The following is a 115,343-nucleotide window of genomic DNA, read 5'->3' as shown; positions in this document are numbered from 1 at the left end:
CTTTGCCTTCTCGTTGAAGCTTAAGATGTTACGAACTCCTACTTTTGAAAAGAGTTTTAGTCTGCGCTCCATCTCTGCTACCGCCCAGCCAAGAGCAGCTGAAGCTTCCCCACATTCAGTGACAACAGGAACATACAAATGAGGAATACCGTTATAGGGTTCAAATTCAACGCGCTTTGGGTCAACCATAATGAAGCGAACTTCAGAAGGCGTTGCTCGCATCAAAATAGACATGATCATGGCGTTAATCTCAAACGACTTACCAGAACCTGTTGTGCCTGCAATAAGAACATGGGGCATAGATGCCAAGTCTGAAACAATTGAGTTACCCTCAACATCTTTGCCAATAGCAACCTGCAAAGGTCCAGCTTCAGCGCTATCAAGCACGTCTGCCAAATGCACCATTTGGCGCGTGGCATTAGGAACCTCAATGCCCACATAATTAGTTCCCGGAATAGGGGCAAAAATGCGAACGCCAGGTGCGGCTAAAGCAAGAGCAATATCGTCATTGAGTGCTGTTACGCGACTTACTCTGACACCTGCAGGCAAATCAATCTTGAAAAGCGTGACCGTAGGCCCTGATGTCCATCCAACAACTTGCGCCATAATCCCGAAGTCTTCCAAGGTTTCCTGCAAACGCATTGCTGTAGCACGCAGCTCTTGTTCGCTTGCTCCATTTTTGGCATTTGCGCGGGTACGCGTAAGCATATTCGCTGGAGGCAATTCAAAGCCATCAGTAGGACGAGAGACAGCTGGCTTTTGCTCAACTTCAGCTTTTTTATTAGATTTCTTCTTGGGAAGAGGTTTGGTCTGCGCTTCTGCTTGTTCGTCCTGCTTCTTTCCGAGCTTGCGGGTGAGCATCTGTTGCTCATTAGGCTCATAATGAGCTTCAAAATCACTAGAATCGAACGAAGCAGAGTGGCGACGTGTTTTTCCTTGAGTAATACGACGAGTCTGCGGCGTCTCCTCTTCAAATTGTTGTGTTTGTGCTTGACTGAGGGGATCTGCCTCATCGTAAAGTGGCATTTGTGTTCCATAAGCAGGACGGCGCACCAGAGGCGGTGCTGGCATAACTTGACCCGCAGCTTCTTCTTTTTCCATACGTTCTAAATGGGCTTGTTGCACACGCTCAATAATATTAGATATGGAGAAACCAATAACAATGAGGCCTGCAAACATAACACCAAACATAATGATGCTGCTGATAATTTGCCCAAAAAGGTTCACGCCAACCCAAGCAATTCCAGCGCCAAGATAGCCACCGCGAGCTACTAACTCATCAGCTTCAAACATAACAGCTGCCGTGTCAGCAGACAATCCCGGAGTAAATAACGAAGTGAGTGCAAGTATTGCAACAACAATCATAACCAAACCAACAGCTGCACGTGTTGGTACGCGTTCGCGATCGAATCGCACAAACATGCTTGCACCAATAACAACAAACATGATGGGAAGCAAATATGCACCAATGCCAAGTGATAGGTGTAAAGCCTGCGAAATAAATGATGTCACGACAGCGTCAGAGCGCAAAATGGCAGCAACAAAGAGCACAACGCCTAAAACAATAAAGGCAAGCCCTGTAATATCACGACGAGCACGATCATCAACAAGCGGCTGAGATTTCGCTTGCGGCTGCACTTGGTTTCTCCCTCGCTGTGGTTGCTTTGAGGGAGTTGCTGCTTTCTGAGAATTCTTTTTTGGTTTTTGCGAGTTGCGTTGAGAAGATGCTCTGGATTGAGCCACAACATACTCCTTTTATACTTCGTTTAAACTTCGTTTGAGCTACATGCACAAGAGGTGCTTACCCTATTAGCTGAGTAAGCACCTCATTATACCCTAAACAACAACTAAGCTCACTACCACCATTGGTCTGGTCTTAGTGCGCTCCCAAAGGAGCGAAAGCAAAGCGTCTTTCGCCGTCTTTTTCAACTCGCGAATGCCGCCCTCTTTTGAGAGTGCACGCTGGAGTGAGTTACGAACAGTACTTTCCGCCTCATTGACCAAAAAGTCATCGTCTCCACCCGAAATGCCGTGCATCTCAACAAGTACATCACTGACCAGGGTGCGCTTTTTGAGGTTAATAGCACAAGCAATTGTTGCAAAACCTTGAGACGACAAAGCACTTCGTTCATCAAGAACACCTTGGGATGTATCTCCCACAGAAAGACCATCGACAAACACGATACCGCTTTGAACAACTTCGCCACGTTCTACCCCACGCGTACTCAGTTCCAAAGTTTCTCCGTTTTCACAAATAAAAACGTTGTCTTCTGAAACACCTGTAGCTTCAGCTAATCGAGCATGCGCGCGAAGATGGGTTGCCTCACCGTGAACAGGCATAAAAGCTTTTGGTTGAACAATTGAGAGCACCAATTTAAGTTCTTCTGCGCCCGCATGTCCAGAAACATGTACGCGCGCACGCGACTTGTCATAGACATCGGCACCGATTTTTGCAAGCGAATTAATAACACGCGTTACCGCTTTTTCGTTGCCAGGAACCGGAGTTGCAGAAATAATAACCGTATCCCCTGCCTCTATATCTATCGTTTTATGTTCACCATTTGCGATACGCGCTAACGCAGACAGAGGCTCACCTTGACTACCGGTGCACATAATGACAACTTTCTCGGGTGGAATGCCTTTCAGATCGTAGGCATCAATTAAGTCATCATCAGCAATATCTAAATAACCCAACCTTCGCGCGATGTCAGTGTTTTGAATCATAGAACGTCCGGTGACAACAACCTTACGTCCGTTTGCTACCGCAGCATCGCAAATTTGCTGCATGCGATGAATGTGACTTGCAAACGAGGCAATGATCACGCGGCCTTTTGCTTGCGAAATGATCTTTGCGAGCTCCTTACCAACCTCTGCTTCACTTGGCGTAAAGTTAGGATTTTGCGCATTGGTTGAATCGCTCATCATAAGGTCAACACCAGCCTGGCTAAAGCGCGCCAGTGCTGCAAAATCAGTGGTCACGCCATCAATAGGCGTTTGATCAAGCTTGAAGTCTCCTGTATGCAAAACATTGCCAGCCGGAGATTGGAGAAACAGCCCCACTGCGCCGGGGATGGAGTGATTCACGGCGAAGAACTCTACAGTAAAACAGCCTAATTGAATTACATCACCAGGTTTTACTTCAATCAATTTGGCATTTTTGATCTTATGCTCTGCAAACTTACCCTCGATTAGACCCAGCGTCATCTTGGTACCGTAGATAGGAATATCGCGGTCGAGATCTTTATATAAGTAAGGCAACGATCCAGTATGATCTTCATGACCATGCGTAATAACAATACCGCGAAGCTTATGAGCATTTTCTAGGATATAAGTATAATCAGGCAAAATAAGATCTACTCCAGGATGATTGTCATCAGGAAACATTAATCCTGCATCATCCAATATCATGTCGCCTTCGCATTCGAAAGCAGTCATATTTTTGCCAATAGCATCCAAACCGCCAAGCGGAATAATCTTTAAGGTTGCATTAGGGTTTTTCCAACTCGAATCAAAGCTTTTACGTGCTTGCTTATTATTGCGATCACGCGTTCTTTGAGCGGTGTTGCCTTCTTTGCTCAGTTGAGGACGTTTCCGCTCAAGTTGTACATGCTTGTAGCTTTTTCGCTCGTTTTGCTTTTGGTGTCCATTCTTCTTTTGTGGACCTAAAGCTTTTGATTGCTGCGATGCAGCTGGCAGAGCTTTCTTTTGTTTCTGAAGCTCTGTGCTTGTAGAGTTTTCTTTTTTAGACGATGTATTTGTTTTAAGTTTACTTCGTTTTCGCGGAGTGCGTTTTTGAGCTGCTTTTTGCTCAACAGCAACTCTATCTGCTGCTTTATTTTGAGCAGCAGAAGATTCACGCGGGGTGCGTGATGATGTACTTTGCATACTGTTCCAATCTAAACTTCGTATAAATATTAATCTTTAGAGCACCCCAACCTCACGCATTATCGAAGCTAAACGCTCAGATTGCTCTGGCGTTGCATCCACAAGTGGAAGGCGAACGCCACCCACAGGGAAACCGATAAGTTTTAAAGCTTCTTTAACCAATATGGGGTTGGAAGTCTCAAAAAGTCCTTCCATCAGAGGCATGAGACGATGATTTGCCGCCGCAGCTGCCTCCCATTCACCTGCTGCACAAAGATCAGTGATTTCTTTCATGCGCCCAGGTGCTACGTTTCCAATAGTAGAGATAACGCCTACTCCACCAAGCTTCATAATGTCATACGTTGCCGAATCGTCGCCAGAGTAAACACTAAAACCAGCGGGGGCATCTTTGATAATGGCCTCAATTTGATCAAATTTGCCTGACGCCTCTTTAATAGCAACGATATTGTCAAAATCATGAGCAAGTCTCAACGTTGTCTCAGCGGTCATATTAACCACACAACGACCAGGAATGTTGTAAAGAATAATAGGCAAGTCAACCGCTTGAGCAATAGCAGCAAAATGCTGATACATGCCTTCTTGCGGAGGTTTGTTGTAATAGGGAACTACACACATAATGCCATCTACACCAAGTTTTGCCACGTCTTGAACAAAATCTACGGTGTCAGCTGTACAGTTATCCCCAGCATTAGCAATGATTGGTACCTGACCGCCAACGGCTTCCACTACGGTACGGAAAAGATCCATTTTCTGAGGATAGAAAACCGTTGGACTCTCACCAGTCGTTCCGTTGATAATGAGCGAATCAGAGCCACCATCTACCAAACGCTTGGCTAATTGCGCTGCTCGATCAAGATCTAACTCACGATTTTCATCAAACGGCGTCACCATCGCTGGTATCATGCGACCAAAAAGCGGCTGCGTCATCTTCGCTCCTAACCTTATGCTTCACAAACTAACGTGCACTACTACACGTGCTTCTATTATGCCACGCATCTAAATACTAGACCATGAAGTTCTCTAAACCGACAACCAGACCTGCACAATCCGCCACCGAACGGATACCCAATAAGACACCTGGCATATAGGAATTCCGATCCCACGAGTCATGACGGATCGTTAATGTCTGACCAAATGAGCCAAAAATCACCTCTTGACTTGCCACATATCCCATTGTTCGTACTGAATGAACGGGCACGCCTTCAATAAGTGCACCGCGCGCACCTTCTGCACCTTCAATCTCAGTCTCTTTACCAGGTGCGTCACTTTCGCGAGCCTGACGCGCATCAGAGATGATTTGTGCTGTGCGAACCGCAGTACCAGATGGAGCATCAAGCTTCTTTGCATGATGATATTCAATGACTTCTGCTTCAGGGAAATAAGGTGCAGCAGCTTTTGCAAATTGCATCATCAAAACAGCACCAGTAGTGAAATTAGGTGCATAAAAAAGGCATGTTCCTTCAGGAGCCAATGCAGCAAGATCCTGAAGCGTCTCCGTTGAAAGTCCAGTAGTACCTACCACGCAATCAACGCCCGCAGGAAGCGCTACAGCCAAGTTGTCAGCAACAACATTTGGTCGCGTAAAGTCCACCAAGACATCAAAATCGGCATGATCAATCGCATCTTGCACGCTAGCAAACACCGGAAAATCAAAACCTGTAGCTTCAGCATGCGGATCTATACCACATGCAACCGACATATCTTGTGCAGCACTCACAGCTTCAACCACTGTATGTCCCATGCGGCCTGCACAACCTGCAACAGCTACCGTAATCATCTTAACCTCATTTCGTACACGAAAAGCCGCTTTGAAAAGCGGCTTTTCACAAGTTATAAGACAGAGTGGTTATTTAGAGTCATGACGACGACGTGGCGTACGATTTGGACGCGACCCACGTTTTTCAGCATCTTTAGCTTCTCCTGAACCATGCGAATCCTTTGCAGGAGCCGCAGGAGCATCAGGTTTGTCAAGACGATCAAGTGAGATTTTGCCAGAATTTGCATCTACCTCAATAACCTTGACCTTAACAATGTCACCTACGTTTAAGACATCTTCAACTTTACCCACGCGACCATTTGCAACGCGTGAAATGTGCAACAAACCATCCTTTGAGGGCGTTAGTTTAACAAAAGCACCAAAATCTTTGATTCCAACTACTTCGCCTTCGTACTCTTCGCCAACCTCAGGCTCTTTAACAATGCCCAAAATCATTGCCTTTGCGGCATCACCCGCAGGTCCTTCAATGGCAGCAATATGAATAGTGCCATCTTCAAGGATTTCAATCTGAGCACCCGTCTCCTCTTGAATACCGCGAACAACTTTACCGCCTGAGCCAATAACGTCGCGAATTTTATCAACAGGAATGTGAATAGTCTCAATGCGAGGTGCAAATTGAGATAGTTCTGCACGCGGCTCAGGAATTGCCTCAAGCATGGCATTGAGGATATATGCACGTCCTTCTTTTGCTTGAGCAAGAGCACGAGCAAGGATGTCAACTGAAAGACCTTTTGCTTTGTTATCCATCTGAAGAGCAGTAATACCCTTCTCGGTACCGCAAACCTTAAAGTCCATATCACCCAAGAAATCTTCAAGACCTTGAATGTCAGAGAGGATTACCACGTCATCGCCCTCTTTAATCAGACCCATTGCTATACCAGAAACAGGAGCCTTGATAGGCACACCAGCATCCATAAGCGACAAAGTAGAACCACAAGTTGAAGCCATAGAAGACGATCCATTAGACTCCAAGATCTCGCTTACCACGCGAATTGAATACGGGAATTCATCTTCATTTGGAAGCACCGGCAGGAGTGCTCGCTCAGCCAATGCACCATGTCCAATTTCGCGACGCTTCGGAGAACCCATACGTCCAACCTCGCCGGTAGAATATGGCGGGAAATTGTACTGGTGCATGTAGCGTTTGCCTTCAACGGGATCTATTGTATCAAGACGCTGCCATTCGTTGAGCATACCAAGTGTACAAATAGAAAGCGCTTGCGTTTGTCCACGCTGGAACAAGCCAGAACCATGAACGCGCGGAAGATATCCTGGCACAATATAGAGCGGACGAATCTCGTCAGGACGACGACCGTCAGCACGCTCCCCTGTCTCAATTACCATTGCGCGCATAGCCTTCTTTTCCAGGCTCTTAAGCTCCGCAGCAATATCTGCCTTCCAGGCATCGCGCTCTTCTTCGCTGAATTCAGTTTCCATGATCTGAGTCTTCAAATCTTCAACATTTTGCATGCGAGAGAGTTTGTCAGCATCATGAAGACATGCACTCATCTGATCCAAGAACGGCTCAATGCGCAATTTAATTGAATCGTCAGCAACGTGAACAGGCCATTCACGAGGCTCAACATGACAACGATCAATAAAGCGCTGCTGGGCTTCACAGAATGCCGCAATTGCCTCTTGACCAAATGTCATAGCCTCCAACATAACGTCTTCAGGAATTTCATCAGCGCCTGCTTCAACCATTGAAATATAGTCAGCTGTACCTGCAATAGTTAATTCAAGATCTGAGTTTTCCTGCTCTTCAAAGGTTGGATTCACAATGAACTCATGTGTATCTTTATTACGTGCAATGCGAACGCACGCTGCAGGTCCATCAAAAGGAGCTGCACCTAGCATTAAAGCCGCAGACGCACCAGCAACACAAATGGTGTCAGGTGGATTAATTGAGTCAACCACAAGCGTTGTTGCAACAATATGAACTTCACGCTTAAAGCCATCAACGAAACCAGGGCGAATTGGGCGGTCGATCATGCGCGCAGTGAGCGTTCCTTTTTCTGAAGGACGCGCCTCACGCTTAAGATAACCACCAGGTATGCGACCTACCGCATACATTTTCTCGATAAAGTCAACTGTCAGCGGGAAGAAGTCATAGTCACGTTCTTCCTTAGAAATGACAGCAGTTACCAAGACGGTCGTATCTCCTTGAGTAACTACAACAGCTCCTGTTGCTTGTTTGGCGAGCTCGCCGGTTTCCAGGCGGTATTGCTTGCCATACAACTCAAAGGATTCGACAATTTTTTCCATAATTCTTTCTTTCTCTTCCTTCTTAGGTACCCCACTGTACCCAAACTTCTTTGGCATTATTGCCGCGAGCAAAAGCACCCTTGCGCCTTCGACCGCACGTTATCGCATTATTCTTCACACGATTCTTTTCTCACTATGAAGGGTACTAATGCGAAAAAGCCCGCATGCGCGGGCTTTTGTAACTTAGATGTTATCGCGAATACCAAGTTTCTTGATAAGTGCACGATACTCGTCAATGTCACGATTCTTGATGTACTTCAGAAGACCACGACGCTTACCAATAAGCATCATCAAACCGCGGCGGGTGTGATTGTCTTTCTTGTGCACCTTCAAGTGCTCAGTCAGATTGCGAATGCGCTCAGACAAAATTGCAACCTGTACCTCAGGGCTACCGGAGTCATGCTCGCTCTTACCAAACTCTTTCACCAATTCAGCCGTGCGCTCTGGGCTGATGCTGAGCTTATCTGCCATTGTTCCACCTTTCATGCAGGACAACCTGCAAACTTCCGAGCTCCTTATACAGAAGCGTCTCACCTTTTACGTTGTACTGAGTAGATATGTGGTGTCATACATACCAAGTAAAACGTAATCTGCTTTTAAGCAGCCTGTATATTCTATAGAGAATCTTCTACGAGAGCAAGAGCGCTCTTATCTAGTCATACTTTAACCACATTCAGTAAAATTATCTTGCGGTATCCAGAGGGTAAAAGTGGTAAGTCCTGCTTCACTCATAGCACAAATATCTCCCCCATGTGCCTGAATAATTTCTTTTGCAATAGCCAAACCCAAACCGGATCCACTGCTGCCTAGAGAGCTTCGAGCGGTATCTCCGCGATAAAAACGTTCGAAAATATGTTCAAGGTGTTCTGGAGCTATTTCATGACCTTGATTTTGTACCGTCACTTGCCACCAACAAGTATTCCTTACATCAATAACTCGAGAAGTTGTGAGAATAATTTCACTCTTTGGTTTCGCATACATCACAGCATTTTTAACCACGTTGTTTAAAGCTCGTGCAATTTGCGAAGCATCAGCGCTCACCTGAAGCTCATCAGGACCAACATAGCGAAACTCCACTGAGTTGTCTTCCGCTAAGGGATAAAGCCCGTCTATCACTTGGTTTACGAAAAGCACACCATCAAATATCGAGCGATCAAGAGGGATGTTTTGAATGTTGTAGCGTGTTATTTCAAAAAAATCAGAGAGGAGTGTTTCAAGACGATATGCCTTTTCAAGGGTAATTCCGACATATCGCGCACGAACCTCTGCTGGCAAATCAGGTGATTCTTCTAAAAGTGTAAGGTAGCCAATAATTGATGTTAAAGGTGTTTTTAAATCATGCGCTAGATATATAACGAGTTCATCTTTTCGCTGCTCTGCAGCCTTTGCTGCGCGTTCATTGTGTTCTGCATCTGCTTTAACCATAGACAATACTGCAGCAGTCTCTTCCATTTCCTTTGGCAAGACAATAGAAGAGGTATCATGAGAGACAATATCAATAATTGAACCAAACAATAAATCAAAACAAGAAAGCGCATGATTAATACCGCATCGGATAATGATAGCTAATCCAACCAAGAACCCAATGACTAACAAGAGATAACAGGCAAGTTGCACCATGCCAGCAACAACGTAATTGTCATCCGCCAATGCATAAGCTATACGCCATACCACCTCAGAAAGAGTTGCCCTATACACAAAAACAAGCACTGCGTATATAAAAGAAAATACACAAGCTGCAACAATAGTTCGCCAAAGAATAGAGCGTGAAAGTTTTTCAGTTTGCTGCTTTCTTATGGGATCTAAATAATTATCGTCCACAAGATTCTCCCTATCCAAGCTTATATCCAACGCCCCATACCGTCTCAATGAATTCTTGGGAAGAATCTATAGCAGCTAACTTTTTTCTTATATGGCGAATATGCACCATAACCGTATTGTTGCTTTGCGCATTTGCATCTTCATTCCACACCTGCTCATAAAGCGCGTGTGATGCAACCGGTCGACCACTCTCTTGCATCAGCTGAGCAAGAATATCAAATTCTATTGGGGTTAATAATACCGGCTGATCAAATAGCGTAACAGTATGAGCACGCTTGTCTAGCACAATACCAAGCGCCTCAAGCGGAGCATCGGGTGAGGAAACCTCTAAAGCAACGGTGCGCCTTAGGCGAGCTTTGACTCGGGCAATAAGTTCACGAGGTTTAAATGGCTTGACGATATAATCATCAGCACCCAGCTCAAATCCGACAACCTTGTCAACTTCTTCATCTTTTGCACTCAAAAAGACTATGGGGACATCAGAGTGTTTGCGAAGCTGTCGACAGCAGTCAAAACCATCAATACCAGGCATCATAATGTCTAAAAGCACCAGATCAAACGATTGCTGCTGAGAAGCTTTCAACAAATCCTTTGCAAGGTAGAAAGTTGAAACTTCCCAGCCATTTTCCAATAACAATTGACTAACCAAATTTGCAATTGCCTGATCATCATCACAAACAGCAATATGCCCAAACGACTCCACGGACTTCTCCTATAGCATCATACAATTTATCACACAGAAGCATTCTACCTACGAAACAGCCATGCGTTGTTCATTGCATAACCCTTTAAGAAAATCATAAGGACAACAAACAGGGGTAATCCGAAATAGTCACATTAACAACCATCCGGATTTCGACGAGACATTTAAAGCTGACTTTGCGCTTCTTTGAGTGCGCGGGTCAATTGATCAGCGCAGGAAGTCTGTCTTGAACCACAAGTATTTCCCTCAAGGATTTCAACAATTTCGTCAACTGGCTTACCTGTGCACAGTTTTGAAATTGCCTTAAGGTTGCCATCGCAACCACCTTCAAAAGAAATGTGTGTTGCCACGCCATCATTAACATCGACAGTAATAGAGCGTGAACACACTCCTTTAGTTTTGTAGGTATACATCTCTATCTCCTCTCAAACACCTCTTAAGCCTACCAAAAACTCTCTTCCTAAAAGATCTGAGTGGTAAACAAAAAGTTTAGTGCCTTTAATTTGATGCCTATATGAGTCAAAATCCAACTCTGACAAACCCGAGCAACCGCAAAAGCTTCAGCTTGATCTATTGGCGTATCTGCAATTTGCTCAAACGTAGACATAAGCAAATAGTGGCACCATTGAAGTGTTACACGTGACACATGAATGCTCTCTACCTCTGCCACGCATGAAGAACAAACAACTCCCCCATCAAGTATGGCAAGATCACAAAATGGTTGATTATGCACCTCATCAGATAAGACAGGCAATCCGCATAAAACACAGGAGTCAAAAGTTGGTTTAAAGCCACACAAGCTTATAACCTTTAGAACGTGTGCATCCATTACAGCAATTACTTGATCAGGAGTGCACTGACCAAGGCATTCGAATGCCTTTTGCGAGAGCGGGAAAAGGCGATCATGCTCAAGACCCACATGCGTAACCTTCTCTAAAAGCTCAGCCATAACCGAAGCACAAGTAGTTCGCTCAAGTGAGGTGCGTATGTTTTCATTGCTGTTGACAATACGCACCTCTTTAATAATATCGAGGCTCTTGCCTTGAACAATCAAGAGATCTACGCAAGAGTAGAGCTCCAATCGTGCAGCAAAGGATCCTGGTTTTCGAGCGCCTTTAGCAACCGCACGAACTTGCGCTCCATTTTCAGCTAAGAGCGCCAAAATCAAATCGCTTTCACCAAGCTTGGTCTTCTTTAATACTATGCCACGGCATCTGTAAGTTGGCGAAGCCACATACTTCCTTAGTTTTGCTGAGCCGATATGGTCTTAGTATAGTTGTCAGGTGTCCACTCGATGATGCCAGAAATGGTGCGCGATTCACCGGTAATAGTTTCACCATCAGGTGCGGTATAGGTGAGATAACCTGTAATCACAAATGAAGTTTTATCATCACCTTGATATGCAACATCATCAACCGACTGCACAACATAGTGGGCGGTATCCACATCTAAGGGTTCACCACTTGCAGCAAGACCTTCAAGCCAAGAACGCGTAAGCTGCTCTAGCTCAATAGCACGTGATTTTGAAACATTAATAGTAACTGTCTCGCCAGAGGCAAGCTTCGTTTGCGCTTCAGGATCAGAGCTTAATACGGTTCCGTCTTCTGCGTTTTCGTCATAGGTATACGTTACCGAAACCATGTATCCATCAACTTCAAGTTCTTGTGTAGCATCAGCCGCAGCCATACCCACCACATCAGGTACAGTAAATGGCTCAGCGATAGTTAAGGTAATTGCATCAGTTGAGAGTGCGCGAGCATCAGGCTCGGGCGACATTGACAAAACGAGACCCTCATGAGCATTTGAGCGCTCAGATGCAAACTCTATATTTTCAAAGCCGTCTTCTTTGAGCTTTGCAACTGCCTCATCACGTGCAAGTCCTGCAACGTCTGGAAGATAACGAGCCGTTGAAATGTACATGGTGATATTGAGATTGCCTTCTTCGCGTGACCCTGCCCCTGGATCGGTTCTCAAAACAAGACCCTCAGCCTCATCAGAAGGCTCAGTAGCAATGTTGTAGGCAAATCCTTTTGAGTCCAACACATACTCTGCATCTGATTGCGTCATACCAACCACATCAGGCACACTCTTGCCACCCCACATCTCCATCTGATGCGTAATAGCAAGCGCTAATACAACTGCAAGTGCCAATACAACAACAATAATTGCGCCAATTTTGCCCTTTTTGCTCTTCTTTTGAGAGACGTCCGGTGCTTTATACTCACGTTGTTTAACTTGAGTTTCATCAATGCGCGGCATTTCAACGGTATCACCGCTACGCCAAGCCGGCGGCTGAGGCGGCATATAACTAGAATCTACCAGACACTCATCTAATCCCGATAAATCTCTCGTATGTGGCTGCTTAGCTTTAACCGGTATAAATGCTGTGAGGTCAGCATCGTTATAAGCAGCTGAATTTTCCTCATTGTTGTTTTCGGATTCAGTCGTTTTCTGGCCCAGCACTTCGTCTTCGTCCGCATTATCATTTTCAGGAGCAACACTATTGCTTTCAATACTGTCTTCCTCCTCAAAATGAGCTTGCTTTTCTTCTGTGGCATTGTCTTGCACATCACAAGCTTCATCGCAAGATGATTCGGCAGACGTCTCTTCGTCAAGATTTAAAACATCAAACGTTTGCGTCGCATCAAGTGCGCTCGCATTGTCTTGCGGAAGCGGCAATCCACATTCATTACAGTATTTTGCGCCAGGACGATTTTCCGTATGGCATTGCGGGCAAATCATGCAACTATCTCCTTGTCAATATGAGTTCACCCTATTGTAGCTGATAACTAGGCGCCTTCGCCATAACCGAAGCGACGGATCTGATTTGCATCACGACGCCAATTCTTTTTAACCTTAACGCGTAGATCCAAAAAAACTTTACAACCCAAAAGCTGTTCAAGATCTTGACGCGCTTCTGTTCCTATGCGCTTGAGAAGTGCACCTTGTTTACCAATAATGATACCTTTTTGACTATCGCGCTCCACATAGACAATCGCATATATCCGATAAAGATCCTTTTTTCGTATGTATTCCATCTCTTCAACTTGCACACCGATAGCATGAGGCACCTCATCGGTACAAGTGCGAAGGATCTTTTCTCGAATAAACTCAGCAACAATTACTTCAATGGGTTGATCTGTTTGCATATCATCTGGGAACCATTTCGGTCCATAAGGAAGCAGAAATACAACCTCTTCAAGAAATGCATCAAGGTTTTTGCCGGTCACCGAAGAAAGTCCAACCATAGCATCCCACGAACAAAGACGCTCTGCAGCTCTTCGCTGTTTATCTAGTTGCTCCGGCGAAACGAGATCCACCTTGGACAGAACACAGAGTTTCTTTGCAGATATATGGTCAAGTTGCTCAGCTACCCACACATCCCCTTTGCCTACCTCAGCTGAAGCATCAATAAGCATGGCAACCACATCGACATCTTCCAGTGCTTTAAGCGCTGAAGTATTAAGCTCTTCACCTAAGACATCATGGGGCTTGTGAAGACCAGGAGTATCAATGATGACAAGCTGATAGTCCTCTTTCGTCAAAACAGCACGAAAACGATGTCGTGTCGTTTGCGCAGTATCAGAAGTGATAGCAATCTTTTGACCCATAAGAGCGTTTAAAAGTGTTGATTTTCCCGCATTTGGACGCCCTATAAGCGTCACAAAGCCTGATTTAAAATCATCAGGCTCAGGTTGATAAGCAGTATGTAATAAATAATCTAAATCCATTGAGGGTCCTTCAAAAAGCGTAAAACGTGATCATATTAATGCTAAGACATGCGGAGCAAAAATAATAAAGCCAACAGCCACTGCACCAAGTGCACATACAAGCACCGCACCAGCGGCACAATCTTTGGTATGCTTCGCCAATTCATGATACTCAGGCGAAACTAAATCCACCAATGACTCCAATGCGGTATTCACGCACTCAGCACCAATCACGAGCGCACAACTCAGCACAATTGCCAGCCAAGATGATGCCTCAATTTGAAAGCCAACACCTAATAGCACCACGGCAACCAAGACAACAAGATGGATCTTCATATTCCGTTGCGTTTTGAGAGCATACAAAAAACCAGCTGCAGCACACCCAAATGCACACTTTAAAGAAAAAGAACTCTTTTGGCTTTTTGAACGTGAATTTCGTACAAAATGCGAAGAAAAATCTTCTTTTGGTTGTGGTGGATTCTCTTGAGGATTCATATGCCGCGACGCTTTCTAGCGGTTTGACCAAGCAGATAAGATCTGTGCTTCGCGACCTTCCATAACCTCAGCATCCGCATCCTCAATATGATCATAGCCGCATAAATGCAAAAGACCATGAACAAGCAAAAGGCTGATCTCTTCTTCAAATGTCGTTCCGAATTCATATGATTGTCGTATTGCAACTTCAGGCGCAATCACAACATCACCGAGCTCAAAAACCTCATCATTTAGCACAGGAATCTCTGAATCATCTTGAACGCCATCGCATTCAAAAGACAACACATCAGTAGGTCCTTCTTTTTGACGATACTTCTCATTGAGCTGAGCAATTACCTCGTCGGTAACAAAACTTACTGAAACCTCAGTATTCTCTGGTTGAGATTCTTGAGAGAGAACAAACTGGGTCAGCTCGTAAATGGGCAACCGCTCTAAATCTTCTTTGTGTGTCTCATAGGTTACTAAAATGTCCATAATTACCCTTTCGCCACCGCGCGATCATATGCCGCAACAATGGCAGCCACCAATGAATGTCGAACGACATCTTTTCCGCTAAACTCACAAAAAGCTATGTCATGTACCCCTGACAAGATATCACGGACACCTTTTAAACCAGAAATCCCATGGGGTAAATCAAGCTGTGTTATGTCTCCTGTAATGACCATTTTTGAACCAAAACCGAGACGCGTTAAAAACATCTTAAGCTGCTCAGGAGTAGTGTTTTGTGCTTCATCTAAAATAATAAAACTGTCGTTAAGTGTACGTCCCCGCATGAAAGCGAGCGGCGCAATCTCAATAATGCCACTTTCAATGAGCTGATTTGCGCGCTCCATGTCAGTCATATCAAAGAGAGCGTCATAGAGCGGTCGAATATATGGATCAATCTTTTCCGTGAGTGTTCCAGGCAAAAAGCCAAGACTCTCTCCTGCTTCTACCACAGGACGCGTAAGGATAATGCGACCAACCTCTTTACGCTTAAGTGCAGCAACGGCCATTGCCATAGCAAGATAGGTTTTTCCTGTACCAGCTGGACCAATGCCAAATGTGATCGTGTTATCGCGAATAGCATCTACATATGCTTTTTGGCCTGCTGTTTTTGGGCGTATTGCACGTCCTCGATAGGTTAAAAGAATATCTTCGCGAAGGGTTTGAGGTGAAAACTCAGCCGTACGCAACAAATCAATTGCATGACGAACATAATCTGAATTTGGCACCTCTCCTGCCTCTACCACCTTAATCAGGTCGGAAAAAAGCGCCGTAAGAGATTGAACCTCTAGAGGATCTCCTTCAAGAATTATTGAATTTCCTCGTATGGTGATGCGCGCATGAAACATATCTTGAATAATATGCAAAAGCTCATCAGCATGACCAACAATAAGCGCCATGTTGACGCTATCAGGAACAGTGAGTGTTATCTGTGTCTTATCTGTCATGAAGAAATTGTATCACGTGCCTTATGTAATCCCCTTCATTTGATACAGGGTTTTTACCAACCACACTACTCATCAATTTCATCAGCAAGTGATACATATACCAACTTACCGCTTACATACTCTCGTTTAAGGGCAACTTCATGGTAGCTCTCAGTCATGCCGATTCCACCTTCTTCAATCAGCACCCACTCTGAACCATTTAAACGACGCTTAAAATCTTCTTGACGAAGCTGTTGTGCAATATCTCTTAATTGCGCTGCTCGAACTGCTTTTACTTCAGGATCAATTTGATCTAAACGCTGAGCTGCAGGAGTTCCTTCACGCTTTGAATAGGGAAATACATGAATTTTTGAGAAACGACATACGCGCGCCAATTCACAGGTCTCTTCAAACTCTTGATCCGTTTCACCTGGAAAACCAACAATGATGTCAGTAGAAAGCGATAACTGCGGCACACGCGCATAGAGTTTCTCAACCAAAGCAGCAAAATATGCAGCGTCGTAAGGTCGCGCCATCTCCTTGAGTACCTTAGAACTTCCTGATTGAAGCGGAAGATGCAGATGCCGGCAAATTCGTCCCTGCGAAGAAGCTAATAGATCGATAAATGCTTCATCAACGTCTTTAGGTTCAATACTTGAGACACGAAAGCGAACGGGAGGTTCGTCATCATTGTGTATATCCTTTGTTTCATCAAGCAAGAGATGAAGCAATCCAGCAAGTGTTAAAGGGGACGTTGTATCAAAAGTATCATCGTAATAGGAACCAAGATTAATTCCTGTTAGGACAATCTCTTTAACACCAGCTTCAGCAAGCGCCTTGCACTCACGCACTATATGGTTAGCGGATATGCTTGTTGCTCGACCTCGCGCCACATGAACAATACAATAAGTGCACGCATTATTACACCCATCTTGTACTTTCACTCCAACGCGTGTCCGAAACCCCTTGTTGGCAAGCCACACATTGTTTTGCTGCTGAAGCAGTTCAAAAAGACGCGACTTTTCAACAACTTCTACTCGTTTGTCCATAGAACTAAAGGTCTCGGCATGAAGAGCTGCAGCGCATCCTGTAACAATGACACGAGCTTGAGGAGCACGTGTGAGTGCCTGTCGAGTTGTTTTACGCGTTTTCTTTTCAGCTTCACCAGTAACGGTACAAGTATTAATGATGACAAGTTCTGCTTCAGCAAGTTCACTTGCCTGATGCCCCTGCGCTAGTAATGCTGCAGCGAATGAATCAGATTCAACTTTGTTGACCTTGCAGCCCAGATTAATAATGCAAAATTTCATGAAGCACGTCTCCAATTAAGCATAACCTTGATATCAACGACGCAACTCATGTAAAACAAGCGCTGGTGCCACTACGCCGGCGGTTTCAGTGCGCAGAATAGTGGGGCCAAGTGTAACTAATGAAGCATACTTATTTGCAGCCAAAAGTTCATCGACTTCGGCTTGTGTTAATCCTCCCTCAGGTCCAACAACGACCACAACGCGAGCATCTTGAGCGCTTGTCTTATTTGCTATTAAGGCATCATTTAGTGCACGAGCAAGTTTTGCCGTGCCAGGTGCTTCTTCCCAGCAAATCAATACGGCATGAGCGTTTTTTATCAGCTCACTAACCTCATGAATCCCAAGCGGTTGAGCAATTTCAGGAATATATCTACGCCCTGATTGCATAGCAGCACTTTTTGCTATTGCCTCCCAGCGTTTTTGCTTTGCTTGTGCCTTTTTGCCATCAAGTTTAACGATTGCACGTTCGCACGCAAAAGGGATAAAAGCACTGACCCCAACTTCTGTAGCATGGCGAATAATTGATTCCATTTTGTCGCCCTTAGCAAGCCCTTGGACAAGCACGACAACTGGCTCATCAATACACTCATCTAAATGCTGAGCGATCCTTACTGTGGGATAGCCTGCATCAAAAGACACAATCTCACATTCAAAATAGTCATTTTGAGCATCTACTACCGCAATATGTTCCTTTGGGCTAAGACGCAAAACACGCGCATGCTTAAGATCATCCTCGTCAAGGCGCAAGACAAACTCTTCACACTGCTCAGCTGAAATAATTTGCTTAGTGAGATAGAAGTGTGGAAGTGACATACATGCCCCTATTGATTAAAGACATCTTTGAGCTTTTGGAGGGGAGAACGCACGTCTGCTACCTCTTCTCCCATCTCTTCAGCTAACTCTTCTAATAGCTCCCGCTGTTTTTTGGAAAGCTTCTTGGGGATAACCACATTGACATGGACATACATATCTCCGCGCCCATCGCTTCTAAACTTCGGCATACCAAAACCTTTTACGCGAATAACCTCATCATTTTGGCATCCTTCAGGAATATGTACACTTACTTTTTCATCAGGCAATATACCATCAAGCTCAATGTCTGCACCAAGAGCAGCTTGGACCATAGATACATTGGCGCGCGCATGCAGCGCGTCTCCTTCGCGCTTAAAAAACTCATGTGGTTGAATGCGGCAGGTTACAATCAAATCTCCTGCACGTGCGCCACGCAAACCAGCCTCACCAAAGCCTGAAATACGCAACTGCTGACCATCTTTTATTCCTGCAGGAACCTCAACGGTAACATGTTGCCTATCAGGCACTCTACCTTGGCCTTCGCATTCAGGACAAGGGTTCTCAATAACCTTACCGCCGCCCCCACACTCTGGACAAGTTGTAGCTGTTTGCATGTCTCCCAAGAAGGTACGCTGCACCGTAACAACACGACCTTGTCCATTACACTTCGGACACGTAACCTCTTTGCCATCCTCGGCTAAACCACTGCCGCCACAATCCGGACACGGAGAAAGTCTATCGTAGACAATTTCTTTATCAACACCACGAGCAATCTCTTCAAGCGTTAACCGAAGGCCAACGCCCATATCTCTGCCTTCGGTTCGCATTTGCGTACGACCGGTATTGCCCATTCCGCCAAAAAACGAGCTAAAGATATCACCCATACCGCCGAAACCGCCGCCAAAGAGATCTTCAAAGTCAACGTAGCCACTGCCGCCATATCCTCCGCCAGCTGAAGCAGCCCCTGGTATTGTGCCAAACCTATCGTATTGTGCGCGCTTTTGCGAATCAGACAAAACATCGTATGCTTCATTAAGCTCTTTGAACTGATCTTCTGCATCTTCGGCTTTATTCACATCAGGATGCAGCTCACGTGCATGACGACGAAACGCCTTCTTGATTTCATCTTCACTTGCATTTCGGTCTACACCTAATACTGCGTATAAATCTTTAGCCATGAATTATTTTCCTTCTACCTTTATTCATCAAGAGCTGACGTTGCAAGTTTTACCGCTTTTATCACACGCGAATAATCCATACGAGTCGGTCCAACAACCGCCACAACGCCCATCGCATCGCCACGTCCATAAGTGCCAGCAACCACTGAGACCCCCGCAAGTTGCTCCGATGCGTTTTCTCTTCCAATGCGCACTACAGGAGCTCCGTTGCTCTCCTCAAGGGTGTCATCAAGAATTTGAAGCAACACCGTATCATCTTCAAGCATCTCCATAACTGGCAAAAGTGAGCTTGCTTGACTAAACTCGGGTTGATGCAAAAGCGAAGTTACCCCGAGACTGTGTGCGCGTCCTTGTTCGCCCTCCTGCAAACATGCAAGCACCTCATCAAGAGCAATCCGCACAATGGGATCACGAAATGCCTCAGCCATGCCAACGCTGAGTCCGCTTTCTATCTCTTGAAGCGATTTACCGGTAAAAACATCATTTAAGAAATGCTGAACGCATGATAATTCTTCTGCAGTTACTTCTTCAGCAAACTCTATATGCCGATTCAGTACCTGGCCGTCTTCAGTTACCAAAACAACAAGCGCATGAAACGCAGACAAAGAAACTAACGTCAACTGTTTTATGCGCAACTTCAAGATTGAAGGCGCCATGACGATACTTAAGCAATCAGTCAGACGAGTTAGCGCCGATGAAGTGTTTTCTAATAAGGTATCTAATTCGTTTGCACATGAACGGAGATTTTCTGCAACGTTTTGGTATCGCACATCATTGAGCTCAGCAGCAAAATCAGTCTGCAGCAAGTTATCCACAAACGCACGATACCCATGATCAGTTGGAATACGCCCTGCAGAGGTATGTGGCTGAGTAATATAGCCGCCATCTTCAAGTACAGAAAGCTCATTGCGAACAGTTGCAGGACTCACACCAAGTTGGTAGCGCTCCGTTAGTGTTCTTGATCCAACAGGTAAAGCACGTGCAACATACTCTTCGATAAGTGCCGCAAGAACTTTTTGCCGCCTATCTGAAAGCATGAGACATCCCCTTCTTAATACCTGAAATACAAATATAACTCTATTGAGAATTCATTTTAGCAGCCTCACTGCTAGAGTGCTAATCATATGCATAAAACATATGCTTCTCACATACTTGTCTTTTAGAATGGTTGTGTTTTACGCGGTCAACCTCGCGTTTTACTTCGATCTTATCTCTTAGAAATCACCAGGTGCAAGATCAAGAATTTCACCATAGAGCTCATTTCCGCATAACCATCCCATCTCAGTGGGCTTCCAAGCGCTGTTGCTATGCTCGATAAAACCGCGGCGAACAAGGGATGTCAAAGTCTCGGTAAGTTTTGGCAACTCTCTTGCGGCTTGTTCAACTAACCCATCTGAAACGCCTGCACTCATGCGCATTCCAAGCATGATATCTTCAGCAAACATCTGCGCTCTGTTCAGGTCATCTGTAACCTGCCCATCCTGTATTCGCATGCGTCGCGAATCATTTTGTGTCATAGTAGCTGCCGAAACACCAAGTCCCAGATATGGCACACCAGTCCAATATGCGCAATTGTGCTTACACGCATAACCCGGTTTCGCATAACTTGCCACTTCATAACGCTCAAAACCGTGCTCTTGCAAAAGCCTCTCTGCTATTTGCATATGGTGCGCCTGCACATCATCGTCAGTATCTGCAAGTTTGCCTCGTATGAGCTGCTGGTAAAACGGCGTGTTTTGTTCAATGGTAAGCGGATAAATGCTTATATGGGAAACCCCTAAATCCAAAGCTCTTTCAACGCTTGATTTAAAAGATTCATCACTTTGACCAGGAATTCCCGCCATAAGGTCAATACTGATATTATCAAATCGCTCTTGGGCGCAAATTATTGCGCGTTCAGCATCTTGTGCGCTATGGGCTCTTCCTAAAAGGGCGAGTATGTCATCATCAAAGCTTTGTACACCCAGTGACAATCTATTCACACCAAGCGCCCATATATCGCGTATGAGGTGCTCATTTACGCTTTCTGGATTAGCCTCCATACTGCATTCTACGTCTGGTTCAAGACGAAGTGATAACGAAAGCGTATACAACAGCATAGACAAACGAGATAATCCAATATAGCTTGGCGTCCCGCCACCAAGATAAATAGTTTCTATGTGCCCCAGCTCACCTTCTTTTGCCTTTTGCCTTATTTGAAGAACAAGCTGTTCGATATATTCATCAATAACCGGTGAATCCGCCTCAATTGCTTGAGTGGCAAAATCGCAATAGTTGCACCGTTTCACACAAAACGGAATATGAAGATACAACGCGCGATACGGCTCATGCGGCATAAGAAAATCTCCTCTTTAACGATGCGGATGCTCAAGCGCATACAAGGCAAGCTCATCAAAAACTCTATCGAAATCTTCTACGGTTACACAACTATTGATTCGTCCACGTGCAACTGAAGCACCAGGTAGGCCCGCGAGATACCACATAGCATGCTTGCGCATACGAACAACATTTTTGCCTTCACGCTGAGCAAGAAGACGTGCATGGCGTTTTGCGCATGCCAATCGCTCATCAAGTGTAGGCGCGTCGGGAAGCGGCCTATCATCAAGAGCAGCGCGAATCTGAGCGAATAACCAGGGATTTCCGCACGCCGCACGTGCAATCATCAATGCATCGCAACCTGTTTGTTCAAGCATAGCAAGTGCATCGTCAGCAGATGTAATATCGCCATTTCCTACTACAGGAATATCAACACAATCTTTCACACGAGCAATAGTTTCCCACTCAGCACTTCCCTGATACATCTGCTCGGCAAATCTTCCATGAACGGTAATGGCAGCCGCTCCAGCTCGTTGCATATCACGCGCAAACTCTGGTGCAGTTTCTTTACCCTGATAATACCCACGACGAAATTTAACTGTGACCGGATGCTCTACCGCAGATGCCACCGCCTCAACAATATGAGATGCCAATAAAGGATCTTTCATAAGAGCCGATCCATCGCCTTTTGTCACAATTTTGCGCGCAGGACAACCCATGTTGATATCAAGATAAGCAAGCGAAGAACCGAGCGTTTGTTCAACCCAAGCAGCCTGGTCTGCAAGCGTTTGTGGCTCATGACCAAAAAGCTGCACCCCTACACGTGTTTCACCTGGAGCAAGATCTAGTAAGTGACGCGTTTTTTCATTGGCATACGAAAGACCCTTGGCACTCACCATTTCAGTAAAAGCAAGATCTGCACCCTGTTCAACACAGAGAGAACGAAACGCAATATCACTTACGCCAGCCATCGGAGCCAAAATCACTCGATAGGAACCAAAGAGCCCTCCGCCCTTCATCACGCTGGTCATGAGCGCTCCTACAATGCCGCTAAACTAGCAAGCATCAATACTAATCCCGCCAAAATAGCAATCACTACAAAGCAACCGACAATAAGCATGACTTTTGCAAATGATGATGATTTTTGCTGAGCACTCTCTTTGGCAATTTTCTTTTCGTCAAACGGATCATTAAGCCAATCATAGGATTCTTTATCAAATTTAGCTCTTGGTGCCATGATTATTCGTCAACCTTCAAAATAGCCATGAATGCCTCTTGGGGTACTTCAACATTTCCTATGCTCTTCATACGCTTTTTACCAGCTTTTTGCTTCTCAAGCAGCTTACGCTTACGTGAAATATCGCCTCCGTAGCACTTAGCCAAAACATCTTTTCTCTTGGCTTTTACCGTTTGACGCGCTAAAACTCGACCACCTATAGCCGCTTGAATAGGAACTTCAAACATCTGACGAGGAATAATCTCTTTGAGTTTGTCACATAATACGCGTCCGCGGTCATACGCCTTATCTCTATGAACAATGAACGAAAGTGCGTCAATAGGCTTTCCAGAGAGTAAGATATCAAGCTTCACTAGTTTTGACGGCTTATACCCATCGAATTCATAATCAAGCGAAGCGTAGCCCTTTGTATTTGATTTCAGCTTGTCAAAGTAATCCATAATCAACTCCGACAAGGGAATCTCCCAAAGCATTTCAACAGTAGTGGGTGAAAGATAGTTCATTGTCACAAAGGTGCCGCGACGCTGAACGGTAAGATCCATTACCGCACCAACATAATCAGGAGGAATGAGAATTTTTGCCTTCAAGTACGGTTCTTCCACACGCTCAATTTCACCAGGATCAGGCATCTCTTGAGGCGAATGGAGTGAAATCATCTCTCCGTTGGTTTTGTAGATATGATACTCAACCGACGGGGCTGTAGCTAAGAGATCAAGTCCGAACTCTCGCTCGAGGCGTTCTTTGATGACCTCCATATGCAAAAGACCCAAAAATCCGACACGAAAGCCAAAGCCTAATGCATGTGATGTTTCAGGTTCCCAAATAAGTGCCGGATCGTTAAGCGAGAGCTTCTCAAGCGCTTCTTTTAACGGCTCATACTGATCTCCATCAATAGGAAAGAGCCCCGTAAAAACCATCGGCTTTACTTCACGATACCCAGGAAGTGGCTCATTAACACCTCCCACAGCACTGGTGATTGTGTCACCAACCTTTACTTGGCTTACATCTTTCAGCCCTGTGACAAGATATCCTACTTCGCCCACAGAAAGTGATGGCAACGGAGTTTCTGCTGGTCTACGAGCACCTACTTCTTCTACTAAAGCCTCTGCATTGGTGGCAAGCATGCGAATCTTGTCGCCCTTTTTCATAGAACCATCAACAACGCGAACCAGCGCAACAACACCTCGGTAGGCATCAAAATATGAATCGAAGATTAGCGCGCGCAAGGGTGCATCAGCATCTCCCTGAGGAGCTGGAATATTATAAACAACCGCCTCTAACATATCATGCACACCAACGCCTGTTTTTCCTGAAGCCAATACAGCATCATCAGCAGGCAATGCAAGACCATCTTCAATTTCTGCGCGAACGCAATCCGGCTCAGCTGCAGGCAAGTCAATTTTATTGATGAGTGGAATAATCTCAAGGTTTGCATTCATGGCTAACATAGCATTTGCAACTGTTTGAGCTTCCACACCTTGCGTTGCGTCAACCACCAACACAGCACCTTCGCATGCTGCAAGCGAGCGCGAAACTTCATAAGTAAAGTCCACATGACCAGGCGTATCAATCAAATTCAGTTGATACACTTCCCCGTCATCAGCCGTATACTCCACACGAACAGCCTGGCTTTTAATAGTAATACCACGTTCTCGTTCGATATCCATAGAATCAAGCAGCTGCTCTTGCATATCGCGCGAAGCCACGGTTCCTGTCATTTCAAGAACGCGGTCAGACAATGTGGACTTACCATGGTCAATATGAGCAATGATTGAAAAATTACGAATATGTGTTGGGTCGGTCATACCTTATCTTTCATGAAATTCCTGCACAAAATGCGCTTTCTTATATGTTTTAACGAAATTATCGCACACAGATATAAAATCTTTTGTTATTCTATCGCATTGTGTATCCGACGGAACGGACGTGCAATGGATTTCCATTGCCGAATCGGCAGACGTGGCTGCAATATACGATTCGAATCGTCGGACAACCTTAGAGGTTATAAGGCAAAAAATCCCGCTGCCTTTTATGCGCATCTATCAGGCGCTTTACTGATAGATCTTTGCGCACATGCCTTTATTGTTGTCTGTATGTGCGTCAATTCCTCCTGATACCTTTAACAAGAGTTATATCGTTTTTAGTATGGAGGATCTTCACCATGGCAAATATCAAGAGCCAAAAGAAGCGCATCATCACCAACGAAAAAGCACGTATGCGCAATCGTGCAGTTAAATCAGAACTCAAAACTGCAACTCGTCGTGTAAAGGACGCCGTTGCTGCAGGTGACGGCGCTGCCGCATTCGCATTTGCTCAAGAGGCTTGCCGCCTTATGGACAAGGCTGCTTCTAAAGGTGTTATTCACAAGAAACAAGCTGCTAACCGCAAGAGTGGCATCATGCTTCTTGTAAATTCTGTAGCTACTGACGCAGATCGCGCTGCTTATCAGAAGGCAGAGAAGAAGGCTCAAAAGACCGGCTCTAAGAAGGCTGAAGCTCGTGCAGCTCGCGTTGCCGCTATGGCTGCTGCTTCTGAAGAGAAGGCAAAGCGTCGCGAAAAGCAACTGAAGGAAGAAGAAAAGGCTGCTGCTCGCAAAGCTAAGGAAGCTGAAGAGGCTGCCAAAGCTGAAGCTGAGGCCGCTGCTGCAGCTGCTGCTGAAGAAGAGGCTGGTGCCGAGGAAGGCGCAGAAGAAGCTGCTGAATAAGCTGCTGAAACGCAATTACATTATTTCGTGCGATCCGTTCGCATATCAAGTAAGAAAAGACCTCGTTTTCGAGGTCTTTTCTTTGCATTTGCATAACGAGTTACCTACGGATAGACCGAAGTACCCATTCCACAAAGATACCGTCTTCGTCTCCCCCGCTTTTCATGCGACGCTCAGCATCCATCGCGTGCACAAGCGCTCCTCGCAGTTCTTCTGCTGTAAAATTACGGGCCCATAGAGCATGGTTTTTAACGCGCCAATCAGGAAGCCCAAGGGTTGCAGGCAATGCTTGAATCATTGACCGATCAGCAAGAGACTTAGCGCAAATAAGTTCACGTAGTCTGGTGGTACACATGGCAAGCAAAGCATGTGACGAAGTAGACTCCATTTGTGTTAGACACAACATACACTTGCGAACATTACGCGCCGCAAAAGCATCAACAAATTCCCAAGGCTTGACCTCAACGGTGCGACTCACCATCTCAAGTACTTCATTTTCATTAACAGGATCAAGACCACGATGCGCAAGTGCGAGCTTTTTCAACTCGTTATCAAGATAAACGGTATCTTCTCCAACACGCCTAATAAGCAACTCAGCCGCGCCATCAGTAATGGTGACACCATGGCCTTGAGCGAGCTCTCGCACCAGTTTAGGTAACTCCCATCGTTTTGGTGGCGTACAATCAATTATGGCAGTGGGAGCAAGTGCACTCACGGCTTTATAGAGTCGAGTATTCTTCGGCAGTTTTTCGGCCATGAGAATCAATACCGTTGTAGAAGATGGAGCACTAAGATAGGAAACTATTGCCTCGGCATCTTCCTTTTTGAGTTTCTCGGCATTTTCAACTTCTACCAGACGCATATCACTTACAAAAGGCATGGTTTTGCAAGCACTCACAATATCTAAACCTTTGGCGGTTTGACCATCAAAGGTATCAGAATTAAACGCAAGATCACCCATTGCCTCAAGCCGTTTACGCAACCTCGTCATCACGCGATCGCGCTTCAACGCGTCTTCCCCAACCACCAAATAAGCGGACAAAAGAGGAGTTTCTTTTTTTGATTGTTTCGATTGCGCAGCCATAATCTCACTTAGTTTTGTGTAGTTATCATCATTGTTTCGCCTACTATCTTACACGATACCGCACCATCTTGATCAGATCGAAACACACTCACCCCATCTTCTTCAAGGATGTTAATAATCTCTTCCCGAGGATGTCCATAAATATTGTGCGATCCTACGCCAATAAGCGCTACTTGAGGCGAAAGTTCTTCAACGACATCTGAGGTAAGGGCGCGAGCTGAACCATGATGTCCAACTTTTAACAGATCAACTTTTCCTATTCTGTCAGCGTCAATCAATTGCTTTAAAACATCAGCCTCTGCATCTCCGGTAAAGAGGGCTCTCAATTCTGGTATAGCATCATGGTTGGCATCAAGTACAACGTCCAAACAAATACTGTCGGCATTTCCTCCTTCATCGCTAAATTGAGATGGCCAGATAACTTCGCAAACAAACTCACCAATTACTATTTTATTTCCCTGTGATAGAGATACCACGTTATCTTTTCCAGCAACCAACCGGGCACTATCCAAAAGCTCTTTGCAGTTATCGCATGAACATGATTTCACTCCTTCAGCAAGCAAGACCTGATCAATTTCAACATAACCTGCAAGAGATTCAAGACAGCCCATATGATCATCATCCCCGTGAGTAATCAAAACAGCATCAAGCTTAGTAAGGTGGTTTTTAGCGATGGCCTCTTTGAGAAGGGTTTCTTGATTTCCTGTATCAATCAACAGAGTGACACCAGAAGAACGAAGTAAAAATGCGTCACCTTGCCCCACGTCAAGCATGACTATCTCATCGCCAGCCATCTTTGAGGCAAGGGTTGGAAGCACAAGCGTCATGCCAAGCCACCAGCTCACCAAAAGCACGCCTACACAAGCAATGCTTTTAGCTGAAGGCTGAGGCCACCAAAACCACAACCCAGCCATGAATACTCCTGTAACAAAAAGCATCTCCACCACAGGAACATCAATAGCAATGCATCCTCCAGGTATATAAGATAAGCCAACCACAAGACTTCCGAAAAGCGCACATAAGCTTTGCGCCCCAGACAAGGCAATTGGAGCGAGAACTGGAAATACCAAACCCACAATCAAGCAAATCATGCAAATTGTGCACAGCGGTGCAAAGAGTGGACTCACGATGATATTCGACAACACACCAATGAGAGGAATTTGGGCGAAAAGCCCTGCTGCAAGAGGCAGCGTTGCCATGTTGGCTGCCGCGCAGACACTAAGCACATCAATCAACAACACAAACCGCCCCCTCAAAGCAAATTCAAACCAACTTCTGCATAGAGGCGAAAAAACAAGAATCCCCAATGTTGCCAAAACCGAAAGAGCAAATGAAACCGATAATGCAGATGAAGGAGAGCACACAAGAGCACCGATAACACAAATACCTAATGCCTGAAGGGGTACGGCCCGTCGTGCAGCAAAGAAAGAGCATATAGCAATGCTTGCTATAACAGCTGCACGAATTACTGAAGGCGATGATCCCGAAAAGACGACATAGATTGCCATGAGTGCAATTTGTATAACCACAGAGCAAACACGCGGAAGAGCAATTCGTTTAAGAATTAACGAGAAAATGGACACTATTACGCTCAAATGAGCTCCCGAGACCGCAAGAACATGCGCAAGTCCTGTAGTTTTAAAAGCCTGATTAACCTCCTCGGATACATTGTTTCGCCAACCGCATAAAAGAGCTGTGCAAATCCCAGCACCATCCGAAACCTCCTGAAAGATCTCAGATTCTGCCCCTTTGCAGTCATTGTCTGCATTCGTATATAAAAGAGCTTTTATCGCTTTAACTCTAATTGAGGTAATAACTCCAAGAACACCTTGCGGCTCTGCGGATACATAACTTGAGCACTTGGCGCGACCAACAATACCTCGCTGAAGTGCATAGATGCGACTTTGTTCAGGTGTTTTTGAAAAACAAGCATATGCCTCAAATCTCTCTCCAAACGACGGGGGTTTTACATCTTGTGGCAAATACACTTGCACACGAGGCGCTCCCTCTACATCCATCACACGAGCTACGCACTGCGCACCATAGTCAGAAATCTTTCCATCTTCGACCACTTCAAATACGTGGATACCATCAGTTTGAGCAAGTACAGTTTCACCTTGCCATAAAGCCTGAGCCCCTACGCAAGCTACAAGCAATCCAAGTCCCATACCAGCAAGAATGCTGCCGAAATGCAGCGATAGACTACATGCTAGAGCTAAACCAGCCACTACAATCAAAAGTCCCCCGACTACCAAAAACGGCACAATATGCGACATATGAAACAAAAGCATCAAAGCACTTGCGCTAACCACCCACATGCCAATTGCCATGAGAAACAATGGGGTTGGCAGAGTTCGAACTACGTCATTTTTGCTAACTAATGATTCATGCGACTGTCGCTTCTTAAACATGGGCATACGCGCTCATTTTCACGAGACCGTTATGATGTCAGCAAGCGCTTCATATTTTTTCTCACCTATTCCGGAAACATTTTTAAGATCTTCAGGGGAAGCAAACCTTCCTTGCTGTTCGCGATAAGTGATTATTTTTTGAGCAGTAGCCGCACCTATTCCTGGTAATGTCTCAAGAAGAGCTTGATCAGCGGTATTAATATTTACTTTTGCCTGTGGGGCTTGCGTGCGAGAAGCGCTGCCCCCATCATGCATGGAAGGTGAGGAAGCCTGAGATAAACCTGCTTGTACTTCCTCTATGCTATACACCACAACCTGCTCCCCGTCCTGCAATAACCTTGCGCGATTAATTGCATCTGGTGCAGCCTGTTCAGTTACCCCTCCTGCAGCCATAAGCGCATCATCCACACGTGATGATTCACTGAGCCAATACACTCCAGGATTAACAACACAACCCTCTACGTGTACGCAAATCTTTTTGTCAGTTTCTGTTTTGGCATTGTTTGACGGCGCGTCTTCAGTAGCTCCATCTGTTTCAGCTGATTCTTCCGGCATAGATCTTTCCTGTTCAGCAGGAACATCGGATGAATCCTCATGATCAACAACTATGACCCCACTTGAATTGACAAAGATCCCGCTCATGAGTAGCACACCAGCTACGAGAACGCTTACAAGAATTATCCCAACAAGAAGAAGTCGTTTTGGACTATGCATATGTAACTTAGTTAAAGGCGAGTCTACGCTTTCTTGAAAACTCATAAACAATGCTCCTTTCAAACAAGAAAGGAGCATGACAAAGACAAAATTCAGTTTTTACACGAGGCTTATATTTCTTTTGAATCTTTTGGCAAACCTCTCACGCATGTTTTACACGTGGTTTAAATGCGTTAACAGTTCAATCTCGTACGGATCTCATACGCAATTCTTAAAGCGGTTTCAATCTTTCGCTTGAACGCTCAACATGAGCTTCATGCTCTCGGTTATGCTTTGGGTTCCTTTGAAATCTTTTTCGGATGATATGCAGGGCATGCGTAATCTTTGATTTCCGCAATTTGTGCTAATTCTGATACCCACTGATCAAGAGGTAGGTTTTCTTCTGCAGCATACACATCCGCCAGTTTTGCGTGTGTCTCAGGATTTCGCGGCATAAACAGCGTACAACAATCAGGTGCATCTTGCGAAGAAATTGCAAATGATCCAAGTGACTCTGCATCAGCAATAATATCAAGCTTATCCGACCCGATAAGCGGACGAAGGACCATCAAATCAACCGCATCGTTGGTGCACGTCAAATTATCAAGCGTCTGCGATGCAACCTGACCAAGGCTTTCACCTGTGACAAGCGCCTGCGCACCTTCGCGATATGCCAGCTGTTGAGCCACACGAAACATAACGCGACGATAGATAATTACACGAAGTGCTGGAGGTACAGCGAGAGCTATTTCTCGCTGAACGTCACCAAAAGGCACCGTATAGATGCGAGCAACACATCCTGTCAGCTCTAGAACGTGGCCGATTTCATCAACCAAATACTCAGAGGTATCAGCTGTTTGTGGTCTACCTGAAAAGTGAACACCTATACACACAGCGCCACGACGCGCCATCTTCCACAATGCCACGGGCGAATCAATTCCAGAAGAAAGAAGGCAGACTACTTTTCCTGAACTACCAACTGGAAGACCACCTACACCGCGCTCAGAAAAAGCATAGATGTAAGTGGCGTTTTGTACTACTTCAACACCAACAACAACATCAGGATGCTTCATGCGGACAATTTTTTCAGGGAAAGCTTCACATAAAGAGGCGCCAACAATTTGATTCATATCCATTGAACCGGTGGCAAAATCAGTGTGATTGCGCCTTGCTGCAACCTTAAAGGTAGTAAAATCGCCAGCTTCACGAAGTGCAATCTGAGCCACTTCGCACATGACATCTAAATCTCGTTCACATTTGTAACCACAAGATACTCGCGCTACGCCAGGAACTCTCCCTATAACGCGCGCACATTCCTGCGCTACCTCCCAAGAAGTACCTTCTCGGAGAAATATGCACAGTCTACCAGCAATACGATGAATAGTTACAACGGGAAAACTAACAAGCAGCGCCTCAAGGTTTTTCTGAAGGCGCCGCTCAAAGGTAGCTCTGTTATGACCCTTTAACCCAATCTCATGATAATGGGCAAGGCAAATACGTTGATATTCGCTCACGAATAGACCTAGTGATTCTTAACGTCAATAGATGCAGGATCAAATGAAACCTCACCACGTGCAATCTCAGTGAATGCAAGAGAGAGTGGCTTTTTGTCTGCTGCGCGAGCAATCTCTACCGCAGTTTGCAATTGTATTGCGCGATCGCGCTGCCCACGCATCATGTCATTAATGTCATGCGCGCGCTTTGAAGCAAGAGCGCACAACAGAAAACGATCGTTGTCAGTTTCTGACAACAGCACATCAATCTTTGGTTCAATAATGCTCATAGCGAACTTAACCTCGTGTTTTCTCAGCTTTGTCATTGACATATGCCACTAACTCTTCGGTGGCCTTGTCAATATCATCATTCACAAGTTGTATATCATACTCCATTTTTTGCGAAAGCTCTACCTGGGCGACCTGCATGCGCACAGCAACTGCATCATCGGTCTCAGTTCCACGACCGCGCAGTCTACGTTCAAGCTCTTCGAGTGAAGGAGGTTCGATAAAAATAAGATGCGCATCAGGGAATTTCTCTTTAACTTGAAAACCACCCTGAACATCAATTTCAAGAATTACCTGATCTCCAGCAGCTATATGTTCTTCAACGCTTTTACGAGGCGTTCCATATTGATTGCCACCATAGGTAGCCCACTCCAAAAGCCCGTTTTCATCTATGAGCTTTTGGAAAGACGCCGGGGTCTGAAATTGATAATGCACGCCATCAACTTCACCTTCACGTGGCGTACGCGTTGTTGCAGAAATTGAAGCCCAAGCATCGGGCACTAAACGCAAAAGACGGGCCACCAAGGTGCCTTTACCTGCACCCGATGGCCCAGAAATTACAAAAAGATTTCCGCGACGCACGTCAGTCTAGCCCAAACGCTCCAACAGAGCAGCTTGCTGACGATCGCCCAATCCCTTCAGACGACGACTCTCAGCAATCTTCAGTTCGCTCATGATCTTTTCAGCCTTAGCCTTACCATAACCAGGCAGGGTCTCAATAAGGGTGCTTACCTTCATGCGTCCAATTACGTCATCGTTCTTCATTTCAAGAACCTGAGCCAAGGTCAGCTTTCCAGATTTCAGATCATCACGAACCTTCGCACGCTGAATGCGAGCTTCCTTTGCCTTTTCTAGGGCCTTCTGACGCTCTTCAGCGCTGAGTTGAGGAATAGCCATCTGTATCTTCTCCTTCTTGTTCCAAAGCTAAGCTTTATATAAGCTTTCAAAAAAGCGTTTCCGTGATACTAGCACGGGTCACACACATGCAACACGCAAAATGCCTGATTTTTTTAGAAATTTCAAGTTGAAAGCACATGACTTGAGCACTATATCACGCATTTGAGACAAAACGATTAAAATTCCCCCACGTTTATCTCAACTTACAACTTGCGAATCTCTTCTGAATTCTACCGATGCATGCATCAGAAACAACGCTTTAAGCTTACCTATATCCTCATTATAAGCAAATTATAGGTCTGCGACAATTGCTTCAAAAGCAGCTGCTGGATCGGTGGCCTGTGTAATGGGTCTTCCCACAACAATATGAGATGCTCCGTTCTCAAAAGCCTGTTTGGGAGTTGCTACACGAGATTGGTCTCCCTTGTCAGACCCTGCAGGACGCACACCTGGCGTAACAATATAAGCCTCCGGTCCTAAAATCTCACGTAAACGCGAGGCTTCTTGCGGAGACGCGACAACGCCTGAGATGCCAGCCCGCTTTGCCTGTTCAGCCAATACTACCACCTGATCAGCCATAGCGCGCGAAACACCAGTTTCAGCAAGCGCCGCATCATTCATTGAAGTAAGAACAGTAATTCCCAATGTAGCAGGTGTGTCATACCCATACTCTTCAGATGCTGCAACTGCACCGGCTTGCGCGGCACGCATCATATCTACGCCACCAACAGTATGCATGGTAAGCATATCGGCGCCACTTGCAGCTGCCGAATATGCTGCGCCTTCAACCTGATGCGGAATATCATGAAATTTAAGATCTAAAAATACCTTAAAGCCACGCTCTTTGAGCGCATACACAATTGCTGGTCCATTCGCATAAAACAGCGTCATGCCAACTTTCATCCATGTGGCTTTGCCTTGCAGCTGATCAGCCAAGTCAAAAGCTTCTTCAATACCGCAGTCAAGCGCCACAATAACGCGATCGCGCGCAGGTATGTCGTCAAAAACTGTTAGCACTTCAAAGCTCCAATCAACTCATTAACATCACGTACTCCGTGACGTTCACAGAAATCCGCAATACCATTAATAACATCTTGCGTTGCACAAGGATTGACGAAATTTGCCGTCCCTACTGCAATCGCAGTAGCCCCCGCAAGCATAAACTCTACAGCATCAATACCATTCATGATACCACCCATGCCTAAGATTGGAAGCGAAATCGCCTGATGGCACTCCCAAACCATGCGAAGAGCGACAGGTTTTACGCAAGGACCAGACAGACCGCCCACGACGCGCGCCATCGTCGGCTGCATTCGCTCAGCATCAATTGACATGCCCAAAAGCGTATTGATAAGAGATATGGCATCAGCTCCCCCTGCTTCTGCGGCTTTTGCTATATCAGTTATCGATGTAACGTTTGGCGTAAGCTTAACAATTAAGGGGCGCTTGGTAGCTTCGCGAATCTTTTTCACGATTGCTTCAACGCATGCAGGATCGGTACCTAGGGTCATACCACCTGCATCAACATTTGGGCAAGAGATATTGATCTCATAAGCATGAACACATGCTTGTTCAAGCTCATCAACTACTGCTAAATACTCATCAAAACTATGACCTGATACATTAACAATAATGGTTGCGCCTTGATCATTGAGCCATGGTATATCAACATCCATCAGGTGTTTTACGCCAGGATTCTGCAGCCCAATTGAATTAAGCATACCAGAGGGTGTCTCAGCAATACGAGGCGTATCGTTTCCGGCCCAACCATGAAGCGAGACCCCTTTGGTAGTAACTGCACCCAATGCACTGACATCAACAAAATCATTGTATTCACGCCCTGCGGCAAAAGTTCCCGAAGCGGTAGTTACGGGATTTTTCATGAGTAATCCGCCAAGGTTTACTCCCATATTTAGGCCCATGATTACCACACTACCTTCGTTGCCTCGAAAATTGGTCCATCTACGCAAGCTCTCAATTTTCCCTCTGTTGTTTCAACCACACAAGAAAGACAAGCTCCAATACCGCAAGCCATCCGTCTCTCCATTGAGACTTCGCAATATACGCCAGCATCTGCACACAAATCTGCAACGGCACGCATGAGTGGCTCTGGACCACACACGGCAACATAGTCGTACTGTTTGCCGGCTTGGCCAGCCGCTTCAAGTGCTTCTGCAACCAAACTTGTCGCAAACCCTGCACGACCAAAGGAGCCATCATCAGTTGAACAGAGAGGAGCAACTTGATCAGTTGTCCCAGCAGACAGCAGCACCTCATAACGTCCTCTGCACACCAAAGCCTGCTCTGTTTGTGCACCTAAAATAACATCAGTGTGCACCCGAGTTTCAACGAGCTGCTCAGCGAGCATGTAAAGCGGTGCAGCGCCAACACCTCCTCCAACAAGCAAAGCGCGCTGAGTGTGTTCTGGTGGCATCCAACAACGTCCTACCGGACCGAGCACTTCAACCTCCGAAAGCGCGCCTTCATCAGCGGTAAGCGTTGTCATGAAATCCGTACCATACCCTACCGTCTGGTAGAGAATATCAATTGTTTTAGTAGCTGGATTAGTCGCATAAACTGAAAAGGGTCGGCGAAGAATATGATCAGCCATTCCAGGAATTTTAACATGCACAAACTGACCAGGCTCAATGCTTTCAGCAATGCGGGGGGCTTGCAAAACCATCAAATACAAACGCGGTCCCACACATTCATTTTCAATAATACGCGCCTGCTCATTAATGAGGGGCATAATTGACTCCTTATACAAAGATAGACCGTAATACATCAATCGGTAGCGCACCAAATATGGCACGCTACCGATTAAGCGTTATTCAACAATCATACCGTCTTCAAGGGTGGCATATCCCCCAACATACACATCAGTTGCGCGACCGGTAAGTTCAGCACCTAAAAAGCCGCTATTGCCTGATTTAGAAACCATGCCTTCGCGTGTAACCGTCCACACTTCACGAGGATCAATTACCGTCAGATCGGCAGTACTACCAGGCTCAAGGGTGATCTTTTCTACACCAAGAATTGCACGCGGGTTCACCGACATCAGCTCAACAAGCTGCTCCCAGGTAATCTTGCCCTGAGCTACCAGATTGGTAATCATAAGCGAAAGTGAGGTTTCAAGACCTATCATGCCGAAGGGAGCCAATTCAAACTCACGATCTTTCTCAAAATCTGTATGAGGAGCATGATCGGTAACAATCGCATCTACCGAGCCATCAATAACACCTGCAATAAGCGCTTCTGCGTCTTTTTGAGTACGCAGCGGCGGGTTAACCTTTAAGCACGTGTTGTACTCATCGGTAATGTCATCTTCGCTCAAGAAGAGGTGATGTGGGGTAACCTCGCAGGTCACCGGCAATCCTTCCGCTTTAGCCTCTCGAACCATATCAAGACCACGAGCGGTAGTAATGTGCTGGATATGCAGCGGACAACCGGTAAGACGACACAGCGCAATATCACGTGCTATCTCAAGTTCTTCACCTTCAGCCGGCCACCCCAACATGCCAAGGCGCGTTGATACCACACCTTCGTTAACCTGGCCTTCGCCCACTAAATCATCATCTTGGCAATGCACCATGACAACTTTGCCAAACTGTGAGGCATAATCCATAACACGGCGCATCATGCCAGCGCCTTGGATACCGCGACCATCATCGGTAAAAGCAACTGCGCCGTGAGCAACCATGTCACCCATCTCTGAAAGCGTTTCACCCTTAAGACCTTGACTGCAAGCTCCTGATACATACACGCGTGCTTTACCTGCTTGTGCTGCGCGAGCCTTTACGTATTCAACGCCCACTGCATTATCAATGACAGGAAGCGTATTGGGCATAGCGCACACGCCTGTGAAGCCACCTTTTGCAGCAGCACGCGTACCTGATGCTATATCTTCTTTTTGCTCGAATCCGGGCTCACGAAGGTGTACATGCATGTCCACCAAACCAGGGACGACAATCTTTTCACGCAGATCTCGTTCAATGCCTTTCTCGATTGACAAGTTCTGACCAACTTCAACAATTTTGCCATCACGAATAACGATGTCAGCAACTTCGTTAAGTCCGATTTGGGGATCAATTACATGAGCGTTTTTAAGCAGTAATGCCATCTTCGCTCCCTCCTAACAGCAGATAAAGTGCAGCCATACGCGTTAAAATACCAGCATAAACCTGATCTAAGATGATAGAGCGTTTAGGATGATCAGCCATATAGCTATCAAGCTCTACACCGCGGTTGATAGGACCTGGATGACAAATCAAAGCATCGGGCTTCATAAGATGCTCGCGCTCTTGCGTAAGACCATACAGCAAGTTGTATTCGCGAAGCGAAGGATAAGGAGCTCCCTCCAAGCGCTCGCGTTGGATGCGCAGCATATAAACAACATCCAATTCGGGCAGCGCTTCATCAAGATTTGAAGTCACATGATCGGCGCCTAAAATATCAGGGCGTGCTGGCAAAAGCGTAGGCGGAGCAATAACTGTTACTTCACACCCCATAATCTTGAGAGCGGGAATCAAAGATCCGCACACGCGCGAATGTCCGATATCGCCAACAACACCCACTTTCAAACCATTAAGATCTCCCTTGCGCTCCCAAATTGAGTACAAGTCTAGAAGTGCTTGGGTGGGATGTTGGTGTTTGCCGTCACCTGCATCAATTACATGAACACCAGATACGTCAGCGATTTTGCGCGGAACACCAGCATGCTTATCGCGCACAATAATCATATCAATTTTGTAAGAGCACAGAGTCTCTACTGTGTCCACCAAGCTTTCGCCCTTTACGGTTGAAGTTGAAGAACCTCCGAAATTCAAGCTGTTTGCAGAAAGGCGCTTTTCAGCAATCTCAAATGATGAGCGCGTACGCGTTGAGGGCTCGTTGAACATATTAACGACGGTTACGCCTTTTAGAGTTGGAACCTGCTTAATACGACGCTCGTTGACTTCCTTGAAACGTGTTGCAGTTTCAAGAATAGTCATAATATCGTCTGCAGAGTATTCCGTAATATCAATCAAGTGCTTATGGTTGAAAGCCATTGATTATTCACCCCCCAAAGGTGCAGATCCTGCACGCATACCTGGCTCAATTGCCAAAATCTCTACCTCAGATTTATCATCTACCTCTTCCAAGAACAAACGAACGTTTTCATCGGATGCGCTTGGAACATTTTTACCAACATAATCAGCTCGAATAGGCAGTTCGCGATGACCTCGATCAACCAGTACTGCAAGCTGAACACATGAAGGACGACCGATATCCATGAGTGCATCTAAGGCCGCACGAATTGTTCGACCGGTATACAACACATCGTCAACCAAAACGACATCCTTACCGTCTAAATCGAACAAGATGTCAGTTGAATGAACTTCGGGAGCCAAATGCGTTGCAAAGTCATCACGGTAAAAGCTGATATCTAATTTACCGAGCGGGACCTTTGTTCCCTCAATTTCTTCAATTTTTTCCTGAAGGCGCTTTGCGAGCAAGTCACCACGCGTAACAATACCCACTAAAGCAAGATTTTTGGCACCATGGTTGTTTTCAAGAATCTGGTGTGCCATGCGCGTAAGAGCGCGCTCAATTTCGTCTGCATCCATACAAACGCTTTTGACCGTGCCTGCGTTGGTCATTACCCACCCCTTTCTTTTGGGATGGTACAGGCGACCTGAAGATGCCTTTGCGATGGCTTGTTTCAACCTGCCAAAATGGGCAGAAAAAAAGCCTCGCAAGAGACGTAGGCTTCAACTTTTGCGCTTTATATAAGCGCTCTCGTATGTGCCTTGTCGGTCTCTCTGTACCGCTTTTAAAGGACTGGAACCAGTATACGCAAAAATGACTATTTTGCTAGAGATATTTCGCAATATTGCAATTTTTATGCAATTATTTCTTCTGTTTGTGAGCTTGAGTAAAAGTATTCGCGTTATTTTTCCGAGCGCTGCGCATAGACATACCAATATGCAATGCCCACAATCACGCCACCAATGATGTTTCCGAGCGTTGCCAAAAGAATGTTATAGACCACGCCTTCAAACGCAACAGCACCTGCCACTCCTACCCCAAGCGAATTTTGAATCAATCCCATTGGCAAGAAGAACATGTTTGCCACGCAGTGCTCAAACCCACAAGCAACAAAAGCCGAGATTGGCAACAAAATACCAATAACCTTATCAACAACCGTGCGAGCAGAAAAGCCAATCCAAACAGCCAAACAAACAAAGATATTACAAAGGATGGCCTTAAACAGCAGCGGAATGGGTTCAAGAGCGACTTTACCTGCTGCAATATTGACCATCGCAAGTGCTACTTCTCCCCCGTTTAGCGACGGAATCTCAGCAAGTGCAATGATGGTAACTGCTACGAGCGAACCACAAAGATTACCAAGCCAGACAATGGACCAGTTTCGCAATAGACCACGCCATGAGATGCGTTTTGAGGCTTTTGCGCAAATCATCAAAATGTTTCCAGTGAACAACTCAGCGCCACAGCACAATACCAAAACAAGCCCAAGGCAAAAGCAGATGCCACCCACAAGACGCTGTACCCCAAAAGGCAAGGTTGGGTCGCCTATGAATACACAGTAGAATAAAGCGCCAAACGAGATAAATGCACCCGAGAGCATGGCCAAAACAAAACACTTTGCAAAAGGGAGCGCAGCTTTGGTTTGTGCAACGGTCTCAACTTTCGCTTCAACATCAGCAGGGGCTATCTCATCAGGTCGTAACGCCGATAATTCTTGGGAGCTTAAAGACATGCGATTACCTTATCTATTTCAAGTAAGTAAGTACAAAAAAGTGTTTTCCATAGTACTAAAGGTATCTCAAAACGAAAGGCGAAAGACGGTGCCCGGAAGGCGTTTAGCCATAAAGACTACGTGTTTTTATCTCAAAAATGAGAGAATCCCCACCAAAACAAACGAAATGATTATGCTCAGAGCTACATATAAGATTCTTCGTGATATTTTTACTGAAGCAAATTTCGGAATTACGACAGCTATAAGCTGTTTTGGTATACCCAGCGTAAAAATAGGAAAGAATATAAAGAGGTATATACACCCATAATTAAGTAACCGAAGATACAAAGGAGCATGAGCCAAAGTGAGGTCAGGATCAGGATAAATCGCCACATGCACAGAAGCAGCCAAGAAAACCACCATAAGAAAGACCATGATACAACCCGACAAGATTCCAAGCGGATTTGTTGTCTTAAAAGCATAGCGCAATCGAGACAATATTGACTCTGATGATGCAGGTGTGACAAGTGCTTTAACTGCATTTTTGGGGTATCTCAACGACGCAACTTGTGCATCTTTGCTCTGCAATGATATATCTGTCACCGCTTCAAGAAATGCTTGTTTAAGTGCACGCACTGATGCATAACGATCTTTTGGATCAAGCGCTGTAGCACGAACTATAACCTGACGAAGCGCCTCTGGAACACCTGCATGCATAAAACCATTAAGGCGTGCCTGCGCAGTAGGCGTTTCTTCGGTTAAACAAAACCACAACACCATACCAAGCGCATATACATCTGAACGCACATCGGTTTGTCCAAATCCAAATTGCTCTGGAGGTGCATATTCTTTGGTTCCAAAATGATGTGTATCTTCGCTTGAGCCTTCCTTATAAAGACGTGCAATGCCGAAATCGATAATTCCAAGGCTTCCTTGAGACAAAATAATATTTGTTGGCTTGATATCTCTGTGGATAATAGGCGCCTCGAATGCCTCGTGTAATTCAAGCACTGCATCACATAAGCGCGGAAATATATCTATTGCAAGCGCAAGTGAAGGATCGCAACGATAAGCAACTTCATGGAGCGTCTCCCCTTTGAGATACTCCATAATTACAACGGTTTGCTCACCGGCGTTGTAGCAATCATAAATATAGGGAAGATGAAGAAAGCGCTTTCCTTGTTGCTGCGCATGATAAAGTGTTTCGTAAGCACTCCCTGTACCCATATTACGTTGAATTCGTTTGCGAATAAACGGCCCTGTTTCAGAGCCGTTTATTCCTTTAAATACCACTAATTCAGTAATCTCTTGGGGAGAGGATTTCAATACCGAAATAACGCGATAGCAATCATCACGCTGAAGAGCATCAAGATGTTCGGAAAGTTCGTCTGACATAATGCCACCATCATACCAAACAGTTTAAGAAATGGTTTCTTCTCCAAACCGATATAGTTCATCGTCGGTCTTTTGAAGCGTGTATCCTTTATCCAAACAAAAGATGATGATGGCATCACGCTTGTTCTTGCAATACAACTCGTTAGCACCGGAGAGCTTGAGAAGTCTATTACACTCTCGCAACGTCAAATTCATAGCAAAAGCAAGTTGCAAGATTTTATCTCGTGAAGCACCACGTTGGCCCATGAAGATCTGATATCCAAACGTTTCGTTTATTCCTGCTGTACGTATAACATCTGGTCTTTGTAGTCCATGAATGTTCAATAAGTATTGAAGATAATCAGGCAGTGTACGTTTTTGAATATGGTGATCTTCAATGAAAGCCGTCGGGTCTCCAGAGGCCAACAGCTCATTAAGCAATTCTTCTGTTAATGGTTCTGGCACCCGACGCTTCTTTCTTCTTCTCTGGTTTTTTATAGGTGACATGATGAGCGTGTCAACAGAACTCTACCATTGTCATCTGTACTTAATCTCATCAGCAGTCTATTCTACAACCCAACCAGCTGTAGCGCTGTCATTAAACATGTTTGAGTAATAAAGTACCTTGCTAATATCACCATCAAAATAGAGATTTCCTGTTACAGAACCTCCTGCGGCAAGCGAACCCGATGAAAGGCTATTTTCGGCCTCGGAGTAATATGTTTGATTATATTGAGCACCTTGCGCATCCTGAGCTTTCCAATCATAAGGATTAAAGGAAATGTCTTTGGATCCGGTGTTGGTATAAGTAACGGAAACGCCAGTAATTGGAGAATCGTCATAATTAACCAACCCAGCCTCTACCGAATTAACAGTGACAACCGTTCCATCGGTAAGCTCAATAGAGTCACCCAATACCAAATTACTGTAATCAATTGATTCTTCTTGCTCAGTTTCTTTATTCGACTGATTGTCTGACGATGTATCGCTGCTATCACCTGTAGCGTTTGAGGCGCTACTTGAAGACGAAGTTGTAGTAGCAACAGAGGGGTTAATTTCTTCACGCGCAGAATCAATTGCCGCACCATAAATGCCCTGCGTAGCGATAACAAGTATTCCAGACACAATACCAAGAACAAGTCCGGCAATAGCTAAACCTTTACCCCTTTTCTTACCTTTAGTGATACCCACCAAACCAATAATTGCAAATATCACACCAAGGATAGCCAATATCATTGAAAAATTGTTAATGATGGGCATCCATGATGAAATGATAGCCAAGATACCAAGCACAAGTGAGGTAATAGCCATGCCTGACGTTGACACAGCATTGCTTTGGTTTGGTGCACCATAAGGCACACTTGGTTGTTGCTGATCCATATAAAATCATCCCTTCTCGTTCTTTTAATGATGCAAGAAGGAATGCTAAAGAATGCCCCTAGCGTTTTCATTAGCTGCCAGCTAAGTTCTGGTAAGCAGCAATCACAATATAAACACCCCCTGAATCTAAATTATTGATCCAGGGGGTGCAAAAGCCATGCAATGAGTAGTTATTCTTTTATGCCATCCGTTTGGCGAATAAGTTTACGTTTGATCTTGCCACCAATTGTTTTGGGAAGTTCGTCAACAAATTCTACGATGCGCGGGTATTTATAAGGCGCCGTAGTTTTTTTGACATGGTTTTGAAGTTCTTTCACCAGGCCATCTGATGGTTCCCAGCCACGCGCCAAAACAACAGTTGCTTTAACAACTTTACCGCGGATAGGATCAGGCGCTGCGGTAACTGCACACTCCACAACTGCTGGATGCTCCACCAAAGCACTCTCAACCTCAAAAGGCCCAATACGGTAACCTGAGCATTTGATCACATCGTCATTGCGACCAACAAAAAAGCAATAACCATCAGAATCACGCCATGCCATATCGTGCAAGTTATAGTACTCGCCACCAACCGCCTCGCGCGTTTTCTCATCATCATGGTAATAGCCCACAAAAAGACCAGGCGGATACGCCTCTTTAAGTCCCGTTACGCAAATTGCACCTTCTTCGCCATCAGCCACTTCCTGACCATCATCATCAAGCAGCTTTATATTAAGCAAAGGAGAAGGTTTACCCATAGAACCAGGTCGAGGCTCTATCCAGGGAAAAGTTGCTAAAAGCACTGGCCCTTCTGTCTGACCAAAGCCTTCACGAATTTTCTTACCCGTCAAACGTTCCCATGCAAGCGTTACCTCAGCATTAAGTGGCTCACCTGCAGTAGCAAAATTCTCCACGCTTGAAAGATCATAGGATGCTACATCTTCTTGCAGCATAAAACGATACATAGTTGGAGGTGCGCAGAAGGTTGTCAGCTTATAGTCCTGAATCTTTTGGAGCAACTTTGTTGGAACAAATTTTTCCATGTCATAGGCAAAAATTGTTGCACCCGCAATCCACTGACCATAAATCTTGCCCCAGCCAAACTTTGCCCAACCAGAATCTGTAACAGACATATGCAACTTGTTTTCCTGAACCTGCTGCCAGTACTTTGCAGTTATGATATGACCGAGTGGATGAGCGAAATTATGCTCTACTGCTTTTGGATTACCAGTTGTTCCACTGGTAAAGTACATAAGCATGATGTCTTTGCTTGTCACAGCCTCATCGCCGCACGGACGATCAAATGCTTCCGATTCGTCTTTAATGAGGTCAGCAAAATCCACCCAACCATCACGATGCCCCGCAACCAAAAGCTTCTCGCAAATAGTAGGCGATTCCGGCAACGCCTCTTCTACTTGAGTGCATACATAGTCATCATCTACGCATACCACAACTTTAACTTCAGCACTATTTGCGCGGTAAATCACGTCTTTTTTGGTTAGCTGCAATGATGCCGGTATGATAGTTGCACCAAGCTTGCAAAGCGCAACTGCACAAACCCAGTATTCCCAACGACGACGCAGGATACACATCACCACGTCACCTTTGCCAACGCCTAAACGGCGGAATGCATTCGCCGCTTGATTTGAAAGACGTGAAAGCTCATTAAAAGTGATGATCTTCTCGTTGTCGTGATCATCGCACCATACCAATGCTACTTTTTCGGGCTCTACACGTGCCCACTCATCAATAACATCAAATCCAAAGTTGAAAGCTTCTGGAACATTTATTTGGAAGTTTTCAAAAAAGTCTTCATACGAATCAAATTCAATACGAGGGCAATATTGCTTTAATACGTGATCCACAGCCTACTATCCTTCTCGCTCTTTATTCAGCAATAATCGTTACAAAACGCGCTGGCTTATCTCCTTTGCAGCGCTGCCCATGCGGGTACTGAGGATTGAAATAAATGCAGTCGCCTGCCTCCAATTCAAACTCTTTATCACCCCAGGTAACCACTACTGTTCCATCTAAAACTAGATTGAATTCCTGTCCAGTATGGGTTACCAACTCCGCAGCCTCAACACTGGGTTCTAACACCACCAAAAGCGGCTGCATGATTTTTCCCGAATAGCGCCAAGCAAGGTCTTCAAAATGATAGCCCGGGTATCGGTCTACCTCACGACCTTCGCCATTCTTGACAACATGATAGGTTTCTAACTTAGCAGCAGTTCCCGTTAAAATTTCAGTAAACTCAACACCAAAGTGATGCGCCATATGATAGATTGCCGAAATGGGCACGTCTTGGCCAGTTGCCTCCCATTCCTGATAGACCGCAAGATCTACGCCGAGCTCTTGAGCCATTTCTTCTTGGGTAACATCACAAGCTTCACGAAGACCCTGAATTCGTAAACCGATGTCAGCTAATTCTTGCACCATAGCTTGTCCTTACTCTGTCTATATCTAAGGTTTTTAGGCTTGCATGCCAAGCTTCAAAGCAGCAATGTTTGCATCAAGAAGATGTCGCTTACGAGCTGGAACACACTTTTCCATTGCAGCAAATAGCGTTTCCTCTTCGCAGAAATGAGTTTCAGCAAAAAGCTTACCAACCAAAATGACATTGGCTAAGCCTTTCATGTTGTTCTCTTCTGCCAGCTCAGTGGCCGGAACAGCACAAACAGAAACGTTAGCAAGATCAGGAATATGCTGAACCAGTGTTGAGTCAACTACCGCAACACCACCAGGCACAACTGCGCTTTCAAACTTATCCATTGATGGCTGATTCATTACAATAAGCGCATTAGGAGCAGTAATAAGCGGAGAACCAATGGGGTCATCTGCAAGGGTTACCGAACAGTTTGCTGTACCTCCGCGCATTTCAGGACCATATGACGGCAACCATGAAACTTCACGATCTTCAATAAGACCAGCAGTAGCAATTATCTTGCCAGCAAATAAAACACCTTGACCACCAAAACCGGCAAGAATCAAACTCAGGTTTCTTCCCATTGTTTATGCACCTGCTTTCTCAGGGTGCGCAACGGGACAATCCGCATTACGCGCAGCTGCCGCCTCTGCAGCATTAGCATACCCATCAGCTACGACATCCTTATACACACCCAGCGGATAGTAGGGCAACATGTTTTCACGCATCCAATCAAAAGAATCCTGAGGTGACAACCCCCAGTTTGTTGGACAAGTAGAAACCACTTCAATAAGCGAATACCCTACGCCATCAATTTGATTTTGAAAGGCCCTTTTAATAGCTTTTTTCGCCTTACGAACATTCTTCGGACTATCAACTGTTACACGCTCAAGGTAAGCAACGCCATCAAGCGAACTGAGAAGCTCAGATACTCGAATGGGATAACCTGCCGTTTCAGTATCGCGACCATAAGGAGATGTTTGCGTAATTTGATGAGGCAAACTTGTCGGAGCCATCTGGCCGCCCGTCATGCCATAAATAGCATTATTGATAAAAATAATAGTGATATTCTCTCCACGAGTTGCAGCATGAACCGTCTCTGCCATGCCAATTGAAGCTAAGTCGCCATCACCTTGATAGGCAAATACAACATTTTGAGGATGAACGCGTTTAACTGCTGTTGCAACTGCCGGAGCACGACCATGAGCAGCCTCAATCATATCGCACCCAAAGAAGTCAACTGAGGTAACAGCGCAACCAACTGGTGCAACACCAACGGTCTCACCTTCAATACCTAGTTCGTCAATTGTCTCGGCCACCAACCTATGCACGATACCATGTGGACATCCGGGACAATAATTTGTAATGACCGGAAGCAATGCGTGCGGGCGTTCAAAAACCACCTTTTCTTCTGCGCTCATGCTTACTCACCTACCTTCTCGTGAGCCGCTTCTATGCGCTTGAGTACCTCAGCTGGCGTCGGGATAATACCACCCGTACGACCAAAGAACTCAACCGGAACACGACCCTCAGAGACAAGACGGACATCGTCAACCATCTGTCCCATATTCATTTCAACAACCAAGAAATCGCGTGCAGTATCCATCACGCTTTCAAATGCGTTTGTCGGGAACGGCCACAAAGTGATGGGACGAATAAGACCAGCCTTGATACCCTTTTCGCGAGCAGCTACAACAGCAGAACGTGCAATACGCGCCGATGCACCAAATGCAACAAGCACAATTTCTGCGTCATCGCACATAAAAAGCTCAGCTCGCTGCTCGTTTGCTTTAATGGTTTCATAACGCTCAAAGCGTTCGCGATTCAACCCCTCAAGTGCATCAGGGGTAAGATAGAGCGAATCAACAATATTATGTTTACGTTTGTTATGATGCCCTGTTGTTGCCCATGGTTTTTCGGGAAGCTCGGTTTTAGGTTCTGGCATTAACACCGGCTCCATCATCTGGCCAAGCATGCCGTCGGCCAAAATCATAACAGGAATACGATATTCATCGGCTTTGTCGAAGGCCAAATATGCATAGTCAGCCATCTCCTGAACCGTTGATGGTGCATATACCATAATCTGAAAGTCGCCATGTCCTGTTGCACGCGTGGCTTGCCAGTAGTCAGATTGCGAAGGCTGAATACCTCCAAGGCCTGGGCCGCCACGTTGCACATTTACAATTACCCCTGGTAGATCGCAACCTGCCATATAAGAGATACCCTCTCCTTTAAGCGAGATGCCCGGAGAAGAAGAGGAAGTCATAACGCGCGCTCCAGCAGCGGATGCTCCATACACCATGTTGATGGCAGCAATTTCACTCTCTGCCTGAAGATAGGTGCCACCGCACTTCGGCATTTGCTTTGACATATATGCCGCAAGCTCTGTTTGCGGCGTAATTGGATACCCAAAGAAGAAACGACATCCAGCGCGAATAGCGCTTTCAGCCATTGCTTCATTGCCTTTCATTAATACCTTCTCAGACATAATTACCTCATTACCTTAATAGCGCAATCAGGACACATGAGCGCACATGACATGCAGCCTGTACATTTGCTTTGATCAACACAGCATGCGGGGTGATATCCCTTTTCGGTAATAGTTGCCATATCTAGTTCGAGAATTTGCACAGGGCAGGCGTCAACACAGAGCCCACAACCCTTGCAAAAGTAATCATCAACAATAATCCGAGCCATCTATCCTCCTCTTTCATTGCACCTCTTTATAATGACACACGAACCCATTGCACCTGGTGCCACTCATGCAAAGTGTTTCGGCTTTATCGGTGGATGCGCTCGTCTATTCCCACACAAAACTGACGAGACGATCTACCGCATATTCAGGTGATCCAGCCAAGCTGAGTGCATCCACAATTCTCTGTTCATGCTCGAGCTTCCGAGGAACACAGCTACACCAAATATCAAGGTTGGCAAGTGATTGAACCTCGGAAGCAAATGCTATACCCGCACAAATCGTATCAACATCGGTCTCTTCACGAAGATGCGTATTGTTGATCAATGCAGAACTTGCAATTCCTAACTTCGCTTCAATCTCACGCATAACTTCGCACGCTTCTTGAGGCACAGTCGTAAGATTTCGTGCATGATTGATTACCTGCACAACATGCGCATCGCAAACGCGAAGTTGCTCCCTAAAACGAGCTAACGACGTCACACCAACATCATCGCCACCAGCATCTATAAGTACGAGTGCGTCTGCTTGAGATGCGTCTTGGCGTGCAGCCCACGCCAAGACGGTTTGAACTTGTCCGGAAATTGAAGGGCTATCAAGCGTTGATCCCGCAAAGACGGGCGCCACAAGCGAAACGCCCTCATCTTCAAGAAGATGCGCATAATCACTTGAGCGAAAATAGGGATTAACTACATCGCTATCAATAACAACAACCCTGCGACCTGCTGCTTGGGCATCACGAGCAAGATTGAGCGTCAAGTTAGTTTTGCCGACGCCATAATGCCCGCAGATAACTACCACACGAGGCAAATCTGCGGGATTAAAACGCTCTGCGCATGCCATGACTATTTCGCCTCATCTTCTTCGCGAATAGCAACGCGGCGAATCTTGCCATTAACAGTACGCGGTAACTCTTGGACATACTCAATAATGCGCGGAAATTTATATGGTGCCGTCTTGCGCTTAACCCAAGTTTGCAACTCACGTGTTAGCTCTGAAGTACCCTCAAAACCATCAGCCAAAACAATGGTTGCTTTTACTGCTTTGCCACGCATGGGATCAGGAACACCGGTGACCGCGCATTCTCGGACTGCATCATGCTCAAGAAGCACCGATTCAATCTCAAAAGGACCAATACGATAGCCGCTTGACTTAATGACGTCATCATTTCGACCGACATACCAATAGTAACCGTCCTCATCACGCCAAGCGGTGTCTCCTGTGTGATACCAACCATCATGAATTGCCTGAGCAGTCTTTTCAGGATCGCGATAATATTCAAGCATGATGCCCGGTGCCTTTTCATGCACGTCAATACAGATCTCACCGGTCTCTCCCACGTCACAGATGGTGCCATCTTCGCGCATGATCTCAAGGTGATAGAGTGGCACTGGTTTACCCATAGAACCCGAACGAGGAGATGATCCTGTAAGGTTACCAATAACAAGCGGTGTTTCTGTTTGACCAAAGCCCTCATAAATTGTCAATCCTGTATGAGTCTTCCAAAAATCAAACAAATCAGGATTAAGTGCCTCACCTGCAGTTGTTGAATAATGCAAGGAAGAAAGATCGAATGAGTCAATATCCTCAGTCATCATCATGCGATACATTGTTGGAGGACAACAAAGCGAAGTAATGTTATATCGCCCAATCAAATCAAGAATTTCTGCAGGAGAAAAACGATCAAAGTCATAGGTAAAGACACATGCTTCCATGAGCCATTGCCCATAATATTTACCCCAAACAGCCTTACCCCAACCAGTATCAGCAATAGTAAAATGCAAGCCATCAGGTTCAACATTGTGCCAATGCTTTGCGGTAATCAAGTGACCAAGCGCATAGGAGCTATCATGCAAAACCATCTTGGGATTACCTGATGTACCACTTGAGAAATAAAGCAACATAGGATCTGCGGCCAGCGTTTCGCGTCGTTCAAAATTAGACGAAGCCTCGCGAATTGCACGATTAAGATCAATCCATCCTTCTCGCTCGCACGTTGCCGCACATACTCCTTCAGGACCCGAGAGCGCCTGCCCTATGAGTTCATTTTCATCAAAAACAAATGCGCCAGAATCATCTTGTGGAGTAAGTCCCCCACCAGCGCCGTTGACAATAAAACAAGCTTCCACGGTTGGACAGGTATCTTGATCTACTAATACATTATCAACTATATCTGCAATTTCTCCGACTGACGTAGCAATAATAGCCTTGATAGAAGCACCATTAAGGCGATATTCAAGATCATGCTCTTTGAGCATAAATGTTGCAGGAACCATAATGGCGCCAAGCTTAGCAAGCGCGGTAGCAACAATCCAAAACTGATAATGACGACGCAAGATAACAAGCACTGCATCTCCGCGACCTATGCCTGCATCTAAAAGCGCATTGGCACATTTATCTGACCAATACTTTATATCAGCAAAGCTAAAGATATGCTCTTCACCCTCAGGGTTGCACCATATCATGGCGCGACGCTCAGGATCATTAAGCGCGATATCGTCAACAATGTCATAGCCGAAATTGAAGTCCGGAGGCATAGTAATATCAAATTTTGTTAATAAGCCATCAGCGTTATAAGCTTCATCTACGTAGCGAAGATTGATATTTCTCATGATGTAATTCTCTCTCTTGAAGTGCGCAAATGCACGCAAAAACCAACAAAACGCTCACTTATAGGGCGCATGCTGTCTCAGTTAAGACAACAGCGCCTATATAATTTCGTCTTGCGGCTTTAGCACAACAGCAAGAAAGACGCAGGGTTCTCCGCCTGTAGCAATCATGCCATGACCACGCCCAGAATCATAGAAAAGTAGATCCCCTGCCTCTAACTGTTCGACGTGGTCTTCATAGGCAAAAAGCATCTTGCCAGAAATAATATAATCAAGTTCTTGACCTGCATGATATGAAAGATGGATAGGCTTATCTTGTTCATCTTCCAAATAGGGAGCAGTAACCAAAAATGGTTCACAGAGTTTGTTTTTAAAATAGGGTGCTTTGTGAAGGTATTCAAAGCCAGCACGACGCTTAATGGATAAGCCATCATGAGCTCTTGTGAGCGAATACCCTGATAAATGAGGATTCTCACCCGTTAAAAGTTCAATAACATCTACCCCTAAGCGCTGTGCGCATTTATATAGAAAGGTAAATGATAAATCTTCTTCACCAGATTCTTGCGCGGCATATTCGGCAACACTTCTACCTGTAGCATCTGCCATCTCTTGCATGGTTAGGCCAACATCTTCACGCAGGGCTTGGATGCGCCCGGCCACCTCTTTAATGTTTGGCTCCATAACGCAATCCTCCTTTCATCCCTCTCGTGAATAAGCTCATGAGCTTTGTTGACAATTTTGCTTATTTTAGTGCAGCTTTGTTACATACAGATTAAAAACAGGTATTCGGCCAGATTTTATCCGCGCTTAATAAATCGAACAGCAAAATGAGCATCCATAGATCCTTGCGTAAGGCGCGTCGCAATACAAGAAGCGCCATTGATGGGCGCCAAAGAAAAATTCGCTCCCTCTTCGCTCTCCAAGAATGCTTTTACCACACCATTGTTTTCTGCATGTGTTACCGTGCAGGTTGCATACACAAGCGATCCGCCATCGGCCACAAATGGTGCTGCGCTTTTGAGCATATCAAGCTGAGTTGACGCATAGGTCTTAATGTCTTGAGGTGTTATCTTCCAGCGTATTTCTGGATGCCTACGCAATGTTCCCAACCCAGAACAGGGTGCGTCAATAAAAATCGTATCGTATTGTTTCTCATCCAAAAAATCTTTCAAATGAAGTGCGTCTGCTGTAAGCGCATCTTTTACTTCCACCCCATATTGGGCAATGCGCTCACGCAATAACTTGGTTTTGAAATGCCTATTATCTACAGTGGTGTAGTTTTCAAGTTGATGTCCATACCGTCTCATGGCATTACTTTGCAAAAGGATTGTTTTTGTGGCACGACCAGCACCAATTTCCAAAAATGATTGCGGCTCATTCTCACCTAATACTGACGAGGCCACCAATTGTGAAGCAGCATCGCTCACTACAATGCGCCCTGAGGTTAGCATGCGCTTTACTCCCCTGAGCAATAAAGCTCTGGTATCAGCAACGCGATAACAACCCGGTATTGGATTACCGTTGAAATAAACCTGATCTATTGTCTCATCAAGGCGATGGAAGGTATTTTGCAAAATAGTGTCAGAACAACGAATAGTATTCACGCCAACAAAAAGCGGTGCTTGCTCGTTAGAAAGGCGCATAAACTCAATGGCTTCATTCGGTCCGAGATCTGCAATGAGAAGTTTTGCCAGCCACTCTGGAAAAGCATAGAGGCGCGCAAGAGCACGCAAATCAGTATGTGGATCTCCAAAAGGAAAGCCCGAACGAATGCGAACAATCTTGCGCAAAACCGCGTTTGCAAGTCCTGCTGCTGCAGGTGTAACCGATCGCACAAGTTCAACACCCTGATCAACTGCTGCATGAGGTGATTTGTCTAAGAAGAGAAGCTCGTAAGCAGAAATACGGAGCGCATCGCGAACATCAGCTGACATTTGATCTGGTTTATCAAGAAGCTGATTGAGTACCTCATCAAGCGTTCCTGAACAACTTACGACGCCTAAAACAAGTTTAGTAGCAAAAGCTCTGTCTTCAGAAGACATAGATGAAACGTCCACCGAATGCTCTAAGACATCTTGCGCATAAGCATCTTTTTCTCGAATTTCACGAAGCGCAGCAAGCGCTTCAAGGCGCGCAGGGCTGGCTTTTCCCCGTCCGAACTTCTTCGTCTGCGGACGATCGTTTTGTGGCTTACCAAAGCGTTTTTCAGGCATGCGGCTCCTCCCAAGATTGGATATTGTGTTTTATTCCCTGAATGCCTGCAGCAAATGCCTTGCCATCCATTTCCTTTTTACCAGCAGGTTTTACTTTAATAATCTCCAAAAGACCGTCCATCGTGCCAACTATGAGGCACTTGCGCCATAGCAAAACCTCACCGGCATTCAATTCAGGTGCCTCTTCATCATTAAAAACGCGTGCTTCTAAAATACTTACATCTCTTCCCGCTAAACATACATGGGCAGGATGCGCATTGCTGGAAGCTTGAACTTTACGTGCAAGTTGTTGCGCGGTATCAGAAAGCCTAAAGCTGAGCTCACCTTTTTCAATTTTGTCCGCATAGGTCACCAATGAGTCATCTTGCGATACCCATTTAATTTCACCAGCTTCAAGCGCATTAAGGGCATACAATAGAGCTTGTGCTCCAAGCGACGCTAATTCTGCCGTAAGACGCTCAGCAGACTTATCAGCCACGTCGGTAGCCCGACTGATACAGAAATCTCCTGTATCTAGCCCCTCTTCCATTGCCATAACGCACACACCAGCCTGTTCATCGCCAGCTAAAATGGCACGTTCAATGGGAGCTGCACCTCGCCAGCGAGGAAGAAGTGACGCATGTACATTCAAACACCCAAAAGGCGCACTCTTAAGCACTTCTTTCGGTAAGATCTTCCCATATGCTGCAACGCAAATAACATCAGGCGCAAGCTCTCTCAGTGTCACATTGACGATATCGTCACGAAGTGATGTAGGACAAAATACTTTCGTATGATGTGCCAATGCACACTCTTTAACAGGAGAAGGTTCAAGGCGCTTTCCACGACCACGTACCGCATCGGGCCTGGTAAAAACACCAACCACGTCATGATGCCAATAGAGCTCTTCTAAAATATCGGCAGCAAATGTGGGTGTACCCATAAAAACTATTCGCATGTAAGATTCCTTTTTCGCAAGATCTCAAACACCTCAGCTTGAGAATCATAAAATTGATGACCTATGAAAGCGAGGTTTCGCCCGGCTTTGCGCCTGCAGCAAGTGCGCGCTCATATTCAGCAAGCGCAACAATGCGATCCATAGGATCACAACGCTCAAACATAGTTATGCCGTCCAAGTGATCAATCTCATGCTGCAAACATCTACCCAACAAACCATCGCCTTCAATCTCCCACTCTTCGCCATCAAAATCAAAGAAACGCACGCGCGCCCATGTTGGACGAGAGATAGGAATGGAGATACCAGGAATAGAAAGGCATCCTTCTTCACCTGTCTCTGGTTCTCCATCTGTTTCAACAATTGTTGGATTGATAAGAATAATGGGGTTTTGCTCACCCGATTCGTCTTGGTCGCAATCAATAACAACAAGACGTTTGTTGATGCCCACTTGCGGTGCCGCTAAGCCGCATCCCGCATTCTTATACATTGTTTTAATCATTTGTTTCGCCAGCTTTTGGAGCGATTTGTCAGCAAGATCACATGGTTCACATACTTGATTGAGCCTGGGATCAGGAGAAAGTACTACGTTGCTCATATCATCACTTCCTAATCGGTATATGTTTGAAGTTTATATTACATGCCACTTTATACCTGGTGATATACACCAACACATCATCACAACATTTTTCGTGTTGCCTTTTTAGCAATAAGGTCTTTTTGCATTGCCGCAACAGTCATGTACAACAGATCATATTCATCATTTGGCAACTGAGAAGGCTGAGCAAGCTGGGCACGCAAGTCAGCAATTGCCTCTTCGGTATCCCCAATAGTAAGCTCGTCAACCAAGAACAGCACGCGATCCTCATCGGGTACATCATCTGATTCGCCCTGATTGCCAAGTGATGTTGTTAAGATGGATCCAGCTACAGAAATCACGGACGTAGTTGCTCCCACTAAAGCCGCAGAAGATATCTGAGGGTTGAGCGACAACTGCTCTAAAAACACCTCAGCTATTTGCGCATGGACAGGATCATGCCACTGTATTTGCGCTAAAGCCGATACTGAACTAAGAGCCAGGTCACATCGTTTTGCAAACAGTGCCAGTAGTTGCGCTTCAAGCCGACGACGGTTTTTCTCTTGCGGACTAAAACGTTGTTGTCGTTTTGGAAGCGGCTGGTGTATCTCTTGCGTGTTTTGCTCATCGCGCGCTTGTCGAGGTGGTTTCAGCGATGCCAATACTTCAAGTGCATCTGCCTCTTCCATTCGCACGCGACCTGCAATTTGTCGAGCATAATCTTTTGCCAAGAGGGAGTCTTTGATAGGCGCAAGTATTTCAAGGGCTTCTTTTGCAGCGCGTGTTCTTCCTTCGGCGTGCGAAAGATCATGCTGCGCAATTCTGCGGTCGATACCATACTGCACAAGTGGCACCGCTGAATCTATGAGCGCCTGCAACGCCTCTACCCCTCGTTGTTTAACGAAATCAGCAGGATCAAGGTTATCGGGAAGCGTTACTGCCACCAACTCAATACGCGTTCGTCCAGCTTCAGGGGTCATTGAGTCGTCTATAAAACCCAACGCTCTATCTGCCGCGCGTTGACCTGCTTCATCGCCGTCAAACAAATACACAATGCGCTTTTGAGCATGTCGCGACAAGACGCGTATATGGCGCATGGTGAGTGCAGTTCCCAGCGTGGCAACCACGTTTTGCACCCCTGCTTCATGTAACGCAATAACATCGGTGTAGCCTTCTGTTACGATTGCCACACCACTTGCAGCCATACTTGCTTTTGCTTTATCAAGCCCAAAAAGTACTTCTGATTTATGAAATATAGGCGTCTCTTGTGAGTTGAGATATTTGGGTTCACCCTGTCCAATAACTCGACCCCCAAATGCTATACATTCACCCGAAATGTCGTGAATAGGAAACATAATGCGATTATAGAATCGGTCACGCATCTGGTTTCCAGATTTCGCCTTCACAGCAACATTTGCTTGCTCCATCTCAGCATTAGTAAAGCCAAGCGAGCGAAGATGGGTCACAAGCGCGCCATTGCCGGGAGCAAAACCCAACTGCCACGTCTTGGGCACCGAACCACCTAAATCTCTTGCAGCTAGATACGCGCGCGCATCTTGAGCAACAGGTATGGTGCTGCGCATAAGTTGCGTGTGATAGAACTGTTCTGTTGCCTCACACACCGCTTTGAGTCGATTTTTCACATCCATACCGATGCGAGGTCTACCAGATTCTGTTTCTTCAATTTCAATATGAGCCCTGTCGGCTAATCTGCGCACTGCTTCTGGAAACGACAATCCTTCTGTTTTCATGACAAAATCAAAGACATCTCCGCCCTCGCCACAACCAAAGCAGTGCCACAACTGAAGTGCAGGATCAATCTTAAATGAAGGCGTTTTTTCATTATGCAGCGGACAACAGCACCAAAAGTCACGCCCTTTTTGTTTTACCGGAGAGCGCTCACCAATGAACGCAACGATATCAGTTGCATCGCGAACTTTTTGGATATCTTCTGCACTAATTGAACCAGCCATGTTTAGCCCTCTATTGAATCTTGTGGGCAATAAGATACTGCATTAGGGTGTTTCATTCCAAGGTCTGAGCAGTAATCGCGCGCAAAGATTGCTAGCTGATCCTGCGGAAAGAGATATTCATAAAGCGCCATAAAATAGCTGTCTGTCATAGAAGCCATATAATCAACGATGATCTGATTGGGATCAGTTTGCAAATACTGTTCAGGCTCTATAGTGCGCGAACTGCGACTCAAACGCTCAACATGATGCAAATATACCGGCGAAGAATCATCGCCTGCCATGAGATCAGCTAAGAGTTTGTCGTAGAGTCGTTCAAACATCTCTTCGACAACGTTCGATGTGTCGCCCACCATACCTTCTCGATTGTAGATAATCTCATAGTTTTGTCGCTTCGCTAAAACCAGATCATCATACACTTCGCGACTCATACTTATATGGTCTTTGCCATAACTGTTGTTTACGATGTCAACAGTAAGATTATTAATAATCTGAGCGTTATCAATGCCGATAACAGAAGAATCAAACATATCTAAAGAGGGCAATACACCCATTTGAAGCGCATCTTGCCTGTCTTTACCGAGATACGCAATCATATCCGAAACACGTACAACACACCCTTCAAGTGTTGAAGGGCGCAACGTTTTGATAGTGAGCTCATCGTTATTACATGCATCAACAAGAGCATCAAGCGTTTCAAAATCACGGGTATTACCCATGTTCAAAGTCTGCTGGGCGAACTCGCCATTATGACAGAGCACTCCATCAAGGGTCTGAAGGCTGATATTGCGTCGATAAAGCTGATCAAGTACGCGAACAGAGTGCACATTATGATTAAAATAGCGCCCCGTTCGTGCATGATAACTCTTTGACAAGAAGCGCTCACCTGCATGACCAAAAGGCGTGTGACCTAAGTCGTGACCAAGCGCAATGGCCTCAATTAGATCAGTATTAAGACCAAGCAGAGCGCCTATATTGCGCGCTATCCGACTGACCAATTGCACATGCAACCCTCGTCGGGAAATGTCATCGTTTTCAACAAATGAAAACACCTGCGTTTTATCCGCATAGCGGTTATATGCAGGCATATTGATTATCTTCTCAATATCACGTGAAAAAGCTGGACGTGTGAGCGTTGCTACGTCATGAGGATTGTCCTCACGACGTAGCACACAAGCATCATCAAAGCGATAAGGGCTTAATCGATTACACGCACGATCAGCTTGAATCTGAGAAGCCACTTCAGAATCAAGTTCAAGATACTGTGGTCTTATAAGCTCTCGCTTTCGCTGATCGTTTGTACCAAATTCCACGTATTCGGCGCTCCTAGTTAAATTTGAAAAGGCGTTGCGCCACATGATATCCAGTGATTCCAATGAATCTACCGAAACTCGTAGGAATATTTGTACCCAGGTTTAATACAGATCTGCGGACCCGACGATATACCCTAGGATTATGCTCTTTCAGATAATCCCAAATCTCTTCACGCTTGTCTTCCGCCTCATCAGTACCAATCATGCGCAGGAAGATTGAGCAGATACAAAGCATCATGGATAAATAATTTTCCATGTAGCGCTCAAGTCGTTCTTCACTAACTCCGTCAGGAAGTTCAACCGCATTAATCATAGTACGTGTTACGCGAAGCTGCTGATCAATACGACCCTTCATAACATCTTCGTTGACAGACTGATCTTCGCGACCAATGAAATAACGATACATATCAACATCGCGATAATAAATCGTTTTCACATGAGGAAGCGGCACATACACAAAAATATTGTCAACATAGAAGCAATGCTCAGGCAACTCAAGCCCCATATCGCGCAAAAGTTGCGTACGATAAATTACTGAATGCATGAGCAAATACTGACTAGGCAAAAAGTGTCCCACTTCATTCCAGCCAAATTCTCGTCCTTCGGGAAAGACATTGCGATAATGCATGACAGTGCGCGAGCCTTCATGTACTTTCTCATAGACATAATTTGCAATGATCAAATCGGTAGGATTCTCAGCTTTTGCCTGTTCGCGCAGGTATACCATGATCTCGTCCATGGCGTGTTTATCAAGCCAGTCGTCTGAGTCTACGACCTTGAAATATGTGCCCGTTGCATGAGCAAGACCACAATTTACCGCTGAGCCATGCCCACCGTTTTCCTTATGGATTGCACGAACAATGTCGGGGTAACGCTCTTGCCAGCTATCAGCAATTTCTGCCGTGTTGTCTTTGGTTGAACCATCGTTGACAATAATGATCTCAATATCATCACCAATAGCTAAGAGCGACTCAATACATTTATCCATATAAGCCGCTGAGTTATAACATGGAATAGCGAAGGTGATAGTTTTCATGATTTACCCCACTAATTCATCAGCCAGCGCTAATGCGCGACCAATAATGACGTCCATGTTGTAATAACGATATTCCGCCAAGCGACCCAACGGATAGAAATTATCCAACGGTTCAGTAAGCGCCAAATAACGGTTGTAGTGAGCGTTATTCTCATCATTGATGATGGCATAGTAAGGAATTTGTGTATCCGGATCTTCGTAGGGATGGCTGAACTCCTTCATGATGGTGGTGTTAGGAGCTTCTTGACCCGTGAGATACTTAAACTCAGTAATGCGCGTATAAGGTTCGGTCACCGTATAATTAACGGTACCGCAAGGCTGCCAAAACTCCTGATCGTACGTTTCATACACAAAATCAAGTGTGCGATAAGGTAAACGACCAAAACGCGCCAAGAACAACTCGTCCAAAGGACCGGTATAGATGATAGGTCCTTCGAAATTTTGATCTTTCAATGCAATTGCCGAAAGCGGCGCATCTTCATCATCGCTTGAGAACCGCAGATCAAACACGCTTTCTGCTTCAGTGTTAAGGCAGACGCTAATGTTTTCATGATCAAGCATACGCTCAAAAAGAGGCGTATAGCCTTCAAGCGGCATACCCTGGAACTCATCTTGGAAGTAACGATTGTCTCGTGACAAAAAGACAGGAACACGAGCAACAACAGAAGGATCAACCTCATCAGGAGTTAAACCCCACTGTTTTTGCGTGTAGTATAAGAATACATTCTCATACACGAAGTCTGCTACTTTTTCCAAGTCCGGATCATCTTGTGCGCGAAGTTCAGTAATAGTTACTTTGCGTTCATCTCCAAAAGTCTCAATAAGCTTTTCAGTCAGACGAGCAGCTTCTTCTTCGCCAAAAGCAATTTCCATTGAGTTTTTGTTAAACGGAACAGGCATAAACGTACCATACCAATTTGCAAGCACCTCATGCTGATAATCGCGCCACTCCGTAAAACGCTGGAGGTAATCAAAAGCACGCTGATTGTTGGTATGGAAGATATGCGGACCATAGCGATGCACCAATATGCCCGCTTCGTCAATCTCATCATACATATTGCCTGCAATGTGATTCTTCTTTTCAATCACCAACACGCGCTTGTTTCCCCGCTCAGCAAGTTCACGAGCCATGACAGATCCAGCAAAACCACTTCCAACAACAACAGCATCAACATCAGCCATATTTACATCTGCATAATCAAGGTAGTTAACACCCATGAAGGGCCACCCTTTCTCATCACGTCCTCATCCATCTCTTGAAGCGTTTTAGGCATACACAAATTGCCTGCCTCATAGCGCCGACTGCTATTTTATCGGGTGTTAGCAGTAAGTATGTGAATTATCATACAAAGTAGATAACTAATCGCGCAAAAAGAAAGGCAAGCCGATGAGTTCTTTTCTAAATGACATGCTCACCCGAGCCAAAGCCGACACCAAAACCATTGTTCTTCCCGAAGGTAACGATGAGCGCACCTTAGCCGCTGCGGAGCAAATTCTGGCAAACAACATTGCGGATTTAATTATCCTTGGCAATGTTGATGATATGCAAAGCAGTGGTTATTGCCTTGACGGTGCACGTCTCATTGACAACAAAACCGCAGATGAACGTGGTGCCTTCGCTGAAAAGCTCGCTGAGCTTCGCGCAAAAAAAGGCATGACACTTGAACAAGCAACTGAACTTATGGACAACGAGCTTTATTTTGGCATGATGCTTGTCAAAATGGGCATGGCAGATGGCTTAGTATCTGGCGCATGCCACTCTACAGGCGATGTGCTTCGTCCAGCTCTGCAGATTCTCAAGACTTCGCCTGATGCCCAAATGGTTAGCTCCTTCTTTATCATGAATGTGCCAGACTGTGATCTTGGTCATCATGGCACGTTTTTGTTTAGCGATTGCGGTCTTGAAGTTCAGCCTGATGCTGAGAGACTTGCTCAAATCGCTCTCAATGCTCAAAACGCTTGGAATTCTCTCATTGATGATGCAGAACCAGTTGTTGCAATGCTCTCTCACTCAACGTATGGCTCTGCTAAAAATGACGATTCCAACAAAGTCGTTGAAGCAACTCGTATTGTTAAAGAACTTGCACCCGATATGGCTATTGACGGCGAACTTCAATTAGATGCCGCAATTATCCCCGAAATTGGAAGCGCAAAAGCACCTGATTCAGCTGTTGCAGGTAAAGCAAATGTCTTGGTGTTCCCCGATATTGACGCCGGAAACATCGGCTATAAACTTGTTCAACGTCTGGCTAAAGCTGAAGCATTTGGCCCTATTTTGCAAGGCATTGCCGCACCAGTTAACGATCTTTCTCGTGGTTGTTCTGCTGAAGACATCGTCGGCGTTGTTGCCATCACTGCCGTACAAGCTCAACACTAATCCTGTGCAATAACAAATGTGGCGACATTTCATATCCTGAAATGTCGCCACACAATCAAACACTGATTGCAGATAAAACTATCGCTTCACTCTCAACTAATATTTAGTCCTCAATGAGCGGCTCATTTATGCGCTCATGAACAATCTCATAGGTATCGCGCGCAATCATATATTCTTCATCGGTAGGAATAATGACAATCTGAACCACGGAATCATCAGATGAAATAACTCGCTCTCCTCCGCGGCCTTTGTTTTTCTCAAGATCAAGCTTAATACCAAGCGGTTGTAAACCGCTAAAGATCATACGGCGCATTTTCTCGCAGTTTTCGCCTACGCCGGCAGTTAGAACAATGGCATCAACGCCACCCATAACAGCAATGTATTGTCCGATGTATTTCTTGACTGAATTTGAATACATGTCGTATGCAAGCTGAGCGCGCTCATTGCCTTGTTCTGAGGCTTCGCGAACCGAGCGAAGATCATTTGAAATTCCCGAGATACCCAGCAAGCCTGATTGCTTATTCATAAGATCGTTTACTTCTTGGGCGTTTAAATTCTCGTGTTCCATAATAAAAGGTACGATAGCCGGATCAACTGCACCACAGCGAGTACCCATCATAAGACCATCAAGCGGCGTCAACCCCATTGAAGTGTCCACAGCAACACCATGATCGATAGCAGACATGGAGCAACCATTGCCCAGGTGGCAGGTAATTAATTTAAGGTCATCAAGGGGTTCATCAAGCACAACCGCAGCACGCTCTGAAATATAGCGATGCGACGTTCCATGGGCGCCATATTTACGAATTGCATATTTCTCATAAAGCTCATAAGGGAGCGGATACATATATGCCTTTGGTGGCAACGTCTGGAAAAACGATGTGTCAAAAACCGCAACCATGGGTACACCCGGCATATGCTTTTGACAAGCATGGATACCCATGAGGGCTGCTCCATTGTGAAGTGGTGCTAGTTCAGCAAGCTCACCAATACGCTCAATTACTTCATCATCAATAAGCACGGATTTATCAAAATACTTACCGCCTTGAACGATGCGATGTCCAACAGCGTCAATCTCATCAAGCGAATCAATAGCTTTGGTAGGACCTGATGTAAGCGCTTCTAAAACAAGCGCCATTGCATCATCATGATCAGCCATCTTGGCATCAATAACCTGCTCATTTTTATCAAGGCCATGCTTATGGAAAGCCTCTTCAGAACCAACGCGTTCGCAAATGCCTTTTGCTAGAAGCGTTTGGGTTTCAACATTTAATAACTGATACTTCAGTGAAGATGAACCTGCATTAATTACCAAGACGTTCAACGGCCTACCTCCTAGAGTAACGCGTTTTATTCCTATAGTGTAGGCACTGAATTGTGCTTGTTATCTCGTAAAAAGACGACGTTCGGCAAGCGGCGCTCCGCTCGCCGAAAACAAGTTACAAGACCAATCGGTAGAAGGCACAAGCAGCAACTAAGCTCTCTTTTGATTAAGACAACGTTGTGTCACGCTCTTCGTCAGAAGGTTCTTCGACAAGCTCTCCCATGAGCACATCTACTTTTTGTTGCGCATCAGATAGTCTTCCTTTTAATGCACGAAGAAGCTCAACTCCACGCTCATATGCTCGAAGGCTATCCTCAAGTTCAAGTGTGTTTGATTCAAGCGTTGTCATAATGGTATCCAATTCCGCCATTGCCTGACGAAACGTCATAGTATCAACTGGTGCGAATTGTGATTCACTCATTGTGATCCTCCAATATTGTTATGTCTGTGTCTATATGCGCTATATCCATTACGTTGCAATCAAGTTCGCCATTAGTCAGCGTGACGCGTATTGCTTGCCCCACTGCCACCTGATCTACATCCTTAACGACTTGCCCCGTTTCTGTTCGTGCTACAGCATACCCTCTACTTAAAATTGTCAACGGAGATAAATCATGCAAGCGCGATGCCCCCAGCGATAACCGCTGATCAAAAGGAGTTAAAAGCGATGTAGCGCGCAAAGTCAATCGTTCGCAATAGCGATCAAGTTGTGTTTGTGGTGCACTCGTGGCGTGCCCAAGGGCGTAGCTTAATAGCTCATTAGCTCGCGCTACTGGCTGAGAAAAACGATTAACTTGATCAGGCATAAGCCGAACCAGACGTGAGGTAATATGATTGAGCTGTTGAGCATCTCTTGCAAGGTTGTCGGGAATAGCACGCATTAATCTGTCACTTGCATAATCAAGCGTTTGTGCTTGATTCGCAAAGAGAGCTTGCGCGTCAGTAAACAAAGTGCGGTCTGCATAGCGCTCAAGTTGCAACGCAGCACGATCAAGCTTTCTTTGTATTGCGGCCACCAACGACGCTTCGCGCGTTGCAAAAATCTCTTGCACTCTCTCTTTAGCAGGAATAACTGCTCCTGCAGCTGCAGTTGGCGTGGATGCACGCAAATCTGAAACCATGTCAGCTATGGTGTTGTCAGGCTCGTGTCCTATTCCCGTAACCACCGGAACAGGACATGCTGCAATTGCGCGCGCGAGTTGCTCATCGTTGAAAGGCATATAATCCTCAAACGAGCCGCCTCCGCGACCTAAAATAACCAGCTCAGCGCCTGCATTCACAACACAATTCATACCCGATACCATGGCTTGTGCTGCTTGCGCACCCTCAACCGGCACTCCGGCAAACACAATACGCGTTAAGGGAAAATGCAATCGCATGGTGCGCAAGATGTCATGAATAACCGAACCACGCGGAGAAGTAACAACGCCCACTACATCAGGAAAGAGCGGCAAGGGACGCTTGCGTGCTGGATCCATCAACCCTTCCGCTTCAAGCTTTTTAGCCAGGTTTGCAACCTTCAAACGCAAGTCGCCTTCGCCAGCAAGCGTAATAGAAAAGACGTCAAAATTCATACGTCCTTTTGCTGCATACAAGGTAAAACGCCCTGTCAACTCAACAAGCTGACCAACTGTAAGCTGAATACCCGATGCAACATAGCGGTTATTCCACATCATACAAGGCAAAGCTGCGCTTTGATCTTTGACAGTAAAGTAAGCCGCTTTATATCCTGGCTTAATGGAAAGCTCCGAAACCTCTCCTACCAGCTTTATAGTAACTTGCTCAAGTGCGCCTTTAGCGCGCGCCATAGCTGCAGAAACGCTGAGCGGCGCACTGTCTGCTTGCTCAAAACTAGTCATTACGCTGACCAAAAAGCCACAAGAGCTGCAGCGCAGAAGCAAGTGCTGCAGCCACATAGGTGAGCGCACATGCACGCAAGACATTGTATGAGCCAACTTGCTCTGACTGTGGAAGTCCCGTAGATGCCATATAAGTCATAGCACGACGCGAAGCATTAAATTCCACCGGAAGGGTAACCACCTGAAAGAGCACCACGAGCGCATAAAGAATAATGGCAAGATCATAGAAACCAGCAATATGCATGACGACACCCAAAAGCAGGATAAAAATCCAAGCATTTGAAGCAATGTTTACCACAGGCACCAATGAACCGCGAATCTTCATAGGCTTGTAATCCTCGGCGTACTGATATGCATGGCCAACTTCATGACAAGCTGTTGCAGTAGCAGTAACCGAACGACCGTTATATGCCTCAGGAGAAAGCGTTACCGTATTTGTTCGCGGGTCAAAAAAGTCTTGACCTGGACCTCCTGGCCTTACTTCAACTCCTTGAATATTGTAATAAGCAAGCATGCCACGCGCACATTCAGCACCTGTCATACCTGTTGAAATAGGTACTTTTGAATACTTTTTAAGTTGAGAAGTCACATACGCTTGCGCTCCCATTCCAATTATGAGCGTGGGAACAATGACCATTAATACATATTCTAAACTCATACGTTATGCTCCTTATATCGCATCATACGTGCGCAAGTTTTTAACTACACGACGTATGACTCGTTTTTTCTTTACCATTATATCGACGACAAAGGCTTCGCCTTACACCCAAACTAAGGTACGTAAAACTTCCGTAACTCTTAATCATGAACAACGCATAACCACAAGCGTTGACCCATCAATACTGAGCTGGATGCGACCTTCCAGCAGATCAATCAGTTCTTCTCCAACAATTTGAGCACGCCAACCTTGCAATAGCTCAATACCGCTTCGATACCCGCGAGCAATACGCGTGAGATCAGCATGGCTTGCAAGCGTCTGAAATGCAACGTCGTTTTCTTTTGCACGCACACGCACGAGCGCGCTCATAAGATCTATCTGCATATCAACATTTGGTTCACTTTTACCGCATTTGTCCAGTTCTGGCCATGTTGAAGGAGCAGAATCTAAGGCGGCTTTCATAAGGGCTGCAACCTCGCGAGCATCCTTAGTAGAAAGCTTGTCTGAAAGCCCCCGAACCATAAACAGCTCATCAATGCTGCGTGCTTCGCGTTTGCATGCCTCAACAACTTGCTCGTCAGTCATAACCCACTTCCGTGGAATATCGCGCATCTGTGCATGCAACTCGCGCCATGCAGCAACCTCACGCGCTGCCGCCAGCTGCCTGCGAGACAAAGATGACACACGCTTAAGCCTTCGAAAGCGTTCTCGTTCGTCAATTTCATACTTGGTTGGGTCAACGAGAGCTTCAAAATCACTCGTCAACCATTGCAGCCGTCCCTTTGCGCGCAATTCTTCGCTCATCTGGGTATAAAGCGATCCTAAATACAACACATCATTGAGCGCATAATCTTTTTGCGATTCAGAAAGCGGTCGTCGCGACCAGTCGGTATAAGAATCAGTCTTTTTGATTGTCACTCCACATACCGAATGCACCAAAGCCGCATATCCGATCTGCTGCGTATGCCCCAAAAGCGCAGCAGCTATTTGGGTATCAAATACCGGTGAAGGTAATACACCAACTTCGCGGTAGAGAATCTCAATGTCTTGTGTTCCCGCGTGAAACAACTTGACGATATGCTTATCAGTAAGTAAATCTGCTAATACGGTCAAATCGGCGACAGCAAACGGATCAATCAAAACCGATTCTGTCTCAGTGGCCATTTGAACAAGACACAATTTTGCATAATATGTCTTTTCTCGCATAAACTCAGTATCAATGGCTAATACTGCAGACTGCTTTGCTCTCCCACAAAATGCTTCGAGTTCCTCTTGACTGACAATAAACAACGCTCAAATCCTTGTCTTGTGTTACTTCACATATGTTGTACCATTTTAATCATAACAAGCGAAAGGTGATCTGTGAAACTGCTCGTCATTAATAACCTATCCTCCGGCTTCGGCGAAGGTGCTATATACGATTTCATCCGCGCGTTTTCAAGCGACGGAGACGAGGTCGTACTTCGCAATACTGACGGCACTACCCAAATTGCCTCTTTACTCAAAGATGCGCATCAGTTTGATGCGGTAGTAGCAAGTGGCGGAGATGGTACTGTTTCTACCATCTGTTCGCAACTGTCGCACACCAATATTCCCATTCTGCCTTTTCCAGCAGGTACTGCCAATCTTCTCACTTTAAACCTCGAACAACCCCATGAACCTCATGCTTTGGCGCATTTGGTACGTGAAGGAAAGACACTCAATTTTGATCTGGGTATTATCGAAGTAGATGGTTTTCGCCATGGTTTCGGCATTATGGCTGGTGCTGGATACGATGCCACTATCATGCATGATGCCGCTCCGAACAAACGGATCATGGGTCCAATGGCTTATCTCTCGGCAGCAGTCGCAAATGCGCTCCCCCAAAAAGCAACATTTACCCTCACCCTTGATGGCAAAACTATCGAGCGCGAAGGGGTTGGTGTACTTATCGTCAATTTCTCAAAGATTCAATTTGATATCGCACTTACCCACTCCAATGAACCTTGCGACGGCTATTTCGACGTCATGATACTGAAAGCGCAAAATGCATTTGGGCTCATTCCGGCGATTATTGCAGGATTTTTAGACCGTGGAGGCGATTATCCAGAACGAGGCGACGCTCTTGAAACACTTCGCGCTCAAGTGGTACATGTTGAATCTGATCCACCACTTGAAATTCAATATGATGGAGAACCTACGCGACTCACTACGCCTTTTACCGCCTACATTGATCATGAAGCTGCACGTTTAATTGTTTCAGAAGAAGGATATGATCTCTTCGCTCGGTAATAGCTTTTACGTGCCCTCACCACGAATACAACTTGAGTAAGTATTGTTATCAAGAAAAGAAAAGACCAGCGACTCTCATAAGTCACTGGTCAGTAAATTCAATGGTGGGCGATACAAGATTTGAACTTGTGACCCCTACCGTGTCAAGGTAGTGCTCTCCCCCTGAGCTAACCGCCCACTTACGTGTTACTGGCAGATTTGATGCTGCCAGCGAACAACTAGTCTAACACAACATAATCTTAGGTCAACAACTTTTTTAGCGGTTCTCGTCACTCTTTTCTTCGATACCTTGAACAACGCTCTCTTTAATTGCGTCGTTGAGCTCTTTGCGCTCCTGCTCATATGCAGACAGATTACTATTGAAGCGCATTTGAATTAGCTCAAGCACAAAGGCGAACACCATGGAGAAATAAACCATGAGTTTTTCCATATGCATATCAAGCACTTCGACACCTGAATTAATGCCAGCAGAATCGAGAAGCAAAAGCACACCAATCACTGTGATGAAGCACAAGGCCAATATCTTCATCTCAGGATGTCCGTTAATGAAATCAGAGATTGGATCTATAAAGATCATCATCAGAATAACTGCAATCATGACCGCGAGGATCATGATGATAAGATGGTTTGCTAAACCTACTGCTGTGATCACCGAGTCAATTGAGAACACGAGATCCATAACCATAATTGTGCCGACTGCCTGCGGTAATGCAATCATGTGAAGAGACTTATGTTCTTCAGAATGCTCAGCCTTGATTTCAGTCAGTTTCAAGACGCTGCGCAACTCATCTATACCTTTATAAATAAGATAAGCACCACCAGCAAGCATCACGATATCGCGTACAGAAAAACCGTGGGAGAAGAATCCTAAATCAATCGTAAAGAGCGGCGTGGTCATATGCACAAGATAAGACGCAAAGCATAAGAACAAAATACGCATTACTAAGGCGCCAGCAAGACCTAGTTTTCGACCAATATGTTGCTTTTCAACAGGAAGTCTATTGGTGGTAATTGAAATGAATACCAGATTATCCACACCAAGCACTATCTCAAGAAAGATAAGGGTGAGCAGACTAATCCATGCCTCCGGTGTAGTGAAAATTGAAAAATCCACGGTATACTCCTTGCTCGTACATTAAAAAACTCACGGCGCACCAAGTCTTACAACTTCAGTGCGCCGTGAGTCTCGCAATTTCAGATACGCCAGGTGCTATGAACACCAAGATGTTGAACGTACCGCAAACGCCAAAACGCTTGCCAGCTACTCCCTCACGGGCAGTAAGCATGCTAACATAGGCTCGCCTATGAGCAATGCTATAATGCCATTTGTTCACAAATCGTCAGGCATGCGGTTCAGATACAGGAGACCTCTATCCATGCTTTTTCAATCAAAGACTCCGGATTACGTTGAAGGCGACGGTCCTATTAATTACCTCGACGACAGTGGTCTTAAACGCCCTTTTAAGATGCCACAAAAAGCTTATATTGTTTTAGCCGCTTTTGCCCTTGTAGCACTAGGTATTGGCGTTTATTTTTACCAGGATATCGAAGGCAACATTTCAGAGTTTATGACCTCTTCTTCTGCAAGCGTGGAAGAAAATCTCTCGCGCGATGTAAGCTATGATCTTCCACTCCTGACAGATTATATTGATGTAGATAACGCTTCTATAGAACAGCAACTCATTGATGCGGGATACAGTATCTACAATATGAGCTCCGAAGAAGATGTAGCAAATAACGCATTGCAACTCATGAAGCTCCCTTCAGACGTCTCTACCGCAGATGCAATGCTTATGCTTGCTAATGGCATAGGATCACTTGACGCATCGCAAGCTGCACTTTTGCTTAACGGCTCTTGGAATCTCAATGTGCAACATGGTGAATCTACTGAAATGCGTCTTCGTTATGCTGACTTCACTTCAGGGGATGCACAAGCAGCCATCGAAGCTGCCATGGCCAGTCAAGGCTTTGACCCAGCAAGCGTCCTTGCCGAAAACGGCTCTGGAGTAGATGAGGCAGGCAACACCTTCATGACGGGCACAGTTGATGCATGGGGATATACCTGCACCTGGCGCGTTTCCACTATAGCCCTCAGCGACATGTACAATATTTCTGGTCTGCCAGAAGACGCGCTTTACGTGGGCATTCGCCTCTCCTACTAAGCTTAAGAATCACATACACCGCTCCCGCAAACGAATCGTACGTCCGTCATTTTTGTGTTTCTAATTTGTTGCGTAATTGTTACAAACCATCATATAATTGAGATTCGTTTGGAGACATTGCACCAAATGAACGCGCTACTTCGGGGGCAGTTTGTATCGTGTATGTTAATACATGAATCACCTGGGTTATAAAGCCTCTGAATCCGCGCGAACGCGTAAAGGTTTTAGAGAAACCAGGAGTAACCATGAAAAAGAAGGCACCCACAAAAATGCCTGCGCTTCTTCGGTGTGGTTTAGCAGTGATCCTCGCATGTGGATTAATGCTTCCAACTACTGGATTAAACGCGTATGGCAACCAAAAGCAGGAGGTGACACCAGTACTTGAAGTTTCAGATCTTTCCGCTGACGAGGAAACCCCCGCCAACGAAACAACTGATACTTCTGAAGTCGAAGACACTAATAGTGCTGAAGTTGTCACTGATGTCACTATCGATTCCGAAGAGGTAGACCAAAACCCTCTCAGTGAGTCAACCCCCCCCCATGCCGATTGTGACGATGAAGCCGATAAGTCGGTAGAGAATTTTTCCCCTGTACCCGCAAATGCTACTGTTTCAGTAGCTCAGTCGGCCAAAGCTGTCACCTCAGCTCAACCAGCCGCCTTGTCAGAAGAAAGTGATAATGGAATTGCTACCCAGGCTCTTCCTGCAGGTTTCACTATTACAGGTGGTATCGAGGGAACTGACTACTCGGTTTCTGGAAGCGTAGTCTCTATTCTTACCAGTAAGCCTATGACCCTCTCAGGTACCTTGTCTGGTTCGGTTCAAATTAACGAAAACGTTGTAGCGCATCTCACCCTTGCAGGTGTTGCAATTACTGCAAACACTGTACGTTATTCACCAATTAATTTGATGACCCCATCCACGTTATATTTAACTCTTGCAGATGGTACAACCAACACGCTTACTGCCACTGGTCAGCAATGCGCTGCATTACATGTCGGTAGCGGTTCACAACTCTACATTGACGATGCTCGTGCAAACTGGTCTGGAAACACCCACATTAACGTATTAAATGGTGTTGTTGATACTGCAGGCACACTCAATGATGGAACCGTCGTTGCTCAAGGCGACCCAATACGCAAACTCAAGAGTGCTAACCCCGGTATTTTGCATGCATGGGGTGGTCAATGCAGCGGCGCCATTGGATCAGGTCCTTCAGAAATGGCGGGCAATATGGTCTTTGATGGCGGTGTTATTTATGCTTATTCATGGGGTGGATACTCCTATAACAGCGGCAACGGAAGTGCAGGTACAGGCATTGGCGGAGGTTCCGCTGGTGGCGCAACCGATATGACATTCAACGCTGCAGAAATTCATGCTTACGGCTCATACCATGGCGCTGGCATTGGTGCGGGTTGGTCAAGCGCTGGAGCAACTTCAACAAAACAAATTGGCGCATCAACTGCTGCTATTAAAACTGTCTGCGGTAACATCAACATCAATGGTGGTTACCTTACCGCTGAAGGTTATGACCACGGCAATGCATTTGGCGCCGCATGCGGTACCACTGCAACTGGCTGCACCATCCGCGTTACCGGTGGCACCCTGCTACCCACTTCAAAAGGATCCAAAAAAGACCTTGGCGGTACAGGCGGCTGGGTTGTAGTAACTGGTGGTTCTTTGCGCGTTGCAAGCATGGCAAAATTCGACGGTAATGCATACAACTCCGATGCCCATGATGTCTTGCTGACCATGATTCAAGTTGACCTTAAAAGTGAAGGCTTGACCAGTAATGACATTACCGATTGGCGCTTGCTCGTTGATGGCAAGCCTCAGGTCTATGGCGCACCTTCAATGCTTGACGATGGCAAACTCTACCTGTGGCTCCCTGAATCATACAAGGGCAGCGACATTACCGTAGAGCTCAGCTATATTGTCGTTGATCCTAATACTGGCGAAGAAAAAGAGTTGAAGCTTGAGCCGCTCTACATTGAGGATCTTAATCCAGGCGGCAGCTCAACACCTACACTTAAGCGCTATATTGACTTAAGCGCTGACAAAAACGGTATGTCAGAAGAGGCATCTGCAACTATCAGAAACTACTTTGCTTCACTGGACAAATACTATGATGGTTTGCCGCTTGAAGAGATTGACTTTTCCAAAAACCCCATCTCAACCGAAGGCATTGAAGCCGTAGGAAAACTCCTTAACTCCAATGTTGGCACAGACGGAAAAAGCTGCGTAACGACAAGCTTCCAAACCCTTGACGAAGAAGGCAACATCTTGGAAGCAGGCAGCACCATGCCTTCTGAGACAGGAACGCAAGCTATCTCTATTGTTTCAAAACAGCATGTTCAAGATGACGGTGGTAGCTACTGGGGACATCGCCTGCAAGGTACCGCAATCATTTCACCTGTTGAATCAAAAAGCTCATATGCTCCTTATACTGTTCCTGCTTCAGGAGACAATCCTGCAGTAGACATCACTGGTCCGACATGGCTGCAAGATCAAAGCGAAAACCACAATGTTGCCTCCAACAACCATTTGGTAGTACCCATCGATGTCACAAGCTGGAAACTTCCCAACGGTGACACCTATCCTGACGGTTCTGACATGTCGCGTCCTACTAGCCTTGCACCTTATGGCAAGCTGCAGCTATTCATTGATGGACGCGCTGTACCAGAACGACTTGGTGGCGTTATTGAGTTCAGTCGTGAAGACCTTGAAGACACCACCCAGGACAACCTTTTCATCAAAACCGATTCAACCGACTCTAATCGTGAACACACCATTGCAATCTTTAACCTTACTCGTTCGCAATTAGAGGCATTCCGCCTTGCAGAAACCGAAGATGGCAATCATACGGTGCATGTACAATACACGTCTCGTCGCGACGGCGAAATTGTTGACGATGCTGGCGAAGTAGCCCAGGCCGACAACGACAACTTGAACTTGTATCGTAACTACTATGATTCTCAAACCGAAGAAACCGTAGTTGAGATTCAACGAACCGACTGCAATTTTGATGTTTATAACCTCAAGGATTCTGGGTATACCCCCGGTTCAGCGAAGCCTACGCTCTCCGAGGACAAACTTGCTGCCAATGTCTACTATGACATTACCAAAGAGACTCCAGGCACCCAGATCCCGTTCTATGTTGACACCAATTCTGTAGGTGCAGTAACCATCACGTCTTCAAACCCTGGTGTATTGACCTTCAACCCATCAACGGTAGAGAATCGTTCTGATCTGTTTACTGATCCTTCACAAGAGGACTTTGGGTTTGGAACCATGGCAACAGTGCGTGGCGCCGGTCGCACGACCGTCACGGTGACCATTGCTCCGACTGGTTCATTTAATGGTGCAACCCGCACTTTCGACGTCTTTATCTATCCTGACGCCGACGCAAAACCGGTCATTACAGCAACCGAAACTGCAGTCAACCTTACCCGTTCGGATGGCACCATTCGCCCGGGCGATACATTGCGCTACACCGTAACGTTTACCAACACGACTGCCAATTCTGCGTACCAAAACCCCATTTTCACTATTACCACGCCTGATGACACGCGCTTCATTTCGCTCTCTTCAACCAATCCTTATGGCGAAACCAAGCAACTCTCAGAGGCAAATGGTGACTACAAACGTCAAAACGCAAAAAGCGCGTCTACGCGCGCCGTTCAAATGCTCGCTGGTGCAACTGGTCTTGCAACCACGAGCACCAAGGATATGTGCACAGTAGATTCGCTCCCCACCCTGTTTGGTAGCCAGTCTTACCAACTCTCAATTGATTGCGTGGTTGATCCCACGGCAATTGTCAAAGATATCAACGACCTTGATTTCCGCAGCGATTCAACTGCTAACGGCGTTTATGGCATTAACCTTGAGAACAACGAGAACTATCCGTGGGATGACCGTATTGACAACATTAACGGTATTCCACTGGATGAGGTGACCGCTTTTGCTGATCCCACCTCTGTTGAGCCGACGATCAAGGATATTTTGGGTGGCGACCTTATTGATCCCACGCCAAAACCGCCGGTAACAGATCCTGATGATCCCGACACTCCTATTGATCCTGACAATCCTGATACCCCGGTTGAGCCTGACCCCGTAAAACCTGGTGTAGAAGTAGGTCCTGTAACGCCAGGTACGCCATTTGGCGAAGCCGAAAAGGCTGACCCGAGCGATCCGAGCAAACCGTTAGATCCTTCGGAGAAAGATCCTATTAATCCTGGTGATCGCATCATCAAGTTTGGCGAAAAAGACGACCCGACCACTCCTGATGATATCCAGGATGAGCTTGATCGCATCATCAAGGAAGCAAAAGAAGACAACCCCAACGTCACCGAGGTTAAGATTCCGGTTAAGATTGAAACCGACAATCCTGATGACCCGGACAATCCCATCATTCGCGATGTCATTATCACGGTGCCAGTAAATCCCGTTACTGACCCCGATATTCCCGATGATCATGACCTTGTCATCATTCCTGATGACGTTGACCCGCGTGAAGACGGCGATATCACCACGACCAAGAGCGCTCAGAATGTAACGCCTGGTTATGAGAATCGCGGCAACAAAAACATCGCACAAGTTGGCGATACTATTCGCTATACCATTGAGGTTTCAAACAGCCACCTTGGTTCAGCGTTCTATGATGTCCTTATCAAAGACCCGCTTCCTGAAGGACTTGGCTATAAGCCTGGGACGGCCGTAATTGTTACTGCCGACGGAACCGAATATCGCAACTTTGAAGTAGATTTCGATGCTGAAACACGCACAATTGGTTTCTGCGTAGGCGATCTGTATGGCAACCAGAAGGCCACAGTAACTTTTGATTGCACCGTGCTTCCCGAGGCGCTTGGCTTTGACGTGGCTGCAAATAAGGCATATGTCTATGGTACGCAACCTTCTACGACCATCGTGAACCCAAATCCGACGCCGGATGATCCCGACAATCCTGTGGATCCTGACAACCCGGATAACCCGGATAATCCCGACGATCCTGATAACCCAAGCAACCCGGATGATCCTGACAACCCGGACAATCCGGATAAACCGGACAACCCCAAGCCAAACCGTCCAAGCGGTCCGGTAGAAATCAAGCGTGACCCCATTCCTGTTGGTCCTTATATCCCCGAGGATCATGACACCACGTGGGAAGATATCGAGAAAGACAACATTGACGATATTGTTGATATCTTTGGCGGAGATCCTGACAATCCTCCTAAGCTTCCTGAGACTCCTGAGGCTCCAATTGAGGATATCGCTCCTGCTAACCCCACCCCGGCTGATTTGGTGACGGAGAAGTCAGCAGAGAATCTCTCAGAAGACCGAGATCCTGAGGATACCAACGTCTATGTCGGCGACATCATTCGTTATACCGTGAAATTCACCAACCAAGACGACCCGTGGACTACCTGGTATGGCGTTACCATCGAAGACGTTCTACCTGAAGGCTTAGCTCCTCTTGCAGGCTCAATTAAACTTGTCTACCCTGATGGAACTGAAATCGCATGTGATGATGACGTTTATTCGCCCGAGGAAGGCAACATGGCCGTTTATATTGGCGATGTAGTTGGTGGTGAATCCGTGCTGCTCATCTTTGATGTAGAAGTAACTGAGGAAGCAGCAAACAGCGACATTGGCAACGTGGCATTTGCTTATGGCCGCAATCCTTCCGATGTTGACAACTCTATCATTGACGGTACTGCTGATGGTTTGCCAGATCGCGGTCATCGATACAACCCACCAGAGGGTTGGGATGAATTCCGCAAAAACAATTCAGAGAACCGTTCGTCATCAAACACCGCCTATCCGTCAGGGTATGACCCTGCTGTCAACCGCGTTGTTGGTGCAGACGATCCGTCTAACCCCAATTTCAATGGCGGTAACAATGGCAACAACAACGGCTCGATGGGCACAAACGGTGCCAATAATGGTGACGAAGCCACTAACGCAGCATTGCACGCATTGCCTAAGACTGGCTCAGACGCAGAGCTTGCTCAGACGGGCGACACCGTTATGCAATTTGCATTCCCCATCATGCTGCTGATTGCTGCAGCTGGTGCAGTAATCTTCATTGCGCGTCGACGCGTCATGAAGTAAAGAATCAATAAGGCGAAGTCTTTCTTCGGCTTCGCCTTACCTACACTTATTCGCTGCGCCCTGTGCGTTCCCATTCCCGCACAATGTGCGCACCTCGCATAAGAAGAGACGGTACTGCCCGACCGTCTCTTCTTCTTGTTATTTGCAGTTTTAATTGATGTTTAGAATTTCAAGAAGCGCTCTCTTCTCAAACAACACAATTCATCAATATCGTAATGACCAAGCTCATCTATCGAGTGACTGAGATACTCACGCACCACCTCAACCGCTTCATCTGGATTAAGATGTGCAGCCTGTTTGCCTTCAGGCAAAACAGCATCAATGATACCCATCTGATGCACGTCATGCGCACTCATCTTCATAACCGCAGCTGCTTCAGCAGCTCGCGAGCGATCCTTCCAAAGAATGGATGCGAAACCCTCAGGAGACAAAATGGAATATACCGCATGCTCTTGCATTGCCACTCTGTCAGCTAAAGCAAGCGCTAATGCGCCACCACTACCACCCTCTCCAAGTAAGATACTCACTACGGGCACGCGAAGACCGGCAAGCGCAATCAGGTTGTCTGCAATAGCATTACCCTGACCACGTTCTTCAGCTTCTGTACCACAAAATGCACCTTGAGTATCTACAAGACAGACAACAGGGCGTCCAAACTTTTCAGCCTGACGCATCAGTCGCAGGCTCTTTCGATACCCCTCAGGCTGCGGACAGCCAAAGTTCCTGGTAATTCGCTCTTTAAGATCAGATCCTTTTTCCTGAGCAATCACGGTTACCGGTTTGCCATCAATCCATCCCAAACCGCCAACTATTGCACCATCATCACCAAACGCGCGGTCTCCATGAAGCTCAATAAAGCCTTCGACAATCTTGTTGATATAGGTCATAGCGGTGGGTCGATGCACATTACGCGCAAGCATAACGCTTTCCCACGCTTTGTTGTCAGCTATTTGCACAGACGCATCAGTTGTCCGATTTGACAGCTCATCATTAAGCAGCGTATCGCCAATAAAGAGTTCTCCACCCTCAGCATCAAAAGCACGATCGCTTAACATACGCTCAAGGCGCTTGCGCGATGCATTTGACTTGCGATTCAAAAAATCACTCAATAAGGTACGTGGCAAGAATGATGACTCGCGCACAGATTCATCTTCAAAGACCACCTCAGCATTTAAGTCACCATATGTGACTGCATTATACGTACCGCTCCCGCGCTCAAGATTGTTTTCAACCGCATCATACGTAATCAAAAGCGCTCTATCACCAGGTTGCGGTTCGGCATTCTGATGAAGCGACTCATGATGAAGGGCGATCAAATGCGCGAGTGTGGAGCGTAAGTCCTCGCGGGGTACAATAGCATCAATCAACCCATGGGAAAGAGCGAATTCAGCCGTCTGAAACCCTTCAGGAAGCTCTTGCTTTATGGTGTCTTTAATAACGCGCTGTCCTGCAAAACCAATCAGCGCGCCAGGCTCTGCAAGAATAATGTCTCCCTGCATAGCAAATGACGCAGTAACGCCACCGGTGGTGGGATCAGTAAGCACCGAAATATAAGGCAAGTGTGCTTCACTGTATTGTTCAAGTGCGCAGCTTACCTTAGCCATTTGCATCAAAGACATAAGCCCTTCTTGCATACGAGCACCACCTGATGCACAAAAGAGCACAAGTGGTAAACGCAGCTCACGTGCATGCTCTACAAGCCTTACAACCTTTTCTCCCACAACCGTACCCATGGAACCCATCAAAAAATGAGAGTCCATAATGCCAAGAGCAATGTCTAAGCCCGCAATTTGACCAGTACCTGTGGTGATAGCCTCATTGCAGCCGGTTGCATCGCGAAGCTTCTCAAGCTTTTGCTGATACCCTGGAAATTCCAAAGGATCTGTTTCTTCAACATCTGCATTAAGCTCAACGAAGCTTCCATCATCAAGCAAGTCATTGATGCGCTCGTGCGCACTCATGCGAATATAGCTTCCACATCCTGGACAAACATAATGGCCTACCGCCAACGAAGATTCATCAAATTTCAAGCCGCAATGACTGCACGTCCTCCATGCCTCGTGATCCACGCTTCCGCGTTCAATAGCAGGCTTTGTAGTTTCACAAAGAACCCAACCAAGTAAAGGGGTTGCATTATTGAGCGGCTTAAAAACGCGGATTCCTGCACCTTTAGCGCGCGCCAAAAAACTATCAACGTGCGCAAGAGACAGCGCCTCATCGCATAACAATATTGTCGTAGCTTCACACGCAGCAGCAGCCTCCAAGACAGCATGGCTATTTGCAAAAAGCTGCTCCGAGTACTTTTCGCCCATCGTTACCGTTTGATCAGCGCATTTAAGATGGGATTCAAAACGCTTATCGGTCGTTGTTGGCGCAATGGTCACAAAACCAGCTTCAGCGCAAGCCGCCAAAAGCGGCTTTGAATTGCGAGACCTACTCATAACCAATACACGCGGAAGGTCTAGCATTTCATTCTCGCGCGCAGAATCTCCCTGCCCAGATCGTTTGCGAACTGGTGAAACCGCCATACTCACCGCAGTAAACCCTGAAAGTGCACCGGCATCAATAGCGTTTGGAGCCACATCAAGAGCACTAGCCGCCTCGTGAGCAATTCGGTTTAGCTGATACGCCACATCCAGCGCAAGAACGTCTTCATTGGTGTCACCTGTACTTGGTAATGGCGCATCCTTTGTCTGCGCACCACTCAGTTCACCTTGTATATCCAATGTAATGTATTTCACGATATCCAAACCTCACTTGACCAGGCTATAAGCAAACTTACACAAGGTCTTTAAGCAAGCACATATTTTTGCGTAGCGCTTGCACAAACTTCCCCTTCAACGGTAGCTACAACCTCTGCAACGCATAACCGCGAAGAAGATTTTACGATCTGCGCTTTAAGCGTTAACGTTTCGCCAGGGCGAACTTGACGGCGAAATTTTGCCTTATCAATTCCTGTTAAAAAACCAACCGAACCTTCGGCACCACGTGCATAAAGAATGCAAAATGATGCTGCTTGAGCAAGCGCTTCCATGATGATTACTCCCGGCAAAACGGGATACTCAGGAAAATGACCTTCAAACAGCGGCAATGCTGGATCTACGTCTAGCTGAGCCTCAATACACTCCCCTGGCGTACATGAAATGACACGACTCACCCAACAAAAGGGATCCCGATGAGGAAGAACCTCTTCAACAACACTCTTATCGCACGGAAAGGTAATTTCCATAGGTTACTCCTCATCCCTATAAGGCGAAATGGCCAAACAGGCGTTATGACCACCAAAGCCAAGCGAATTAGACAATGCTACCTTCTGCGGATAGTTGTACAACGGCTCTTTGAGAACACGTACCGCGCACTCTGGATCAGCAGTTTCAAAACCGGTTGTCGGTGGCACGCAATCATTTTGTACGGACAGCGCACATATAATTGCTTCAATGGCGCCTGCTGCACCCAGCGTATGACCTGTTGTGCCTTTGATTGAAGCAACAGGAATCTCACCAGCGCATTCTTCTCCACAAAGCGCAATGAGCGCCGCTGCCTCTGTTGCATCGTTTGCAGGAGTGGCTGTGCCATGAGCATTAAGATGACCCAAGTCAGCAGGGGTAAAACCACCTTCATCAAGTGCCATTTGCATAGCGCGAATAACACCTTCACCACTCGGATCGGGAGCTGTCATATGATATGCGTCACCTGTTGAACCAAAACCGGTAATTTCTGCAAGAACCTTTGCTCCACGTGCACGTGCATGTTCCAAAGACTCAAGTACCAAAGCACCTGCACCTTCACCAGCCACAAAACCGGCACGATCCACATCAAAAGGTCGAGATGCCTTATGAGGATCCTCAATTTGTGAAAGTGCACCAAGATTAGTAAATCCTGCAATACAAATGGGTGACACTGACTCTTCAGCGCCACCAGCAAGTGCAACATCCACATATCCATGGCGAATATCACGAACAGCCGCACCGATACTATGAGCACCTGTTGCACATGCAGTTACAACATTAAGACACTCGCCTTTCATGCCATAGCGAATGGATAGATTACCTGCGGCAATATTGCCAATCATGGTAGGAATAAAGAGAGGACTGACGCGTTTTGGACCCTTTCCTTCAAGCGTTGCAAAACCTGATTGCAACTCATCTATGCCACCAATGCCCGTTCCAAATACTACCGCTACGCGCGTGGGGTCTTCTTGCTCCATATCCAAACCAGATTGCGCAAGCGCCTCATCAGCCGCAACAATGGCATATTGAACAAATCGTTCAAAGCGTCGAGATTCTTTTTTTGAAAGACCATGTTCGGTTGCGTCAAAATTCTTAATTTCACCGGCATTATGAACTTCATATTCGGAAGTATCAAAGCGTTCAATTTCAGAGATGCAGCAGCGCTTATTCATGACCGCATCCCAAAGCGCGTCTACACCAACATCAGCAGGACTGATGGCTCCCATGCCTGTAATAACTACGCGATGTGAACCATCTGGACGACGATACAAACTCTTTTCGTCTTCGTGTGTTGATGAACTTACAACCTGCTCTACGCTGCTCATAGTGCCATACCTCCATCAATGCGAATTACCTGACCGGTAATGTAAGCTGCTTTTTCGCTTGCAAGAAAACCTACCAATGCCGCCACTTCACATGCTTCACCAAAGCGCTTTGCAGCAATTCGTTCAGATATGCTTTCTTTTTGAGAATCTGAAAGCGCATCCGTCATATCTGTTGCGATAAAGCCGGGTGCTACCGCGTTGACAGTAATATTGCGAGCTGCCAATTCTTTGGCGAGAGACTTTGTTATGCCAATCACACCTGCTTTTGATGCCGCGTAGTTAACTTGACCAGCGTTTCCCGCAACACCAACCACGCTTGACATGTTGATAATGCGTCCAAAGCGCTGCTTCATCATCTTTGAGGCCGCCGCTTTGCAGCAGTTGAAGGTGCCTTTCAAATTAACGGCAATAACAGCATCGAAATCTTCTTCTTTCATACGCGCGGCAAGACCATCCTTGGTGATACCCGCATTATTTACCAGCACGTCTACGCTTCCCCACTCAGCAACACATGCATCAATGAGCTTTTGTGCTGAGAGCGGATCGGCAACATTTGCTACACAACTTAGTGTTTTGATGCCATATGTTTGTTCAAGGGTTGCTGCAAACTGCTCAAGAAGCTCAAGGCGCGCCTCACTTGAACAGTTCAAGCAAACGTTATAGCCCAATGAAGCAAGCTCCGTGGCAATTGCAGCGCCAATACCTCTGCTTGATCCCGTAACAATTGCGTTTCTTGTCAAAGTAGTTTCATTAGTCACAGCCATCACTCACATTCACTTTTAGCATCCACGTATGCATCAAAACTATTACGATCTGAAATAGCTACTCGCAAAACGTCCTTATTAATGCGTTTCACGAGATTAGCAAGCACGCCACCATAACCCAATTCCACAAACTCATTCGCATGAGCGTCAATGAGATTTTGAACCGATGCATCAAATCGAACAGGATGCGTGAGATGGGCAGCAAGCTGCTCTCGTGCTTCAGCTGCAGTCATTGGTTTGGCGGTTACATTATTGATAAGCGGAATATGCGGTTCGTTAAAAGTGAGCTTTTCTAAATAAGCGCCCAGCTCCTTTGCTGCTGAAGCCATAAGCGGAGAATGAAATGCTCCGGAGGTAGCAAGTCGTGAAAAACGCTTGCCGCTCTCAGCCCAGGCAGCCTCTGCGCGTTCAACCGCCTCACGCGTACCAGCAATAACAATCTGTCCCGGTGAATTAAAGTTTGCAGCTACTAAAACATCGCTTTCTGCACACTGCTCACACAGCGCCAAAACACTTTCCTCGTCCGCCTTGAGAAGTGCGCTCATTGATCCAGGATTCTGCGATGCTGCTTGCGCCATAAGGCGTGCGCGCTCCTTTACAAAAGCAAAAGTTTCTTCATCACTCAGCATTCCTGAAACAGGAAGAGCGCTTACTTGCCCAAGCGAGAATCCCAGTACCGCATCGGGGCTTATCCCGCGCGCCATGAGCGAGCGTGCCAACGCAACAGAAAGCACACACATACACGGTTGAGCAGCTTTAGTGTCATTAATCTGCTCTTCAGTAGCATTCTGTATAAAAGATGCCACATCAAACCCAAGTACATCAGAGGCGCATGAAAACGTATCTCGAACTTCTGCGATATCTAAAAGATCAAGTCCCATAGAGGGCTTTTGCGCACCCTGCCCTGAAAACATCCAGACTACTGCGTGGTCATTTTTGTCTAGTTGAAGCGACATCTATTCACCTCGCGAAGCATTAGCTTGGGCCATCTGCTCAAGATCAAGTGCACCAAATGCGCGAGCTTGATCCATAAGCTCATCAATTACCTCTTGTGCAGTTTTGCGTTCCTGTACCAATGCGGCAATCTGACCAGCCATCATGGAGCCATTATCCACATCACCATCAATTGCACGCTTCAATGAGCCCAGATACATCTGCTCAAGTTCATCTCCGTGAGCAGCCATGTCAGCTTCTAAAGAACGAACTTTTCGCGCAAACTTATTCTTCAAACAACGCGCAGGGTGCCCACTGCCACGACCAGTCACGATTGTGTCTGAATCCTTTGCAGCTAGCACGCGCTCCTTATACGCATCAGCAATACTGCACTCTTCTACCGTCAAGAAACGTGTACCCATTTGTACAGCTTCAGCACCAAGCGCAAATGCGGCAACTATGCCGCGTCCGTTAGCTATACCACCAGCACCTATAACAGGAATTGAAACTGCAGAACAAACACTCGGTACAAGTGCCATCGTAGTAAGCTCGCCAATGTGCCCACCTGACTCAGTACCTTCTGCTACCACCGCATCAACTCCCAAGCGCTCCATGCGTTGAGCAAGTGCTGTTGAAGCAACAACAGGAATTACCTTAATACCCGCTTCTTTCCACATGGGAAGGAAATTAGCAGGTGAACCAGCGCCCGTAGTAATAACATCAATACCTAGTTCAGTTAACAACTCTGCGGTTTGTGCAGCACCAGGATCCATGAGCATCACATTAGCACCAAGAGGTTTATTTGTGATTGAACGCGCAATGCTCACCTGTTCGCGTACCCACTCAGCAGGTGCGCCACCACACGCAATAATTCCTAAACCGCCCGCTTCACTTACAGCCGCAGCAAGCTTACCATCAGCAATGCGCGCCATAGCTCCTTGAATGATCGGAACCTCAATACCCAACAATTCTGTTATGCGTGTTTTCATCTTCTCAACCCTATCTGATCTCATCGTGCATCATGCTCTAATGCTTATTTATAACCTCATATTTTACCGCGATGTAGCGTATGCGCTCTTCACGCATCAGCCGAAAAGACACAGCATCCGTCAAGTGTCTTTGAATTGATTCTCTTGTGCCTCAAAGAAGCTTTTAATTTTCACAAGCGCTTCCGTTAAAATGGCAACCTCTTCTACATTGAGTCCGCTGAGCGCTTCATCAATCATTTTCTGATGAAATTCTTTATGGGCATGCAAAGCTGCTTCACCCAATTTCGTGAGCGAAACTAATACCTTACGTCGATCATCTTCAGGACGAATTCGTTTTACATAACCCTTGTCAACAAGCTTTGTGATTGTGACCGTCGCGGTTGCCATGGTGACCCCAAGTTGTGAGGCTATCTCCTTCATTGCCATATAACCGTCTTGACCAATAGCGTCAATAGCATGAAGTTCTGAGATGGTTAGACCATGCTCGCCAAGCTGATATATTGATTTCTCCTCCACCCGCAAAATGGTAGAAAAAGTCTTAGATAAGAGCTCATTAATCTGATCATAAGTATGCGAAGAAAGAGAATGCGTATTCACGTTACAACCTTTACACATGATAATCTTCTCAACCATATTCCCCTGATAATTATCAGTGAGATTCTCATCGTAACGTATTTAGTTTGATTGTCAAAGTATTAGAGAGACGAACTATATACTTACTCCACAGAAGCTTGCTGTTCAAGATAAGATTTATTATCAGATAGTGTGAAATTCAGTTTCCTATTCGCGGGATCAGCATCGTGCACGCAAACAAAAACGCTCTGTCCAAGACTATAAACCGTTTCACTTTCTTCCCCTATGAGCAGAAAACGAGCACTATCAAAGGTATAGTAATCGTCTGGTAAATGGCGAAGCGCTACCATGCCTTCAATGGTGTTATCTAGCTGTACATAGATGCCCATTTGCGAAATGCCAGAAATTGTTCCAGGAAAGATTCTTCCCACAAAACGCTGCATATATTCAATCATTTTGATTTCCTGAGATTGACGTGCAGCGGTCTCAGCAATACGCTCGGTATTTGACGTATGCTCGGCAAGCCAGCCTAAAGCAGCCTTTTGCGATGAAGGAAACAATTCATGTGCAAAAAGCTGAGAGCGAAGTGCTCTGTGAACCACCAAATCCGGATAGCGTCGAATTGGTGACGTAAAATGAGAATAGGTTTCTAACCCAAGTCCGTAATGGGGATCACATTGCGCACAATAATGCGCACGTTTCATTGCGCGCAGAAGCAATGACTTCACCAGATACTGCTCAAGGCGACCATCTACCGCGTTGATAACACGTTGTAATTGATGCGCATTTCCCGCTATAAACTTACGCGTATCAAGCTCATCAAACCAACTGAACCGCGAAAACACTGGTACTAACGCCGCAAGATTCTCAGATGCAGGAGCCTCGTGAACGCGATACAAACTTGGCACTTGCTGCTCAAAGGTGTAACATGCCACCACTTCATTTGCCAAAATCATAGCTTCTTCAACCAACATGGTGGCTTCGGTTTTCGTGCGAAGTTCAACGGACAACACTTCGCTGTCGCTCCCTAATACAACCTTCGCTTCAGGATGCTCAAAATCTATACCACCTTGAGAAACACGCGCAGCAATTCGCGCCTGAGCAATACTACTCAACCCAGATAAACGCGATGCAATCTCGCCAACAGTGGTATCAACCAAAATCGAATGCGGCAAACTGAGCTTCGCAAGATCAGACAAGGGGCTTTCAGACTTCTCATCTTCCGTAAGTGTTTTATATGTTTGAAGCGCCAATAACGCATCATCATAGGTAAGTCGAGCAGCAGAACGAATAAGCGCTGGATAAAAGTCAACGTTTAGCATATTGGCGTCATGGTCAAGATATATATCCACACTTAACGTTTGACGCATTTCACCTGGCTTAAGTGAACAAATATCATTTGAAAGCACTTCGGGCAGCATAGGAATGACGCGATCAACCAAATATACACTTGTACCGCGCCTTCGCGCATCCAAGTCAAGCGAACTATCCCAAGGAACAAAAGCACCAACATCTGCAATGTGAACACCAAGACGCCAGCACTGATTGCCCTCATACTCAACACGGTCTAAAGAGAGTGCGTCATCAAAATCTTTTGCATCTTTGGGATCTATCGTCATTACCAAACGATCACTTATATCACGATATCCCAGTGCTTGAGCTGCTTTGATATCAATTTTACTTTCCTGAGCTTGCGCCAACGCAGCCTCAGAAAATCTTGTTTCTAGTTTATGCTTAGCAATAAGAGACTCTATAGCTGATTGCGCAATATCGGCATCATCAAGCACTTCCTCAATCACACCACTAGCTGCGCTGTAGCGCGTAGGATAATCAACGATACGGACACGCACAAGCGAACCATGAGCTATATCGGGATGTTCAGCGTGTATGGTGAAGATATCATACGGTATGCGACTATCTTGCGGCACTACTACGCCAAACGGTTCAGCTATCTCATAGCGACCTAAAACAGTGTCGTGACTTCTATCGATCACACGCACCACACGTGCTGGCGGCTTTTTCGCTGAGATTTTACTTGATGAATTTTGTTTTTGCGTTTGCACAGTGCGAAGTGGAGCTATTTCAACATAGTCGCCATCAAAAGCACCACTGAGGTGTTTTTGAGCAATATAAAACATGCCTTCAGCTGTTTGGACAAACCCATATCCCGCTGACTGCATTTGTAAAACACCATAAGGGTTCAAACGCTGACGTCTCCTGGTAGAGCGCCTTTGAGAGGAACGTTTTCGACCCACGAAATTACTCACTTGCTAGTGTTTGTGCAGTCTCAATGGCCAGTGCCTTCTGATTGTCTTCATCTTCAGATAACCCTACACCAATTTCTGGTTGAACTCCCACACCTTCAATGTCGTGACCAAGCGGTGACTTGTACCGGGCTGCTGTATAACGAAGACCAGCACCATAACTCAAGTCTCGCGTTACTTGCACCGAACCTTTTCCTAGGGTAGTTGTTCCAACCAATGTTGCACGTTGATTGTCGGCAAGTGCCGCAGCCAGTACTTCGGCACTTGCGGCAGTGTTCTCGTTAATCAAGACAACAAGCGGTTTATCGGTGACCAAACTCATGGCTGTACCAGTGGCGTTTTTTGTAGTTTCATCAGCATCTTTAGTTTGGATACGAACAATAGTGCCACTGCGAATAAAAAGGCTTGCCACGTCAACTGCTTGCGTAAGATAGCCACCAGGATTATCCCGAATGTCTAACACAAATGATGTTGCACCTTGATTGTCAAGCTCCTCAATAGCATCTTCAACTAAGCTTCCCGCATTTTGGGTTATCTGCTTAAGCTTAATATAACCAACTGTTCCAATCAGTTCTGCAGTGACGTTTTTGACAGTAAAGTCAGTGCAGGTAAGCGTAGTTCTATACTCGGTGCCACCTTCGTCATCTAAGGAAGCAGGTCTTCGCCATGTAATAACAACGTCTTCGCCATCTTTTGCCTTGAGGGCGGATGTAACCTCACTCACCGTCCAGTCATGCGAACGGTCACCATCAATAGCAACAACAAAGTCTCCAGCTTGCACATTAGCATTTTGGGCTTCAGATCCCTCAAAAACATCAACAGCATATGTCTTGCCTTGATACTCAGAGAAAAGCACTCCAACCCCACCAACATTTGATGCCATATCTTGCGAAATGGTTTCATATTGCGCTGGAGAGTAATAGCGAAGATAGGGATCTTCAGTCGTATCAGCAAGCGCCTCAATCATATTCTCTGTTGCCGCCTCAAGATCGTATTGATCAAGGCTATCTTTATTGAGAATCTGCTCAACTTCAGCCATACGCCCATCAAGGGTTGAAGAATCATGAGTATTTATTTTCGTTGTTGCAGCATCTGGGGTGACCATACCTGGAAAGCCAAGCATGCCCAAAAGTGGGGCATCCCCTCGCACAAGAAAGCCAGCAAAAAAGGCAGCACAAACTAATAACGCGCATACCAACAATTTCAATAAGCGAATATTGCGCATGCGCGTTTTAGTTACCGACGCGTTGAGCGGAGATCTGTTTGCATGTTTTCCCATGAAGTAACAAGACCGCCGAAATTAGACTTTCAAGTAGCGACGCATTGCAAAGGCAGAACCGATCAAGCCGATAATGAGACCCGAAACTGCCAAGAGCAAATAGATGAACAAAAACGTACTCGTACCAATGTCAAAGTTCAAAAACATTAGGGCATCTTGAAGCTTGGGCAGCACAAAATGACGAAGAAGCTCAAGAACTCCAACGGCCAAAAGTGCACCAATAACTGCATGAAGCGCGCCTTCCATTAAGAAAGGTCCACGGATAAAGCCATTTGACGCACCAACCAAACGCATAATAGCAATCTCTTTGCGACGTGCAAGAATAGCCAAACGAATGGTATTGTTGATAAATACCAACGCGATAAAGATCAAAAGAAGAATGAGCGCAATACTAATAATACGAATGTAATTGGTAAGCGTAAGAAGACGCTCTACTGTCTGTTTACCATATTTCAATGACTCTTGCGGGTTATCAGGCTCATCGCAGATTTGCTGGAAGGTGGCATTGCCTGCAATTGCATCTGCAACATCTTGCACCTTATCAGCATCGGATAACTCAACATCAATGGAGGCAGGTAGAGGATTCTGACCGTCAAGCGTATCAATAATATCTGAGTTTGATGTTTGACGGAAGTTTTCTAACGCTTGGTCCTTCGTAGTAAAACTGACCGACTGCACACCATCAAGCCCCTTGATGAAAGACTCAACCGAGTCAATATCTGCCTCTGATGCATCATCGGAGATGAAAGCGGTAATAGAGACTTCGCTTTCAAGTGACGATAAGACATTATTTACAATATAGGCGCCAATCATAAAGACACCAATAATCAAAAGAGACAAGAAAATGGTAATGATAGAACCAAGTGCTGTTGAAAGATTGCGAGAAAAGCCGGTAAACGACTCTTTAAGGAAATAGAAGAAACTAGCCATTGACTCTATACACCGCCTTTTGTGCATCTTGCACCACAACGCCTCGATCAAGCGCAATAACACGGCGACGCATGTTGTCTACCATTTCACGATCGTGAGTTGCCACCAAAACAGTGGTGCCCGTACGATTAATACGCTCTAACAAATCCATAATGCCACGTGAGGTCTGCGGATCAAGATTACCTGTCGGCTCATCACAGATCAAAAGGGGTGGTCGGTTCACAATAGCACGCGCAATTGAAACACGCTGTTGCTCACCACCAGAAAGCTGATCGGGGCGTTTATTGAGTTTGTCTTGCAATCCAACCAAACGTAGTACCTCAGGTACTTGCGTCTTAATAACATGACGAGACTTACCAATTACCTCAAGCGCAAATGCAACATTCTCAAATACTGTTTTGTTGGGCAGCAACTTGAAGTCCTGAAATACGCAACCAATATTACGACGAAGGTAAGGAACACGCCAATTGCGCATCGTAGTCAGATCCTCATCAGCAACCATAATAGTGCCAGAAGTTGGTTTGATTTCGCGAATAAGCATGCGAATAAAGGTTGACTTACCTGAACCTGAATGTCCAATCAAGAAAACAAATTCACCTGCATCTATCTCTAATGAAACATCATCCAGGGCTGGTTTGTTTGGTTGAGCAGGATATATTTTGGTTACATGATCAAAGGTAATAACCGGTAAACCAACTCGTTGAGGAATATCATCAATATTTAATTCAGGCAAAGCAGCCGATAACTGCGACGTTGCCTGCCGCGCTGAATACGCAGACGTACTCTGGCTATTGTCGTATGTCACAGAATGCTCCGTTCAAGTAGTACTTATAATGCGACCGCATAATCTTAGCAGATGAGCTATCGAGCAATAACCCTCTTCACAGCTTCAACAATGGCAGCAGCATCCATCTTGAAATAATCCATCAACTCAAGATATTCACCCGACTTACCAAAGCGATCACGCATACCGATCAACTCCAAAGGTACAGGGGCATGCTCGCAAACTAGTTCCGCAACAGCAGAACCCAATCCTCCGTACACACTGTGCTCTTCAGCAACAACACCGCATCCTGTTTTTGCAAAAGACGCAAGAATAGTTTCATCATCAAGCGGTTTAATGGAAAAGACATCAATCACTTCAGCTTCAATACCTTGTTCAGCCAATATTTCTGCTGCTTGAAGCGCCTGGTCTACTTCAACACCACAAGCCAAAATGGTGACATCTGACCCTTCGCGAAGCACATATGCTTTTCCAATTTCTAGCTCTACATCATCTGCATATACTGCAGGCACCGACGCTCTACCCATGCGTACATACACCGGACCGGGAGTTTGAGCAGCCAAGCGAAGTGCTGAAGCAGCCGCGGCATAATCCGCCGGAACCAATACGCGCATATTTGGCAAACCGCGCATGAGAGAAATATCTTCTAGCATCTGATGCGAACCACCATCAGGACCTACTGAGATACCTGCATGCGTTGGTGCTATTTTCACATTGAGATTGCTATAACACACGGTGTTGCGAATCTGGTCATAAGCACGTCCAGTACCAAACACTGCAAACGATCCTGTAAAGGCAACATGACCTGTAATAGCCAAACCAGCTGCCACATCCACCATGTTTTGCTCTGCAATGCCGCAATTAAAGAGTCTGTCTTCAAATCCAGCATCCGCAAGCTTTTTGGTTGTAGTTGATCCTGTCAAATCAGCATCAACCGCTACAACAGGAATACCCTCTTGTGCAAGATGCACCAACGTATCACCGTAAGCTGCACGGGTTGCACGCTTCACTTGTGCTTGTGCTTCATCAGCTCGCTTAATCACGATATCTCTCCTTTGCTTAGCGTGCATCTAACTCATCAAGAGCAGTTTGAGTTTGTTCTGCATTGGGAGCCTTACCATGCCAAGAGGCCTGGTTCTCCATAAATGAAACGCCTTTACCTTTTACGGTTTTAGCAATTACCACATGTGGCTTTCCATTTCGGTCACTCTTTACTTGCTTCAATAGCGCAATAAGAGCATCTATGTCATGCCCATCAACCGTATGGACATCCCAACGAAATGCCTTGAATTTCTCACAGAGATCAGAAGGATCACAAACATCTTCGGTCTTGCCGTCAATCTGAAGACCATTGCGATCAACTATAGCCACCAGGTTATCAAGACCATAATGCGCTGCATACATAGCAGCTTCCCAGACTTGTCCCTCTTCACATTCACCGTCACCAAGCAGCGTAAACACAACCGCATCCGAATCATCAAGCTTGAGACCGGATGCAGCACCACATGCAACCGACAAACCCTGACCAAGAGATCCTGTGGAAACTTCTACTCCCGGAACGAGATTTGAATCTGGATGTCCTTGTAAACGTGATCCTAATTGACGAAGTGTCATCAATTCTTCGCGTGCAAAAAAACCGGCATGCGCAAGCGTGGCATAAAGAACAGGAGCTGCATGACCTTTTGCCAAAATGAATCGATCTCTCTTTGGATCATCAGGATTAGCGGGATCGTAGTTCATGACGTCACCAAAATAAAGTGCAGTCATAATCTCGACACTTGAAAGTGATCCACCGGGGTGTCCACTCCCCGCTTTTGCAATCATGGCAACAATGTCTTTGCGCATTTCAGTTGCCCGCTGCTCAAGTTCGGTCATGGTGTTTCCTTTCCGTTTTACCAACTAACCATTTGCGTGTATCAGTCTACCTTACTGAGACACGCGCCACCGATGATAACCGATAACAAAATCATCCAAATCGCCATCTAATACGGCATCAACGTTACCTGTTTCTACCCCACTGCGAATATCTTTAACCATCTGATAGGGATACAAAACATAATTGCGAATTTGAGATCCAAAAGAGTTTTCCATGCGCTCGCCTCGAATAGAAGCAAGTTCTTCTGCTCGTTTCTGCTCTTCAAGCTCATAAAGCTTCGCCTTTAAAACGCGGAAGGCGGCTTCTTTATTCTGAAGCTGCGATTTCTCATTTTGACATGTCACCACAATCCCTGTTGGAATATGGGTTAAGCGCACCGCTGAGTCAGTGGTGTTTACACATTGTCCACCCGGGCCGCTTGAGCGATACACATCAACACGTACATCGGCTGGATTGAGGTCAACTTCAATGTCATCAGGAAGAACAGGTAAAACTTCTACGCCCGCAAAAGTGGTTTGACGTCGTGCTTTCGCATCAGTCGGCGAAATGCGCACCAATCGATGAACACCGTTTTCGCTTCTCAGCATGCCATAGGCATTACGCCCTTCCACTTGGATAGTAGCCCGATCAAGCCCAATACCTTCACCTGGCACAACATCCAAAACAGTGACTTTCCAACCACGAGATTCCGCATAACGAGTGTACATGCGATACAGCATATCGGTCCAGTCTTGCGCCTCAAGACCGCCCTGACCGGGGTTGACAGTCAGAATTGCATCACCAGCATCAAATTGCCCTGAAAACCACGAATTGATTTCAAGCGCATCAAGCAGTTTTGCGAGTTTTTCAATTGCTTTTTGCGCCTCATCAGCAAAGCTCTCATCATCTTCCGCCAGCTCTGCTGCCGTTTGTGCGTCTGCCAAAAGAGATACCGCTTCATCATATTCTTGCAACGTATCACGAAGATTGCTTGCCTGTTTAGAAACAGCTTGCGCGTGTGCTTGATCGTCCCAAAACCCGGGTTGCGAAACTTGTATATCAAGATCTGCAAGCGTCTTGCGCGCCTCGTCAATATGCAGGTAGGCGCGCGCATCTACTACACGCTGACCTACCTGCTCTAGTTCTTTAGTATCAATTTGAGCCATAACTACTTTTATGCATCCTTGCCGTGGCACTTTTTGTACTTCAATCCAGATCCGCAAGGACATGGATCATTGCGACCGACATTTGCAAAAGGATCATCTTTGTCTTTAACATATGTCTGCGGTTTTGCAGGTGCTGGACGCGGGGGCATTGAACCAGGCGCACCTGCTTGCGGTGCGCGCTGAGCACGCGATGCAGCAACACTGGTTTGCTCAAGTGCCTGTTCAGGATTTGAGTAGCTCACTTTACCCTCAAGCGGGCTTCGCTCTTCGGTGAGCTGCGGTTTGTCTTGCGCTACAGCAACTTGCAGACGCAAAAGAGTGCGCAGGTAGTCTTCGTACATCGTATGAGTCAGATTCTCAAATGCAGCATAGGCTTCATTTTTATACTCAACCAACGGATCGCGTTGAGCCATTGCACGAAGACCAATACCTGTCTTGAGATAGTCCATCTCAGAAAGATGAGCCATCCAACGCGTATCAATGATACGAAGCATTACCTGGCTCTCAAGCATACGCATAGCTTGTTCGCCCAACGACTGCGATTTCTGTTCATATACTGCTTGCAAATACTCGCAAAGCGCTTCTTCTACAAGAATTGGATCATCATCATGCTCAAGCGCATTCACATCAAAATCATTTGCGCCGGTCATGGATGCTGCCCATGCATTAACCGCTTTGATATCCCAGTCATCAGAGGGATATTTTGCCGGGCAATTAGCTTGAACAACCTCTGAGACTGCATCGGCAATAATACGCGGGATGCGCTCATCCATGTCTTTACCGTCCAAGATGGCATTGCGCTCGTCATAAATTGCAACACGTTGCAAATTCATTACGTCGTCATATTCAAGCACGTTTTTACGTGCTGCAAAATGCATGGTTTCTACCTGTCGCTGTGCGCCTTCAATTGCTTTAGAAACCATACCGGCCTGAATTGGCATATCCTCAGGCATGTCGGTTTTTTCCATCATTTTTGCAATGGAGTCCATCCTGTTACCGCCGAACAGGCGCATAAGGTCATCTTCAAGCGACAGATAAAACTGCGTCACACCTGGATCACCTTGACGTCCGGCACGACCACGAAGCTGATTGTCGATACGACGAGATTCGTGACGCTCGGTGCCAATGACCGTTAAACCACCCGCCTTAAGCACTTCCTCATGCTCTTTGGCGCAAATCTCCTTTGCTGCTTTAAGCGCTGCCTCTCGCTGTTCTTTGGTAGCTGGGGCTGCTTCGTCCTCTTCTACGATTGCATCCGGCTCCAAATCAGGGTTCAAGCCTTGCGCACGAAGTGCATCTTCAGCCATCTGCTCTGGATTACCACCAAGCAAAATGTCTGTACCACGACCAGCCATGTTTGTTGCAATTGTCACAGCGCCAACACGTCCAGCCTGCGCAATGATATGAGCTTCGCGTTCGTGATTCTTAGCATTTAATGTTTCGTGTTTAATACCGCGCTTATCAAGCAAACGACTCAAGCGCTCAGAGCTCTCAATTGACACAGTACCAATCAAGCAAGGTTGTCCATTTGCGTGACGCTGGGCTACCTCATCAGCAACAGCATTAAACTTCGCATTGATAGTGCGATAGATTAGGTCATCTTCATCTTTACGAACAACTGGTCTGTTGGGCGGAATAGCTACAACAGGCAAATTGTAAATCTGCCTAAACTCAGCATCTTCGGTCATAGCTGTGCCTGTCATACCGGAGAGCTTGTCGTATAAGCGGAAGTAATTCTGCAACGTAATCGTAGCAAGCGTTTGGTTTTCTTCGCGAATTAACACATGCTCTTTTGCTTCAACAGCCTGATGGAGGCCTTCTGACCAACGTCTGCCCTCCATAATACGACCCGTAAATTCGTCAACAATCTTAACTTCACCGTCAGCAACAACGTAATCAATATCTCGGTGGAACAAAAACTGTGCCTTTAGTGCTTGCTGAAGATGATTGGCCAACTGACCTGAAGGATCAGCATAAATATCATCAATACCAAGCATGGCCTCAATTTTTTCAAGACCGCTTTCGGTTGCAATGATTGTCTTTTTTGCTTCATCCATCTCAAAGTCAACATCACGACGAAGACCAGGCATTACGCGAGCAAATTTATTGTATGTTTCGGCAGCCTGCGTACCGGCACCAGAAATAATCAACGGCGTACGTGCCTCGTCAATCAAGATTGAGTCAACCTCGTCTACGATGGCAAAGGCATGACCGCGTTGCACGCGCGAATCAGCGCGTGTCACCATGTTGTCGCGCAGATAATCAAAGCCAAACTCAGAGTTTGTACCATACGTAACATCAGCCTCATATGCAGGCTTTTTTGCAGCATTACGTTGACCGTTTTGAATGAGACCAACCTTCATGCCAAGCGCTTTATAAACCTGTCCCATCCATTCGGAGTCGCGCTTAGCCAAGTAATCATTAACAGTAACAACATGGACGCTGCCGCCAGACAAAGCATTCAGATAACCAGCCAAGGTTGATACAAGCGTCTTACCTTCACCGGTTTTCATCTCGGCAATCTGTCCATCATTGAGCGCCATACCACCAATGAGCTGGACGTCAAAATGACGAAGCCCGATAGTTCTCACCGATGCTTCACGTACCGCAGCAAATGCTTCAGGCAAAAGTGCACCCAGGTCTTCACCGTTATCGAAACGCTCTTTAAAAAGCGCAGTAAGCGCCATCAGTTCTTCATCGCTCAAAGCCTTCATCTGCGGCTCAAGCTCATTAATGCGAGCAGCTTGAGCTTGATAGTTTTTCATTTGCTTTCCCTCGCCTAGGGTTAGCAATTTGGAAAGAAATCCTGCCATGTGCAAAGCCTTCCTTACACCATTTACCCCCACACGTACACGTGTGCTAAAAGGTGCTTTTATGCATACTATAATCCTTGTGTACTTTATCACATTGTCCCTGATTGACCGCTTCTGTGCATCAAACAAGCACTTCTTCAGATTCAACAATGCTCCGATACAAACGCATAAGTTCGCCTGACGGATCTATGCCCAATTCATCCGTTAAATACCTCCGGCAGCTTTGACATGCTTCAAGCGCAGCAGTACGTTGCCCGACAGCCAATTGCGCACGCACAAGCGACACATATGCGTCTTCGCGCGTGCGATCGCGCTGCAAGGCGGCACGTGCAAACCATAAGCTCTCTTGAGGACGACCTGCTTCATATAATCTCGTGGAAGCATTTATCAGCGCATCCACAAGATGACATCTATAGTCACTTCTCCATGCTTCAATCGTGCTATTTTCATTATCGCTTGGCAGGATTTCTTCACTGAAATCCTTATTGACCTGGGTCAGAAGCGCTGGCCATCCTTCATAAGTGGGCTGTTCAAACAACAGAGATTCACACGCCGCCTCTAACCGCATCACATCAGAACGCAGCAATGTTGCATCTAACCGAAGTGATTGTTGTTGACGAATCAAATAAGGGCACTCTCCATCAGGAGTCATAAGCGCTTCGCGCAGCTTTGACCACAGGCTATACAGCCCCTTTCTTCCTGCTGCAACCGAAGAACCCGGCCACATGATTTCTACGAGTCGATCTCTCGAGTATTCCTTGCCCTTATTGAGCACTAAAAGCGCGAGGAGTGTTTTGATTTTTTGACGACGAAAGTACTCGGGTGCTACGCGTTGCTGCCCAATAAAAACCTCCAAGCCACCCAAAAGATTAACGGTAAGCAAAGGATACCCTGGCGTTGCAGGAGCGGCATAACTGCTCGCGGCGCTTACGCCTGAACCATTTTGGTGGTTCTCTGTATAAGCAGAAGTGTTCAAAGAAGCAGCTGCATGCGATGAGGTAAATTGCTTACGCGAATTGGCCGTCTTCTTTAAAAGATACTCTTCCACTTGTTTTTGCTGACCAAGAAGAGTAATGTTTATAAGCTGCGCCCGATCAAGCAACTCATCAAGGAAAGCAGTTGTGCATACCAACCCTTGATCAACCAGCTTTTTTAACGCAATAATACATATGCTTTGCACATGTGAAAGCCCTTCCCCTTCGCTCAACTCAATCTGAGCAAGCACTTGCTTAACAATATCGTTAAGCAAGCTAAATTCATGAGGCACACCTTGGGTATACACCGCTTCAAAAAACCATGTTGCAGCGGTGTAATACGCACATAAGTGCACCCCTTTTTCGCCATATGCAAAAAGAAGTTTTGCTGCTTGGTCGAGATCGTCTGCAAGCTCCCTGCGAAAGCACACCAAAAAGGCAAGTTGATTGCGCATATCGCTATTCATGGTTGTGGCATTTGATAGTAGTTTTGCCGCCGATAAAAGTATCTCGTGCTGGTTGTTCGCCTGCTCAAGTTGGCTCAATATCAGCAACGCCACTACACGTACATCGCTTTGTGCCTGAGAGGATTTTGAAAGACGAAGCACCAAACGACGAGCCGCATCATATTGTTTCAGATGCATAAGACAAAGTGCGTGAATAGCGTCAAGGCGAGCATTAAGATTCCCACGCTCTCTTCCCAATGACATATAAAGTTCATAGGCAGGATAATAGCTTGCATGTTCATGAAGCACCTGTGCATGCTCTGCTAACCACACAGCCCGATCTGCACTAGGAAGCGTATGCTGCACGAGTTCGCAAGCTCGTCTCTCCTCTTTTTGAGTAAGAAGCATCTCGCTTAAAGAAGTAATCAAATTTTGCGTTGTTGACATACGAAACGCCGAGGAAAGCAACGTACTTTTCGAACGTAGTATCTCGCAAAGCAGCGCAGCGTTTAAATCTCGCGCATGACAAACTCCTTCTTGTTTGCTATAAGCGATCACCGCATATGCTTTTGCAATCTCAACCATTTCTTGAGAATCCACATGGCAACATCCGCATATGACCGTCATCTCAGTATGCTTAAGCATAAGAGCCACTAACAATCCCGCTTGAGAGGTAAGTGGCATATCTTCGCGAAAGAGGCGCTTCAAAAACTCACGTTCATCTTTATCTCCCCACGCAAAGCACGCTATGCGCTGCAAAGAGAGATGGTCGGTGTCATACGTCTGAGATATTTGATCATCAGGTAAAGATTGCGCAAACAAGTGTGAGGATGTGCTTTGTTCCTTAAAGAGTTCATACTCACGATCGTTCAACAAAAGATCCTGAGCTCCAACTGTTAAGCGCAGGCGCTCTTCATTAAAGACATCATGAGACGGCGTGCAGGTAACAATTACTTCGCAACCAGCAGAGAGAAGTGATCGAATATCTTCAATCAGCCGCTCAGATCTTTCGGTATCAAGATGCGGCACATCAAGTATTACCAGCAAAAAGGGCTCGGCATCTTGTTGCAAAAGCGTCTTTGAAATAAGACCCGCATCAAGATCTCTGAGAAAACAGGGCGAAGTTGCTTCCATCCAAAAGACGTGATTGAACTGCCATACTGTTTGCGCGTACTCAAGCGCCACACTCCGCTTCCCAAACCCAAATGGCGCCGATATAACACGAAGTGCATGCCGTTCGCGCAACAAATGAGCCACAATATGCGGTCGAGAGACAAGCTGTAAAGCAGAAGCGGTCTTAGGACGTACACCCTTTAATGCGCACCGTGCGAGATATTCAGACATACTGACCACTCCTTTACAATAAAGAATGGTCAAAAGTCTGTTTTGTTACAGTATCACTCGCATTTTAGTAATGCAAGGACAATATTACTCACGTCCTAAGAGTTTTGCGATTCGCTCAGAGTATTCTAGGTTGGTTAATCCTGCCTCGGCGGCAAGATCTATAACAGGTGCATCATTCCATAATGCCTCAAGACGATAGAACTCGCGCGTCTCAGGCTGGAACACATGCACGATAAAGTTGCCATAATCAAGCAGCGACCATGTGCCATCTTGGGTACCTTCTCTATGCAGAGGTTTCACATGTGCCTGAACGCGTTCCTGCTCTTCAATCTCGTCAACAATTGCCTCAACCTGACGATTGTTTGCCGCGGTGACAATTACGAAATAGTCAGTCACGCCAATGAGGTCACGTACCTCCTGCACCATGATATCAGTAGCCTTTTTTTCATCAGCTGCACGTGCTGCAATAAGAGCACATGATTTTGAATCGAGTGATAGCTGCTCTTGAGTCATGACTATCCTTTCAGTTGATTGCGCGTCCGTTCGCGCTCTATGTAGTAATTCCAAATTGTGGCGGTTTGCGGATGAAAACGTCGATTGCCATCGATAAGTGAAAGCATAATGTGGCGAAAGGTGCGCAAAAACAACGTTTCTAGCTCAACTTCGCCTACCACATCGCGCAATTCATTGAGTCCTTCAAAATCTCTTCCTGGTTCTAGAGCGTCTGCAATATAGACAATCATATCCAGTTCACTCATACCAACTGCACCTGTCGTATGACGTGCAATAGACTGAAGTACCTCAGGGGAAATCTGTGGATAAATGCGGCCAAGAGCCGCAGCAGCGGTAGGACCATGAAGCAATCTTGGCATCGTCTCTATCACGGTTGGATGGATATCAATTTCAAAGATCCGAGCACGCATTTGTTCATCTGCATCATCAAAATCTTTATCCCAATCATGCAAAAGACCTGCTAACTGCGCCGCTTTTTCGTCAACCCCATAGTGTTGTGCTAGCATGCGTGCTGTTTCAGCTACACGCACGGAGTGATCGTAGCGCTTCGGTTTGAGGCGCTCACGTAAGTCTTTCATGCGCGCTTCATAAAATGCTCGCGTAAGCGAGTCAGTTGTATCAGGGGTAAAAAAATCACAACCATGAGGTGTTATTGCGCATTTAGTTGCATGTTTACCCATAACGATTCACCATCACTTTACTCATCATAACGTTAGTGTAATGCGCAAACTTGAGGCGACGTGCGATAAAGTCCTTTTTCTGCAATATAGGCACACACTGCATCAGGAACAAAGTCTTCAATTGGAAGTCCTTGAGCCACCCTCTGACGTATTTGAGTAGAAGAGATAGTCATTGGTTCAATCTCGACAACCTCATAGCGAAAACCTCTCTCATCAAGACGTCGTTGTGCGGCCGCATCAAACTCATATCCTGGTCGCGTCACACCAACAAATTGAGCAAGCTGCGCTAAACGATCCGCGTCTTTCCACAGCGGAAGCGTCACCAAAGCATCCATTCCCACAATGAAGAAAAAGGTCACATCGGGATATCTTAATGTGAGTTCCTCAAGCGTATCTACGGTATAGGTGTCCCCTTGACGCTCAAGCTCAAGCGTGCAAAGAGAAAAATGAGGCTTATCCTGCAATGCACCTTCGCACATTTCTTTACGCATGAGCCCATCAGTTACCTGCTGGTTTTTCTTAAAAACCGGTACTGCTGCAGGCAAAAAGAGTACATGATCCAAATTACACGCATGATAAACGCGCTCAGCACATTCAAGATGAGCTTTATGAATAGGATCAAACGTTCCGCCAAGTATTCCTACCCGCTGAGGCATATTAAGCGCGCACCTGCCCCGTTCCACGCACAAGGTATTTATAGGTGGTAAGCGCTTCAAGCGCAAAGGGTCCACGCGCGTGAAGCTTTTGCGTAGAAATACCAATCTCTGCGCCTAAGCCAAATTGACCACCATCAGTAAATGCCGTTGAAGCGTTTGCATAAACCGCTGCAGCATCAACACCACGCAAGAACGCCTCAATAGCACAATTACCTTCTTCGCCATGATCATCAGCAACAATAGCTTCAGAATGGTGTGTACCATAACGATTAATATGAGCTATAGCTTCATCAACGCCACTCACGCATTTAATTGAAATCTCTGGAGCTAAATATTCACGACCCCAGTCATCATCAGTAGCAGCAACTACTTCAACGCCCACATCCAGGCCTACCTCAGCCGCCAAATCACATACCTGCTCATCGGCATGAATCAGCACACCTTGTGCAACCAACTCTCGCATAATCTCAGGCAAGAGTTCTGCTGCCGCGTCTGCATCTACAAGCAGCGATTCGCAGGCATTACAGACCCCGTAGCGTCGGCATTTAGCATTTACAACGATCTCGTTTGCGCGTTTTTGGTTTGCGGTTTTATGAAGATAGATATGACAGTTGCCCGTACCAGTTTCAATAACAGGAACAAGTGAATGCTCAACGCAGTGTTGTATAAGTCCTGCACCACCGCGAGGAATCAGCACATCAATAAGACCTCGTAGCTTCATAAGAGCATCAGTTGCACTGCGCTCTGTTGAGGTTATACCAACAATACAACCTTCTGGTAGTCCTGCTTCACGAGCAGCATCGGCAAGCACTTCCACGATAGCAGCGTTTGAGTGCGCTGCAAGTGATCCACCGCGCAATATGCAAGCATTACCTGACTTCAAACAAATACCTGCCGCATCAGCTGTCACATTAGGACGCGCTTCATACACAACAGCAACTACGCCAAGCGGAACACTCATACGCGTAAGCTCAAGATCGTTGTAGAGCGTACGTTGGTCTAAAACAATCCCAACCGGATCAGGCAAGCTCACCAAATCCTGCAAAGCTGAAGCCATATCCTCTATGCGTGCTTCTGTTAAAAGCAACCGATCAATCAAGCTTTCGGGGGTTTGTTTGGCTCGCGCTTGCTCAACGTCTTGTTTGTTGGCCGCAAGAATTTCCGGAGCGTTTTGACGAAGCGCGTCTGCCATCATATTAAGCGCTGCATCTCTGTGCTCAGATGACATCCCAGCCATTTTCTGGCTTGCCTCATGTGCAGCATGAGCCGCATTCACCACTTCATATTCAACTTCAGCAGTCATAACGGCCTACTCCCTTCGCCTACTGTCTGATCATTCTATTCAAACACGATGAGATCGTCTCGATGTACAAGTGATCGGTCTGCCAAATGCGACAAAACTCGATTAGAGCGAAGCGCCTCACGCGAATGCCCACACGCCAGTTCCACCTCATCACTTTGAGCAGCAATCTTGCCACGCGCAAATACGTGTCCGCTTGCATCTTTAATGTCCACGATATCGCCCGCATCAAAGCTGCCTTCTACTTGCTTGACACCTACACAAAGAAGCGATTTGCCGTGTGAAATAAGCGCCTCTTTAGCACCGGTGTCAACAACCAAAGAACCTCGTGCAGCATCTCCTAGAGCAAGCCAGAGTTTCTTTGCGGTAATTTCGTGAGGTTTATTTGCTGCAACAAAACGCGTTCCAAGCGATTTACCTGCGCATATATCGGTAATATTATGCTCTGTGCGTCCATGGCAAATTACCATAGGAATGCCTGCCGCCATCAGAACACGAGCAGCTTTGATCTTGGTGATCATGCCACCCGAACCGACAGTTGAGCCCGCTCCTCCTGCAATCGACAAAATTTCTGGTCCAATTCTGTCCACTTGCTCAATAAGCGTAGCACTCCTATTGGTGGCAGGATTGTCGGTATAAAGGCCATCTATGTCCGAAAGAATAATCATAAGATCGGCGTCAATAAGGCAGGCAGTAAGCGCAGCAAGCGTGTCATTGTCACCAAAACGTATTTGCTCAACAGATACGGTATCGTTTTCATTAACGATAGGAACTACACCTAAATCAAGCAGACGCAACAACGTATCATGCGCATGTAAATACGCCTTTCTATCTGCGGTGTCTCTCCTGGTAAGCAAAACGGTTGAAGTGGTAATACCAAACGGTTCAAACGCACGCGCATAAGCCGCCTGAAGCGCAGACTGACCCACTGAAGCAGCCGCCTGCAAACTTGGCATATCACTTGGACGTTTCTTAATGCCCAGTGCCTCTAAACCACAAGCGATAGCGGCAGACGTGACAATAACAGGTTGCCAACCGCATTCTTTTACCTGGGCAATTTGTTGTGATAGTTGTTCAAGATAGGCATAATCAATAGAACTCTCAGATGTAGTGAGTGTCGAAGACCCTATTTTGATAACTACTTTTTGTGGACATGAAACTGCGGTATATGTCATTACAGATCAAGCTCCCCAAAGATATCTTCTGCTGTTTGAGCTGACTCAAAATCAAATGCCATCTCAAGAATTCTAATCTCATCACCATCAACCGCACCAGCTTTTTCAAGGGCTTGATCAATACCAGCGCGCTTGAAACGATGCTGGAAAAACGCAATAGCTTCTTCATTTTCCCAGTCGGTTTGCACAACCCAACGCTCAACCTGCGGACCGCTTACGCGCCACACGCCACCACCAAGTGGAGTAATGTCGAAATGGCGATCTCGCTTCTCACGCTTGAGTTCCCATACGTGTTCATATTGAACACCTTCGCCAATCTCATCACGTGCAGCCTCACGCAGCTCATGTACCTTAGTGGCAATTGCGGCTTTAAGACCATCAACACCTTCGCCAGTAAGTGCACTAATACAATACAACTTTGGATCAATCGGACTCGGTGCAAACTCGTTACCGCCAGCAGCCGCAATAGAATCAGCCTTCACTCTTTCGGCAAGCTTTTTGCAAACCTCTTCTGTACCAGCAACATCAATCTTATTTGCCACAACAATACGAGGACGCGCGGCAAGCTCATCGGCATATAAGGCTAGCTCACGGTTAATAATCTCGTAATCACTGAGAGGATCTCGTCCTTCCCAATCTCCGGTCAAATCAACCACATGCACAATCAAAGCCGTACGCTCAATGTGACGCAAAAACTCATGACCTAAGCCTCGACCTTCTGAAGCCCCTTCAATAAGCCCAGGAATATCAGCGGCCACAAAGCTCAAATCACCAGAACGACAGACACCCAAATTAGGCACAAGCGTGGTAAACGGATAATCGGCAATCTTAGGACGTGCTGCGCTCATCTTTGAGATAAGAGAAGATTTGCCAGCCGAGGGCATTCCTACGAGTGCCGCATCAGCCATCAGCTTCATCTCAAGTTCAACCCAGCCCTCAGTAGACGGTTCGCCTAGCTCGGCAAACGAAGGAGCACGACGGGTAGAAGTCACAAAATGCGTGTTACCACGACCTCCACGACCACCCGAAGCAACCGTCACACGTTCTTGGTCATGGGTGAGATCAGCAATGAGCTCTCCTGTCTCTTTACTGTCTTCAAAATACTCGTGCACGACAGTACCAACAGGAACCTTAAGTATGAGATCTTCGCCGCGTGCACCATGCATTCGGCTACCTTTACCATGAGTTCCGCGCTGCGCCTTAAAATGATGCTTAAAGCGATAGTCAATGAGCGAGGAAAGCGAAGCATCAGCTTCCAATATCACGTCGCCGCCATGTCCGCCGTCGCCGCCATCAGGTCCACCCTTAGGCACATGTGCTTCACGACGAAATGACATACAGCCTGCGCCGCCATCTCCACCTTTTACATGAATGCGAACTTTATCAATAAACATACGATATCTCTCTCACGTATCTCATATGCACAAACGCCCCCTGGCTGGCAGGGGGCGTTCATCTACAAGAGGTATGCGCTGTTGCAAGCCGAAGGTGTTACGCTTCGACCTCAGGGCGAACATGGATCTTACGCTTAACACCGCGCGTAAATTCCAACGTGCCGTCACACAAAGCAAACAGCGTGTCGTCTTTGCCACGACCAACATTCTCACCAGGATGGAAATGCGTGCCGCGCTGACGAACGATTACGTTACCAGCATGAACTTTCTGACCAGCAAACATCTTCACGCCAAGTCGTTGTGCGTGGGAGTCGCGACCATTACGGGTAGATCCGAGACCTTTCTTATGAGCCATGGTATCCCTCCTCGCTTACTCAGCGTCAGCAGACGCAGTCTTATCTTCATCAGCTGCAGCTTCTGCTTCAGCCTTCTTCGGAGCTGCTTTCTTGGCTGCAGGCTTCTTTGCCTTAGCTGCCTTTGCAGAACCTACTGATTCAATCTCAACGCGAGTGAGCTGTTGACGATGTCCACGAAGCTTCTTGTAGTTCTTGCGCTTCTTGAACTTAAATACCAGCTGCTTCTCACCTTTGAATTGCTCAATCACAACAGCAGTTACTTTTGTAGCAGCTGCCTTAGCCGGATCAGCTTCAATCTTATCACCGTCTACGATGCAGATTGCAGGCAATTCAACCTTGTCACCAACTTGAGCATCAAGCTTCTCAATGTTGATCTTGTCTCCAGGAGCAACCTTATATTGCTTGCCACCCGTTTTTACAATTGCGTACATGTATACTCCTTGACGAATAAACGCTTGGCGATAACTTATAAGCGTGGTTGTTGCAAGACTTTTTCAAGAACATATGCACACCCGACGCGTATCATCGCACTTATTCTTCATGCGCCCTTTTGAGCGCAACCATTGCATTTTAGCAAAGAAACCCTCACTGTAAAGCACATATGAAGATTCTCCACACCTAATGTGCCTCAGCCCAGTTCTTGCCAACACCAACATCAACCACCAGTGGCACCGACAGTTCTACAACCGACTCCATGACGCTTTTTACCATGCTGCAAACACTTTCAAGCTCATCTTTTGGAACGCTGAGATCCAATTCGTCATGAACCTGCACCATAAGCTGCGCTCTACAGCCATCAGCCTGCAGTCTGCGCTGAACTTCAGTCATAGCAAGCTTAATAATATCAGCAGCACTTCCCTGCATGGGGTGATTCATAGCAGTACGTTCGCCAAAACCGCGCTGTTGAGCGTTTGATGCTTTCAGTTCTGGTATATGGCGTTTGCGCGCAAACATCGTCTGCGCATATCCCTTTTGTTTTGCATGTTCAATAGTATCGTCAAGATAACGCCTTACCTGGGGATATGCATCAAAGTAACGTTCGATCATTTCTTTCGCCTCGCCAAAAGGAATGTCTAAACTTTGCGCCAAACCAAACGCTTGTTGACCATACACAATGCCAAAGTTAACCGCTTTTGCGCGTGAGCGAAGCTCAGGCGTCACCTCATCAACAGGCAAGCCAAATACATGCGAAGCAGTTTGCGCATGGAAATCTTCGCCAGAATTGAATGCTGCAATTAAGTGCTCATCTTGAGAAAGATGCGCTAAAAGCCTTAATTCAATTTGCGAATAGTCGGCAGACACATAGACCTCGTCAGGCGCAAGCGGAACAAAGCATTCGCGAATCTGTCTGCCAAAATCAGTACGGATAGGAATGTTTTGCAAATTCGGGTCAGAAGAGGACAACCGACCAGTAGTGGTTACCGTTTCATTGTAAGTTGTATGGATGCGCTGATCACCTTTAAGCATGCGCGGTAATGCATCTATGTAGGTAGACTTGATTTTCGCCAACTCACGATAATGAAGAACCAGCTGAGGAAGCTCATGGGTTTTTGCGAGCTCCTTTAACACCCCTGCATCGGTTGAGTATCCACGCGAATTTTTCTTGAGAGGCGGCAATCCCAACACCTCAAACAAGATATGAGCAAGTTGTTTCGGAGAATCTACGTTGAATTCTTCACCCGCAAGCTCCCAAATTCGCGCGCGCAAACTATCAAGATCAGCCTGCGTGGACACACCAAGCTTGGTAAGTCGATCCACATCAAGTGCTGCGCCTGTACGCTCCATGATAGCCAATACCGCCACAAGAGGCAGGTCTATGTCGAAATATGCTTTTGTGCTTTCATCCTGTTCAAGCGCTTGTTCTAGCGGTTTTTTCAACGCACGTATTGCCGCCGCAGCAAAAACAAGCGCATCCTGAGTATTCTTCGCCTCAGGCATTACACCGCCCACGTATTCGTTCAGTAAATGGTCAAGACTGTATTCGCTTTGAGAGGAATTCAAGACATATCCTGCAAGACCGATATCAAACGCACGCAACGCAAGCAGATCATTTTCATCAACTAACGCTTCACATGAACCATCCTTCGGATAAATGCATTCAATGAGCGCTTTGACGTCTAAGGCAGCAAACTCCCCCTCCACCGCAATAAGCTTAAGTGCGCATTTTGCCTCGTCGTCGTCAAAAAGCGCAATACCTTGTGCGGTGGCAACCGCCAAATGCATCCCGGTAGAAAAGAGCGTGGTTTGGGCTTCTGACTCATAGGCAACTCCCACCACGTCATGATTGGCAATTGCAGCATCTAAAAGAGCAGCCGCCTCTGCACCTTGCGCAACCGGATCAACTACGAGATCAGCTGCCGCAGCAGCTACATCGTGACCTGTCAGCTTAAGAACACGTGTGAGATGCGAAGAAAAGCGAAGTGCCTCAAATGCTTCTTTTACTTGCTCGGGATCAAATGAAGGAAACGCAATATTTTCAAGGTTAAGATCAAAGTCAAGATCGCGAATGATAGTTGCAACCTTACGCGATGCGAATGCATTATCTTTATGCTCTTCAACGCGCTCTTTTTGTTTGCCTTTCAACTCATCTATGTGTTCATAAAGCCCTTCAAGCGAACCATATGCTTGGAGCAGTTTTGCAGCTGTTTTTTCACCAATACCCGGCACTCCTGGGATGTTGTCAGAAGAATCACCTTTAAGTCCCAAAAAGTCAGGAACCTGCTCAGGAGTGACCCCATAGCGCTCTTTAACTTCATCAGGGCCATAAATTGCAATGTCGGTCACGCCTTTTTTGGTTGTCACAATGCGCGTGAGATCACTGGCAAGCTGATAGGCATCCTTATCTCCTGTTACCAGCAGCGTCTCATATCCCAATGCCTCATCGCGCGCAGCTATTGTGCCTAAGATATCGTCGCCTTCCCAACCAGAAATGCGAACAACAGGCACGTTCATAGACTCAAGCAGCTGCTCAATGAGCGGAAACTGAGCTTTAAGATCAGGATCCATGGGAGGGCGTTGTGCTTTATAGCCTTCAATTGCTTTCATGCGAAACTCAGGACGACCAGCATCAAATGCACAAACGAGAGCGTCGGGGTGCTCACCATCTATAAACTTCAACAACATTGACATAAAACCAAACACGGCATTTGTAGGTGTTCCGTCAGGAGCGTTCATAGTTGGGGGTACCGCATGAAACGCGCGATGCATGAGTGAATTTCCGTCAATTACGGCAATCTTTTTAGCCATTTATCCTCACTAACCGTATGCACACTAAACGTGGCTATGCACTCCACAGATACCCAACACCGCGCACTGTCTCAAGATGCTGCGACAATTCAGGACCAAGCTTTGCACGGATACGGCGAACATGCACATCAACCGTTCGCGATCCACCATAGTAATCAAATCCCCACACGCGTTGAAGCAAAGCATCCCGCGAGTAGGTGCGACCTGGATGCGTAACCAAAAAAGCAAGTAACGCATACTCAAGATACGTCAAGTCAAGTGGCATCCCGCTTACGGTTACCTGATACGTTGCCAAATTGATAGTCATATTATCTACGCTGAAGAAATCAGTTGCAGAGCCTTCATTGCCTGGCCACAAAAGAGAGCGAATACGCGCTCCACACTCAGCTTCCCCAGCCCCTTGAACCACAAAGTCACTTTTAACTTGAACTGGCAAACGAAACTCATTGAGCAAGTCTTCAGCCACAATCACCAAAAGTGAAGCTGTTGTGTGATCAAGTATGAGAGACTCCACGCTCCCAACACGGCCCGCAACATCTTCATTAGCTTCAAAAATCACGAGATCACATGTTGGATGCTGTGTGAGCAACTTCTTAAGCTGCAAAGAAGAACCCGCCGCAACCTCTACATCCATACCAGCTAACACGCGCTGAAACTTATAGGCATTATCCAAACTATCGGCAACAAAAATTACTGTTTTTCTCACCGTTTAGAGCACCCCCAGGTAACGCTCTTGTTCCCATTGTGACACCGCACCTTGATAGTCATTCCATTCAGCGCGCTTTGTGTCAACCAGATATGAATGAATATGATCTCCAAGCACGCTACGCATAAGATCAGACTCTGCAAAAAGTTCAACTGCTTCACCAAGGTTTTCTGGCAATGTTGCAAAACCTTGTTTGCGTAATTCCTGACGAGAGAGATTGAAAAGGTTTTTGTCCTCGGTTGGCTCGGGCGGTTCAAGTCCTTCTTCAATACCACGCAGACCTGCAGCCAACATAACCGAAAAGGCCAGATAGGGATTAGCCGATGGGTCAGGACTTCTCAATTCTAAACGACATGACATTTCATGTTTTGGTCGATATCCTGGAACGCGCACCAGCGTCGAGCGATTTGAGCGCGCCCATGAAAGATAGATAGGCGCCTCTCCGCCCGATATCAACCGCTTGTATGAATTAACACAAGGATTTGTAACTAAGCAAAATTCAGGAGCATACTTAAGCAAACCCGCCAAATAGCTTTTTGCTGTCTGCGAAAGTCCATAGCCAAGCGGATCATCTGCGTCATAAAACGCGTTATTGCCATCCAGGTCAAACAAGCTTTGATGCACATGCATGCCCGATCCTGGCTTGCCTGTCATAGGCTTTGGCATAAATGAAGCATACACCTGATGCTTAATTGCAACCTCTTTCACCACCAGCTTATACGTCATAACCGCATCTGCCATGGTAAGAGCATCGGCAAAGCGCAGATCAATCTCATGCTGAGAAGGACCGTTTTCATGATGCGAATACTCAACAGGGATACCCATTTTTTCAAGCGTTAGAACAGTATCACGACGAAGATCAGATGCATAATCCAAGCTTGTTAAATCAAAGTACCCGCCATGGTCAAGCACTTCAGTTGTATCTGAATTACGAAAATAGTAAAACTCAAGTTCGGGACCTACGTTATAGATATAACCCATCTCGCGCGCACGACTAACCATACGGTCAAGTACAAATCGCGGGTCACCCTCAAAGGGCCTTCCATCGGGGGTGCAAATATTACAAAACATGCGTGCTACCGCGTCTGATTGTGGGCGCCAGGGCAGAACCTGAAATGTTGTAGCATCAGGAAATGCCAGCATATCGGATTCCTGAGTATGAGAAAAACCCTCAATGCAGCTTCCATCGAATCCCATGCCTGAATGAAAAGCATCATCAAGCTCTGAAGGAATAACAGCGAATGACTTCATGGAACCCAAAACGTCGGTAAACCAAAATCGAACAAAGTGCACGTCTCTACTTTTAATGGTTTTCAAGACAAAATCTTGCTCAGGAGTAATCCCCATGTGCTCATCCTTTCTCAAATTCGCTGTTATTATACTCGCCCACCCTCTGAACTATGACGCTCTTTTCGTCATTGGCGTATGCACTCAATACGCCAATGCGCAAGCTTTGCTATACTGACTAGCATGAATACACCAAGCAAACAAAACAACAAACCGCGAATTGCCGTTGTAACTATGGGCGTTAAGCTCGGTGATGAAGTACGAGGCTATACTCGCTTTCGTGCGCTTTCAGAGTTACTCGTTAAGCAAGGTTTTGAAGTAGATCTCATAACCTCGGCGTTTCAACACTGGGATAAAGCTCACCGTGATACCACCCGTGCGTGTTATCAAAACCTGCCCTACCATATTGTTTTTATTGATGAGCCAGGGTATCAAAAAAACCTTGATCTTGCGCGCATACGATCACATCGACAAGCAGCAAAAAATCTCCGAGGGTACTTTGAGTCTCATCCTGGACGCTATCAGCTTATCTATGCTGAAATTCCCCCCAATGATGTCGCACGCATCTGCGCAGAATACGCACAAGCGCACAATATCCCCTTTGTGGCAGACGTGAATGATTTGTGGCCTGAAGCAATGCGCATGGTAATTGATATCCCTGTTATAAGCGATATTGCTTTTTATCCTTTCGCTCGCGACGCACGCATTGTCTATCAATTGCTCTCAGGCGCGGTTGGCACCTCAGAAGAATATGCTAAACGCCCTGCGAAAGATCGTGAAACACCTTATCCGCAGGCTGTAGTTTATGTTGGCAATAATCTTGCAACATTTGATGCCGGTGCGGCTGCCTGCGCCGCCGAAATTATCAAACCCGATAATGAATTCTGGGTTACCTATGCAGGTACTCTTGGTGCAAGCTATGACCTTGCAACGCTTATTCGTGCTGCCGCACTTATTGAGCACGATGATACGATGCTTGGACGTTCCACGACGCCACTTGCATTGCGCATTAAAATTCTCGGTGATGGTCCTGAACGAGAATCACTTGAAGCCCTTGCCCAAGAACTTGATGCACCTGTAGATTTTCTTGGATATCAAGACTACGACCATATGGCAGCTTACCTTTGCGCTTCAGATGCAACCATTAATTCTTTGGTGAAATCAGCAGTGCAAAGCATTGTTACCAAAATTGGCGATTATCTTGCCAGTTCAAAGCCGATGATCAACACTGGAAGTTCGCCTGAATTTCGCGCAAAGGTTGCTACTGACGGTTTTGGCTTTAACGTTGATGCCGAAGATGAGCAAGCATTGGCACACATAATTGTTGAACTTGCCAACAACCCATCTATGTGCAAAATCATGGGAACAAAAGGTCGTGTTATAGCGGAAACCGAGTTTGATCAGGCGCATTCATATCAAAAGATCGTTGATCTTATACGCAACTTATTATAAGGAGCATTCGTGAGCACCGATATTGCTATTCCTTTTTCGCCACCCGATATTACCGACGAAGAGATTGCTGAAGTTGTTGATACTCTTAAAAGTGGTTGGATTACAACTGGGCCTAAGGTAAAGGAACTTGAACGACAGCTCAGCGCGTTTTGTCACACCACAAAAACTGCTTGCGTTTCTTCTGCTACTGCAGCACTTGAATGCGCTTTGCGCGTTTTGGGTATAGGCCCTGGAGACGAAGTTATTACTTCAGCTTACACCTACACCGCCTCATGCTCTGTTATTTGCCACGTTGGCGCAACACCCATCTTATGCGACACGGCACCTGATTCATTTGAAATGGACTATGAATCACTCAAGGGGCTCATAACACCAAGAACAAAAGCGATTATCCCTGTTGATCTTGCGGGTCGTATGGTTGATTACGATGCGTTATTTGCCGTTGCTGAAAGCACCAAGGCAAGCTTTGTTCCACAGCACCCTCGTCAAGAAGCGCTCGGACGCGTAGCAATAATTGCAGATGCCGCGCATGCGCTTGGCGCAGTACGCCATGGAAAACATGCAGGGTCTGTAGCTGATTTGACTGCTTTTTCTTTTCATGCAGTCAAAAACTTTACTACTGCCGAAGGTGGCGCACTTACGTGGCGCGCTGACACCTTTGATGACGATGAGCTTTACACCGAAATTATGCTCTGGGCGCTCCATGGTCAAACCAAAGATGCCCTCGCAAAAACCAAAGCAGGTGCTTGGGAATATGACATTGCATTTCCTGGATACAAATGCAATATGACCGATATCCAGGCCTCCTTGGGATTGGTCCAACTCAAACGTTATCCAGGGCTTTTAGCACGAAGACGAGAACTTGTGAGCGAATATCTTGCCAATCTGGACCCAAAGCGCATCAGCGTATATCGCCATTACGAAAACAAAGCAGGTGCCGAAGACTCGCTTGCTAATGATGCTTACGCACGCAGCTTGCCTGACGGCTATTCATCAAGCGGGCATCTTCTTATATGCCGACTTCCTGGTAAAACTCACGTATTTCGCAATGCGCTCATTGAGCAAATGGCAAAACAAGGCGTTGCAACAAACGTGCATTACAAACCGCTCCCCCTCTTGAGCGCCTATCAAAACCTTGGGTTTAACTGCAAGGATTTCCCGCATGCACTCGCACAGTTTGAAAACGAAATCACGCTTCCTTTGCATACTTTGCTTACCGATGAGGATGTCGTAACAGTATGCAAGGTCTTCAATGACGCCTACAGCCTGCTTGAGGAACAAGGTATTGCCTAATGTATAAACGATTTGGAAAACGTCTTTGCGATATTGTAGTCAGCCTTATAGCACTGCCGTTCGTGCTGCTTATTATTGCTATTTTGGCGCCATTTATCCATTTCGAAGATGGTGGTCCAGTATTTTACAACGCACCGCGCGTTGGTAAAGACGGCCAAGATTTCAAAATGTACAAACTACGATCCATGAAGGTAAATGCACCTGACTTAGTTATGGAAGATGGCTCCACCTATAATGGCGCTGACGATCCACGCATGACCAGGATAGGCGCATTTATGCGTAAAACCTCCCTTGATGAAATGCCTCAGTTTCTCAATGTACTCAATGGCACAATGTCGGTTGTTGGACCAAGACCCGACCTTCGCCGCGAAACCGAATTATACGAAGGCAACGAATGCATGAAACTCTTGGTTAAACCAGGCATTACGGGTTATGCTGCGGTCTATGGACGAAATTCTTTACCTTGGCACGAACGCTTAGCACTTGACGTTTATTATGTAGAACATGTGAATTTTCTCTTAGACGTTAAGGTCTTCTTCAAGACATTTTCAACAGTATTCGCCCAAGAAGGCATCTATGTTGAAAACGAGAAGGACAGCTAAAAAAAGCCATAATTTACATACTCCGCTGTCCCATTCTCGGGATAGTCATACTACAGCAACAAGCCACAGGGTCTCTCATAATTGTTGACCTATCAGGTCATTTCACCGTTTGGCAACGCTCCTTCTCTCTCCTGTTATCAGAACTTTACGTCGCGTATACTTTCACTATCTTATTGGGGGTGCATCTCAGGACACATAGGGATTTCATCCAACTATGTGGAGGAGGTAATTGGTATGGCAGAATTAAGCGACTTCTCAGAATCCACCATTATTAATTATGAGGAAGCCATGGATCGCTTTGGCGGAAACAAGGAACTCTATATGCGCCTTGCGAGCAAGTTTGCTGACGATCCACATCATGCTCGCCTCAAGGAGGCTCTTGCTGATTCCGACATTGAAACGGCCTATCGTGCAGCTCACTCACTAAAAGGTGTTGCTGGCAATCTCTCATTTACTGATCTTTATACTGTTGCAACTCGCGTAAGCGATGCACTGCACTCAGCAGATGTTGCAACCGCCCTACAAAACATGGACGAGCTTGATAGCGCTTATGACGCCGTCAAAGATGCTTTGGCTTCACTAAACTCCTAACTTAAAACAGTTTGAATTGCAAAAGAAGCGCTCACCTTGGTGAGCGCTTCTTTTGTGGTCTCATTATTTAAATTGTCCGATTAAGCATTCTTTTACTTTGAGCGCGAGGTGCCAAATAATTCTTTCCAATCGCTTGCTGCAAGAATGGTGCCCGCCAGGATAACAATACAGCAGATTACCGAAGCAACACTAGGAATGGTTCCTTGTAATATAAGAGCGAAGAGTACCGCCCAAGCGGAATAACTAATATTGAGCGCCATAGACTTTGCTGCACCAATAGGCGAAGAGATTGATTTGTAATAGAACAGATAAGAGGTGACACCAGCTAATGCTGCAAGACCAATGATTCCTGTTGCAACTGAGGGAATTGCCTGAGCGGTAAACGCCCAAGCGCCAAAGAGCGGCAACACTACCAGCGCATATACCAAACCTGAAGTGGTCTCGCGAATCTGAAGTGCAGTCTCATTGTCAACCGAGTCATCTTTCATGCCCCAGCCACAGATAACCGCTTCAGATCCCCAACCAATAACAGCTGCAAGTGCCGCAATAAAGCCAAGTGTTGGATTAGCACCCATCTCGCCTCCGCCAGAAGAGATATAACCCATAGCAATAATGCCACCGATTGCAACAAACAGAGCAATGAGTTGCTTTGGCAGCATGCGCTCTTTTAGGATAATTGCTGACAAAAAAGTTCCTACAGCCGGATAAATTGATGAAATGATTGCTGTATATCCTGCGCCAATATTATCAATTGCAATAACATATCCCGTCATACCAATAGGACCGCCCAGAAGTGCTCCTAAAATAACCACTTTACCTGAACGTGTTTTAAGGGCTGCCCAGGTATCCTTGAGACGTCCTTTAATACCCATGTAAATAAACATCCAAATGGCACAGAAAATGTCATGCAGAGCAGATGAAGCTATAGCAGCATAAGCAATTGCTTCAGCCGTGCCAATGTAGGGTGACATAGATAGCGCAATACCCAAAATAACGGTATCAAGGCCCCACAAAAGGCCGCTTGTCAAACCAAACTTAATAGATCCAAATCCATGCATTATTAGCAACCTTCCTTGTCGGCCTGCTCATACCAATTCAAAACTTTATCCAGATAGTCTTTAGCGTAGCGATAATAGATATATAGCCACTCTCCAACAATATCTCCTTCCGCTTCTTTAAGAAGTGCCCAGACATACCAACACCAACCAGCTAAGACGACATAAGCGAAGTTATGCCGTATCTCAGCATCCGTAGGGGTTCGATCGAAATAGAACTCAAGTGCTTCAAGTGCCTGCTCTTCAGAAAGTTGACAGCACACTACAAAGGTTCCAAAGTCACTTGCATAGTCTGACATCCCTGAGTATTCCCAATCGATAAGCGACATATGATCGTTCTCATCAATTAAAAAGTTCAGCATGAAAAAGTCATTATGAGATAAACAAGTATAAGTCTCATCGGCATCCGCAAACGCCTTAAGACGCTTTACCTTTTCGGCCATTTCATAGTAGCCAGGAACATCAATGGTGCCCAAGCGCTCAAGAAGAAGTTCTTCGTAGCGTTTACCTTCGGCATAAAAGTCAAATGTTCGATTCACGTTCACTTGGGATTCGTGGAGCGTTCGAGCCATATCCATTGCGCGCTTCACGTGTGTGGGATCAGAAGGATCAAGCTGTCGGCAATTTGGAATAAACTTTGAAATCTTCCAACCTTTTTCTGGGTCTTCAGTAATAAAAGTTGAATCCAGTCCAAGCTCACGCGCCATCTTCTGAGCAATTACCTCAGCCTCGCGATCAATGATTTCTTCAGTTCCTACACCAGGATGACGATAAACAAATTCTTCGCCGCCCACCCTAATATGGCACGAAAGATTTGTGAGTCCTTGCTTAAGGGGATACACATCTCGAATATCGTTTTTCTCACAACCCAAAGCTTCAACAATATTGTCAAAAGCCTCTGAGTCAATGTTTTGAAGGAAAAGTGGATCGAACTCACGCAATTCATCAAGGGTGTCAAACTCAAAAATTTCACCTTCAGGATAAACGCGTGCGGTCATGTCAAGTTCAGTAATATGATCAATAAAGAGTTCTTCCCAAAGCTTGTCCACTGTTACAGGTAGGTGATATTCAGCCTCTAAGATTTCACGGAATCCCTCAGAGAAAGCACGATCAAAATAAACATGACCAAGCATGATGTGCGAATCAGCACCACCAATTTGCACATCCACGATACGGTTTCCTGTGCCCATATGCACACACCACTCTTCAGTGGGCCCATCTACATAAGTCACGGCATAGTAGGCTTTATACACAAATGCTTCAAAAGGATTCTTAACGAAGTAGTTATCTGAAGAGCATACAAAAGTATTGCGAAGTATTTCGCGAACCACCATAAGAGATGAGTGATTATTGCGCTTGGCATATTCAGTATTGACCGCAATAGTGACGCCAAATTTTTCCTCAAGATAGAAAAAATACTCTTTCTTGTATCCGACTACAACCGTAATGTCAGTAATGCCCACCTCATGAAGTTGGCGAATTTGACGTTCAATAAGAATCTCGCCACGTACCTCAAGTAACCCTTTGGGTTTTTCATAAGAAATGGGAGCAAAACGAGATGAAAGACCCGCTGCTAAAATAATGGCATTGTCGACACGATACGGCTCAAGCTCAATAAGTCCTGCTTGTGTAGGTGTATCTTGATCAATAAACCCGCGCTCAATTAGTTCTTTGCGCGCAGCATTAACCGATCCCAACGAAAGACCAGTTGCAGTGGCAATTTGTCGCTGAGAAGATTGAGGATTTTGTTGCAACGCAGCTAAAACAGAAAACTCATTTTTTGAAAGCATGGTCAACTTCTTTCTGGGTGCACGCCGTATACCATGCGTTCAATATACTATGTTTTCTAATTCTTTTGAACACTTATGTTCATAATTTTTGTAATTTTTTATTATTTGAACAACAAAACGGGTGAACGGCATTCGTTCACCCGCTTCATAAAGCACACGGTATATTAAAACGTTGCTAGTTTTTTGATATAGGTCATAAGCTTGGTGTTATATTGCCTATCCGCAGCCCACGTACCAGCAAGTTTTGCTACAACAGGAGCGCTACCACGCTTGGAAGCCAAATACTTAAAGCGCGGGTCAACGCATGGCTGATTCAAAGATGCAGTTGAAGCATGGCCTTTAAGATGCTGAGCTTGTGCCAAAAGACCTGTCTTTACATCAGTAAAGGTTAATCCTGGCTCACCGCCACCTGTTGCACCCAACCCACCAAAGTTGCATTGCACTTTTCCGTTTCTATCAACATCGCCCCCAAATTGCAGCCAATTTGTTTCAAGCATAACTTGAGCGAAAAGCACTTCGGCGCGCACACCTTCGGCTTTTGCTTGACTATAAATGAGCTGACAAAAAGCGTTGATAGTAGGAGCTCCTTTGGAAGCATATTTATAAGCGGGGTATTTCCACCCTTTAGAAGCTCCCAAACTCATCATTTCGTTGTAATACTTCACCATCTTATTCACGGTAGTTTGCGAATTACCCATAATGGCATAATTATTTCCCGTAGCATCAAGGACGGCATCTGCTGAGCTTGTTGATGAATTTGAAGAACCCCCTGAATTTGTACCTGGAGGATTGGAGCATACACCCGAAGCGGCAAAGGTGTATGTTTTTCCATCAATTGTTTTTGTACCTGTTGCCATAGCGCCATCGCTTGGGTTGAAGTAATACCACTTGCCGTTGACTTCCTCCCAACCGGTTGCCATATAGCATCCCGTCTTGAGGTAGTACCATACCCCACCTAATTGCAACCACGCATTCTCACGAGCTGCACCTGATGAGTCAATCCAGAACCAGTCGTTATTGACCTTCAACCAACCATAGGTACGCATAGCACCATTGCTTGGGTTGAAGTAATACCACTTGCCGTTGACTTTCTCCCAACCGGTTG

Annotated in this window: 101 protein-coding genes and 1 tRNA gene (1 of these 102 running past the window's edge); 9 read left to right on the top strand and 93 right to left on the bottom strand. The window is 46.0% G+C overall.

Annotated features, from left to right (window positions below; translation table 11 throughout):
• The 23 genes from NFR28_RS06100 to lepA all read right to left on the bottom strand — a co-directional run.
• Positions 1-1,743, bottom strand: the 5' portion of a protein-coding gene (locus NFR28_RS06100) for an FtsK/SpoIIIE family DNA translocase (RefSeq protein ID WP_251178948.1). Its footprint begins 828 nt before the window's first position; 1,743 of the gene's 2,571 nt are visible here — the first part of the coding sequence; it begins with the start codon at positions 1,741-1,743; its stop codon lies beyond the left edge, outside the window.
• 93 nt (positions 1,744-1,836) lie between these two features.
• The gene (locus NFR28_RS06095) at positions 1,837-3,885 is read right to left on the bottom strand and encodes a ribonuclease J (RefSeq protein ID WP_251178947.1); all 2,049 of its coding nucleotides are present in this window, start codon (positions 3,883-3,885) and stop codon (positions 1,837-1,839) included.
• Between the two features lie 36 nt (positions 3,886-3,921).
• A complete protein-coding gene (dapA, locus tag NFR28_RS06090; RefSeq protein WP_251178946.1) occupies positions 3,922-4,812 on the bottom strand; it encodes a 4-hydroxy-tetrahydrodipicolinate synthase in 891 nt (296 codons plus the stop codon).
• Positions 4,813-4,888: 76 nt separating this feature from the next.
• Entirely contained in the window at positions 4,889-5,662 is a 774-nt protein-coding gene (dapB, locus tag NFR28_RS06085; RefSeq protein ID WP_251178945.1) for a 4-hydroxy-tetrahydrodipicolinate reductase, read from the bottom strand.
• A 69-nt stretch (positions 5,663-5,731) separates the two neighbouring features.
• Positions 5,732-7,927, bottom strand: coding sequence for a polyribonucleotide nucleotidyltransferase (pnp, locus tag NFR28_RS06080; protein ID WP_251178944.1), 2,196 nt, complete (start codon positions 7,925-7,927; stop codon positions 5,732-5,734).
• 183 nt (positions 7,928-8,110) lie between these two features.
• Positions 8,111-8,398, bottom strand: a complete 288-nt coding sequence (gene rpsO, locus NFR28_RS06075) for a 30S ribosomal protein S15 (protein WP_251178943.1) — start codon at positions 8,396-8,398, stop codon at positions 8,111-8,113.
• A 192-nt stretch (positions 8,399-8,590) separates the two neighbouring features.
• Positions 8,591-9,748, bottom strand: a complete 1,158-nt coding sequence (locus tag NFR28_RS06070; protein WP_251178942.1) for a sensor histidine kinase — start codon at positions 9,746-9,748, stop codon at positions 8,591-8,593.
• A gap of 10 nt (positions 9,749-9,758) precedes the next feature.
• A complete protein-coding gene (locus NFR28_RS06065; protein WP_251178941.1) occupies positions 9,759-10,451 on the bottom strand; it encodes a response regulator transcription factor in 693 nt (230 codons plus the stop codon).
• A 164-nt stretch (positions 10,452-10,615) separates the two neighbouring features.
• On the bottom strand, positions 10,616-10,864 hold the full coding sequence (locus tag NFR28_RS06060; RefSeq protein ID WP_251178940.1) for a TIGR03905 family TSCPD domain-containing protein: 249 nt from the start codon (positions 10,862-10,864) through the stop codon (positions 10,616-10,618).
• Between the two features lie 47 nt (positions 10,865-10,911).
• Positions 10,912-11,685, bottom strand: coding sequence for a DNA repair protein RecO (recO, locus tag NFR28_RS06055; protein WP_251178939.1), 774 nt, complete (start codon positions 11,683-11,685; stop codon positions 10,912-10,914).
• An 8-nt stretch (positions 11,686-11,693) separates the two neighbouring features.
• Positions 11,694-13,193 carry a PASTA domain-containing protein gene (locus NFR28_RS06050; protein ID WP_251178938.1) on the bottom strand — a complete coding sequence of 500 codons (1,500 nt, stop codon included), beginning with the start codon at positions 13,191-13,193 and terminating at the stop codon, positions 11,694-11,696.
• A gap of 47 nt (positions 13,194-13,240) precedes the next feature.
• On the bottom strand, positions 13,241-14,182 hold the full coding sequence (gene era / locus NFR28_RS06045) for a GTPase Era (RefSeq protein ID WP_251178937.1): 942 nt from the start codon (positions 14,180-14,182) through the stop codon (positions 13,241-13,243).
• Between the two features lie 30 nt (positions 14,183-14,212).
• Complete coding sequence (locus NFR28_RS08875) at positions 14,213-14,656, bottom strand: diacylglycerol kinase family protein (RefSeq protein WP_275556968.1); 444 nt, start codon at positions 14,654-14,656, stop codon at positions 14,213-14,215.
• Between the two features lie 15 nt (positions 14,657-14,671).
• On the bottom strand, positions 14,672-15,130 hold the full coding sequence (gene ybeY / locus NFR28_RS06035; protein ID WP_251178935.1) for an rRNA maturation RNase YbeY: 459 nt from the start codon (positions 15,128-15,130) through the stop codon (positions 14,672-14,674).
• 2 nt (positions 15,131-15,132) lie between these two features.
• Positions 15,133-16,089 carry a PhoH family protein gene (locus tag NFR28_RS06030; protein WP_251178934.1) on the bottom strand — a complete coding sequence of 319 codons (957 nt, stop codon included), beginning with the start codon at positions 16,087-16,089 and terminating at the stop codon, positions 15,133-15,135.
• A 65-nt stretch (positions 16,090-16,154) separates the two neighbouring features.
• Positions 16,155-17,378 (bottom strand): MiaB/RimO family radical SAM methylthiotransferase, encoded by a 1,224-nt coding sequence (locus tag NFR28_RS06025; RefSeq protein WP_251178933.1) that lies wholly within the window; start codon positions 17,376-17,378, stop codon positions 16,155-16,157.
• A gap of 33 nt (positions 17,379-17,411) precedes the next feature.
• The gene (locus NFR28_RS06020; RefSeq protein WP_251178932.1) at positions 17,412-18,191 is read right to left on the bottom strand and encodes an RsmE family RNA methyltransferase; all 780 of its coding nucleotides are present in this window, start codon (positions 18,189-18,191) and stop codon (positions 17,412-17,414) included.
• Between the two features lie 8 nt (positions 18,192-18,199).
• Positions 18,200-19,348, bottom strand: a complete 1,149-nt coding sequence (gene dnaJ, locus NFR28_RS06015) for a molecular chaperone DnaJ (RefSeq protein ID WP_251178931.1) — start codon at positions 19,346-19,348, stop codon at positions 18,200-18,202.
• Between the two features lie 20 nt (positions 19,349-19,368).
• Positions 19,369-20,385, bottom strand: coding sequence for a heat-inducible transcriptional repressor HrcA (gene hrcA, locus NFR28_RS06010; RefSeq protein ID WP_251178930.1), 1,017 nt, complete (start codon positions 20,383-20,385; stop codon positions 19,369-19,371).
• Between the two features lie 177 nt (positions 20,386-20,562).
• Positions 20,563-21,684, bottom strand: coding sequence for a radical SAM family heme chaperone HemW (hemW, locus tag NFR28_RS06005; RefSeq protein ID WP_251178929.1), 1,122 nt, complete (start codon positions 21,682-21,684; stop codon positions 20,563-20,565).
• Positions 21,685-21,699: 15 nt separating this feature from the next.
• Positions 21,700-22,695 carry a tRNA dihydrouridine synthase DusB gene (gene dusB, locus NFR28_RS06000; protein ID WP_251178928.1) on the bottom strand — a complete coding sequence of 332 codons (996 nt, stop codon included), beginning with the start codon at positions 22,693-22,695 and terminating at the stop codon, positions 21,700-21,702.
• Positions 22,696-22,703: 8 nt separating this feature from the next.
• Complete coding sequence (locus tag NFR28_RS05995) at positions 22,704-22,901, bottom strand: hypothetical protein (RefSeq protein ID WP_251178927.1); 198 nt, start codon at positions 22,899-22,901, stop codon at positions 22,704-22,706.
• Between the two features lie 2 nt (positions 22,902-22,903).
• A complete protein-coding gene (gene lepA / locus NFR28_RS05990; RefSeq protein WP_251178926.1) occupies positions 22,904-24,706 on the bottom strand; it encodes a translation elongation factor 4 in 1,803 nt (600 codons plus the stop codon).
• 356 nt (positions 24,707-25,062) lie between these two features.
• On the opposite strand from lepA, the gene rpsT reads away from it, so the two are divergent.
• Entirely contained in the window at positions 25,063-25,605 is a 543-nt protein-coding gene (rpsT, locus tag NFR28_RS05985) for a 30S ribosomal protein S20 (protein WP_251178925.1), read from the top strand.
• Positions 25,606-25,705: 100 nt separating this feature from the next.
• On the opposite strand, the gene holA is transcribed toward rpsT, so the two are convergent.
• The 33 genes from holA to glf form a co-directional block, all read right to left on the bottom strand.
• On the bottom strand, positions 25,706-26,689 hold the full coding sequence (holA, locus tag NFR28_RS05980; protein WP_251178924.1) for a DNA polymerase III subunit delta: 984 nt from the start codon (positions 26,687-26,689) through the stop codon (positions 25,706-25,708).
• A gap of 8 nt (positions 26,690-26,697) precedes the next feature.
• On the bottom strand, positions 26,698-29,106 hold the full coding sequence (locus tag NFR28_RS05975; protein WP_251178923.1) for a DNA internalization-related competence protein ComEC/Rec2: 2,409 nt from the start codon (positions 29,104-29,106) through the stop codon (positions 26,698-26,700).
• 12 nt (positions 29,107-29,118) lie between these two features.
• Positions 29,119-29,859 (bottom strand): ComEA family DNA-binding protein, encoded by a 741-nt coding sequence (locus tag NFR28_RS05970; protein WP_251178922.1) that lies wholly within the window; start codon positions 29,857-29,859, stop codon positions 29,119-29,121.
• Between the two features lie 221 nt (positions 29,860-30,080).
• Positions 30,081-31,307: a tRNA uracil 4-sulfurtransferase ThiI gene (thiI, locus tag NFR28_RS05965; RefSeq protein ID WP_251178921.1), complete on the bottom strand. Its 1,227-nt coding sequence runs from the start codon at positions 31,305-31,307 to the stop codon at positions 30,081-30,083.
• 8 nt (positions 31,308-31,315) lie between these two features.
• Complete coding sequence (locus NFR28_RS05960) at positions 31,316-31,576, bottom strand: DNA-directed RNA polymerase subunit omega (RefSeq protein WP_251178920.1); 261 nt, start codon at positions 31,574-31,576, stop codon at positions 31,316-31,318.
• Positions 31,577-31,583: 7 nt separating this feature from the next.
• A complete protein-coding gene (gene gmk / locus NFR28_RS05955) occupies positions 31,584-32,156 on the bottom strand; it encodes a guanylate kinase (RefSeq protein WP_251178919.1) in 573 nt (190 codons plus the stop codon).
• 6 nt (positions 32,157-32,162) lie between these two features.
• Complete coding sequence (mihF, locus tag NFR28_RS05950) at positions 32,163-32,471, bottom strand: integration host factor, actinobacterial type (RefSeq protein WP_251178918.1); 309 nt, start codon at positions 32,469-32,471, stop codon at positions 32,163-32,165.
• Between the two features lie 291 nt (positions 32,472-32,762).
• A complete protein-coding gene (pyrF, locus tag NFR28_RS05945) occupies positions 32,763-33,488 on the bottom strand; it encodes an orotidine-5'-phosphate decarboxylase (RefSeq protein ID WP_251178917.1) in 726 nt (241 codons plus the stop codon).
• The gene (locus tag NFR28_RS05940) at positions 33,482-34,393 is read right to left on the bottom strand and encodes a dihydroorotate dehydrogenase (protein WP_251178916.1); all 912 of its coding nucleotides are present in this window, start codon (positions 34,391-34,393) and stop codon (positions 33,482-33,484) included. The genes pyrF and NFR28_RS05940 overlap by 7 nt, the downstream gene beginning before the upstream one ends.
• Before the next feature lie 2 nt (positions 34,394-34,395).
• On the bottom strand, positions 34,396-35,220 hold the full coding sequence (locus NFR28_RS05935; protein ID WP_251178915.1) for a dihydroorotate dehydrogenase electron transfer subunit: 825 nt from the start codon (positions 35,218-35,220) through the stop codon (positions 34,396-34,398).
• A 78-nt stretch (positions 35,221-35,298) separates the two neighbouring features.
• Entirely contained in the window at positions 35,299-36,591 is a 1,293-nt protein-coding gene (locus NFR28_RS05930) for a dihydroorotase (RefSeq protein WP_251178914.1), read from the bottom strand.
• The gene (locus NFR28_RS05925) at positions 36,575-37,519 is read right to left on the bottom strand and encodes an aspartate carbamoyltransferase catalytic subunit (RefSeq protein ID WP_251178913.1); all 945 of its coding nucleotides are present in this window, start codon (positions 37,517-37,519) and stop codon (positions 36,575-36,577) included. Before NFR28_RS05925 ends, NFR28_RS05930 begins: the two co-directional genes overlap by 17 nt.
• Positions 37,520-37,522: 3 nt before the next feature.
• Positions 37,523-38,110 carry a bifunctional pyr operon transcriptional regulator/uracil phosphoribosyltransferase PyrR gene (gene pyrR, locus NFR28_RS05920; protein ID WP_251178912.1) on the bottom strand — a complete coding sequence of 196 codons (588 nt, stop codon included), beginning with the start codon at positions 38,108-38,110 and terminating at the stop codon, positions 37,523-37,525.
• Between the two features lie 290 nt (positions 38,111-38,400).
• Positions 38,401-39,231, bottom strand: a complete 831-nt coding sequence (locus NFR28_RS05915) for a formate/nitrite transporter family protein (protein WP_251178911.1) — start codon at positions 39,229-39,231, stop codon at positions 38,401-38,403.
• A 126-nt stretch (positions 39,232-39,357) separates the two neighbouring features.
• Positions 39,358-40,605 (bottom strand): serine/threonine protein kinase, encoded by a 1,248-nt coding sequence (locus NFR28_RS05910; RefSeq protein ID WP_251178910.1) that lies wholly within the window; start codon positions 40,603-40,605, stop codon positions 39,358-39,360.
• Positions 40,606-40,629: 24 nt separating this feature from the next.
• Positions 40,630-41,049 carry an XRE family transcriptional regulator gene (locus tag NFR28_RS05905; protein WP_251178909.1) on the bottom strand — a complete coding sequence of 140 codons (420 nt, stop codon included), beginning with the start codon at positions 41,047-41,049 and terminating at the stop codon, positions 40,630-40,632.
• Between the two features lie 99 nt (positions 41,050-41,148).
• Positions 41,149-41,964 (bottom strand): DUF4190 domain-containing protein, encoded by an 816-nt coding sequence (locus NFR28_RS05900; RefSeq protein ID WP_251178908.1) that lies wholly within the window; start codon positions 41,962-41,964, stop codon positions 41,149-41,151.
• Positions 41,965-42,134: 170 nt separating this feature from the next.
• Entirely contained in the window at positions 42,135-43,808 is a 1,674-nt protein-coding gene (locus NFR28_RS05895; RefSeq protein WP_251178907.1) for an AMP-binding protein, read from the bottom strand.
• 22 nt (positions 43,809-43,830) lie between these two features.
• Positions 43,831-44,382: a helix-turn-helix domain-containing protein gene (locus NFR28_RS05890; RefSeq protein WP_251178906.1), complete on the bottom strand. Its 552-nt coding sequence runs from the start codon at positions 44,380-44,382 to the stop codon at positions 43,831-43,833.
• Positions 44,383-44,415: 33 nt separating this feature from the next.
• Positions 44,416-44,952, bottom strand: coding sequence for a 2-oxoacid:acceptor oxidoreductase family protein (locus NFR28_RS05885; protein ID WP_251178905.1), 537 nt, complete (start codon positions 44,950-44,952; stop codon positions 44,416-44,418).
• A gap of 3 nt (positions 44,953-44,955) precedes the next feature.
• Entirely contained in the window at positions 44,956-45,789 is an 834-nt protein-coding gene (locus tag NFR28_RS05880; protein ID WP_251178904.1) for a thiamine pyrophosphate-dependent enzyme, read from the bottom strand.
• 2 nt (positions 45,790-45,791) lie between these two features.
• Positions 45,792-46,856, bottom strand: a complete 1,065-nt coding sequence (locus NFR28_RS05875) for a 3-methyl-2-oxobutanoate dehydrogenase subunit VorB (RefSeq protein ID WP_251178903.1) — start codon at positions 46,854-46,856, stop codon at positions 45,792-45,794.
• A gap of 2 nt (positions 46,857-46,858) precedes the next feature.
• The gene (locus tag NFR28_RS05870) at positions 46,859-47,065 is read right to left on the bottom strand and encodes a 4Fe-4S binding protein (RefSeq protein WP_251178902.1); all 207 of its coding nucleotides are present in this window, start codon (positions 47,063-47,065) and stop codon (positions 46,859-46,861) included.
• A 103-nt stretch (positions 47,066-47,168) separates the two neighbouring features.
• On the bottom strand, positions 47,169-47,903 hold the full coding sequence (locus NFR28_RS05865) for a nucleotide-binding protein (RefSeq protein ID WP_251178901.1): 735 nt from the start codon (positions 47,901-47,903) through the stop codon (positions 47,169-47,171).
• 2 nt (positions 47,904-47,905) lie between these two features.
• On the bottom strand, positions 47,906-49,672 hold the full coding sequence (locus NFR28_RS05860; RefSeq protein WP_251178900.1) for an AMP-binding protein: 1,767 nt from the start codon (positions 49,670-49,672) through the stop codon (positions 47,906-47,908).
• A gap of 96 nt (positions 49,673-49,768) precedes the next feature.
• Positions 49,769-50,350, bottom strand: coding sequence for a helix-turn-helix domain-containing protein (locus tag NFR28_RS05855; protein WP_251178899.1), 582 nt, complete (start codon positions 50,348-50,350; stop codon positions 49,769-49,771).
• 116 nt (positions 50,351-50,466) lie between these two features.
• Positions 50,467-51,882: a transcription antitermination factor NusB gene (locus NFR28_RS05850; protein WP_251178898.1), complete on the bottom strand. Its 1,416-nt coding sequence runs from the start codon at positions 51,880-51,882 to the stop codon at positions 50,467-50,469.
• Complete coding sequence (fmt, locus tag NFR28_RS05845) at positions 51,875-52,819, bottom strand: methionyl-tRNA formyltransferase (protein ID WP_251178897.1); 945 nt, start codon at positions 52,817-52,819, stop codon at positions 51,875-51,877. The genes NFR28_RS05850 and fmt overlap by 8 nt, the downstream gene beginning before the upstream one ends.
• 61 nt (positions 52,820-52,880) lie before the next feature.
• Entirely contained in the window at positions 52,881-53,414 is a 534-nt protein-coding gene (gene def, locus NFR28_RS05840; RefSeq protein ID WP_251178896.1) for a peptide deformylase, read from the bottom strand.
• A gap of 80 nt (positions 53,415-53,494) precedes the next feature.
• On the bottom strand, positions 53,495-55,366 hold the full coding sequence (gene dnaG, locus NFR28_RS05835; protein WP_251178895.1) for a DNA primase: 1,872 nt from the start codon (positions 55,364-55,366) through the stop codon (positions 53,495-53,497).
• A gap of 2 nt (positions 55,367-55,368) precedes the next feature.
• Complete coding sequence (locus tag NFR28_RS05830) at positions 55,369-56,637, bottom strand: deoxyguanosinetriphosphate triphosphohydrolase family protein (RefSeq protein ID WP_420840407.1); 1,269 nt, start codon at positions 56,635-56,637, stop codon at positions 55,369-55,371.
• 52 nt (positions 56,638-56,689) lie between these two features.
• Positions 56,690-57,712, bottom strand: a complete 1,023-nt coding sequence (locus tag NFR28_RS05825; protein WP_251178893.1) for a glycosyltransferase family 2 protein — start codon at positions 57,710-57,712, stop codon at positions 56,690-56,692.
• A gap of 3 nt (positions 57,713-57,715) precedes the next feature.
• Positions 57,716-58,930 (bottom strand): UDP-galactopyranose mutase, encoded by a 1,215-nt coding sequence (glf, locus tag NFR28_RS05820; protein ID WP_251178892.1) that lies wholly within the window; start codon positions 58,928-58,930, stop codon positions 57,716-57,718.
• A 169-nt stretch (positions 58,931-59,099) separates the two neighbouring features.
• Between glf and pta the strand changes: the two genes are divergently transcribed.
• A complete protein-coding gene (pta, locus tag NFR28_RS05815) occupies positions 59,100-60,089 on the top strand; it encodes a phosphate acetyltransferase (protein WP_251178891.1) in 990 nt (329 codons plus the stop codon).
• Between the two features lie 103 nt (positions 60,090-60,192).
• On the opposite strand, the gene NFR28_RS05810 is transcribed toward pta, so the two are convergent.
• From NFR28_RS05810 to rnd, 5 genes are all read right to left on the bottom strand, one after another.
• Positions 60,193-61,413: an acetate/propionate family kinase gene (locus NFR28_RS05810; RefSeq protein WP_251178890.1), complete on the bottom strand. Its 1,221-nt coding sequence runs from the start codon at positions 61,411-61,413 to the stop codon at positions 60,193-60,195.
• Positions 61,414-61,579: 166 nt separating this feature from the next.
• Positions 61,580-61,834, bottom strand: a complete 255-nt coding sequence (gene xseB / locus NFR28_RS05805; protein ID WP_251178889.1) for an exodeoxyribonuclease VII small subunit — start codon at positions 61,832-61,834, stop codon at positions 61,580-61,582.
• Entirely contained in the window at positions 61,827-63,272 is a 1,446-nt protein-coding gene (gene xseA / locus NFR28_RS05800; RefSeq protein ID WP_251178888.1) for an exodeoxyribonuclease VII large subunit, read from the bottom strand. The genes xseB and xseA overlap by 8 nt, the downstream gene beginning before the upstream one ends.
• Positions 63,265-63,930, bottom strand: coding sequence for a zinc metallopeptidase (locus tag NFR28_RS05795; protein WP_251178887.1), 666 nt, complete (start codon positions 63,928-63,930; stop codon positions 63,265-63,267). The genes xseA and NFR28_RS05795 overlap by 8 nt, the downstream gene beginning before the upstream one ends.
• A gap of 144 nt (positions 63,931-64,074) precedes the next feature.
• The gene (gene rnd, locus NFR28_RS05790; RefSeq protein ID WP_251178886.1) at positions 64,075-65,220 is read right to left on the bottom strand and encodes a ribonuclease D; all 1,146 of its coding nucleotides are present in this window, start codon (positions 65,218-65,220) and stop codon (positions 64,075-64,077) included.
• A gap of 72 nt (positions 65,221-65,292) precedes the next feature.
• Between rnd and NFR28_RS05785 the strand changes: the two genes are divergently transcribed.
• On the top strand, positions 65,293-66,201 hold the full coding sequence (locus tag NFR28_RS05785) for a diacylglycerol/lipid kinase family protein (RefSeq protein WP_251178885.1): 909 nt from the start codon (positions 65,293-65,295) through the stop codon (positions 66,199-66,201).
• Between the two features lie 102 nt (positions 66,202-66,303).
• Here the strand turns inward: NFR28_RS05785 and NFR28_RS05780 are convergent.
• Both NFR28_RS05780 and NFR28_RS05775 read right to left on the bottom strand, forming a co-directional pair.
• A tRNA-Val gene (locus NFR28_RS05780) sits at positions 66,304-66,378 on the bottom strand.
• A gap of 79 nt (positions 66,379-66,457) precedes the next feature.
• Positions 66,458-67,315, bottom strand: coding sequence for a TerC family protein (locus tag NFR28_RS05775; protein ID WP_251178884.1), 858 nt, complete (start codon positions 67,313-67,315; stop codon positions 66,458-66,460).
• Positions 67,316-67,577: 262 nt separating this feature from the next.
• On the opposite strand from NFR28_RS05775, the gene NFR28_RS05770 reads away from it, so the two are divergent.
• Both NFR28_RS05770 and NFR28_RS05765 read left to right on the top strand, forming a co-directional pair.
• Positions 67,578-68,363, top strand: coding sequence for a teichoic acid transporter (locus NFR28_RS05770; RefSeq protein ID WP_251178883.1), 786 nt, complete (start codon positions 67,578-67,580; stop codon positions 68,361-68,363).
• A gap of 245 nt (positions 68,364-68,608) precedes the next feature.
• Complete coding sequence (locus NFR28_RS05765) at positions 68,609-74,473, top strand: isopeptide-forming domain-containing fimbrial protein (protein WP_251178882.1); 5,865 nt, start codon at positions 68,609-68,611, stop codon at positions 74,471-74,473.
• Positions 74,474-74,634: 161 nt separating this feature from the next.
• Here NFR28_RS05765 and NFR28_RS05760 read toward each other — a convergent pair whose 3' ends face one another.
• From NFR28_RS05760 to NFR28_RS05630, 27 genes are all read right to left on the bottom strand, one after another.
• The gene (locus NFR28_RS05760) at positions 74,635-77,214 is read right to left on the bottom strand and encodes an acetyl-CoA carboxylase carboxyltransferase subunit alpha (protein ID WP_251178881.1); all 2,580 of its coding nucleotides are present in this window, start codon (positions 77,212-77,214) and stop codon (positions 74,635-74,637) included.
• 50 nt (positions 77,215-77,264) lie between these two features.
• Entirely contained in the window at positions 77,265-77,702 is a 438-nt protein-coding gene (fabZ, locus tag NFR28_RS05755) for a 3-hydroxyacyl-ACP dehydratase FabZ (protein WP_251178880.1), read from the bottom strand.
• Positions 77,703-77,705: 3 nt separating this feature from the next.
• The gene (gene fabF / locus NFR28_RS05750) at positions 77,706-79,028 is read right to left on the bottom strand and encodes a beta-ketoacyl-ACP synthase II (protein ID WP_251178879.1); all 1,323 of its coding nucleotides are present in this window, start codon (positions 79,026-79,028) and stop codon (positions 77,706-77,708) included.
• Positions 79,025-79,786, bottom strand: a complete 762-nt coding sequence (gene fabG, locus NFR28_RS05745; protein WP_476723727.1) for a 3-oxoacyl-[acyl-carrier-protein] reductase — start codon at positions 79,784-79,786, stop codon at positions 79,025-79,027. Before fabG ends, fabF begins: the two co-directional genes overlap by 4 nt.
• A 5-nt stretch (positions 79,787-79,791) precedes the next feature.
• Complete coding sequence (fabD, locus tag NFR28_RS05740) at positions 79,792-80,748, bottom strand: ACP S-malonyltransferase (RefSeq protein ID WP_251178878.1); 957 nt, start codon at positions 80,746-80,748, stop codon at positions 79,792-79,794.
• A complete protein-coding gene (locus NFR28_RS05735) occupies positions 80,749-81,714 on the bottom strand; it encodes a nitronate monooxygenase (RefSeq protein ID WP_251178877.1) in 966 nt (321 codons plus the stop codon).
• Between the two features lie 120 nt (positions 81,715-81,834).
• Complete coding sequence (locus tag NFR28_RS05730) at positions 81,835-82,311, bottom strand: MarR family winged helix-turn-helix transcriptional regulator (protein ID WP_251178876.1); 477 nt, start codon at positions 82,309-82,311, stop codon at positions 81,835-81,837.
• 119 nt (positions 82,312-82,430) lie between these two features.
• Positions 82,431-84,467: a ribonuclease R family protein gene (locus tag NFR28_RS05725; RefSeq protein ID WP_251178875.1), complete on the bottom strand. Its 2,037-nt coding sequence runs from the start codon at positions 84,465-84,467 to the stop codon at positions 82,431-82,433.
• Positions 84,468-84,546: 79 nt separating this feature from the next.
• Complete coding sequence (locus NFR28_RS05720) at positions 84,547-85,830, bottom strand: S41 family peptidase (protein ID WP_251178874.1); 1,284 nt, start codon at positions 85,828-85,830, stop codon at positions 84,547-84,549.
• Between the two features lie 21 nt (positions 85,831-85,851).
• Positions 85,852-86,760: a permease-like cell division protein FtsX gene (ftsX, locus tag NFR28_RS05715; RefSeq protein WP_251178873.1), complete on the bottom strand. Its 909-nt coding sequence runs from the start codon at positions 86,758-86,760 to the stop codon at positions 85,852-85,854.
• A complete protein-coding gene (ftsE, locus tag NFR28_RS05710) occupies positions 86,753-87,565 on the bottom strand; it encodes a cell division ATP-binding protein FtsE (RefSeq protein ID WP_251178872.1) in 813 nt (270 codons plus the stop codon). Before ftsE ends, ftsX begins: the two co-directional genes overlap by 8 nt.
• Positions 87,566-87,621: 56 nt before the next feature.
• On the bottom strand, positions 87,622-88,587 hold the full coding sequence (locus NFR28_RS05705; protein WP_251178871.1) for a transketolase family protein: 966 nt from the start codon (positions 88,585-88,587) through the stop codon (positions 87,622-87,624).
• 16 nt (positions 88,588-88,603) lie between these two features.
• Positions 88,604-89,419 (bottom strand): transketolase, encoded by an 816-nt coding sequence (locus NFR28_RS05700; RefSeq protein ID WP_251178870.1) that lies wholly within the window; start codon positions 89,417-89,419, stop codon positions 88,604-88,606.
• 51 nt (positions 89,420-89,470) lie between these two features.
• Positions 89,471-90,565: a peptide chain release factor 2 gene (gene prfB / locus NFR28_RS05695; RefSeq protein ID WP_251178869.1), complete on the bottom strand. Its 1,095-nt coding sequence runs from the start codon at positions 90,563-90,565 to the stop codon at positions 89,471-89,473.
• Positions 90,566-90,573: 8 nt separating this feature from the next.
• Entirely contained in the window at positions 90,574-93,378 is a 2,805-nt protein-coding gene (gene secA / locus NFR28_RS05690) for a preprotein translocase subunit SecA (RefSeq protein WP_251178868.1), read from the bottom strand.
• A gap of 121 nt (positions 93,379-93,499) precedes the next feature.
• A complete protein-coding gene (locus NFR28_RS05685) occupies positions 93,500-96,142 on the bottom strand; it encodes an AfsR/SARP family transcriptional regulator (RefSeq protein ID WP_251178867.1) in 2,643 nt (880 codons plus the stop codon).
• Positions 96,143-96,226: 84 nt separating this feature from the next.
• A complete protein-coding gene (gene rsfS / locus NFR28_RS05680) occupies positions 96,227-96,655 on the bottom strand; it encodes a ribosome silencing factor (RefSeq protein ID WP_251178866.1) in 429 nt (142 codons plus the stop codon).
• Positions 96,656-96,657: 2 nt separating this feature from the next.
• The gene (gene yqeK, locus NFR28_RS05675) at positions 96,658-97,335 is read right to left on the bottom strand and encodes a bis(5'-nucleosyl)-tetraphosphatase (symmetrical) YqeK (RefSeq protein ID WP_251178865.1); all 678 of its coding nucleotides are present in this window, start codon (positions 97,333-97,335) and stop codon (positions 96,658-96,660) included.
• A gap of 32 nt (positions 97,336-97,367) precedes the next feature.
• A complete protein-coding gene (nadD, locus tag NFR28_RS05670; RefSeq protein ID WP_251178864.1) occupies positions 97,368-97,991 on the bottom strand; it encodes a nicotinate-nucleotide adenylyltransferase in 624 nt (207 codons plus the stop codon).
• A 1-nt stretch (position 97,992) separates the two neighbouring features.
• Complete coding sequence (locus tag NFR28_RS05665; RefSeq protein ID WP_251178863.1) at positions 97,993-99,294, bottom strand: glutamate-5-semialdehyde dehydrogenase; 1,302 nt, start codon at positions 99,292-99,294, stop codon at positions 97,993-97,995.
• Between the two features lie 35 nt (positions 99,295-99,329).
• Complete coding sequence (proB, locus tag NFR28_RS05660; protein WP_251178862.1) at positions 99,330-100,466, bottom strand: glutamate 5-kinase; 1,137 nt, start codon at positions 100,464-100,466, stop codon at positions 99,330-99,332.
• Positions 100,466-101,860, bottom strand: a complete 1,395-nt coding sequence (obgE, locus tag NFR28_RS05655) for a GTPase ObgE (protein WP_251178861.1) — start codon at positions 101,858-101,860, stop codon at positions 100,466-100,468. Before obgE ends, proB begins: the two co-directional genes overlap by 1 nt.
• 97 nt (positions 101,861-101,957) lie before the next feature.
• Positions 101,958-102,215, bottom strand: coding sequence for a 50S ribosomal protein L27 (gene rpmA / locus NFR28_RS05650; RefSeq protein ID WP_120360331.1), 258 nt, complete (start codon positions 102,213-102,215; stop codon positions 101,958-101,960).
• A gap of 15 nt (positions 102,216-102,230) precedes the next feature.
• On the bottom strand, positions 102,231-102,647 hold the full coding sequence (gene rplU / locus NFR28_RS05645; RefSeq protein WP_251178860.1) for a 50S ribosomal protein L21: 417 nt from the start codon (positions 102,645-102,647) through the stop codon (positions 102,231-102,233).
• A 187-nt stretch (positions 102,648-102,834) separates the two neighbouring features.
• The gene (gene polA, locus NFR28_RS05640) at positions 102,835-105,462 is read right to left on the bottom strand and encodes a DNA polymerase I (protein ID WP_251178859.1); all 2,628 of its coding nucleotides are present in this window, start codon (positions 105,460-105,462) and stop codon (positions 102,835-102,837) included.
• Between the two features lie 34 nt (positions 105,463-105,496).
• Entirely contained in the window at positions 105,497-106,168 is a 672-nt protein-coding gene (locus NFR28_RS05635; protein ID WP_251178858.1) for a winged helix family transcriptional regulator, read from the bottom strand.
• Positions 106,169-106,171: 3 nt separating this feature from the next.
• On the bottom strand, positions 106,172-107,515 hold the full coding sequence (locus NFR28_RS05630) for a glutamine synthetase family protein (protein WP_251178857.1): 1,344 nt from the start codon (positions 107,513-107,515) through the stop codon (positions 106,172-106,174).
• A gap of 123 nt (positions 107,516-107,638) precedes the next feature.
• Here NFR28_RS05630 and NFR28_RS05625 point away from each other — a divergent pair, with 123 nt between their 5' ends.
• From NFR28_RS05625 to NFR28_RS05610, 4 genes are all read left to right on the top strand, one after another.
• On the top strand, positions 107,639-108,907 hold the full coding sequence (locus NFR28_RS05625; protein ID WP_251178856.1) for a glycosyltransferase family 4 protein: 1,269 nt from the start codon (positions 107,639-107,641) through the stop codon (positions 108,905-108,907).
• A gap of 9 nt (positions 108,908-108,916) precedes the next feature.
• Entirely contained in the window at positions 108,917-110,200 is a 1,284-nt protein-coding gene (locus NFR28_RS05620; protein WP_251178855.1) for a DegT/DnrJ/EryC1/StrS family aminotransferase, read from the top strand.
• On the top strand, positions 110,200-110,802 hold the full coding sequence (locus tag NFR28_RS05615) for a sugar transferase (RefSeq protein ID WP_251178854.1): 603 nt from the start codon (positions 110,200-110,202) through the stop codon (positions 110,800-110,802). Before NFR28_RS05620 ends, NFR28_RS05615 begins: the two co-directional genes overlap by 1 nt.
• A 234-nt stretch (positions 110,803-111,036) precedes the next feature.
• Positions 111,037-111,393, top strand: coding sequence for an Hpt domain-containing protein (locus NFR28_RS05610; protein ID WP_251178853.1), 357 nt, complete (start codon positions 111,037-111,039; stop codon positions 111,391-111,393).
• 92 nt (positions 111,394-111,485) lie between these two features.
• On the opposite strand, the gene NFR28_RS05605 is transcribed toward NFR28_RS05610, so the two are convergent.
• The 3 genes from NFR28_RS05605 to NFR28_RS05595 form a co-directional block, all read right to left on the bottom strand.
• Positions 111,486-112,451: a DMT family transporter gene (locus NFR28_RS05605; protein WP_251178852.1), complete on the bottom strand. Its 966-nt coding sequence runs from the start codon at positions 112,449-112,451 to the stop codon at positions 111,486-111,488.
• A 2-nt stretch (positions 112,452-112,453) separates the two neighbouring features.
• Positions 112,454-114,238 carry an NTP transferase domain-containing protein gene (locus NFR28_RS05600; protein WP_251178851.1) on the bottom strand — a complete coding sequence of 595 codons (1,785 nt, stop codon included), beginning with the start codon at positions 114,236-114,238 and terminating at the stop codon, positions 112,454-112,456.
• Positions 114,239-114,402: 164 nt separating this feature from the next.
• Positions 114,403-115,343: glucosaminidase domain-containing protein (locus NFR28_RS05595; RefSeq protein WP_251178850.1), on the bottom strand; the 941-nt coding region annotated here is incomplete at its 5' end.

The organism is Adlercreutzia agrestimuris (assembly GCF_943193125.1).
GTDB lineage: Bacteria > Actinomycetota > Coriobacteriia > Coriobacteriales > Eggerthellaceae > Xiamenia > Xiamenia agrestimuris.
This window is presented reverse-complemented; position numbering and strand designations above follow the sequence as displayed.

Coding starts and splice junctions, on each gene's coding strand:
- glf (WP_251178892.1), bottom strand. CDS start 58,930: ATGGGTGTTAACTACCTTGATTATGCAGATGTAAATATGGCTGATGTT.
- rplU (WP_251178860.1), bottom strand. CDS start 102,647: ATGTACGCAATTGTAAAAACGGGTGGCAAGCAATATAAGGTTGCTCCT.
- NFR28_RS05865 (WP_251178901.1), bottom strand. CDS start 47,903: ATGGCATGCGCAGAGCGTTTTAATCCCGCAGATTTGCCTCGTGTGGTA.
- NFR28_RS06095 (WP_251178947.1), bottom strand. CDS start 3,885: ATGCAAAGTACATCATCACGCACCCCGCGTGAATCTTCTGCTGCTCAA.
- era (WP_251178937.1), bottom strand. CDS start 14,182: ATGGATTTAGATTATTTATTACATACTGCTTATCAACCTGAGCCTGAT.
- NFR28_RS05940 (WP_251178916.1), bottom strand. CDS start 34,393: ATGGGCCTAAATATGGGAGTAAACCTTGGCGGATTACTCATGAAAAAT.
- NFR28_RS05880 (WP_251178904.1), bottom strand. CDS start 45,789: ATGAGCGCAGAAGAAAAGGTGGTTTTTGAACGCCCGCACGCATTGCTT.
- xseA (WP_251178888.1), bottom strand. CDS start 63,272: ATGACTAGTTTTGAGCAAGCAGACAGTGCGCCGCTCAGCGTTTCTGCA.
- NFR28_RS05850 (WP_251178898.1), bottom strand. CDS start 51,882: ATGCCTGAAAAACGCTTTGGTAAGCCACAAAACGATCGTCCGCAGACG.
- NFR28_RS05970 (WP_251178922.1), bottom strand. CDS start 29,859: ATGAGTTTTCAAGAAAGCGTAGACTCGCCTTTAACTAAGTTACATATG.
- NFR28_RS05870 (WP_251178902.1), bottom strand. CDS start 47,065: ATGGCTCGGATTATTGTTGATGATTACTTTTGCAAGGGTTGTGGGCTC.
- dapB (WP_251178945.1), bottom strand. CDS start 5,662: ATGATTACGGTAGCTGTTGCAGGTTGTGCAGGCCGCATGGGACATACA.
- NFR28_RS05795 (WP_251178887.1), bottom strand. CDS start 63,930: ATGAGTTTAGAATATGTATTAATGGTCATTGTTCCCACGCTCATAATT.
- rpsO (WP_251178943.1), bottom strand. CDS start 8,398: ATGGCAGATAAGCTCAGCATCAGCCCAGAGCGCACGGCTGAATTGGTG.
- NFR28_RS05995 (WP_251178927.1), bottom strand. CDS start 22,901: ATGGCACCAAGAGCTAAATTTGATAAAGAATCCTATGATTGGCTTAAT.
- NFR28_RS05770 (WP_251178883.1), top strand. CDS start 67,578: ATGCTTTTTCAATCAAAGACTCCGGATTACGTTGAAGGCGACGGTCCT.
- dusB (WP_251178928.1), bottom strand. CDS start 22,695: ATGACCAGCGTGATGAAGGGCGGAGGGCTCTTTGGTTCCTATCGAGTG.
- rpmA (WP_120360331.1), bottom strand. CDS start 102,215: ATGGCTCATAAGAAAGGTCTCGGATCTACCCGTAATGGTCGCGACTCC.
- fabD (WP_251178878.1), bottom strand. CDS start 80,748: ATGTCGCTTCAACTAGACAAAAATGACCACGCAGTAGTCTGGATGTTT.
- proB (WP_251178862.1), bottom strand. CDS start 100,466: ATGACATATACCGCAGTTTCATGTCCACAAAAAGTAGTTATCAAAATA.
- rpsT (WP_251178925.1), top strand. CDS start 25,063: ATGGCAAATATCAAGAGCCAAAAGAAGCGCATCATCACCAACGAAAAA.
- def (WP_251178896.1), bottom strand. CDS start 53,414: ATGAGCAACGTAGTACTTTCTCCTGATCCCAGGCTCAATCAAGTATGT.
- NFR28_RS05600 (WP_251178851.1), bottom strand. CDS start 114,238: ATGCTTTCAAAAAATGAGTTTTCTGTTTTAGCTGCGTTGCAACAAAAT.
- obgE (WP_251178861.1), bottom strand. CDS start 101,860: ATGTTTATTGATAAAGTTCGCATTCATGTAAAAGGTGGAGATGGCGGC.
- nadD (WP_251178864.1), bottom strand. CDS start 97,991: ATGCCTCAGCGGGTAGGAATACTTGGCGGAACGTTTGATCCTATTCAT.
- NFR28_RS05890 (WP_251178906.1), bottom strand. CDS start 44,382: ATGGTGCAAGAATTAGCTGACATCGGTTTACGAATTCAGGGTCTTCGT.
- pnp (WP_251178944.1), bottom strand. CDS start 7,927: ATGGAAAAAATTGTCGAATCCTTTGAGTTGTATGGCAAGCAATACCGC.
- fabF (WP_251178879.1), bottom strand. CDS start 79,028: ATGAGCAGCGTAGAGCAGGTTGTAAGTTCATCAACACACGAAGACGAA.
- NFR28_RS05875 (WP_251178903.1), bottom strand. CDS start 46,856: ATGTCTGAGAAGGTATTAATGAAAGGCAATGAAGCAATGGCTGAAAGC.
- ftsX (WP_251178873.1), bottom strand. CDS start 86,760: ATGGCTAGTTTCTTCTATTTCCTTAAAGAGTCGTTTACCGGCTTTTCT.
- dnaJ (WP_251178931.1), bottom strand. CDS start 19,348: ATGGCTAAAGATTTATACGCAGTATTAGGTGTAGACCGAAATGCAAGT.
- NFR28_RS05720 (WP_251178874.1), bottom strand. CDS start 85,830: ATGGGAAAACATGCAAACAGATCTCCGCTCAACGCGTCGGTAACTAAA.
- NFR28_RS06060 (WP_251178940.1), bottom strand. CDS start 10,864: ATGTATACCTACAAAACTAAAGGAGTGTGTTCACGCTCTATTACTGTC.
- NFR28_RS05855 (WP_251178899.1), bottom strand. CDS start 50,350: ATGGAGCCAAACATTAAAGAGGTGGCCGGGCGCATCCAAGCCCTGCGT.
- polA (WP_251178859.1), bottom strand. CDS start 105,462: ATGGCTAAAAAGATTGCCGTAATTGACGGAAATTCACTCATGCATCGC.
- NFR28_RS05725 (WP_251178875.1), bottom strand. CDS start 84,467: ATGCAGTCAGCGGGATATGGGTTTGTCCAAACAGCTGAAGGCATGTTT.
- hemW (WP_251178929.1), bottom strand. CDS start 21,684: ATGCCGCATGAGCCGTATCGCGCGTTGTATCTTCATATTCCGTTTTGT.
- NFR28_RS08875 (WP_275556968.1), bottom strand. CDS start 14,656: ATGAATCCTCAAGAGAATCCACCACAACCAAAAGAAGATTTTTCTTCG.
- NFR28_RS05930 (WP_251178914.1), bottom strand. CDS start 36,591: ATGGCATTACTGCTTAAAAACGCTCATGTAATTGATCCCCAAATCGGA.
- rsfS (WP_251178866.1), bottom strand. CDS start 96,655: ATGACTCAAGAGCAGCTATCACTCGATTCAAAATCATGTGCTCTTATT.
- NFR28_RS05885 (WP_251178905.1), bottom strand. CDS start 44,952: ATGGGAAGAAACCTGAGTTTGATTCTTGCCGGTTTTGGTGGTCAAGGT.
- NFR28_RS06050 (WP_251178938.1), bottom strand. CDS start 13,193: ATGATTTGCCCGCAATGCCATACGGAAAATCGTCCTGGCGCAAAATAC.
- NFR28_RS05860 (WP_251178900.1), bottom strand. CDS start 49,672: ATGAGAAATATCAATCTTCGCTACGTAGATGAAGCTTATAACGCTGAT.
- yqeK (WP_251178865.1), bottom strand. CDS start 97,335: ATGGGTAAACATGCAACTAAATGCGCAATAACACCTCATGGTTGTGAT.
- NFR28_RS05630 (WP_251178857.1), bottom strand. CDS start 107,515: ATGGGGATTACTCCTGAGCAAGATTTTGTCTTGAAAACCATTAAAAGT.
- NFR28_RS06020 (WP_251178932.1), bottom strand. CDS start 18,191: ATGTCACTTCCACACTTCTATCTCACTAAGCAAATTATTTCAGCTGAG.
- NFR28_RS05915 (WP_251178911.1), bottom strand. CDS start 39,231: ATGTCTTTAAGCTCCCAAGAATTATCGGCGTTACGACCTGATGAGATA.
- NFR28_RS05685 (WP_251178867.1), bottom strand. CDS start 96,142: ATGTCTGAATATCTCGCACGGTGCGCATTAAAGGGTGTACGTCCTAAG.
- dnaG (WP_251178895.1), bottom strand. CDS start 55,366: ATGGCTGGTTCAATTAGTGCAGAAGATATCCAAAAAGTTCGCGATGCA.
- NFR28_RS05700 (WP_251178870.1), bottom strand. CDS start 89,419: ATGACCGAACTTGAGCAGCGGGCAACTGAAATGCGCAAAGACATTGTT.
- dapA (WP_251178946.1), bottom strand. CDS start 4,812: ATGACGCAGCCGCTTTTTGGTCGCATGATACCAGCGATGGTGACGCCG.
- fmt (WP_251178897.1), bottom strand. CDS start 52,819: ATGCGAATAGTTTTTATGGGTACACCCACATTTGCTGCCGATATTTTA.
- prfB (WP_251178869.1), bottom strand. CDS start 90,565: ATGGCTCAAATTGATACTAAAGAACTAGAGCAGGTAGGTCAGCGTGTA.
- mihF (WP_251178918.1), bottom strand. CDS start 32,471: ATGGCTATTCCTCAACTCAGCGCTGAAGAGCGTCAGAAGGCCCTAGAA.
- NFR28_RS05935 (WP_251178915.1), bottom strand. CDS start 35,220: ATGCCCCTCATTAATGAGCAGGCGCGTATTATTGAAAATGAATGTGTG.
- holA (WP_251178924.1), bottom strand. CDS start 26,689: ATGGCTGCGCAATCGAAACAATCAAAAAAAGAAACTCCTCTTTTGTCC.
- pyrR (WP_251178912.1), bottom strand. CDS start 38,110: ATGACCAACGCAGGCACGGTCAAAAGCGTTTGTATGGATGCAGACGAA.
- NFR28_RS05735 (WP_251178877.1), bottom strand. CDS start 81,714: ATGAAAACACGCATAACAGAATTGTTGGGTATTGAGGTTCCGATCATT.
- NFR28_RS05665 (WP_251178863.1), bottom strand. CDS start 99,294: ATGACTGCTGAAGTTGAATATGAAGTGGTGAATGCGGCTCATGCTGCA.
- lepA (WP_251178926.1), bottom strand. CDS start 24,706: ATGACCGACCCAACACATATTCGTAATTTTTCAATCATTGCTCATATT.
- NFR28_RS06030 (WP_251178934.1), bottom strand. CDS start 16,089: ATGACAGATAAGACACAGATAACACTCACTGTTCCTGATAGCGTCAAC.
- NFR28_RS05615 (WP_251178854.1), top strand. CDS start 110,200: ATGTATAAACGATTTGGAAAACGTCTTTGCGATATTGTAGTCAGCCTT.
- NFR28_RS05910 (WP_251178910.1), bottom strand. CDS start 40,605: ATGTCAGACGAACTTTCCGAACATCTTGATGCTCTTCAGCGTGATGAT.
- NFR28_RS05610 (WP_251178853.1), top strand. CDS start 111,037: ATGGCAGAATTAAGCGACTTCTCAGAATCCACCATTATTAATTATGAG.
- NFR28_RS05960 (WP_251178920.1), bottom strand. CDS start 31,576: ATGAGCATTATTGAACCAAAGATTGATGTGCTGTTGTCAGAAACTGAC.
- NFR28_RS05765 (WP_251178882.1), top strand. CDS start 68,609: ATGAAAAAGAAGGCACCCACAAAAATGCCTGCGCTTCTTCGGTGTGGT.
- NFR28_RS05900 (WP_251178908.1), bottom strand. CDS start 41,964: ATGGATCAGCAACAACCAAGTGTGCCTTATGGTGCACCAAACCAAAGC.
- NFR28_RS05625 (WP_251178856.1), top strand. CDS start 107,639: ATGAATACACCAAGCAAACAAAACAACAAACCGCGAATTGCCGTTGTA.
- hrcA (WP_251178930.1), bottom strand. CDS start 20,385: ATGCTTTCAGATAGGCGGCAAAAAGTTCTTGCGGCACTTATCGAAGAG.
- secA (WP_251178868.1), bottom strand. CDS start 93,378: ATGGCAGGATTTCTTTCCAAATTGCTAACCCTAGGCGAGGGAAAGCAA.
- NFR28_RS05925 (WP_251178913.1), bottom strand. CDS start 37,519: ATGGCTTTCAACCATAAGCACTTGATTGATATTACGGAATACTCTGCA.
- NFR28_RS05605 (WP_251178852.1), bottom strand. CDS start 112,451: ATGCATGGATTTGGATCTATTAAGTTTGGTTTGACAAGCGGCCTTTTG.
- xseB (WP_251178889.1), bottom strand. CDS start 61,834: ATGAGTGAATCACAATTCGCACCAGTTGATACTATGACGTTTCGTCAG.
- NFR28_RS05825 (WP_251178893.1), bottom strand. CDS start 57,712: ATGAAAACTATCACCTTCGCTATTCCATGTTATAACTCAGCGGCTTAT.
- NFR28_RS05975 (WP_251178923.1), bottom strand. CDS start 29,106: ATGCCCATGTTTAAGAAGCGACAGTCGCATGAATCATTAGTTAGCAAA.
- pta (WP_251178891.1), top strand. CDS start 59,100: ATGAGTTCTTTTCTAAATGACATGCTCACCCGAGCCAAAGCCGACACC.
- fabZ (WP_251178880.1), bottom strand. CDS start 77,702: ATGGAAATTACCTTTCCGTGCGATAAGAGTGTTGTTGAAGAGGTTCTT.
- ybeY (WP_251178935.1), bottom strand. CDS start 15,130: ATGGACATTTTAGTAACCTATGAGACACACAAAGAAGATTTAGAGCGG.
- NFR28_RS06025 (WP_251178933.1), bottom strand. CDS start 17,378: ATGAAATTTTGCATTATTAATCTGGGCTGCAAGGTCAACAAAGTTGAA.